The 115,343-nt window shown below is 65.7% G+C and carries 87 protein-coding genes (1 of these 87 running past the window's edge); 28 read left to right on the plus strand and 59 right to left on the minus strand.

The features are described 5' to 3' along the window. On the minus strand, positions 1-1,118 hold a 1,118-nt coding region (locus tag ACZ60G_RS16240), incomplete at its 3' end, for a glycosyltransferase (RefSeq protein ID WP_465810919.1). Between the two features lie 247 nt (positions 1,119-1,365). Between ACZ60G_RS16240 and ACZ60G_RS16245 the strand changes: the two genes are divergently transcribed. After that, the gene (locus ACZ60G_RS16245; protein ID WP_465810920.1) at positions 1,366-2,457 is read left to right on the plus strand and encodes a glycosyltransferase family 4 protein; all 1,092 of its coding nucleotides are present in this window, start codon (positions 1,366-1,368) and stop codon (positions 2,455-2,457) included. A gap of 17 nt (positions 2,458-2,474) precedes the next feature. Here the strand turns inward: ACZ60G_RS16245 and ACZ60G_RS16250 are convergent, their stop codons facing one another. After that, entirely contained in the window at positions 2,475-2,924 is a 450-nt protein-coding gene (locus ACZ60G_RS16250) for a DUF5994 family protein (RefSeq protein WP_465810921.1), read from the minus strand. A 41-nt stretch (positions 2,925-2,965) separates the two neighbouring features. Continuing rightward, positions 2,966-3,349, minus strand: coding sequence for a DUF5994 family protein (locus ACZ60G_RS16255; protein ID WP_465810922.1), 384 nt, complete (start codon positions 3,347-3,349; stop codon positions 2,966-2,968). Positions 3,350-3,844: 495 nt separating this feature from the next. Between ACZ60G_RS16255 and ACZ60G_RS16260 the strand changes: the two genes are divergently transcribed. Further along, complete coding sequence (locus tag ACZ60G_RS16260) at positions 3,845-4,573, plus strand: TetR/AcrR family transcriptional regulator C-terminal domain-containing protein (protein ID WP_465810923.1); 729 nt, start codon at positions 3,845-3,847, stop codon at positions 4,571-4,573. A gap of 11 nt (positions 4,574-4,584) precedes the next feature. Here ACZ60G_RS16260 and ACZ60G_RS16265 read toward each other — a convergent pair whose 3' ends face one another. Continuing rightward, a complete protein-coding gene (locus ACZ60G_RS16265) occupies positions 4,585-5,307 on the minus strand; it encodes a TetR/AcrR family transcriptional regulator C-terminal domain-containing protein (protein WP_465811147.1) in 723 nt (240 codons plus the stop codon). A gap of 274 nt (positions 5,308-5,581) precedes the next feature. On the opposite strand from ACZ60G_RS16265, the gene ACZ60G_RS16270 reads away from it, so the two are divergent. From ACZ60G_RS16270 to ACZ60G_RS16280, 3 genes are all read left to right on the plus strand, one after another. After that, the gene (locus ACZ60G_RS16270; protein ID WP_465810924.1) at positions 5,582-5,755 is read left to right on the plus strand and encodes a hypothetical protein; all 174 of its coding nucleotides are present in this window, start codon (positions 5,582-5,584) and stop codon (positions 5,753-5,755) included. Positions 5,756-5,776: 21 nt separating this feature from the next. Beyond that, on the plus strand, positions 5,777-7,003 hold the full coding sequence (locus ACZ60G_RS16275; protein ID WP_465810925.1) for a fatty acid desaturase family protein: 1,227 nt from the start codon (positions 5,777-5,779) through the stop codon (positions 7,001-7,003). An 85-nt stretch (positions 7,004-7,088) separates the two neighbouring features. Next, on the plus strand, positions 7,089-7,460 hold the full coding sequence (locus ACZ60G_RS16280; RefSeq protein WP_465810926.1) for a hypothetical protein: 372 nt from the start codon (positions 7,089-7,091) through the stop codon (positions 7,458-7,460). A gap of 744 nt (positions 7,461-8,204) precedes the next feature. Here ACZ60G_RS16280 and map read toward each other — a convergent pair. The 9 genes from map to rpsH all read right to left on the minus strand — a co-directional run bounded on the left by map (position 8,205) and on the right by rpsH (position 13,694). Beyond that, a complete protein-coding gene (gene map, locus ACZ60G_RS16285; protein WP_063046906.1) occupies positions 8,205-9,002 on the minus strand; it encodes a type I methionyl aminopeptidase in 798 nt (265 codons plus the stop codon). A gap of 6 nt (positions 9,003-9,008) precedes the next feature. Beyond that, positions 9,009-9,554, minus strand: a complete 546-nt coding sequence (locus ACZ60G_RS16290; protein ID WP_465810927.1) for an adenylate kinase — start codon at positions 9,552-9,554, stop codon at positions 9,009-9,011. Then, a complete protein-coding gene (gene secY, locus ACZ60G_RS16295) occupies positions 9,551-10,873 on the minus strand; it encodes a preprotein translocase subunit SecY (RefSeq protein WP_465810928.1) in 1,323 nt (440 codons plus the stop codon). Before secY ends, ACZ60G_RS16290 begins: the two co-directional genes overlap by 4 nt. A 137-nt stretch (positions 10,874-11,010) precedes the next feature. After that, on the minus strand, positions 11,011-11,454 hold the full coding sequence (gene rplO / locus ACZ60G_RS16300) for a 50S ribosomal protein L15 (protein WP_063046903.1): 444 nt from the start codon (positions 11,452-11,454) through the stop codon (positions 11,011-11,013). 1 nt (position 11,455) lies between these two features. After that, positions 11,456-11,635 carry a 50S ribosomal protein L30 gene (rpmD, locus tag ACZ60G_RS16305; RefSeq protein ID WP_387295143.1) on the minus strand — a complete coding sequence of 60 codons (180 nt, stop codon included), beginning with the start codon at positions 11,633-11,635 and terminating at the stop codon, positions 11,456-11,458. 2 nt (positions 11,636-11,637) lie between these two features. Then, on the minus strand, positions 11,638-12,300 hold the full coding sequence (gene rpsE, locus ACZ60G_RS16310) for a 30S ribosomal protein S5 (RefSeq protein WP_063046902.1): 663 nt from the start codon (positions 12,298-12,300) through the stop codon (positions 11,638-11,640). 31 nt (positions 12,301-12,331) lie between these two features. Continuing rightward, positions 12,332-12,739: a 50S ribosomal protein L18 gene (gene rplR / locus ACZ60G_RS16315; RefSeq protein WP_465810929.1), complete on the minus strand. Its 408-nt coding sequence runs from the start codon at positions 12,737-12,739 to the stop codon at positions 12,332-12,334. Between the two features lie 2 nt (positions 12,740-12,741). After that, positions 12,742-13,281 carry a 50S ribosomal protein L6 gene (rplF, locus tag ACZ60G_RS16320; protein ID WP_063046900.1) on the minus strand — a complete coding sequence of 180 codons (540 nt, stop codon included), beginning with the start codon at positions 13,279-13,281 and terminating at the stop codon, positions 12,742-12,744. A gap of 14 nt (positions 13,282-13,295) precedes the next feature. Then, complete coding sequence (rpsH, locus tag ACZ60G_RS16325) at positions 13,296-13,694, minus strand: 30S ribosomal protein S8 (RefSeq protein ID WP_062983150.1); 399 nt, start codon at positions 13,692-13,694, stop codon at positions 13,296-13,298. Between the two features lie 275 nt (positions 13,695-13,969). Between rpsH and ACZ60G_RS16330 the strand changes: the two genes are divergently transcribed. Further along, complete coding sequence (locus tag ACZ60G_RS16330) at positions 13,970-16,741, plus strand: ATP-binding protein (protein ID WP_465810930.1); 2,772 nt, start codon at positions 13,970-13,972, stop codon at positions 16,739-16,741. Positions 16,742-16,819: 78 nt separating this feature from the next. Here ACZ60G_RS16330 and ACZ60G_RS16335 read toward each other — a convergent pair whose 3' ends face one another. Further along, the gene (locus tag ACZ60G_RS16335; protein ID WP_465810931.1) at positions 16,820-18,100 is read right to left on the minus strand and encodes a Fic family protein; all 1,281 of its coding nucleotides are present in this window, start codon (positions 18,098-18,100) and stop codon (positions 16,820-16,822) included. Positions 18,101-18,158: 58 nt separating this feature from the next. On the opposite strand from ACZ60G_RS16335, the gene ACZ60G_RS16340 reads away from it, so the two are divergent. After that, on the plus strand, positions 18,159-18,374 hold the full coding sequence (locus ACZ60G_RS16340) for a hypothetical protein (protein ID WP_465810932.1): 216 nt from the start codon (positions 18,159-18,161) through the stop codon (positions 18,372-18,374). A 112-nt stretch (positions 18,375-18,486) separates the two neighbouring features. Here ACZ60G_RS16340 and ACZ60G_RS16345 read toward each other — a convergent pair whose 3' ends face one another. The 4 genes from ACZ60G_RS16345 to rplN are packed head-to-tail and all read right to left on the minus strand — an operon-like array spanning position 18,487 to position 19,929. After that, on the minus strand, positions 18,487-18,672 hold the full coding sequence (locus ACZ60G_RS16345) for a type Z 30S ribosomal protein S14 (RefSeq protein WP_062983162.1): 186 nt from the start codon (positions 18,670-18,672) through the stop codon (positions 18,487-18,489). Positions 18,673-18,676: 4 nt separating this feature from the next. Beyond that, on the minus strand, positions 18,677-19,240 hold the full coding sequence (gene rplE, locus ACZ60G_RS16350; protein ID WP_062983164.1) for a 50S ribosomal protein L5: 564 nt from the start codon (positions 19,238-19,240) through the stop codon (positions 18,677-18,679). A gap of 1 nt (position 19,241) precedes the next feature. Further along, positions 19,242-19,559, minus strand: coding sequence for a 50S ribosomal protein L24 (gene rplX, locus ACZ60G_RS16355; RefSeq protein ID WP_040686592.1), 318 nt, complete (start codon positions 19,557-19,559; stop codon positions 19,242-19,244). A 1-nt stretch (position 19,560) separates the two neighbouring features. Next, positions 19,561-19,929, minus strand: a complete 369-nt coding sequence (rplN, locus tag ACZ60G_RS16360) for a 50S ribosomal protein L14 (RefSeq protein ID WP_040686591.1) — start codon at positions 19,927-19,929, stop codon at positions 19,561-19,563. A gap of 344 nt (positions 19,930-20,273) precedes the next feature. Here rplN and ACZ60G_RS16365 point away from each other — a divergent pair, with 344 nt between their 5' ends. The 4 genes from ACZ60G_RS16365 (at position 20,274) to ACZ60G_RS16380 (ending at position 25,135) form a co-directional block, all read left to right on the plus strand. Then, complete coding sequence (locus ACZ60G_RS16365; protein ID WP_465810933.1) at positions 20,274-22,319, plus strand: M13 family metallopeptidase; 2,046 nt, start codon at positions 20,274-20,276, stop codon at positions 22,317-22,319. A gap of 97 nt (positions 22,320-22,416) precedes the next feature. Beyond that, entirely contained in the window at positions 22,417-24,453 is a 2,037-nt protein-coding gene (locus ACZ60G_RS16370) for a M13 family metallopeptidase (protein WP_465810934.1), read from the plus strand. An 88-nt stretch (positions 24,454-24,541) separates the two neighbouring features. Beyond that, positions 24,542-24,823, plus strand: coding sequence for a type II toxin-antitoxin system RelE/ParE family toxin (locus tag ACZ60G_RS16375; protein WP_465810935.1), 282 nt, complete (start codon positions 24,542-24,544; stop codon positions 24,821-24,823). Between the two features lie 15 nt (positions 24,824-24,838). Continuing rightward, positions 24,839-25,135: a HigA family addiction module antitoxin gene (locus ACZ60G_RS16380; protein WP_465810936.1), complete on the plus strand. Its 297-nt coding sequence runs from the start codon at positions 24,839-24,841 to the stop codon at positions 25,133-25,135. 118 nt (positions 25,136-25,253) lie between these two features. On the opposite strand, the gene ACZ60G_RS16385 is transcribed toward ACZ60G_RS16380, so the two are convergent. Beyond that, entirely contained in the window at positions 25,254-25,586 is a 333-nt protein-coding gene (locus ACZ60G_RS16385) for a hypothetical protein (protein ID WP_465810937.1), read from the minus strand. 271 nt (positions 25,587-25,857) lie between these two features. Here ACZ60G_RS16385 and ACZ60G_RS16390 point away from each other — a divergent pair, with 271 nt between their 5' ends. Further along, entirely contained in the window at positions 25,858-26,841 is a 984-nt protein-coding gene (locus tag ACZ60G_RS16390) for an ABC transporter substrate-binding protein (protein WP_465810938.1), read from the plus strand. A 2-nt stretch (positions 26,842-26,843) separates the two neighbouring features. On the opposite strand, the gene ACZ60G_RS16395 is transcribed toward ACZ60G_RS16390, so the two are convergent. The 12 genes from ACZ60G_RS16395 to ACZ60G_RS16450 form a co-directional block, all read right to left on the minus strand. Next, entirely contained in the window at positions 26,844-27,911 is a 1,068-nt protein-coding gene (locus ACZ60G_RS16395) for an MAB_1171c family putative transporter (RefSeq protein ID WP_465810939.1), read from the minus strand. A gap of 44 nt (positions 27,912-27,955) precedes the next feature. After that, positions 27,956-29,725, minus strand: a complete 1,770-nt coding sequence (locus ACZ60G_RS16400; RefSeq protein WP_465810940.1) for an MFS transporter — start codon at positions 29,723-29,725, stop codon at positions 27,956-27,958. An 85-nt stretch (positions 29,726-29,810) separates the two neighbouring features. Further along, complete coding sequence (locus tag ACZ60G_RS16405) at positions 29,811-30,575, minus strand: ABC transporter permease (RefSeq protein WP_465810941.1); 765 nt, start codon at positions 30,573-30,575, stop codon at positions 29,811-29,813. Continuing rightward, the gene (locus ACZ60G_RS16410) at positions 30,572-31,336 is read right to left on the minus strand and encodes an ABC transporter permease (RefSeq protein ID WP_465810942.1); all 765 of its coding nucleotides are present in this window, start codon (positions 31,334-31,336) and stop codon (positions 30,572-30,574) included. The genes ACZ60G_RS16405 and ACZ60G_RS16410 overlap by 4 nt, the downstream gene beginning before the upstream one ends. Then, the gene (locus ACZ60G_RS16415; protein WP_465810943.1) at positions 31,333-32,289 is read right to left on the minus strand and encodes an ATP-binding cassette domain-containing protein; all 957 of its coding nucleotides are present in this window, start codon (positions 32,287-32,289) and stop codon (positions 31,333-31,335) included. Before ACZ60G_RS16415 ends, ACZ60G_RS16410 begins: the two co-directional genes overlap by 4 nt. After that, positions 32,286-36,944, minus strand: coding sequence for an amino acid adenylation domain-containing protein (locus tag ACZ60G_RS16420; protein ID WP_465810944.1), 4,659 nt, complete (start codon positions 36,942-36,944; stop codon positions 32,286-32,288). Before ACZ60G_RS16420 ends, ACZ60G_RS16415 begins: the two co-directional genes overlap by 4 nt. Positions 36,945-37,014: 70 nt before the next feature. Further along, a complete protein-coding gene (locus tag ACZ60G_RS16425) occupies positions 37,015-43,008 on the minus strand; it encodes an amino acid adenylation domain-containing protein (protein WP_465810945.1) in 5,994 nt (1,997 codons plus the stop codon). 14 nt (positions 43,009-43,022) lie between these two features. Beyond that, positions 43,023-46,118, minus strand: coding sequence for a nocobactin polyketide synthase NbtC (gene nbtC / locus ACZ60G_RS16430; protein WP_465810946.1), 3,096 nt, complete (start codon positions 46,116-46,118; stop codon positions 43,023-43,025). Beyond that, entirely contained in the window at positions 46,111-47,427 is a 1,317-nt protein-coding gene (locus ACZ60G_RS16435; RefSeq protein ID WP_465810947.1) for a beta-ketoacyl [acyl carrier protein] synthase domain-containing protein, read from the minus strand. The genes nbtC and ACZ60G_RS16435 overlap by 8 nt, the downstream gene beginning before the upstream one ends. Beyond that, entirely contained in the window at positions 47,424-48,215 is a 792-nt protein-coding gene (locus tag ACZ60G_RS16440; RefSeq protein WP_465810948.1) for a thioesterase II family protein, read from the minus strand. Before ACZ60G_RS16440 ends, ACZ60G_RS16435 begins: the two co-directional genes overlap by 4 nt. Positions 48,216-48,404: 189 nt before the next feature. Next, positions 48,405-49,340: a methionyl-tRNA formyltransferase gene (locus ACZ60G_RS16445; RefSeq protein WP_465810949.1), complete on the minus strand. Its 936-nt coding sequence runs from the start codon at positions 49,338-49,340 to the stop codon at positions 48,405-48,407. A gap of 41 nt (positions 49,341-49,381) precedes the next feature. Further along, positions 49,382-50,668 carry a SidA/IucD/PvdA family monooxygenase gene (locus ACZ60G_RS16450; protein ID WP_465810950.1) on the minus strand — a complete coding sequence of 429 codons (1,287 nt, stop codon included), beginning with the start codon at positions 50,666-50,668 and terminating at the stop codon, positions 49,382-49,384. Positions 50,669-50,810: 142 nt separating this feature from the next. Here ACZ60G_RS16450 and ACZ60G_RS16455 point away from each other — a divergent pair, with 142 nt between their 5' ends. From ACZ60G_RS16455 to ACZ60G_RS16465, 3 genes are all read left to right on the plus strand, one after another. Beyond that, positions 50,811-51,302: an MTB12 C-terminal domain-containing protein gene (locus tag ACZ60G_RS16455; protein ID WP_465810951.1), complete on the plus strand. Its 492-nt coding sequence runs from the start codon at positions 50,811-50,813 to the stop codon at positions 51,300-51,302. 123 nt (positions 51,303-51,425) lie between these two features. After that, positions 51,426-52,127, plus strand: coding sequence for a siderophore-interacting protein (locus tag ACZ60G_RS16460; RefSeq protein ID WP_465810952.1), 702 nt, complete (start codon positions 51,426-51,428; stop codon positions 52,125-52,127). 245 nt (positions 52,128-52,372) lie between these two features. Then, positions 52,373-53,755, plus strand: a complete 1,383-nt coding sequence (locus ACZ60G_RS16465) for an alpha/beta hydrolase family protein (RefSeq protein ID WP_465810953.1) — start codon at positions 52,373-52,375, stop codon at positions 53,753-53,755. Here the strand turns inward: ACZ60G_RS16465 and ACZ60G_RS16470 are convergent. The 3 genes from ACZ60G_RS16470 to ACZ60G_RS16480 all read right to left on the minus strand — a co-directional run bounded on the left by ACZ60G_RS16470 (position 53,752) and on the right by ACZ60G_RS16480 (position 58,398). Beyond that, on the minus strand, positions 53,752-55,488 hold the full coding sequence (locus tag ACZ60G_RS16470) for an ABC transporter ATP-binding protein (protein ID WP_465810954.1): 1,737 nt from the start codon (positions 55,486-55,488) through the stop codon (positions 53,752-53,754). The genes ACZ60G_RS16465 and ACZ60G_RS16470 overlap by 4 nt on opposite strands. Next, positions 55,485-57,314 (minus strand): ABC transporter ATP-binding protein, encoded by a 1,830-nt coding sequence (locus ACZ60G_RS16475; RefSeq protein WP_465810955.1) that lies wholly within the window; start codon positions 57,312-57,314, stop codon positions 55,485-55,487. The genes ACZ60G_RS16470 and ACZ60G_RS16475 overlap by 4 nt, the downstream gene beginning before the upstream one ends. A gap of 97 nt (positions 57,315-57,411) precedes the next feature. Beyond that, positions 57,412-58,398 (minus strand): sulfotransferase family protein, encoded by a 987-nt coding sequence (locus tag ACZ60G_RS16480; protein WP_465810956.1) that lies wholly within the window; start codon positions 58,396-58,398, stop codon positions 57,412-57,414. A 612-nt stretch (positions 58,399-59,010) separates the two neighbouring features. Between ACZ60G_RS16480 and ACZ60G_RS16485 the strand changes: the two genes are divergently transcribed. The 5 genes from ACZ60G_RS16485 (at position 59,011) to ACZ60G_RS16505 (ending at position 64,610) form a co-directional block, all read left to right on the plus strand. After that, the gene (locus ACZ60G_RS16485) at positions 59,011-59,205 is read left to right on the plus strand and encodes a hypothetical protein (RefSeq protein ID WP_465810957.1); all 195 of its coding nucleotides are present in this window, start codon (positions 59,011-59,013) and stop codon (positions 59,203-59,205) included. A gap of 63 nt (positions 59,206-59,268) precedes the next feature. Further along, entirely contained in the window at positions 59,269-59,721 is a 453-nt protein-coding gene (locus tag ACZ60G_RS16490) for a TIGR03667 family PPOX class F420-dependent oxidoreductase (protein WP_465810958.1), read from the plus strand. A 51-nt stretch (positions 59,722-59,772) separates the two neighbouring features. Beyond that, a complete protein-coding gene (locus ACZ60G_RS16495) occupies positions 59,773-60,708 on the plus strand; it encodes an RluA family pseudouridine synthase (RefSeq protein ID WP_465810959.1) in 936 nt (311 codons plus the stop codon). 104 nt (positions 60,709-60,812) lie between these two features. Beyond that, complete coding sequence (locus tag ACZ60G_RS16500; RefSeq protein WP_465810960.1) at positions 60,813-61,556, plus strand: lysostaphin resistance A-like protein; 744 nt, start codon at positions 60,813-60,815, stop codon at positions 61,554-61,556. Between the two features lie 168 nt (positions 61,557-61,724). Further along, entirely contained in the window at positions 61,725-64,610 is a 2,886-nt protein-coding gene (locus ACZ60G_RS16505; RefSeq protein WP_465810961.1) for a DUF5585 domain-containing protein, read from the plus strand. A 225-nt stretch (positions 64,611-64,835) separates the two neighbouring features. Here the strand turns inward: ACZ60G_RS16505 and ACZ60G_RS16510 are convergent, their stop codons facing one another. The 5 genes from ACZ60G_RS16510 to ACZ60G_RS16530 form a co-directional block, all read right to left on the minus strand. Further along, complete coding sequence (locus ACZ60G_RS16510) at positions 64,836-67,007, minus strand: MMPL family transporter (RefSeq protein WP_465810962.1); 2,172 nt, start codon at positions 67,005-67,007, stop codon at positions 64,836-64,838. Between the two features lie 41 nt (positions 67,008-67,048). Next, positions 67,049-67,495, minus strand: a complete 447-nt coding sequence (locus ACZ60G_RS16515) for an EXLDI protein (RefSeq protein ID WP_465810963.1) — start codon at positions 67,493-67,495, stop codon at positions 67,049-67,051. A 184-nt stretch (positions 67,496-67,679) separates the two neighbouring features. Further along, entirely contained in the window at positions 67,680-68,915 is a 1,236-nt protein-coding gene (locus ACZ60G_RS16520) for an MFS transporter (RefSeq protein ID WP_465810964.1), read from the minus strand. Positions 68,916-68,960: 45 nt separating this feature from the next. Then, on the minus strand, positions 68,961-69,425 hold the full coding sequence (locus tag ACZ60G_RS16525) for an NUDIX domain-containing protein (RefSeq protein ID WP_465810965.1): 465 nt from the start codon (positions 69,423-69,425) through the stop codon (positions 68,961-68,963). 3 nt (positions 69,426-69,428) lie between these two features. Beyond that, a complete protein-coding gene (locus ACZ60G_RS16530; protein ID WP_465810966.1) occupies positions 69,429-70,640 on the minus strand; it encodes a helix-turn-helix domain-containing protein in 1,212 nt (403 codons plus the stop codon). Between the two features lie 131 nt (positions 70,641-70,771). On the opposite strand from ACZ60G_RS16530, the gene ACZ60G_RS16535 reads away from it, so the two are divergent. Further along, positions 70,772-71,245 carry a hypothetical protein gene (locus ACZ60G_RS16535; RefSeq protein ID WP_465810967.1) on the plus strand — a complete coding sequence of 158 codons (474 nt, stop codon included), beginning with the start codon at positions 70,772-70,774 and terminating at the stop codon, positions 71,243-71,245. A gap of 83 nt (positions 71,246-71,328) precedes the next feature. Here the strand turns inward: ACZ60G_RS16535 and rpsQ are convergent, their stop codons facing one another. Genes rpsQ through rpsJ form a run of 11 tightly spaced genes read right to left on the minus strand, consistent with a single transcriptional unit; the run spans position 71,329 to position 76,596 of the window. Continuing rightward, entirely contained in the window at positions 71,329-71,610 is a 282-nt protein-coding gene (rpsQ, locus tag ACZ60G_RS16540) for a 30S ribosomal protein S17 (RefSeq protein WP_063047820.1), read from the minus strand. Then, the gene (gene rpmC / locus ACZ60G_RS16545) at positions 71,607-71,846 is read right to left on the minus strand and encodes a 50S ribosomal protein L29 (protein WP_040686552.1); all 240 of its coding nucleotides are present in this window, start codon (positions 71,844-71,846) and stop codon (positions 71,607-71,609) included. Before rpmC ends, rpsQ begins: the two co-directional genes overlap by 4 nt. Further along, on the minus strand, positions 71,846-72,262 hold the full coding sequence (rplP, locus tag ACZ60G_RS16550) for a 50S ribosomal protein L16 (RefSeq protein ID WP_067519522.1): 417 nt from the start codon (positions 72,260-72,262) through the stop codon (positions 71,846-71,848). The genes rpmC and rplP overlap by 1 nt, the downstream gene beginning before the upstream one ends. Before the next feature lie 3 nt (positions 72,263-72,265). After that, entirely contained in the window at positions 72,266-73,075 is an 810-nt protein-coding gene (gene rpsC / locus ACZ60G_RS16555; protein WP_465810968.1) for a 30S ribosomal protein S3, read from the minus strand. Then, on the minus strand, positions 73,076-73,474 hold the full coding sequence (gene rplV, locus ACZ60G_RS16560; RefSeq protein ID WP_062983231.1) for a 50S ribosomal protein L22: 399 nt from the start codon (positions 73,472-73,474) through the stop codon (positions 73,076-73,078). Further along, positions 73,471-73,752 carry a 30S ribosomal protein S19 gene (rpsS, locus tag ACZ60G_RS16565; protein WP_040686549.1) on the minus strand — a complete coding sequence of 94 codons (282 nt, stop codon included), beginning with the start codon at positions 73,750-73,752 and terminating at the stop codon, positions 73,471-73,473. Before rpsS ends, rplV begins: the two co-directional genes overlap by 4 nt. Positions 73,753-73,767: 15 nt before the next feature. Further along, positions 73,768-74,604: a 50S ribosomal protein L2 gene (gene rplB / locus ACZ60G_RS16570; protein WP_063046550.1), complete on the minus strand. Its 837-nt coding sequence runs from the start codon at positions 74,602-74,604 to the stop codon at positions 73,768-73,770. Between the two features lie 33 nt (positions 74,605-74,637). After that, entirely contained in the window at positions 74,638-74,943 is a 306-nt protein-coding gene (gene rplW, locus ACZ60G_RS16575) for a 50S ribosomal protein L23 (protein ID WP_040686547.1), read from the minus strand. Beyond that, complete coding sequence (gene rplD, locus ACZ60G_RS16580) at positions 74,940-75,614, minus strand: 50S ribosomal protein L4 (protein ID WP_465810969.1); 675 nt, start codon at positions 75,612-75,614, stop codon at positions 74,940-74,942. Before rplD ends, rplW begins: the two co-directional genes overlap by 4 nt. After that, positions 75,611-76,276 (minus strand): 50S ribosomal protein L3, encoded by a 666-nt coding sequence (rplC, locus tag ACZ60G_RS16585; RefSeq protein ID WP_465810970.1) that lies wholly within the window; start codon positions 76,274-76,276, stop codon positions 75,611-75,613. The genes rplD and rplC overlap by 4 nt, the downstream gene beginning before the upstream one ends. A 14-nt stretch (positions 76,277-76,290) precedes the next feature. Next, complete coding sequence (gene rpsJ / locus ACZ60G_RS16590) at positions 76,291-76,596, minus strand: 30S ribosomal protein S10 (protein WP_003938093.1); 306 nt, start codon at positions 76,594-76,596, stop codon at positions 76,291-76,293. 548 nt (positions 76,597-77,144) lie between these two features. On the opposite strand from rpsJ, the gene ACZ60G_RS16595 reads away from it, so the two are divergent. Both ACZ60G_RS16595 and ACZ60G_RS16600 read left to right on the plus strand, forming a co-directional pair. Further along, on the plus strand, positions 77,145-77,621 hold the full coding sequence (locus ACZ60G_RS16595) for a hotdog fold domain-containing protein (protein ID WP_465810971.1): 477 nt from the start codon (positions 77,145-77,147) through the stop codon (positions 77,619-77,621). 57 nt (positions 77,622-77,678) lie between these two features. Beyond that, on the plus strand, positions 77,679-78,872 hold the full coding sequence (locus ACZ60G_RS16600; RefSeq protein ID WP_465810972.1) for a lycopene cyclase family protein: 1,194 nt from the start codon (positions 77,679-77,681) through the stop codon (positions 78,870-78,872). Between the two features lie 6 nt (positions 78,873-78,878). Here ACZ60G_RS16600 and ACZ60G_RS16605 read toward each other — a convergent pair whose 3' ends face one another. Genes ACZ60G_RS16605 through ACZ60G_RS16615 form a run of 3 tightly spaced genes read right to left on the minus strand, consistent with a single transcriptional unit; the run spans position 78,879 to position 81,555 of the window. Next, positions 78,879-79,733 (minus strand): ABC transporter permease, encoded by an 855-nt coding sequence (locus ACZ60G_RS16605; protein ID WP_465810973.1) that lies wholly within the window; start codon positions 79,731-79,733, stop codon positions 78,879-78,881. Next, entirely contained in the window at positions 79,730-80,512 is a 783-nt protein-coding gene (locus ACZ60G_RS16610) for an ABC transporter permease (RefSeq protein ID WP_465811148.1), read from the minus strand. Before ACZ60G_RS16610 ends, ACZ60G_RS16605 begins: the two co-directional genes overlap by 4 nt. 35 nt (positions 80,513-80,547) lie before the next feature. Continuing rightward, complete coding sequence (locus tag ACZ60G_RS16615) at positions 80,548-81,555, minus strand: ATP-binding cassette domain-containing protein (RefSeq protein ID WP_465810974.1); 1,008 nt, start codon at positions 81,553-81,555, stop codon at positions 80,548-80,550. 397 nt (positions 81,556-81,952) lie between these two features. Here ACZ60G_RS16615 and ACZ60G_RS16620 point away from each other — a divergent pair, with 397 nt between their 5' ends. After that, complete coding sequence (locus ACZ60G_RS16620) at positions 81,953-83,476, plus strand: aldehyde dehydrogenase family protein (RefSeq protein ID WP_465811149.1); 1,524 nt, start codon at positions 81,953-81,955, stop codon at positions 83,474-83,476. Between the two features lie 200 nt (positions 83,477-83,676). Here ACZ60G_RS16620 and ACZ60G_RS16625 read toward each other — a convergent pair whose 3' ends face one another. Then, on the minus strand, positions 83,677-84,909 hold the full coding sequence (locus ACZ60G_RS16625; RefSeq protein ID WP_465810975.1) for a TetR/AcrR family transcriptional regulator: 1,233 nt from the start codon (positions 84,907-84,909) through the stop codon (positions 83,677-83,679). Positions 84,910-85,075: 166 nt separating this feature from the next. Here ACZ60G_RS16625 and ACZ60G_RS16630 point away from each other — a divergent pair, with 166 nt between their 5' ends. Continuing rightward, positions 85,076-85,879: an enoyl-CoA hydratase-related protein gene (locus ACZ60G_RS16630; RefSeq protein ID WP_465810976.1), complete on the plus strand. Its 804-nt coding sequence runs from the start codon at positions 85,076-85,078 to the stop codon at positions 85,877-85,879. 69 nt (positions 85,880-85,948) lie between these two features. After that, positions 85,949-86,974 (plus strand): SDR family oxidoreductase, encoded by a 1,026-nt coding sequence (locus ACZ60G_RS16635; protein ID WP_465810977.1) that lies wholly within the window; start codon positions 85,949-85,951, stop codon positions 86,972-86,974. Here the strand turns inward: ACZ60G_RS16635 and ACZ60G_RS16640 are convergent, their stop codons facing one another. Beyond that, the gene (locus tag ACZ60G_RS16640) at positions 86,975-87,331 is read right to left on the minus strand and encodes a winged helix-turn-helix transcriptional regulator (protein ID WP_465811150.1); all 357 of its coding nucleotides are present in this window, start codon (positions 87,329-87,331) and stop codon (positions 86,975-86,977) included. A gap of 109 nt (positions 87,332-87,440) precedes the next feature. On the opposite strand from ACZ60G_RS16640, the gene ACZ60G_RS16645 reads away from it, so the two are divergent. Together ACZ60G_RS16645 and ACZ60G_RS16650 are read left to right on the plus strand one after the other, a co-directional pair. Further along, entirely contained in the window at positions 87,441-88,373 is a 933-nt protein-coding gene (locus ACZ60G_RS16645) for a zinc-binding dehydrogenase (protein WP_465810978.1), read from the plus strand. A gap of 10 nt (positions 88,374-88,383) precedes the next feature. Continuing rightward, on the plus strand, positions 88,384-88,791 hold the full coding sequence (locus tag ACZ60G_RS16650; protein ID WP_465810979.1) for a nuclear transport factor 2 family protein: 408 nt from the start codon (positions 88,384-88,386) through the stop codon (positions 88,789-88,791). Here ACZ60G_RS16650 and ACZ60G_RS16655 read toward each other — a convergent pair. The 4 genes from ACZ60G_RS16655 to ACZ60G_RS16670 all read right to left on the minus strand — a co-directional run. Then, the gene (locus ACZ60G_RS16655) at positions 88,788-90,038 is read right to left on the minus strand and encodes an Nramp family divalent metal transporter (protein ID WP_465810980.1); all 1,251 of its coding nucleotides are present in this window, start codon (positions 90,036-90,038) and stop codon (positions 88,788-88,790) included. The two genes, ACZ60G_RS16650 and ACZ60G_RS16655, sit on opposite strands and share 4 nt — an antisense overlap. 119 nt (positions 90,039-90,157) lie before the next feature. Next, entirely contained in the window at positions 90,158-91,147 is a 990-nt protein-coding gene (locus tag ACZ60G_RS16660; protein ID WP_465811151.1) for an alpha/beta hydrolase, read from the minus strand. 230 nt (positions 91,148-91,377) lie between these two features. After that, on the minus strand, positions 91,378-102,006 hold the full coding sequence (locus ACZ60G_RS16665; RefSeq protein ID WP_465810981.1) for an amino acid adenylation domain-containing protein: 10,629 nt from the start codon (positions 102,004-102,006) through the stop codon (positions 91,378-91,380). 190 nt (positions 102,007-102,196) lie between these two features. Then, on the minus strand, positions 102,197-115,343 hold the 3' portion of the coding sequence (locus ACZ60G_RS16670) for an amino acid adenylation domain-containing protein (protein ID WP_465810982.1). 2,654 nt of this gene lie beyond the right edge of the window; only the last 13,147 of its 15,801 coding nucleotides appear in the window; its start codon lies off the right edge, out of view; its stop codon occupies positions 102,197-102,199.

A 115,343-nucleotide genomic window follows, 5' to 3' on the forward strand; every position in this document is an offset into this window, starting at 1 on the left:
CCTACCGAAGTCCACAGCAGTTCTGGTGCGATGCGTTTCGCTTCGGCTCGCATGCCCGCCGCTAGGCCGGGTTCGGTGATCACGCGGCGCAGCGCAGTGGCGATCTCGGTCGGTGATTCTCGATCGACGAGCATGCCCGCGCCGCTCGACAGCAGTTCTTCGGCATGCGGGAAGTCGGTCGATATCACCGGTTTGCCCGCCGCGACTGCCTCGATCAGCACGCCGGATGTCACCTGCTCACGCGAATCGTAGGGCAGCAGAACGACATCGGCCTGCCGGATCAGCCGGTACAGCTCGACGTTGGACAGGTAGCGGGCGTCGAAGTGCACGGCGTTGGCGACACCGCGGCGCTCGGCGCGCTCGACGAGGCCGGTGCGGTAGGACTCACCGTGGCGCGCGAGCACTCTCGGATGTGTCTGTCCCACCACCCGGTACTGTGCGGCCGGGCGCAGGTCGGCGATGTGGGCCATCGCGTCGATGCCCCATTCGATGCCTTTGCCCTCGCCGAGCAGTCCCCAGGTCAGGATGACCGGTGTCCTGGAGATGGGCTGGTGTTGGTCGCCGGGCCGTCCGCAGCGATTGTCGGTGGCGCCGTGCGGAATCACCCGGACCTTGGCCGGGTCGACCGCGTAGTGGTCGATGAGTCGTCGGCGGGCCGTGTTCGTCATGGTGACGACGGCCGTGCAACTGCCGGTGAGCTGCTCGAGGATCATCCGCTGCTGCGGGGTCGGGGTGACCAGCACCGTGTGCAGCACGACGATGGTCGGAACCCGAAGGGCGCGAACGATTTCGAGAATATCGACGCCGTCGCGCCCACTATAGATGCCATATTCGTGCTGGATGATCGCAATATCGAAGCGGTTGAGTGCGATGGCTGCGGCGGCGGCGCCGCGGTGGTCGCTGCGCTCCCACTGATGTGCCACCTCAGGTGGCGGTGCCGGATCCGGACCGTCGACCACGGCAACGACGCCGACGATCGGACGGCGCACGAAATCGACCGGCACGGAACCGATTTCGCCGGGCGCGGTCAACGCATCGACGAGTGCGCCGGTAAAGGTCGCCAGCCCGCACTGGGTCGGTGAATAGGTACTCAGAACGCCATAGGACCGAGCCGACACTACGCCAGCCTTTCTGCTTCGAGGCAGCGCCGACGGTGCCGCTGTCTGCAGCCACTCAATTGGCTGATCGTGTTGCGCTGAAGCGCTTGAGAATCCCACTCCGGGAAAAAGACACGAAGGGATCGGCAACCAGGTCTCGAGCATAACACTCGGATCGGCGAAAATTGGTGTGATATGATCGCCGCATCATGTTCGCCCACATCTGGGGCGGCTTTCGGCGGCATTGCCGCCAGTAATCGAGGATTTTATGAGAATCGGCGTTATTGCGTCGGTCGCGCACCGTACACCTCCGAAAAACTATGGCCCGTGGGAGCAAATCGCTTCGACGCTGGCCGAGGGATTCGTAGCGCGTGGACACGATGTCACACTGTTCGCGACGGCGGACTCCGAGACTTCGGCGCGGCTGATCTCCGCCGTCCCGTCGGGGTATGAGGAGACGGCTGGCGCGGATGCGAAAGTTTTTGAAGCGCTGCATAATTCGGCGGCATTCACCAGAGCCGGTGAATTCGACATACTCGCCAACCATTTCGACTTCATGCCGCTGACCTACAGCAGGCTGGTGTCCACACCGATGGTGACGACGATTCATGGCTTCTCCTCCCCGAAAATCGTTCCGGTTTATCGGGAATTCAGTGACATCGCCCACTATGTGGCAGTCACCGATGCCGATCGCGACCCGGATCTGCGCTACGCCGCGACGATTCATCACGGTATCGATCTCGCCCAGTTCACATTCCGGCCGGAGCACGGCGAATATCTGCTCTTTCTGGGCAGAATTCATCCGGACAAAGGCACGCACCTGGCGATCGAAGTGGCGCGCCAGGCCGGACTGCCATTGATCATCGCGGGAGTGATTCAAGACGAGGAATACTTCCATTCAGCGGTCGAACCGCACCTCACCGGCACCGATGTGACCTATCTCGGTCCGGTCGGCCCGGCAGAGCGAGACGCGCTACTCGGTGGCGCCCGCGCACTACTGCATTTGATCGGTTTCGCCGAGCCGTTCGGCCTGTCGGTCGTCGAAGCCATGGCAACCGGGACACCGGTCATCGCAACACCATTGGGTTCGATGGCCGAGATCATCCGCCACGGCCGCACCGGATTCCTCGTCGCCGATGTCGCGGGTGCGGTCGCGGCGGTATCGGACCTCGGGCGACTCGACCGTGCTGCCTGCCGGGACGACGTCTTCGAACGTTTCACCGCTGATCGCATGATCGATGCCTACCTAGCGCTATTCGAGCGGATCGTACGAGATTCCGGACCTCGCACCGAATCGGCCGAGCCGGTGGCGCAACAGGCCATCGGCTCGCCCGGACTGTTCTCCCACGCCGGACTGTAACCGACAGCGCCTCAGCGCTATTGGGCCCCAGACCGGGTGCCTCCTTGGTGCGTTGTCCCGGTTCGTGACGCCGACCGCATCCGACTGTTCGCTTGATCGGGCGGGGTGTCGGCGGGGATGACCAGCAGGGCCAGATGAGTGCCGCCGGCGCCCACCAGATGCATGACATCGTGTGGTTGGGCAGCGCTTGGTCCGTGCAGTCGGATGCCGTCGTCATGGTCGATGCGGCGTTGGGCGAGGCTGACCGCGTTCCAGCAGAAGCCGATTCGCACGGTCGGGCCGAGGCGTGGGGTAAGGACGCTGATCAGGTCGTGCAGTTCGGCGGTGAGATTGGCCGTCCACGGCCACCATGCACCATCGACCTGCCCCGAGCGGGAGCCGCTTCGACGCAGCAGCAGGCGTGGCGTGCGGGTAGGTATCCGGAACGGTTGCAGGTTGCGTAGGGGCGGGCCGATGTTCCTGGCCATGTCCCGGTGATTGGTTATCGGGCGGGGCGCCGTGATGTGAGTCATGATCTGGTCTCGATTCCACTGGCGGCCAAGGTCGCCGATTCGGGTTTGACGGCGGCCATCAGGGCCGCATGCGCGGTGTCCTCGGCGGTGGCCGACGGGATTACCCGGAGCACGATCAAGCCGCTGTCGCGACCGAAGACGAACATCGTGTTCCACCGCTCGAAGCGATAGGGATCGAGCCGGACCGTGCGGTTGGCGACGGTCATTTGCTGGGGTGCGCGCGACCAGCACGCGGGGTCATAGACGACGCGCCAGACCGGACCGAGCCCCACCGATAGGACCGCCAGGAGATCTGGCAGTTCGGCGGTCAGTTCGCCGGATCGCGGCCACCAGGCGCCATCGATATATCCGTCGCGTTCGGTCTTCGGCTTCAGTCTCAATCGAGGCGTGTATTCCGGCGGGACGCGATGTCGAGCGGCCGGTGCGCGGATCTTTTTCGGTGACATGATGGTGCTCCTGTTTCTGCCGTGGTGCCCGCCGATTGCTGGGCGTCGCGGGTATATCGCGACGGTGCCCGCGTGCCGTCTGGACGGTCAGTAGAAGTGACGTCGACCGCGGATGGGTGGCCGCTGGTGCCCGCGAGCGTGAGCACCAATCCGATGACCGACGATGACGCCTGCGGTCATGATCTCTGGAATACCTGCGAGGATCCAATGATCAGGAGAACGCCTCCGAGGATGGTCATAAGCGGAGACCCGGTTTCGGTTCCGTGGAGTGCCGATTCGGGGTGCCGTCACCGGGGCCGATTGCGACCGCATCAGATCCTCAGATCTGTTGGTTCTTCCAGTAGACGCCGATTACGCCGTGATGTCAACACCGTAGGTCTACGATCATGACCTACAGCGAAGATGCTGAGGACTGGAGAATGCTTCGAAATGACCGAACCACCGACCGATCACACGAACTCCCGATCCGGGCAGCCCGCCCGGGCGACCGCAGGCCGGGGCAGCGGTCCGGTGACCAGGGCAACGGTGCTGCACGCGGCGCTCGAGATCGTCGATCGGGACGGGATCGACGGACTCTCGATGCGGCGGCTGGCCGACGCGGTGGGCCGGGATCCGATGGTGGTCTACCGGCATGTGGCCAATAAAGCCGCGGTGCTCGACGGCGTCGCCGAGGTTGTCTTCGCGCAGTTGTCGGTCGATGCCTCCGCCGCGGACTGGGCCGCTCAATTGCGAGTGGTCGCACGCGATTTCCGACGCTTGGCACTGGCCCACCCGAAGGCGGTACCGTTGCTGGTGACCCGGCCGTTGGCGACACCATTGGGGCTGCGTCCCCAGGCGGTGGTCCGTCCGCTCGAGGACATCCTCGCACTGCTCACCCGCGCCGGGTTTTCCGGTGCGGATGCCCTGCACATCTACCGTGCATTGTTCGGCTTTCTCTACGGTCACGTGCTCAACGAGTTGCAGGAGATCGTGGAGCATCCCGAGGAAACCGACGAGGTGCTGCGACTCGGACTGCATCGGCTGCCCATCACGAAGTTCCCGTTGCTGCGCGAGCTCGCTCCGGTGCTGGCCGCCTACGACGGCGCATCCGAACTCGAACGAGGCCTGGACATCCTGCTCACCGGACTCGCGCAGACACTGTCCGGCCCGGGGCGATGATCTTTTGCCGCTCAGGCCCCAGCCCCACCTTCGAAGTCCCAACGTTGCTGTGCTGCAATCATTTCGGCATCGGCCGCCACGTGGTCGAAACCCCTCTCTCGACCACGTGGCGGCCGGGTCATAGTGGCGGCGAGGCCGGTGAGCAAAATGTCCAGGCCCTGTTCGAGTTCGGCGACACCGTCGTAGGCGGCCAGGTCGGTGGCGAGGCTGCGCAGCAGCGGGAATTCGCCGATCGGAAGGCGGTGCAAGCCCAGACGCAGCAGGTCGGTTGTCTCTTCAGGGCGTTCGACGAGCTCCTGTCGCTCGTTGAGGATGTGGCCATAGAGAAAGCCGAACAGCGCACGATAGATGTGCAGCGCATCGGTGCCGCTGAATTCGGCGCGGGTCAGTAGCACGAGGATCTCCTCCAGTGGACGCAGCGTGCCTGCCGGCCGGAGCCCGAGCGGGGTGGCCAGCGGGTGGGTGACCAGCAGCGGAACGACATTCGGGTGCTCGACCGCGAGACGGCGGAAGTTCCGCGCGACGCTGCGCAGTTGGTGGCGCCAGTCGCGGTCGGTGGTGTCGACGGTCAACTGCTCGAACACGATCTCGGCGACACCATCGAGCAGCGCCGCCTTATTCGCGGCATGCCGGTAGAGCACCATGGGGTCCCGGCCGAGCGCCGCGCCGAGGCGTCGCATCGATAGCCGGTCGACGCTGTCGCGGTCGATGATCTCGAGCGCGGCCGCCAGCATCGCTGCCCTGGTCAATGGAGTATTCCCGGCGTTGGCGCGGTGCGCGCGACCTGCCAGCCCCTGGGGGGAACCGATGGGTCCTTCCTTGATTCCGTTCACCTGATTCAGCGCCTCTCGATGAAACAGCACAACTGTTAACGACGTAAGCCTACGCCGTAGACAGGAGGCGTAGATACGCCATATGCTGTGGATATATCGGAGACCGCAGCGGCCGGTCAGCCGGTCTCGGCTGTCCGCGACCGAGACTGCGCAATCCGGAGACAGGAATATTCCGATGACGATCGAAGACAAGGTCGCGCAGCAGGTTCGGGCAGTCCGCACAAGCTTGCGGAAACTGCTCGCCAAACCGGACGAAGACAGTCGGCGTCGGACCGACATTGGCGGCAAGCGCCCCAACGATGTGGTCGAGCGCATCTCGAAATCGCTGCGGGACGCATTCAAACGCTAACCCGATCGGGGGGCATGAGGAATGGCAATCACACAGGTCGCGGTCTACGCGCATCTGACCGCGACCGATATCGAGGCACTCGGTGACGAGCTCGATGCGATTCGCCACGACATCACCGATCAGCGCGGTGCGCGGGATGCGGCCTACATCCGCCGCACGATCGCCTTTCAACGGACACTGGATGCCGCGTCACGGCTGATGATCAGTCTCAGTCACAAGCGGACCGGTTGGATCTTGGGAACCGCCGGGTTGGCGATGGCGAAGTGCATCGAAAATATGGAGATCGGCCACAACGTCGGCCACGGCCAATGGGATTGGATGAACGACCCGGAAATCCATTCCAGCACTTGGCAATGGGATATGGCGGGTCTGTCGTCGCAGTGGCGTTATTCGCACAACTATCGCCATCACGTCTTCACGAATGTGCTCGGCATGGACGAGGATATCGGATTCGGTGTCATACGCGTGACCCGCGACGACCGTTGGCGCCCAGGGAATCTGCTGCAGCCGTTGCTGAATCTATTGCTGGCGGCCACCTTCGAGTGGGGTATCGCGCTGCACGGCCTCGACTCCGAACACCTCCGAGCGGCGACCCCGGCCCAGAAGGCGATGCAGACCAGAGCGCTCCTCGGCAAGATCGCCCGGCAAACCGGCAAGGACTATCTGCTGTTCCCCGCGTTCAGCGGGCGGCGCTGGCGGCGCACCTTGGCCGCGGACACCAGCGCCAATGTCCTGCGCAACCTATGGGCCTATCTGGTGATCTTCTGCGGGCATTTCCCAGACGGCGCAGAGAAATTCGCACCGACCGTCCTGGAACACGAGACCAAACCGGAGTGGTATCTGCGCCAGATGCTTGGCACCGCAAATTTCGACGCGGGCCCAATACTGGCCTTCCTCAGCGGCAACCTCTGCTACCAGATCGAACACCATCTCTTCCCCGACCTGCCGAGCAACCGCTATGCCGAGATCGCCCTGCGCGTGCGGGCGCTGTGCGACAAATACGATCTGCCGTACACCACCGGTCCACTACTGCACCAATATCTGCTGACACTGCGCACCATCCACAAACTGGCGCTGCCCGACAGCCTCCTGATCGCCGACTCCGACGACGCACCCGAAACCGCATCCGAATATAAGTTCAAGGGAATCGATTCGTGCACGGCGGTCGACGCCGACCGGACGCCGGGACGCCACGGGTTGCGCACGGCGTTGCGACGACTAGCCAGCAATCGTGCGCTCGTCCGCTAACTGGCACCTCCCACAGTTGCGCAGTTGCACAAGGTAACTCGGACGGCCGCGTCGCCCCCGTCACAGGAAACTGCTGCCCGCGCGAATGCCCGCACATCCGTCGTTCGAGAACTTCGAGCGGGCCGACTTTCCCCACCGCCAGCGCCGTACCGCCGAATCCCTCACCGCGACAATCGGAACGCATTCGCACACACTGGTCATCCCCACACAGGCACGCAACGAGCTGCTCGAACGAATCTCCGACTACCTGCACAGCAGGCCCGAGACAGCGGCCGCGAATTCGACTTCCCCATCCACACCGACGTCATCCGCACCGTACGCCGCCCGGTCGATACCCGAACACCGCAGCCGAATTGAGCGGCGCGGCGGTCTAGCGGAAGTCGCTACCTACTCGGTGCGCCACGCACGCCGCAGCACCGCCCCTGAGCTGTACGGAGACCCGTATCGCCGCCTCTGATGCGCCCATCGAACGATCACTGTTCGCCGCAGAACTACGCAATCCCACAAGGGAATTCGAGTAGCTATCTACTCGGGTGAGCACCCCACCCCGGGCCATACGCTTCTCCCATCGTTGAGGTTCAGCACGAATCGGAGGAGAAATCATCGCCATTGTGGTTTGCGGTCGATCCCCTGGATGACCCCCGGGTTGCGGTAAGACGCATGAGCGCGGGTGCAAGGAACGACGACACCGATCCAGCGTGAGCTGGGTAACGTCAGGGCAGGCAGCGGACGCATTGTGTCCGAAGCCGTTGCATACCAGACATTTACGTTCCTGCGGGCGTCGGTGCGGCTCGGATCCTCGCCGCGCGACGTCACCGAACTCGGAGTCGGATAGAGTCGCCGATCCACGACACATTCAAGGTAACGGCCGCCGGACCCGAGACTCCGGCGATGCGAAAGTCATTCGCACGGGCGGCTATTCGGCACCGACAAACGTATGGTGCCGATGCGACGTACGGCACCGATCAACGTATGGTGCCGTACGACTGGCACAGCGCCGGAAATGTACGGCGCGCTCGAACTGCGGTGCCGAAATGTGCGGCGCTATGAATTCGAGACCGATAACGTACGGCACTCCAAACGTACGATGCCGCCAAAAGTACGACGCCCATGGTGCCGAGAAATGTACGGCACCAACCAAGGTCGGGTACCCAGCAATGTTCGGTACCGAGAATGGCCGGTACCGACCAGTGTCCGGTGCCTACTCCGGACGGACTGTAAGAATCCGCGGCCCATCCTCGGTAACCGCAACCGAATGTTCCCAGTGCGCCGCCCGACTCCCGTCCAACGTCACCACGGTCCAGTCATCATCGAGCACCTTCGTCTGCGTAGTGCCCAACGTCAACATCGGCTCGATCGCGAGCACCGATCCGACCACGAGTTTCGGCCCCTTACCTGGCGCACCCTCGTTGGCCAGGAACGGATCCATATGCATCTCCCGGCCGATGGCGTGCCCACCGTAACCGTCGACGATGCCGTAGGACCGTCCGTGCTCCTTTTCGGCCGCGCGCGTACCCATTTCGATGGCATGCGAGACGTCGGTCAGCCGGTTGCCGGGCAGCATGGCCGCGATACCCGCCTCCATCGACATCTTGGTGGCCTCGCTGAGCAGTTCATCGGCCTCGATGATCGTGCCCACACCGAAGGTCCAGGCCGAATCACCGTGCCAGCCTTCGAGAATCGCGCCACAGTCGATCGAGACCAGATCACCTTCGGTCAGGATCTCGGACGAGGTCGGAATCCCGTGTACCACACGGTCGTTCACCGATGCGCAAATCGAACCCGGAAAGCCGTGATAACCCTTGAACGACGGCACCGCGCCCGCATCGCGGATCACCTGCTCGGCGATCTCGTCCAGCTCCAGGGTGGAAACACCGGGCTTGGCCGCCGCGCGCACCGCGACGAGTGCGCGGCCGACAATCGCACCGGCCGCCGCCATCGCATCCAGTTCGCCTGCCGTCCGGAACGGCACGACCTTCTTCTTGCGGTTGAAGACCATCCGGCCTCAGTGTCCCAGGGCGCGCAGCGCGCGTTCGTTGACCTCGTCGATCTCACCGACACCGTCGACCGAGACGACCAGACCGTCGTAATGCTCCAGCAGCGGCTCGGTCTCCTCGCGGTACACCCGGAGCCGGTTGCGGATCACGTCTTCGTTGTCGTCGTTGCGACCGCGCGCCATCATCCGGCCGATCACGGTCTCCTCGGGCACGACGAAGCAGAGCACCGCGTCGAGCTTCTTGTCCATATCCGCGAGGATCTTCTCCAGCGCGTCGGCCTGATCGACCGTGCGCGGGTAGCCGTCCAACACAAAGCCGTTCGCGGCATCCGGCTCGGCGACCCGAGCCTCGACCATGCGGTTCGTCACATCGCTCGGTACCAGATCGCCTGCGTCGATGTACTTCTGTGCCTCCCGGCCCAGCGGCGTCTGGGCGGAGATATTGGTGCGGAACAGGTCCCCGGTGGAGATGTGCGGGACGCCCAGTTTGTCCGACAGTAGGTCGGCCTGGGTGCCCTTGCCGGCTCCCGGCGGTCCGAGCAGTACAAGTCTCACTTGAGGAACCCTTCGTAATTTCGATTCATCAGCTGGCTTTCGATCTGCTTCACGGTGTCCAAGCCGACGCTCACCATGATCAGCACCGAGGTGCCACCGAACGGAAGGTTCTGGGTGCCACCGGACGCGCCGATATCGAGGAAGAGGTTCGGCAGGACGGCCACGAGACCGAGGTAGATCGAGCCGGGGAGGGTGATGCGGCTCAATACGAAATTGAGGTAGTCGGCGGTGGGCCTACCGGGGCGATACCCGGGGATGAAGCCGCCGAACTTCTTCATCTCGTCCGCGCGTTCCTCCGGGTTGAAGGTGATCGCGACATAGAAGTAGGTGAAGAACACGATCAAACCGAAGTAGATCGCGATGTATGCGGGATTGCCCGGGTTCACCAGGTATTTCTGGATGATCTCCTGCCACCAACTCTTATCGGTGGCGGTTTTCGAGGAGGTCAGCTGCGCGACCAGGTTCGGCAGGTACAACAGTGAGGACGCGAAGATCACCGGAATGACACCGGCCTGATTGACCTTCAGCGGCAGATAGGTCGAGGAACCGCCGTACATCTTGCGGCCGACCACACGCTTGGCGTACTGCACCGGAATTCGGCGCTGGCCCTGCTCGACGAAGATGACGGCGGTGACGATCGCGAACGCGGCCACACAGACCAGACCGAAGACCAGTCCACCGCGGTTCTGCAGAATGTTGTTGCCCTCGTTCGGGATACGCGCGGCGATACCGCCGAAGATCAGCAGCGACATGCCGTTACCGACGCCGCGCTCGGTGATCTGCTCGCCGAACCACATGACCAGTGCGGCACCGGCGGTCATCACCAGCACGATGATCACCATGCCGAAGATGCTGGTGTCGGCCAGGATGTCCTTCTGGCAGCCCTGCAGCAGCTGACCGCGGGCCGCGAGCGCGACCAGACCGGTGGCCTGCAGGATCGCCAGCGCGATCGAGAGGTAGCGGGTGTACTGCGTCATCTTGTTCTGGCCCGTTTGGCCTTCTTTACGCAGTTCTTCGAAGCGCGGGATGACGACGGTGAGCAGCTGGATAATGATGCTCGCGGTGATGTAGGGCATGATGCCGATCGCGAAGACCGACAACTGCAGCAGCGCACCACCGGAGAACAGGTTGATCAGCTGATAGATACCGGCGGAATCACCGCCGGAGACCAGGTCGATACATTCCTGCACGCTCTTGTAATCGACACCGGGGGACGGCAGCGAAGCACCCAAGCGGTACAACGCGATCAACCCCAGCGTGAAGAGAATCTTCCGCCGTAAGTCCGGAGTCCGGAAGGCCGATACGAAGGCGGAAAGCACAGATCCTCCTGGCGAACGACATGGTCATGCCACGGATATAGAAAACCCATGACGAGGCTTGGCAGACAACAATTGAACTCTAACAGTGGCACCGGACGAGCTCTTCACTCGTCCGGTGCGCTATCTGCAGAGTACCGTCAGCCCAGCTCGGTGACAGTGCCACCGGCCGCGGTGATCTTCTCCTTGGCGGCGCCGGTCACCTTGTCGACGGTCACCTGGACCGCGACGCCGATCTCGCCATCGCCGAGAACCTTGACCAGCTGGTTCTTGCGAACCGCGCCGGCTGCCACCAGCTCCGCCTTGCCGATCGCGCCGCCCTCGGGGAACAGCTTGGCGATCGCGCCGACGTTCACGACCTGGTATTCCGTGCGGAACCGGTTCGTGAAGCCCTTGAGCTTGGGCAGCCGCATGTGAATCGGCATCTGCCCACCCTCGAAGGCGGCCGGGACGTTCTTGCGAGCCTTGGTGCCCTTGGTACCGCGGCCCGCGGTCTTGCCCTTGGAGCCTTCACCGCGACCCACACGGGTCTTCTCGGTCTTGGCGCCGGGAGCCGGACGCAGGTGATGCAACTTGATGGTCATGTCAGACCTCCTCAACTGTTACGAGGTGGCGCACGACGTTGATCAGCCCACGGTTCGCAGGGTTGTCCTCACGAACCACGGTCTGGCGGATCTTGCGCAGGCCGAGCGTACGAAGGCTCTCCCGCTGGTTCGCCTTGGCGCCGATCGACGACTTGATCTGGGTCACCTTGAGATCTGCCATAATTACCGACCTCCCGCTGCCTGAGCGCGTGCGCGCAGCATGCCCGCAGGGGCAACATCCTCGAGGGGCAGACCACGGCGGGCCGCGACCTCTTCCGGACGCTGCAGCATCTTGAGCGCCGCAACCGTCGCGTGCACGACGTTGATGGCGTTGTCGCTACCGAGCGACTTCGCCAGAATGTCATGGATACCAGCGCATTCCAGCACCGCGCGCGCCGCACCACCGGCGATCACACCGGTACCGGGCGAGGCCGGACGCAGCATGACCACACCGGCCGCCGCCTCACCCTGCACCGGGTGGGTGATGGTCGAGCCGATCATCGGGACGCGGAAGAAGCCCTTGCGAGCCTCCTCGACACCCTTCTGGATGGCCGCGGGAACTTCCTTGGCCTTGCCGTAGCCGACGCCGACCAGACCGTTGCCGTCACCGACGATCACCAGGGCGGTGAAGCTGAAGCGACGACCACCCTTCACGACCTTGGAGACGCGGTTGATCGCGACGACGCGCTCGAGCTGGTTCTTGTCGGCCTGCTGGTCACGACGGTCACCACCGCCACGACGATCGCGGCCACCGCCGCGGCCGTCACGGCTGTCGCCGCCACCGGCGGCACCATTCTGCTGTCCGGCGGGTCCGTTGCCGCCGTCACGCCTCTGACGTCCCGGCATCAGACGTTCCTTCCGTAAATGTTTGCAGTCATCAGAACTTCAACCCACCTTCGCGAGCGGCATCGGCGAGCGCCGCGATGCGGCCGTGGTAGTCGTGACCACCACGGTCGAATACGACAGCCTCGATGCCCGCGGCCTTGGCACGCTCGGCGAGCAACTCGCCGACCTTCTTGCCCTTGGCCGACTTGTCGCCGTCCAGTGCGCGCACATCGGCCTCGATCGAGGACGCGGCGGCAATGGTCTTGCCGAGCGAGTCGTCGATGAGCTGTGCGTGCAGGTGACGCGAGGAGCGGTTGACCACCAGACGCGGACGCTCGGTGGTGCCGACGACCTTCTTGCGCAGACGGAAGTGACGGCGGGTCTTCGACAGACGACGCGTCGTCGACACGTCCTTGCCACGCGGAATGCGCTTGGCCTTCTGATTTTCGGTTTGCGCCATGATCACTTACCCGTCTTTCCGACCTTGCGGCGAACGACCTCGCCGGCGTAGCGGATGCCCTTGCCCTTGTAGGGATCGGGCTTACGCAGTCCGTGGATGACAGCGGAGATCTGACCGACCTTCTGCTTGTCGATTCCGGACACGGAGAACTTGGTGGGCGATTCCACCGCGAAGGTGATGCCCTCCGGGGCCTCGATCGGCACCGGGTGCGAGTAGCCGAGGGCGAACTCCAGGTTGGAGCCCTTGGCCGCGACACGGTAACCGACGCCGAAGATTTCCATCTTCTTCTCGTAGCCCTTGGTCACGCCCTCGATCATGTTCGAGACCAGGGTGCGGGTCAGGCCGTGCAGCGAGCGGTTCTGGCGCTGGTCGTCCGGGCGGGCCACCTCGAGCTGGCCGTCCTCACCCTTGGTGACGGTGATCGGCTCGGCGACGAGGTGGGTCAGGGTGCCCTTGGGACCCTTCACCGACACGCTCTGGCCGTCGATGGCGACCTCGACACCGGCAGGAATGGCGATGGGCTTCTTACCAATACGCGACATTTGTCCTACCTCCCTTACCAGACGTAGGCGAGGACTTCGCCGCCCACGCCCTGCTTGGCCGCCTGACGATCGGTGAGCAGACCAGTCGACGTGGAGATGATCGCCACGCCGAGGCCGCCCAGGACCTTGGGCAGGTTGGTGGACTTCGCGTACACACGCAGACCCGGCTTCGACACGCGGCGCAGGCCCTGCAGGCTGCGCTCACGGCTGGGGCCGTACTTGAGGTCGACGACGAGGGTCTTACCCACGGTCGCGTCCTCGGTCCGGTAGTCGGCGATGTAACCCTCGCGCTTGAGGATCTCGGCGATATTCGCCTTGAGCTTCGAGTGCGGAGCCTTCACCTGATCGTGGTACGCCGAGTTGGCGTTGCGCAGACGTGTCAGGAAGTCTGCGATCGGATCAGTCATGGTCATAGTTCGACCTTGACACCTTTCTCGCTGCGGTTCCCATGCAACACCGGCACACCAATAGGCATGCCAGCCGTGGGCCTACAGCAATTCGGCGGTCCGGCCGACATTTGCCGACCGGATTGAGTTCTCATATGAGCTCTCGGTGCGAGGGCCGTCCACACGTCGATGCAACAGCGCATCTAGGACATGCGGACACAGAAGTGCCCGAGCAACCGCTCTAGTGTAGGCAAGGTCGCTACCAGGACAAAATCCGGGTCCGGCCCCTTACACTCACCCGCGTGCAGGATTGTCTCGCGACCGCTTTCGTGGGTCGCGAAGCCGAACTAGCGAGTATGGCGGCACTCGGTCAGCGGGCGGCCGCCGGTCGCGGGTGCGTCGTTCTGATCGAGGGCGAGCCGGGGATCGGCAAATCGGCGCTGCTGGAAGCGGCGCGGATTCCATTGGCGGCAGCGGGCCTTCATATCCGTGTCGGTGCAGCCGAGGAGTTGCGGCAGGGTGTGCCGTTCGCGGGGGTCCGCTCCTGGCTGAACGACGTGGGCACGACCTCCCCGATCAACGCGCTGCGCAGCGGAGATCGCGCGGGCGATGTGGCGGCGACCCATGAACTCGCCATTGCCGAGGCGATTCTGGACCAGATCGATAGCTGGTGCGCGGCGGGCCCGATTGCCCTGGTCATGGACGATGTGCACTGGGCGGATCGTTCGAGCCTGGCGCTGCTGCACCGGCTCTGCACTCTCGTCGACGAATTGCCGCTGCTGCTGGTGCTCGCGGCCCGGCCACTTCCGCACGATCCGGGCTTCGCCGCACTGTCGGCCGAACTGGTGGCACGGCAGGCCCCGGTGCTGCGGCTCGGCGCTCTGCCCGCTACCGATGCCGCGGAACTGGTGCGTCATCTGGTCGGTGCCGAACCGGGTCCTCGCTTGTTGGAAAAGATGGCCGAGGCCGGTGGGAATCCGCTGCATGTCACGGAATTGGTGGCCGCTTTGGTGCGCGACGGGGCGATCAGGGTGATCGCCGACACTGCCGATCCGGCAGGCGCTGCTGTCGCGAACCCGTCCGCGTCGCTGGCCGAGGCGATTACGCAGCGGCTGGACTTCCTGTCCCGTCCGACGCGAGATGTGCTGCCGATGGCCGCGGCCCTCGGTCCGACCATTGATGTCGCGGACCTGGCGGTGGTGTTGAAGATCCCAATTCTGGATGCCTGGAGCGCTGTCACCGAGGCGCTGGAGGGCGGACTGCTCATCCGCGTCGACTCCGAGTTGGTGTTTCGGCACGATCTGATCCGGCATGCGCTGGCGGATCGGCTACCTGCTTCACTACGGTCGGATCTGCTCCGGCAGGCCGGACAGGCGCTCCAGTCGACCAATGCGCCGATCGAGCGGGTTGCCTATTATTTGTCGGTCGCGGATCGCGAATTGGATGGGACCAGCCTCGATTGGCTGGTCAATGTCGCCGACAAGCTGATCGTTCGCGCGCCCGAGCTGGCGAAACGATTGCTGAGCCGCGTCGCTACTGCACCAGATCTCGATGCTGGAATGCGTTCGGTACTGATCCGACTGAGAATTCAGGCCCTGCTCTGGGATGGGAACGCCGCCGAGGCCGAATCGGTGGTGCGTGAGGCGTTGCTCACACAGCCGGACATCGAACTTCACTGGCTGCTCGCCCAGATCTATCAAGCCCAGGCCCGATTGACCGACGCCGTCGCGCTGGCCGAGGAGGTGCTGTCCACCATGGAACTCGCCGCCGAGGACGCCGCCCGTTTTCTCGGCATGTCCGGTCTCGGCAATTTCTTTCTCGAGCGGTTCGCCGCGGCCGAGCGGGCCGGTCGGCAAGCCGCGGTACTCGGCGAGAGCGTCGGGAACCGGCTGGCCACCGGATACGGGCTCACAGCGGTGGGCGCGGTGCGCTACACCCAGGGCCGGCTCGACGAAGCGCTGGAGCTGAGCGCGCGGATCCCGGCCCTCTTCGAAGACGGAACCGGACCCGACCAATTCGATCCGTACGCGCTCTACGCCCACTGCCTGATCGAACTCGACCGGCTCAGCGACGCCGAGGAGGTTTTGCAGACAGCCATCGGGCGCAACCGCCGCTTCCGCGGTGTCTATCTGTCCTCGAACCTGGTGGCCAAGGCGCGGATGTATCTGGTGGGCGGGCGCTGGGACGACGCGCTGGCCGAATGCACGGCGAGTATGCAAACCCCCGATGTGCTCGGTTACGCGACAGTCGCGCATACCGTCGCCGCGCTCATCGGAATTCGCCGCGGCACCTTCCTGCCGGATCCCGACGGCCTGCCCGCGCCGGACGATCGCCCGGGCAATATCGGCTACGCGCATTTCCATCCATGGGTCAAGGCACTGACACACGAAGCCCGCGGCCGCCCCGACCTGGCGCTGGAACTACTCGTCGACACGCACAAGCGCCTTATCGACGGATTAGCCTCAGCCACACTGCATTACATCTATCCGGATATCGCCCGCCTGGCCGCGGAAATCGGCGACGTGCACGCGGCCCGGACGGTAGCCGCGAGCGCGGAGCTGCTGCTCACGCGACAGCCGACCGCATCGCGCACCGGAACCGCCCTGCTGTGCCGCGGCCTGGCCGACTCCGATCCCGACGCCCTCCTTGCGGCCGCCCGCGCCTTCCAACAATCCGGCCGCCCATTGTTCGAAGCCCAAGCACACGAAAACGCCGCCGTCCTACTCGCCGCAGCAGAGCGCGGACCTGAGTCCCGCAACGCCCTGGACACCGCGGTCGAACTGTATTCCGCTCTCGGCGCATCCTGGGATTCCGCCCGCGCGGTAGCCCGGGTGCGCCCATACGGAATCCGCCGCGGCGTCCGCGGCCCCCGCAACCGCCCCAAATCCGGCTGGGCCGCACTGACCGACACCGAACGCAAGGTCGCCACTCAGGTCGCCGAGGGCCTGTCCAATACCGACATCGCCGCTCAAATGTTCTTGTCCCGCCGCACAATTCAGTCGCACGTCTCGAATATCCTCGCCAAACTCGACATCCGCTCCCGCCGAGAAATCGCCACCGCCATGCCCCACTGATCCGTACATGAACCTTTGCGGCACCCAGAGCCGCCGCAACCAGGGCAAATCATGCGAATGGCCGCGGCGGAGGTACTTCTAACCGATGGGCCGGCGCGGTACCGGGCGTGCCGTGTCCGATGTCCGCGTGTCCCCATCCGGGCTGGCGAGTCGCCGTTCCAAGGCGGTGAACGCGCCGATCGCCTCGGGTGACTCGAAGGCTCGGTTGCGGCGGCCGATGGTGAGCTGGCGCAGAATTCCGGCTTCGGTCAATCGTTCGACGGCGGCGTTCGTAGCGGGAAAACTACGCCCGATCAGCGTGGCCGCTGTGGAGACGGTGAGAATCGGGGCTCCGATGAGCTTGCCGAGGAGCAGATCCAGCGCGGAGTTCGCCCGCACCGGCGCGACACGATCCCGCCATGATTGTTGCAGGGCAGCAGCTTTCACCTCGAAAGCAGCCGCGTCCTCGGCGGCCCGAGTGCACGCTGCGGCGAAGCGTGCCACCCAGGTATTCAAGTCGTAGGTGGCCTGCACCGAGTCGGCGGAACCGCTGTGCCGGAAGCGATTCAGACCGTCGATGTAGCTGTCGCTCCAGGTGGCGAGAACCAGCGACACGGGTGCTACGACGCGTTCGGCCACGCCGCGGCGGCGGAGAACGAGATGGATCAACGCTCGGCCGGTTCGGCCATTTCCGTCGATGAACGGGTGGATCGTTTCGAACTGGGCGTGCGCGATTGCCGCTTGGGCGACGGCGGGCAGGTCGTCGCTGTTGCAGAAGTCGATCAGGTCTTTCATCAGCGCGGGCACGTATTCCGGCGGCGGTGGAACGAAAGCGGCCGAGCAGGGGTTGAAAGAACTGCCGCCGATCCAGTTCTGCACGTCACGCAGGCATCCCCCGTGGTGTGTGAGTTTCGTGCCTGCCAGCAGTCGGCGATGAACCTCGAGCAGAACGTCTTCGCCGATCGGCTCGCCGCGACCGATCGCATTGGACGCCACCGCCATCGCGTCAATATTCGCCAGCACCTCGGTGGCCGTCACATCGGAGGATTCGCCCTCCAGTTGCCGCGCCGCCTCAGCGCGCAGAAGTCGGCGAGCACCGATCTCCAGCCCCTCGATCCGCGACGAGGCGACAGCCTCGGCACGCAGCAGCAATCGAGACAACGCCTCCGTCTCGACCAGTGCTTTTGCTTCGGTGTCAAGCCGGGCAATGGCCACCTCGGCATCAACGACATCAGCGGCGGTCTCGCTGGCCAGAACGATGGATCGGCCGACCAAGGGATCGGGCAGATACGCCTGATAGGTTCCAGAGCCACGATCTCGCCGAGACAGACCGCTGCCATCCCAGTTGCCCGTCCAGCGCAGCCGCACAAACTTTGCCATGAGACCTCCTTATTAAAGGTTAACAGTAAACCTTTAATAAGGAGGCGTTAAAGCGCATGTGTTCAATCCGGTGTTGGACACTCAGCGCACTACCTACCAGGGCGGATGGGTCGAAGGTTCGCCCGCCGACACATCGCTGCTGGATCCGATTCGCCCGCCTGAACCGAACGGCCTCGAATTCCTCGGCGGAACACGGCTGGTGGTATTCGACGAGGAAACGCCCGATCAACGCGTTGACTACATCAACTGGTTCTGGGCGTTTCCGGGCCGCTAGGGACCGCGAGCGGCTTCCAGCCAAGAATGGATAAACGCGCAAGGGCACGGCCTCCAGTGGAGGCCGTGCCCTTGTTCAGTTTCGTGCGGGTGCGCTCACGAGGAGCGCGAGCTCACCAGGAGCTCTTGTGCACGCCCGGGAGCTCACCGCGGTGCGCCATTTCGCGCAGGCACACGCGGCAGAGGCCGAACTTGCGGTACACCGCGTGCGGGCGGCCGCAGCGCTGGCAGCGGGTGTAGGCGCGAACGGCGAACTTCGGCTTGCTGTTGGCCTTGTTGACCAGTGCTTTCTTAGCCATGTGCTCAGTTCTCCTTGAACGGGAAGCCGAGGTGCTTGAGCAGGGCACGGCCTTCTTCGTTGTTGGTCGCCGTGGTCACCACGGTGATGTCCATACCGCGCGGGCGGTCGATGGAGTCCACGTCGATCTCGTGGAACATCGACTGCTCGCTGAGGCCGAACGTGTAGTTGCCGTTGCCGTCGAACTGCTTCGGCGACAGACCGCGGAAGTCGCGGATACGGGGCAGCGCGATGGAGACCAGGCGGTCCAGGAACTCCCACATGCGGTCGCCGCGCAGGGTGACCTTCGCGCCGATCGGCATGCCCTCACGCAGCTTGAACTGCGCGATCGACTTGGTGGCCTTGCGGATCTCGGGCTTCTGACCGGTGATCAGTTCCAGGTCCCGGACCGCGCCGTTGATGAGCTTGGCGTCGCGCGCGGCGTCACCGACACCCATGTTCACGACGACCTTGACCACGCCCGGGATCTGCATCACGTTGGCGTAGTTGAACTCGCTGTTCAGCGCGTCCTTGATCTCGGCACGGTAGCGCGCCTTCAGACGCGGCTGAGTCTTCTCAGAGGTGGTCATGTCAGATGTCCTTCCCGTTCTTACGGGAGATCCGGACCCGCTTGCCGCTCTCCTCGTCCGCCCGGTAGCCGACGCGGGTCGGCTTGCCGTCGGAGTCGACGACCATCACGTTGGACACGTGGATCGGAGCTTCCTGGGTCACGATGCCGCCCGAGGAGGCACCACGCTGGTTGGTGGAGTTGGCAACGTGCTTCTTGATCCGGTTCACGCCCTCGACCAGGACCCGGTTCTCCTTCGGGTAGGCCTGGATGACCTTGCCCTTGGCGCCTTTGTCCTTACCCGAGATGACGAGCACCGTGTCGCCCTTGTGCACCTTCATGTCAGAGCACCTCCGGAGCCAGCGAAACGATCTTCATGAACTTCTTCTCGCGCAGCTCGCGGCCGACCGGGCCGAAGATACGAGTGCCACGCGGGTCGTTGTCCGCCTTGATCAGCACGGCCGCGTTCTCGTCGAACTTGATGTACGAACCGTCCGGGCGACGACGCTCCTTGACGGTGCGCACGACGACGGCCTTGACGACCTCGCCCTTCTTGACGTTGCCGCCGGGGACAGCGTCCTTGACGGTGGCGACGATGATGTCGCCGATGCCGGCATAGCGACGCGACGAACCACCGAGAACGCGGATGCAGAGGATTTCCTTCGCACCCGTGTTGTCGGCGACGCGCAGTCGCGACTCCTGCTGAATCACTTCAGCCTCCTTGACCTGGATGTATACGCACGCCGGATTGCCGACCCGACGGGCATGGTCGTGTCACCACCCGAACGCGCGCCTGCCAGCGGTTTTCTCGATCGGATGGATCAACCACTGGGGGTTCGTGGCCGGATTGCGGGCACAGCTCCCGCGGGCAACCGGTTCAGTGTAGGGGAATCCCCAGGTCGGTCCCAAATCGGGGCCCGCAGGCACAGGCTGAACTTCCGCTGTGAAACCCGCGTGGATCAGTGCTCTCGGGCCGTCCCGTTACTACCCTCGGAACAAGCAAGATCACCGGATGAGCTGTGCACATTCCATATCATCGCTGAATAGGGGTTTCGTTGAGTTCGTCTGCGCGTCCCACCCGGGTCGGTCGCCGCACCTTTCTGATCGCACTCGGTGTGATTCCGGCCACCACCGCGCTGGTCTCCTGCTCGCGCGAGCAGTCGGTGCGGCTCACCGGTGTCGATATGCGGGGCGAGGACCCGGCGATTCGGCCACAGGACGATCTGTTCCGCTACGTCAACGGCGGCTGGCTGCGCGATTATCAGCTGCCGCCGGACAAGTCGTCGTACACCACCTTCGACGAGGTCGGTGATCGGGTCGAACAACAGCTTCGGGCGATCATCGACGGCATCCACGAGCCGAAGGCCGGAACCACCGAGCAGCAGATCCGCGATCTCTACGACGCCCGGGTCGATCTGGCCGAAATCGAGCGGCTCGGCGTGGCCCCGCTGGCGGATCTGTTCGCGGCGATCGACGGCGCGGCGACCAAACCGGATCTGGCCAAGGTGATGGGCGGGCTGCCGATCGGCGGGCTCATCGGCTTGTCCGTCGGGGTCGATCAGAAGAATTCGGCCGAATACGTCGCCGACATCTCCCAGTCCGGTATCGACTCGAATATGGGCGAGCAGTATTACCGCAAGCCCGAATACGCCGAGCAGCGCGCCGCGTATCAGACCTATCTGCAACGCGTCGCCGCGGGCGCGGGCTTTCCCGATCCGGCAGGTACCGCCCAACGGGTCTTCGAACTGGAGACCAAGATCGCCACCGGCTTCTGGGACGATGTTCGGCTGCGTAATCCCGATGCCGTCTACAACCCGATGAGCTGGGCCCAATTGACCGCGCTCGCACCGCAATTCGATTGGGAGCCGTGGCTGGCGGGCAATACCGACCGACCACGCGCACTGTTCGATCGCGTGGTGGTCGGCCAGCCGTCGTACGTGACGACGGCAGGAAAGCTGTGGGCCGAGGTCGATATCGCGGCCTGGCGGGAGTATCTGCGCATGACGGTGGTCAAACAGTTCGCATCGCTGCTGCCCAAGGCCATTGCCGATGCCGAATTCGATTTCGTCGGCAAGGCGCTGCAAGGGTCACAGGAGCGTCCGGAGCTGTGGAAGGACGGTATCGCGACCGTCAACGCGAACCTGAGCCAGCCGCTCGGGAAACTCTATGTGGACAAACACTTTCCGCCAGCGGCCAAAGAGCGCGCCTTGGCGATGGTCGCCGATCTCATATCCGCCTACCGGGCCGACTTCACCGATTCGACCTGGATGTCACCGCCGACCAGACAGGCCGCCATCGCGAAGCTCGACAAGATCGTCACGAAGATCGGCTATCCGGACAACTGGATCGACTACTCGGGATTGACGATCACACGCGGCAAGTTGATCGAATCCGTCCGCGCCGCACAGCGTTTCGAGACCATGCGCGGTTTCGCGCACCTGGGCACCCCGGTCGACAAGTCCGAATGGCAAATGTCGCCGCAGCTGGTGAATGCCCAGTACAACCCGAATGCCAATTCGATCTCGTTTCCCGCCGCCATTCTGCAGCCGCCGTTCTTCGACTCCGATGCCGCGACCGCGGTCAATTACGGCGCGATCGGGGCGGTTATCGGTCATGAGATCGGACATGGCTTCGACGATCAGGGTTCGCGCTACGACGGTGACGGCAATCTGCGCGACTGGTGGACGCCCGAGGACCGGACCGCATTCGAAGCCAAGACCAAGCAGCTCATCGATCAGTACAACGCGCTGGTCCCGGCCGGTCTCGACCCGAGCAAGCACGTCGACGGCGCGCTCACGGTCGGCGAGAATCTCGCGGATCTGCGCGGTCTCGGTATCGCCGTGGCCGCCCTCGGCATCGCCGATAAACGTGACAGCAAGGGCGACCCGGACAACCGCACACTGTTCCTGTCCTGGGCCCGGATCTGGCGGGAGAAATCGACGAAGCAGCACATGGAACTGCGACTGGCCATGGATCCGCACGCACCCAACGAGTTCCGCTGTAACCAGGTGGTCCGCAATATCGACGACTTCTACACCACCTTCGCCGTCGCACCGAGCGACAAGCTGTACCTGGCCATGGACCAGCGGGTCTCGCTCTGATCGACGGGCTGGCAACGCCGGAGACAGGTAGCCTCGGGCCAGCACTATCGCGCCTGACGAGGATGCGGCCGGGACCGCATCGGGAGAGGAAATCCTCGTGACATCAACCGGTCGTCTCGGTCAGCTGGACCGTCGTGCCTTCCTGATCGCGCTCGGGGTGGTGCCCGCGGCCGTCGCCCTGGTCTCCTGCTCGAAGGATGAGCATCAGGTGCAGCTCACCGCGGTCGATATGGGTGGTGCGGACGAGGCGATCCGGCCGCAGGACGATCTGTACCGGCATGTCAACGGCAAGTGGCTGCGGGAGTACCAGCTGCCGCCGGACAAGGCCGCGGTCGGCGCGATCAGCGATGCGAGCGACCGGACGCTGGATCAGCTGCGCGAGATCATCGAGGGCATCAAGGATCCGAAGCCGGGTTCGGAGGCGCAGCAGATTCGCGATCTCTACGATGCGCGCCTCGATGAGGCCGCCTTCGAAACGCTCGGCATGACACCGCTGACCGACCTGTTCGCCAAGATCGACGGCGCGGCGACCAAACCGGATCTGGCCAAGGTGATGGCCGAGCTGCCGATCGCCGGGCTGATCGGTATCGGAGTCGGCATCGACCGCAAGGACTCCAATTCCTATATCCCCACCATCAGCCAGTCGGGTATCACGCTGAGCGAGCAGTACTACCGCAAGCCGGAATACGCCAAGCAGCTCGCGGGCTACAAGACCTACCTCGAGAAGATGTCCGCGGGCGCTGGGTTCGCCGATCCGGCGGGGATCGCGCAGCGCATCGTCGATCTGGAGACCAAGATCGCGGCGGCGCATTGGGACAGCGTGCGCAATCGCAATACCGATGCCACCTACAACGTGATGGGCTGGCACGATCTGGTCGCGCTCGGACCGCAATTCGATTGGGATCCGTGGATGGCGGGCAATACCGATCGGCCGCGCTCGCTGTTCGACAAGATCGTGGTGGCGCAGCCGTCGTTCGTGACCGCGGCCGCGCAACTGTGGGCCGATACCGATATCGCGCTGTGGCGAGAGTATCTACGGGCCAATGTGGTCGCGGAGTTCGCCCGATTCCTGCCGAAGGCGATCCGCGACGCGCGGTTCGATTTCGTCGGCAAGGTGCTCAGCGGACTCGAGGAGCGGCCGGAGACCTGGAAGTCCGGCGTCGGCGTCGTCGACGACAATCTCGGTGACCAACTCGGCAAACTGTATGTGGACAAGCACTTTCCGCCGGCCGCCAAGGATCGGGCCAAGGAGATGGTGGCCGACCTCATGGCCGCCTATCGAGAGAACTTCACCAATTCGACCTGGATGTCCAAGCCGACCAGGGACGCCTCGATCGTCAAACTGGACAAGATCGAGGCCAGGATCGGATATCCGGATAAGTGGGACGACTACTCCGCGCTGAAGATCACCCGGGGCAAGCTGATCGAATCCCTGCGCGCCGTCAATGCTTTCGAATCCAGGAAGGCGTTCAACCGGCTCGGCACTCCGGTCGACAAGTCCGAATGGGGTATGTCGCCGCAGACCGTCAATGCCTACTACTCACCCACCAGCAACCAGATCACCTTCCCCGCCGCTTATCTGCAGCCGCCGTTCTTCGACAAGGACGCGACGACCGCGGTCAATTACGGTGCGGTCGGCGCGACGATCGGCCACGAGATCGGCCACGGCTTCGACGATCAGGGCCGTAAATACGACGCCAGCGGTAATCGCAGCGACTGGTGGACACCCGAGGACCTGGCCGCATTCGAGGCCAAGACCAAACAGCTGATCGATCAATTCGACGTGCTGGTCCCCGAGGGCCTCGATCCCAAATACCACGTCGACGGCGCACTCACGGTCGGCGAAAACCTCGCCGATCTGCGCGGCCTGCAAATCGCCGTCGAGGCCTACCGCATCGCCGCCAAGCGCGACGGCATCGAGCCCGACTACCAGCAGATGTTTTTCTCCTACGCCCGCAGCTGGCGCGAAAAGCAGACCGAGGAATCAACCATCAGCCTGCTCCAGGACGTCCACGCCCCCAACGAATTCCGCTGCAACCAGATCGTCCGCAATATCGCCCAGTTCTACAACACCTTCACCGTGCAGGAAGGCGACAAACTCTTCCTCCCCGAAAACCAGCGCATCACCCTCTGAGCCGGAGGCCGGCCTTCCTCGTTATCGGACCAGGTCCGCGAAGCGGGGCCTATCGCCAGCTATGACGCGAAGCGTTATAGTGGATGACGTGATCCTGACGTTCACAGGCAAGGACGCCGAAGACGTGTGGACCCGGCAACGATGCCGACGACTGAGCCTCGAACTACAACGGTCCGCCTACCGAAAGCTACTGATCTTGGACGCCGCCGATCACATCAACGATCTGCGAGTGCCGCCAGGAAATCGCCTCGAGAAGCTGACCGGCGACAGGGAGGGCCAGCACAGCATTCGCATCAACCAACAGTGGCGAATCCGCTTCAGGTGGACCGATGCGGGGCCGCGTGACGTCGAGATCGTTGACTATCACTGAAAGGCGGACGGCGATATGGCAACGGCGATGGACCTGATTCACCCGGGAGAAATCCTCAACGAGGAGTACCTCGTGCCGCTGGGGATTTCCCAGAACGGCCTAGCAGTCGCGCTCGATGTACCGCCCCGCCGGATCAACGAGATCGTGCACGGCAAGCGCCGCATCACCCCAGACACGGCATTGCGACTGGCGCGATACTTCGGCACCAGCGAGCGCTTTTGGCTCAACCTCCAGGACCGGTACGACATCGAGGTCGAACGCATTCGACTCGCCAGTGTGCTGGCCGCCATTACACCGCTGAAGTCGGCGTAGTCATCGAACCAGTCCGCGAAACCGTCCGTTGCGCGAAAGAAGCCCGGATGCGGAGCCGGGCTTCTTTCGTGGCGAAACGCTTGTGAGCGAATAGGGTTCGCCGCCGAGGCGACTCGGGTCAGAAGGCGCTGCCGGTGGAGGGGCGGGGGAAGTAGCCGGGCCAGCCGGGGTAGTAGCCGGGGTAGCTCGGGTAGCCGGGGTAGCTGCGGTGGCCCCAGCCGCCGTTGCCCCAGCCACCGAAACCGCCATAGCCGCCGAAACCGCCATAGCCGTGGTGGCCGTGGATGTCTTCGGCCTGATCCACCAGCACGATCGCCGGACCTTGGGTGTCGGTCGTATCGGCGAGCGCAGGGCCCGCGACCGCGGCGATCGAGGCCAGGGCCAGGGCGGAGGTGATGGCGATGCGGGCGACCATGGGGCGGACGCGTCCGGCGGAACTCTTTTGATTCATCGGAACTAACCTCAATTCGGTATGCGTCAGTCGTGCGAAGACCCGCGTACTCACGGGTTCGACGTCGATGCCTCCCGGACGAGAGGATCATTATTGACGTCATTTAACGTACCGCTATATAGCGGTACGTTCAATAGGTTCACAACAGATGACATGACAGCAACCAGCAAGCCAAGATGGTTCGGCGATCAATGTAGGTTAGGCTGGCCTTTGCTGCTGCGGCTCGAAGGGAGCCGAGTCGGGGAATTCCTCGATGAAGGAGAGGGTGTCGATGGAGTCTGTACGGACGTCTCGTGGCTGGAAGCGGGCGGCGATTGCCGCGCTGGCCGGTGCGCTGACCCTGGGTATCGCCGCCTGTGGGTCGTCGAGCGACGACGCGGGGTCCGGCGGTGGCGCACCCGTCACCATCAACCACGCCCGCGGCACGACGACGGTGCATGGCACCCCGAAAAAGATTGTCACGCTGGGGAATCAGTGGCTGGATTCGACGCTGGCGCTCGGCGTGACCCCGGTCGGCTATGTCGACAATGTCGCCTCGGTATCCAAGAGCACCCCGGCGTGGGAACCGAAGTCGCTCGAATCGGCGAAAGCCTTGAATACCACCGGCAATATCGCCGAGCAGGTCGCGGCGCTGGAGCCGGATCTCATTCTGGTGGACGGATTCCTGGCCGACCAGAAGACCTATGACGAGCTGTCCAAGGTCGCCCCGACGCTGCCCGCACTCACCTCCTCTTCGATCCAGCCTTGGCAGGACCTGGTGACCACGCTCGGCAAAGTACTGCACAAGGAAGACGACGCGTCGCGCGTGATCGCCGATGTGGACAAGAAGGTGGAGTCCATCGGCCAGGCCGATCCGGGTCTGAAGGGCAAGACCTTCGCGAGTACCTGGTTGGCCAGCCCGGCCCAGCTGATGGTGCTGACCGATCCCAACGACGGGTCGAGCAAGATCTTCACCCAGCTCGGACTGAGCATCCCGAAGAACCTCACTGATCAGCCGTCGAATCAGGGCAGGCTGGCGCTGTCCCCGGAGCGGGTCGACGAGCTCACCGCCGATCTGCTGCTCGCGGGCTACTCCCCCGGTATGGACGAAAAGTACCGGCAGCTCCCCGGATACACCGATCTGCCCGCGGTGAAGAAGGGTTCGGTGGTCTTCCTCACGGTGCAGGAGATCAGCGCAGTCAACCAGCCGACCGCACTGTCGGTGCCCTACCTGTTGAACAAGCTGGAGCCCGCCTTCGCCAACGCGGCGAAATAGGTTCAGCGCGCCGGAGATTCGAGGCCCGCACGCACCAGCGCGCGGGCCTTCGGCCATTCCGCGGCCAGAGCGAGCAGGTACCTGAGTTCATCGGTCCGGTCGCGCAGGTCGACCGGAGTGGCGCGACCGGAGGCCGTCGCGGGCGACCCACCAGCGGCTTTGGCCTGCACGGCCCGCGCGATACACCGCGCGTATTCGCGGATATCGGTGTGCGCCTCGACATCCGGTGCGTACGGCCGCAATTGCACCAGGGCGTCGCGGATTTCGACCGTCATCCGATACAGCCGTGACGTGGAGCCACTACTCGGCCGAGCCAGCACCACCTCGGGTACGGCATCGGTGAGCGACCGCCACAGCGGGCGCAGTCGGCGACAGCACCGACCGGCCCGATCCAACTCCGCCCGAAACAGCAGCGCATTCCACAGCGGGATTCCGATCAGACCGGCGAGCAGGACCAATGTCGCGTAGGTTCCGATCTCCCAGATCAGCCCCTGCTCATCGGGTCGAGTGCCGGCGGCCATCCGCACGAGCGAGACCACCGTCGCGCTCGCGGCATACCCGGCGACGAGCAGCAGTGCGCCGTAGGTCAGTCGTTCCTTCGCCGTGATCCCACCGGTGCGCAACTCCCGCACGCAGGCTCGGGTCATCAGCATGCCGGACAAGGCGGTCGGCACCGCGGTGAGCGACCAGACGGTGAGCCCCCAATCTCGGTGCGGCGCAACCACTATGCCGACCAGCACAACAGCTCCGGCCGCCACGGCGATCCCGTCGTAGGTGCGCTGCCGCCGCACCGCGGTCCGCGTGTCCCCGCCGCCATCGAGCAAGCGTGCGAATCCGAATACATTCGCCACCGCCAGCGCGCCGAAGATCGTGAACAGATCGAGCGCGAGATGAGCCCGACCGAGCCGACCGACGCAGATGAAGACGAGCAGACCGACCAGATCCCAGGCCAGTGCGCGATTGATGAGCCGGTCGCTGAGGGTGTCGTCGACCAGGAACCACCGGCCGATGGTGATCGCCGCGACGAATCCGACGATCACCACCACGGGCGCGACCGGCAGCGAGTTCATGGCCCAGACAGTAGAGTCCGAGCGCGGCACGCACCAGCCGTGACTCAGCGCGCGGCGACGAGTTCGTCGGCCTCGGCGAGTTCGGCCAGTTCCTCCTCGACGTACTTGTCGCCCGCGAAGTACGAGGCCGCGGCGGCCAGGAACATCATCAGGGCGGCCGAGAAGAACACCACGATCAGACCCGAGTGGAACGGTCCGGTGAGCAGATGCGGGAAGAACTCCTGACCGGTGAGGGTGTCCGCATTGACGCCCGGCTTGGCCAATTCGCCGCTGGGGCCGAGCAATTCCTGGATCGGGTTGTAACCGAGGAAGGCGGCGAACATGCTCGCGACGGGCGGCAGGTCGGCGAGTTGGGACGCGGCCCCCGCGGATACGCCCTGGGCGCGCAGACCGCTGTCGAGTGCCGAGGGCAGGCTCGCGGCGAGGCCGACGACCATGAGCGAGAAGAAGATTCCCATCGACAGCGCATTGCCGCCGTTGAACAGGGTGCCGCGCATACCGGAGGCCGCGCCGCGCTGGGACGCGGGCACGCTCGACATGATGGCGGCGGTGTTCGGTGAGAAGAACAGTCCGCAGCCGATGCCGTTGAGCAGCACGATCGCGGCGAACACCCAGTAGTCGAAGTCGACCGGGATGACGAGCAGCAGCAGGAAGGTGAGCCCGGCCAGCGTCGCGCCGCCGGTGGTGAACCGGCGCGATCCGTAGCGGTCCGACAGCCAACCCGAAACCGGTCCGGCGGCAAGGAATCCCACGGTCAGCGGCAACAGATAGATACCGGCCCACAGCGGCGTCGATTCGTAGTCGTAGCCGTGCAGCGGCAGCCAGATGCCCTGCAGCCAGATGATCAGCATGAACTGCATACCGCCGCGGCCGATCGAGACCATCAGATTGGCGAAATTGCCGAGGCCGAAAGCGCGATTGCGGAACAGCGACAGATGGAACATCGGCTCGGCGACCTTGGTCTCCACCACGCAGAACGCCGCGAGCAGGGCGATGCCGCCGAACACCGAACCGAGCACCCAGGGGTTGGACCAGCCGGTGGGATGTCCGCCATGCGGCTGGATGCCGTAGGTGATGCCGGTGAGCAGTGCGGTCAATCCGAGGCCGAAGGTGATGGTGCCCGCCCAGTCGACCTTGCCCTTGGTGCGCATGCCCACCTCGTGCAGCGAGCGATAGGACCAGATCGAACCGATCACGGCAATCGGCACGCTGACCCAGAACACCGCGCGCCAATCCCATTCCGAGAGCACGCCGCCGATGATCAGGCCGAGGAAGGAGCCCGCGACCGCGGCGACCATATTGATGCCGAGTGCGGTACCACGCTGTTTGGCCGGGAAGGCGTCGGTGAGGATGGCAGTCGAATTGGCCGTCAGCATGGCGCCGCCGATGCCCTGCAGCACGCGCCAGACGATGATCCACATCGCGCCCGAACCACCCTGGAACGGATCGAAGGACAGCGCGACCGAGGTGACCGCGAAGACCGCGAAGCCGAGGTTGTAGATCCGGACGCGGCCGAAGATATCGCCGAGCCGCCCGAACATCACCACGAGTACCGCGGTGACGAGCAGATAGCCCATCAACATCCACAGCAGATAGCCGACATTGCCCGCTTCCAGCGGATTCAGCCCGATACCTCGGAAGATCGCGGGCAGCGAGATCAGCACGATCGAGGCATTGACCGCACTGAGCAGCACACCAATGGTGGTGTTGGTCAGGACGATCCATTTGTAGTGCGGGTGATCCCGGTCGTAGCGCAGGCGGCGGCGAATGGTCTGGACATCACCCAGATCGAGATCGGCGGATGGAATCGTCACGGCAGCCCCTTGCTGATTGTTACCTCAGGAAACTATATAGTTAGCCGATGTAACTATCAAGCCGGGGCCCCACTCAGTGAACCGCTCAGCCCTCCGCGGCCTTGCGATAGCCGCGTACCGCGAAAGCGCCGAAGACCAGGGCGAGCCCAACGGACCAGGCGAGGGTCTGCAGCAGCGGGGTGGCGATGGGGCCGCCGATCGTGCAGCCGCGCATTGCCTCGATGGCGCAACTCATCGGCTGGACGCGAACTACCGGCTGCAGCCAACCCGGGTAGTTCTCCACCGGTACGAATCCGGAATTGAAGAACATCCCGAGCAGCACGAGTGCCGAGAACAACTGCACGACCTTGTCGCCCGCCTTGCTGACGCCGACCGTGATCACCATGGTGGCGAAGCCGGGAATCAGCAGCACCGGAACGGCGAGCGCGCCGAGCACACCCAGCCAGCCCTGCTCGAATCGCAATCCGAGCGCGACGCCGAGGGCGACCACGATGATCGTCGCGATCAGCGTGCGTGCGCATTCGGCGAGCAGTCTGCCGATCAGTCCGGACGCGCGGTGCACCGGCAGCACCCAAATGCGCCGCAGCAGACCGCTTTCCCGTTCCGCGTAGAGCGAAAGGCCGGTCCCCATGGCGCCGTACATCGCGCCGGTGACCGCGATCATCGGGACGAAGCCATAGATGGCGTCCACGCCGGAGGATGCGCTGAGGAATTTGTGGAGCACCAGTTGGTACATCAACAGCAGCAGTACCGGCAGAATCACGGTCGAGGTCAGCACCTCCTGTTCGCGTGGCCAGCGCCGCAGCAGTCGGCCCATTTCGACGAAGCTCTGGTCGATCAGTGTTTTCACGGCCGTCGCCTTTCCACCCACACCGAGATCGCGGCGAACGCCACGATCAGGCCGAGAATCCAGGCCACCGCAACGGCGACGGCCGAGGTGTATTCGCCATTGGCGAGATCACGCAGGGCAGCAGCGGCTTGGGATACCGGCTGATTGCGGACGAAAGGCTGGATCCAACCCGGAAAGCCTTCGGCCGGAACGAAACCCGTGGACATCATGATGAGCAGCAGTTGCGGTGCCAGCAGTGCGGACGCACCGACTTCCGGCTTACCCGTGGCGACGCCGAGTGTGTCGGCACCGATGACCAGTGCCACGGCGAAGGCCAGGGACAATGCGATGAAGACGAGAGCAGCTGCCGCACTGTGGAATCGGAATCCGAAGGCCGTGCCGATGACCAGCGCTCCCGCGAGCCCGGCCAGCGCGCGAACCAGATTCGCGGACATCCGCGCGGCCAGCGGCACCCACGATTTGACCGGCATGGACCGCATGCGAGTTCCCATGCCGCTGAAGGTGTCTCGGGCGGCGCGGTCGGCCGCCGACATGGCGGTGAAGAACATGCCCTGCAGCACGATCACCGGCAGCAGGTACTGGGCGTAATCCGCACCGGTCTGCTCCATCGACTTGCGCAGCGGGACATAGAAACAGACGAAGAAGATCATCGGCGCGACGAAACCGAAGGGCACATCACCCTCGCGGACCGCAGCGCGCACGGTGCGACCGCTCAGCGCGGTCCACTGCATTCCGGCGGGAATGGAGACTGAGTCGGTCATGCGGTCACCAACCCGGGTTCGTCGGTGGTGAGCTTGATGAAGACCTCGTCGAGTGACGGTCTGCGCAGGGCGATGTCGATGACTTCGATACCGGCCTCGGTAATGCGGCGCAGCGCCTCGGCCAGCGTGGCGGCACCGTCGGGAGCGGGGAGCGACACCCGGTCCTTGGATTCGGCGACGGTCACCCCGCAGAGTCCGTCCAGTGCGGTGACCACGGCGGGCACGTCACCCGCGTCGACCGGAACGACCTCGCAGTAGCTCGAACCCGAGCGGGCCTTGAGTTCGTCCGCGGTGCCCTCGGCGATCACGCGACCCTTGTCGATGACGATGATGTTGTCGCTCAACGCATCCGCCTCTTCGAGGTACTGCGTGGTGAGCAGGATCGTCACACCCTGTTCCTGGAGCGAGCGCACCAGCGACCAAACGCCCTGTCTGCTCACCGGATCCAGGCCGGTGGTGGGTTCGTCGAGGAAGACGACCTTGGGCGGGCGCACCAGCCCGCAGGCGATATCGATGCGTCTGCGCATACCGCCGGAGTAGCCGCCGACGCGACGATCGGCCGCCTGGGTGAGATCGAACTGTTCGAGCAGTTCGGTGGCGCGGACCCTGGCCTGCTTCGGACGCAGACCCATCAGGCGGCCGAACAGGACGAGGTTCTCCCGGCCGGTCAGCACCTCGTCCAGGGCTGCGTACTGGCCGGTGAGCATGATGGATGCCCGCACGTCCGCGGCCTCGCGCACGACGTCGTATCCCGCGACCAGGGCGCGGCCCGCATCGGGCTTGGTGAGCGTGGACAGGATGGAGACCGTGGTGGTCTTGCCCGCCCCGTTCGGGCCGAGTACGCCGAGCACACTCCCGGCCGGTGCCGAGAAGCTCAGGCCGCGCACGGCGTGGACGTCGCCGAAGGACTTGCGGACGTCCTCGACCACGATGGCGTTTTCGATCGCGTTCATCGTTCTCCCGGAATTGCGCTTGGTATGGCGGCGGCCACTGCGGTGATGCAGCGCTGCCAGATGGTGGCGAAACGGTCGATCTCGGTGGTGTCGAAAAGTGCGTCGCTCCAGCGGAACAGGGTGGCCAACTGGGGTCCGTCTGCGCCGGGGTAGACGGCGACGACGAGGTCGAGCGCGTAGCGCAGCGGCATCTCCGGTTCGGGGGCGACCGGAAGCCGTTGGTGCAGGGAGAGGTCGGTGATCGGGGTCCATGGACCTGATGCGCCTGCGCTGAGGTCCATGCGGCCCAGGTAGTCGAGCATTACCTGCGGATCTGTGTGCGGCTCGGTATCGCCGTAGCGGAGCAAGCCGTAGTCCAAGCCCCTGTTCGGAATGCTGTGGAGCTGTGCTGCAACAGTTTTCAGCAAGCCTGCCGCTTCGGCCGAATCGGATTCGGCGCGGGTGATGTCGAGTGTCGAGCCCGTGCCGACGCGCAGTGGGTACACGGTGGTGAACCAGCCGACCGTCCGCGATGTGTCGACGTTGCCGACGGTGGCATCTTCGCGGCCGTGGCCCTCGAGGGCGACCAGTGCGCCGGTGGAGCCGTCCTGGTTGCGTTCGGCTCGCCAGGTGGTGAGCGCGATTGTCAGTGCGGTGAGCAGTAATTCGTGCATGCCGAGGTCACTGCCGAGGCCGTCGAGGATGCGGCGAGTGGTGTCGGTCGGCATGAACGACGGCGTGAGGCGATAGGAGGACCAGGTGTCGCGGGTCGGATCCGGATGGCGCAGGCCGAGTTCCGGATCGGGGCCGGTCAGCTGGTCGGTCCAGAAGTCGCGTTGGGCTGATACTTCCGGTGCGCTGCGGCGCTTGTCGAGCAGTTCGGCCCAGCTGCGGTATCCAGTCAATTCTGGTGCGACACTGGGGGTTTGCCTCGCCACGACTTGTGACCATGCATCGGCCAGATCCGCGAGGATGATGTGCCAGGAGACGGGATCCACCGCGAGATGGTGGATCGACAGCAGCAGCACATCGGGGCCCTCGAAACGGACGGCCTGAATCAGGGTGCCGATCTTCGGATCGATGCGATCGATCGCCGCTCGTGCATGCTTATCGAGTGCGGTGCCGAAGTCACCGGATACCCGGACCTCGTACAGGATATCGGCGGCCCGCACGCTGCCCGGCGCTCTGGTTTCGAACCTGTTTCCGGTCGTCGACAGCTGGCCGCGCAGCATGTCGTGACCGTCGAGTAGCGCCTGTAGCACCGCTTCCAACTGTGCCCGATCCACTTCGGCGGGCAGCGATACCAGCGTCGAAAGTGCGAGCCTGCGGAAGCAGCCGTACTCGTACATCCAGGACATGATCGGCGTCGGGAGTACCTCGCCGATCTCGGCCGGGCTGTTCTCCTGTTGTGCCGCACGGGAATCGATGGCGGCGGCCAGATCGCGGACGGTGGGGTTGGTCATGACCATGGACGGGCTGACCGAGAGTCCGGCGCGTCGCACCGCGTTCACCAGGGAGATGGCGACAATGCTGTCCATGCCGAGTTCGATGAAGTCGTCATCGATGCCGGGGGTACCGCCCAGTGCCTCGGCGAGCGCGCGGCACAGGGTCCGCTCGGTATCGGTGCTCGGCAGGGTGCGCTGGGCGGAGCCCTGTAGGGCCTCCAGCGCCAGCGCGTTCAGCGCTCGGACATCGAGCTTGCCGTTGGGGGTGACCGGCAGTTCGGGCAGCGCAATGACCCGCGCCGGAACCATATACGCAGGCAGGCGCTCCGCAAGACGGGCACGCAAGGTGGCCGAATCAGCACTGACCGCGAAGGCGACCAGACTCGGGCCGCTCGGCCGCTGCACAACCAACACAGCGCCCGCACGAACCTGCGGTAGCTGCAGCAAAGCCGTTTCGATATCGCCGATTTCGATTCGGTAGCCGCGAATCTTGACCTGGTCGTCGGCGCGGCCGAGATAGGCGAGATCGCCATTCGGTAACTGCCGCACCAGATCACCGGTGCGGTACATGCGAACACCGGGTCGGAAGGGGTCGGCCACAAAGCGATCCGCGGTGATGGCGGCCTTACCGATATAGCCGCGTGCCACCTGAGCGCCGGACAAGTACAGCTCACCGACGACACCGCGCGGCACCGGCCGCAGCATGGCATCGAAGACATAGCCGGACATGCGATCCACCGGTCCGCCGATGGTGGGCTGGGCATTGCCAGGCTCGTTGCGACCGGTATTCACCGTCGCAACCACCGCCTCGACGGTGGTTTCGGTGGGGCCGTAGCAGTTGTAGACCGCGGTGCCCGGCAGCGCGCGCAATTGCTCCCACATGGGCGCACCGATGGCCTCGCCGCCGAGGGCGAGCACGGTCAGTCGCTCACCGTCCACCAGACCGGCGGCCGAGAGCTGGGTGAACATGGACGGCGAGGTGTCGATCATGTCGATCTCGTGCCGGACGATGCCGTCGACGAGGCCCTGCGCATCGCGCATTTCGGTCTCATCGAACAGGTGGACGGCGTGGCCGTCGAACAGGCCGATCATCGGCTGCCAGGAGGCATCGAAGCTCAGCGACCAGGCGTGTGCGATGCGCAGTCGGCGGCCGAGCCGGGCCACCGCAGGGCGGTAGACACGGTCGCGGTGGTCGGTGAAGTAGCTGGTCAGAGCGGCGTGGGTGCCGATGACGCCCTTGGGTTCGCCGGTCGAGCCGGAGGTGAAGATGAGGTAGGCGGCCGTCTGCGGGGCGACCGGGCGGTAGGGCCGGATGGGGTGGTTCGCGATTCGCTCCGCGACGGTGGGGTCGTCGAGTAGCAGGACCGGGCGTGTGGTCTCGCCGAGCAGGTTCGCGGACTCCCCAACCGTCAGAATGAGTTTCGGATCGGCTTGTCGCAAGATGGATTCGACGCGTGCGGCGGGTGCCGAGATGTCCACCGGCACATAGGCTCCGCCTGCTTCCAGTACAGCGAGAATGGCGATGATGGACTGGGCCGATCGCGGTAGCGCAAGGGCGACAACGGTTTCCGGGCAGATACCGTTGGCGATCAGCTCATTCGCCAGTTGTCCAGCAGCTGCGCGCAATTCACGGTAGGTGTAGCGATCCGAACCGGTGCTCACTGCGATCGCATCCGGGCTGTGGGCGACCTGGTTCAGGAAGAGCTCGTAAGCCGTGCCATTCGCGGCGACCTGCTTCTCGACAACGACGACCTTCTCATCGGCGAGCAACAGGTCCAGCGCATCGGGGCTCGAATCGCCATGATCGGGCAGTTGGCGCAGTACAGACAGGATCCGCTGGCCGATATCGCCGACCGGGAAGTGCGGCAGGGCTTCGGCAATCGCCTCGAGCATCACGACGAGCGTGCCGTCGTTCAGATGAGACACCACCGAAAGCGGGTAGTGCACCAGGCTTTCCATGGCCACCGGCAGGAAGCGGGTGCCGTTCGCGGTGACGATCGGATCGGTGGCCGCGCCGATGGGTGCGTTCTCGAAGACGAACAGCACGTCGAACAGCGCACCGTGCCCCGCCGCGCGCTGAATGGTCGACAGGCTCACATATCCCGCATCCCGCATGGCCGCCGATTCGCGCTGCAGCTGCGCGCATTGCTGGGCGACGGTGCTGGTCCGGTCGATAAGGACGCGCGCGGGCACGGTATTGATGAACAGCCCGATCATCGTCTCGACGCCGGGCAGCGCATCCGGACGGCCGGAAATGGTGGTGCCGAATACGACATCGCGTCGATCGGTGAGCCTGCCGAGGACGACGGCCAAGGCATACTGCACAACGGTATTGGGAGTCAGGCCGTTCGCCCGTGCCCATTGCACCAGCCGCGCGGTTTCGGCATTGTCCAAGCTGAATCGGCTGCGGCGCGGAATCGCCGTACCGACTTCGGTTGCCGTACCGGCGGCCAGCATGAGCGGACCACTCAGCGGCGCGAGGTATTCGGTCCAGCTGCGGGTGATGGCGGCGGTGTCCTGCGCGGCAAGCCAGCCTATGTAGTCGCGGTACGGCCGCGCCGGTGGCAGCGAATCCGCCTGTCCCCCGGCCTCGTACACCGCGATCAGCTCACGGAAGAACACCGCGACCGCCCAGCCGTCCATCAGGATGTGATGCGCGGTCACGATCATCCTGTGTCTACCCACCCCGCCGACTCCGCAAGCTCCGTCGGCTGCCATCCCCCGGTGTCTACCCACCCCGCCGACTCCGCAAGCTCCGTCGGCTGCCATCCCCCGGTGTCTACCCACCCCGCCGACTCCGCATGCTCCGTCGGCTGCCATCCCCCGGTGCCGCTCGCCGGGCAGCGTGACCAGCGTAATTCGCAGGGCCGGACCGCGAGAGAGATCGAACCGCTGCTGCCGGTCGGCCTCGGCGATGGCATCGAATTCCGCGGGTAGCGCGGCGATTTCGAACCAGGGCAGATCCACCCAGGTCGGCACGATCTGCACCGGCTTGGGTAGATCCCTATCCCAGAACGCGGCCCGCAGATTGGCGTGCCGTTCCAGAATCGCCTCGGCGCTGCGGCGCAGCATCGGCACGTCGATCGGACCGCCGATATCGATGACGAACTGCATCGTGTACAGATCGACCCCGTCGGCGGCCAACCGCGCCAACGAGAACAGCCCCTCCTGCAGCGGGCTGAGCGCGAGCACATCCTCGATTTCGGCCGGGACGCTCCGGTCCACAGTCATCGCAACGCCTTTCGACCCACGGTCATCGAATCGCCCCTCGTCGGGTCCGCCGCTCGGAAGAAATCGCCCCTCATTGCGACTGCTTCCATGCCGCACCCAATGCGGCCAGCGCGTCCGAGCCGAGGCCGGACACGCTCATCGCGGCGTGCAGGTGGTTGTCGGTCGGCTCCTCGGGCTCGGCCTGCACGCCACCGGTACCGAAGGTGTCGCCGATGGTCGTAGTCACCCCGGCTGCTACCGCGTCGTCTACCGCGGCCGCGAGTTCGGCGATGGTCAGGTGCTCGAATACCAATTGCGGAGACAGCGGGAGGCCGAGCTCATTGGCGCGAGCCGACCACTGGATGGAGATCACGCTGTCGCCGCCGAGTGCGAAGAAGCCGTCATCGGCGGTGACATCCTCGATCTCGAGCAGTTCCTCGAGGATCGCGATGAGCTGCTGTTCGGTCTCGGTGTGCTCGACATCGGAAGATGCTGTGCCCGTGCTGGTTTCACCCGCGCTATCGGTCCGGAACGCGAGTCGCCCCGCGGTATCCCAGCGCGCCCGCCGCTCCGTGCGGAACAACCGGGCTCCCGGCAGGTACGGGTCGTCGATGAACGCGTCTGCCGAATCCTCGGCGTGCCCCTGGGCAAGTCCGGCACCACCGACGTACACATCGCCGTCAACGCCGGGCGCGACCGGTCGCAGGGCCGCATCCAGCACCAGCAACCGAGCCCCCGGAATGGGTCGCGCGCGTCCGCTGCCATCGACCGCACCACGTGCCACCGCACCCGCGTACTCCGGAATCCGGAAGTCGAAGGTGGCGACCGAACCGGCCGCGAGCGCGGGCAGCAGGTCGGGAAGCGCTGCGGGCCAATCGGTTCCGACGACCTCCCAGCTGCGCACCGACGGCAGCATCGAAACGCCGGTCTGCACGAACCGCGACAGCGTGACGGGCTCGGCGACCACATGGGTGACCGAATGCGCGCCGATCAGTTCGACCAGCGCGACCGGATCTGTACGTTGCTGTTCGGTGGTGAGGATCAGCGTTGCCCCATCGGCGAGCGCGGCCAGCAACTCGACTTCGATCTCGGACCCCTTCCAGGGTGCGGCGACGAGTCGCACATCCGCCGAACCCATTGCCCGGTCCAGCGATTCGCCACGGCGATCGGCGGCTATGGCGCGCCGACCGGCCACCGCGGCCGTCAGCGCCTCTCGGTCGAGCACAACGTGCGAAACCGCAATGGTCCCGCCGGTATTCGCTACCGCATCCAGTGCGGCAAGCCTGCGCACCACCCCCGCCGCCGAAGCACCATCGGGCACTTGCGCCGCTCCCCCGCGATCGAGCTGTTCGAACAGCTCGCCGTAAGTGAGCGTCTCGGTACCGCAGCGCAGGGCGATCCGATCGGCCGGAACACCGCGGCCACGCCGGATCAACTCGGCAATGCCCGGCGTCCAGGAGAGCTCCACACCGGTGGCCCATTCGCCTAGGACCCGCTGCCGCTCGGCGGCGGGCATGATGTCGAGCTCACCCACCGTGCTGTCGGGGGCTTCGGCGAAAGCCGTCAGTACGCGAAGCATGCGCTGCGCGAACAACTCTCCGGTCGCAGGCTCGTAAAGATCGGCATTGACGATGACGCCGGCGTCGAAGCCGCCGTCGGAGCCCGCGAAGAAATTGATGCTGAGGTCCAGCAGCGAGGTGTCGAAATCCAATGGCAAGACCGTCAGCGCGGTGTGCGCGTCCAAACCCTGACCCGCACCGTCCCAGTCCTCCTCGCGGAAGTGCATCATGGTCTGGAACAGCGGGTTCCTGGACCGGGATCGCGCCGGATTCAGCGAGTCGACCACGCGTTCTATCGGGATGTCCTGATTGCTGTACGCGCCGAGTGCGGTATCGCGGGAGCGTTCCAGCACGGTCCGCAGCGTCGGATCGCCGGACAGGTCATTGCGCAGCACCACCATATTGGCGAGCAGGCCGACCAACTCGGCGGCGGCCGGATCGACCCGGCCCGCGATCGGCGTGCCGAGCGGAATATCCACACCCGCACCCAGTTTGTGCAGCAGAGTCGCGACCGCGGCCTGGTAGAGCATGAATTCACTGCCGCCGCTCGCCTCGGCGAGGGTCTTCAGCTTGCCGCGCAATTCGGCGGGCACCGCGAACGGCACCACATGTCCGTTCTTGCCGAGAATGGCGGGACGCGGGCGATCCAGGGCGACATTGATCTCGTCCGGCAGACCGGCGAGTGTGTCGCGCCAGTAATCCACCTGCGTGCCGAGCGTCTCGACCACCTCGCGCTGCCACAGCGCATAGTCGGCGTACTGCACGTCCAGGGGCGTCCAGTCCGGAGCAGCGCCTGCGGTGCGCGCACGGTAGGCGGTGGCCAGATCGTCCAGAATCGTTCGGAATGACCAGTGATCCGCCACCAGATGATGTACGAGCAGCGACAGTACGTGGGTCTTGTCGTCGAGCACGAAGATTCGCGGTCGAATCAGCAGCTCGGTATCAACGGCGAAGCAATGCCCACCGGCCGTCGCGAGTTCCGCACGCAACTTCTCCGGATCGTCCAGCTCCGTTACCGGCACATCGATCGACCCGGTGGGCAGCACCAATTGATAGGGCACGCCGCCGTTCTCGGGGAAGACGGTGCGCAGCACCTCGTGCCGGGCAACGACGTCGCCGAGCGCGGCAGTCAGCGCATCGAGATCCAGCGGACCGTCCACCCGCACCGCGAATGGAATATTGCCGATCGCACTCGGCCCCTCCAGCTTGCGCTGGAACCACAGCGCGAGCTGTGAATAGGACAGCGGAATATGCTCGGGCCGTGCACGTTTCAGCAAGGCGTGCACGGCAGCGCAGGCCTGTGCAGGCGTGGCGTCGATGAGCGCGGCAAGTCCCGCGACAGTCGGGGTATCGAACGGGGCCCGCACATCGATCTCGACGCCGAATTCGGTGCGAATCCGCACGACCAGGCGGGTGGCCAGCAGCGAATGCCCGCCGAGTTCGAAGAAGGAATCGTCCGCGCCGATCTGCTCGCGGCCGAAGATCTGCGCGAACAGGCCCGCGAGCCGGATTTCGGTGGCGGTGCTCGGCTCCCGGTAGCGGCGTGTAGTGGCGCGTTCCGGATCTGGCAGCGCGCGGCGGTCGAGTTTGCCGTGCACGGTCAACGGGATCTCATCGATCACCGAGAAGGCACTGGGCACCATGTACTCCGGCAACGTCGCGGCGGCGTGCCTGCGCACCTCGTCGACATCGAGGGTCGCCTCCGAAAGACCGTTGGCCGCAACCACATACACGGCCAGCATGGCACCGACCGCCGCATCGTCGACCGCGATGACGACACAGTGGCCTACACCCGGATAGGACGCGATGGCCGCCTCGACCTCGCCGAGTTCGATCCGGAAACCACGCAGCTTGACCTGCTCATCGGCCCGGCCGACGAATTCGATCTCGCCATTGGCATTGCGCCGCGCGAGATCGCCGGTCCGATAAAGCCGAGCGCCCGGCGCGAATGGATCGGCGACGAACCGCTCTGCCGTCAGCCCGCGCCGATTCAGGTAGCCGCGCGCCAATTGCGCTCCACCCAAATAGATCTCACCGACCACACCCGATGGCACCAACTGCAGCGCCTCGTCGAGCAGATACACCGTGACGTTCTGATTCGGCACACCGATCGGCACGATCCGCGTGCCCTGCGGGCCTTCGACATTCATATGCGTCGCACACACCACGGCCTCGGTCGGACCGTAGTGATTGCGCAGTTCGGCATCGAAGACGCCGGCGAACTTGTCGGCCACCTCACCGGGCAGCGCCTCACCGCCCACCGGAACATGCCGCAGCGCACGCCATTCGCTCACCTCCGGCAGCAGCAGGAAGGTGCTCAACATCGACGGCACCATATGCAGCACGGTGACCCCGCAGCGGGTGATCAACTCGGCGACATACGGAATATCGCGGAAGGCATCGGGCTTCGGGATGACCAGCCGGGCACCGAGCGTCAGGGTCACGAAGATATCGAGCAGGGAGGCATCGAAGCTCACCGAGGAGGACTGCAGCAGCCGGTCCTCGGCGGTCATACTCCATTCCGCGACGAAGCCAGCGAGATGTTCGGCGATCGCGGCATGGGATACCGGCACGCCCTTGGGCTTTCCGGTGGACCCGGAGGTGTAGATGACATACGCCAGATGGCCGGGCAGCAGCGGCCGCACCCGGTCCGTGTCGACAGGATCGGTTTCCGGAAGTTCCACGGCCGCGGTTTCGGCGGCATCCAGTTCGGCCCGCCCGAGCACCAGCCGGGGCGCGGCATCCTCGACCAGGTAGTCGATGCGATCGTCCGGGTAGGCCGGATCGATGGGCAGGTAGGCCGCACCGGATTTGAGCACACCCAGCACCGCGACGACGAACTCCACCGAATTCGACAGCCGCAACCCGATGATGTCTTCGGTCCCGAGGCCACGCCCGATCAGCCAGTGCGCCAAACGATTAGCACGCCGATTCAGTTCGACGTAGCTGAGTTCGGTGTCGCGTTCGGCGGGGGCGACGATGGCGAGCGCGTCGGGCGTTGCGGCGACCTGGTTTTCGAAGAGCGCGACCATGGTGGTCGGTTCGGCCTCGACAATCGAGCCGTGCGACAGTTCGAGAATCGCGGCACGATCGGCCGCGCCGAGCATATCGATATCGCCGAGCCTGCGATCGGGATTCGCGAGCGCGCTGTCCAGCAACTGCACGTAGTGGCCGAGTAGCTGTTCCACCAGGGCCCGGTCCAGATCGGCGATCCGGTACTCGGCCTCCAGATAGGCGCCATCGGCTTCCGTGACAACGGTCAGTCCAAGCGGAACCTGCGCCACAGCACTACCGAGATCCAGTAGCGTCGCCTCGACACCCGGAAGATCGAAACCCTGTGCGCTCCTGCGCACTCCGAAGCCGAGCCGGACCAGCTGCTCCAATCCGTCCCGGCCGCCGACGCGATCCGGATTCGCCTCGCGTACGACGCGATCGATGCCGACATTCTGATGTGCGAAGGCACCGACACAGGTGTCGCGAATGGTTTCGGTGAAGCGGGCGAAGGTGTCCTCGGCGCCGATGGTGGCGCGCAGCAGCAGCGTATTGCCGAAGTAGCCGATCAATGATTCGGCGGCGGCATCGCGGCGCACGGTCACCGGGACCGATACCAGGAAATCCGTTGCCGCGGTGTAGCGATGGATCACCGCGTCATAGGCGGCCAGCCACACCATGAACGGGGTGGCGCCGTGCGCACGCGCGAAGGCTTCAACCCGGCCGACGAGCTCCGCGGGCAGTGGCAAGGTGCACCGATCGGACTGCTTCACCGCAACTGTGGCAACCGTGGCCGGACCAGGCAGTTCCAGGGACTCCGGCAGTGGGCGCAGGGTTGCGCGCCAGTAGTCGATATCGGCAGTGTCATTGTCGGCGGCGATATCGCCGCAGACCGCGACATCGACGAATTGCGCGCGGTCGGCCTGGACGGACTCGGCGCGGTAGGCGGCATTGAGCTCGGTGAAGAAGACGGCCCACGAGTCGTCATCCCAGCTGATGTGATGCGCGACCAACAGCAGCGCGAATTCATCGGCACCGGTGCGCACAAGGCTGACGCGCAACGGCGACTCGGTAGCAAGATCGAACGGTCGGCCGAATTCCCGGCGAGCCAGCACCTCCAGCCTGCGCGACCGCCCGGCTTCCGGCAGATCGGTCAGATCGTGAGCCTGCCAGGACAGTTCGAGGTCGGTACGGACGATTTGGTACGGCTCGCCGTTCTCGTCGAGCCCGTAGGTGGTGCGCAGAATGTCGTGGCCGTCTACGACGGTCGCGACCGCGTCGCGCAGCCGCGCCTCGTCGAGCGCACCCGCCAGCCGGTAGGCCACACAAATATTGAGGGTGGTGTCCTCCCGATCGCGGGTCTGCAGAAACCACATGCGCCGCTGTCCGGCCGAAAGTGGATGACGTTCACCGGGTTTCGACCTTCGAATCGGCGCATTTTCGGAAGTCGTTGCGGTCAGACCACTTTCGGCCAAACGCCGGCGCAGCAGCGCCTTCCGGCGGTCCAGCACGCTGGCTAGCTCGTTGTTCGACATCGTCAATCCCTCGCCTAGACGTTGCTGTCGGCCATCAGGCGCACGACGTCGTCCAACGACGCGCCGCCCAGAATGGCCGCCACCGGAAGATCGCGGTTCAGTTCGGCCTGCACCCGCTTGCGGAAGTCCAATGCCTGCAGCGAATCCAGGCCGAGTGCGACCAGCGGCACCGAGCTGTCGATGGCGTCGAGCCCGTCTGCGCCCATCACCTTGCCCAGTTCGATGCGCACCTGGTCGGACAGCGAACCGGCGGACGGCACGACCGCCTCCGGCACGACCCCGACGGCGGGAGCGACGGCGACGGGCTCGATTTGCGGCGGGGCCGGTTCCACTCGCGCGAGCACATCGGCGAGCAGCGGGCCCCAGCCGACCGCCGAGATGATGTCGTTCAACTGCGACCAATCGGCCGCCATCACAATGCGATTGCCGGGCCGTCCGATTTCGGCGTGCTCGGTGAAACCGATGGCGAGTGCGTCGCGCGGGTCCATGGACTGGCCGCCCGCGGCCGCGATTCGATCCACGCCGACCACGTGCAGTGGCCCTTCGAGATCCCAGATACCCCATTGCATCGCGACGGCATTCGTGCCCGCCGCACGCAGGCGCATGGCCAGCACATCGAGCATGCGGTTGACGGTGGCGTAGAGAATCTGCCCGCGACCGCCGAAGGTGGCCGCCGCGGACGAGCAGATGACGATCCGCGCATCCGCGGCCAGCGGCAGCAGCCGCAGCAGATGGTCGGTGCCGAAGATCTTCGATGCCGCCATCTCGAACAGCTTCTCGGCCGTCACATCGGCCAGCTCGGCACGCACATAGTTCACCGCGGCATGCACCAGCATGGTCGCCGGTGTGTCGGCCAGTGCGACGGCGAGCTCACGCACGCTGGCTTCGTCGCTGACATCGCACGCGACAACCGCGACTTCGGCGGTGCCGATCTCTCGGACGACCCGCAAACGGCCTGCGACGGAATCGGTTTCACCGGACCGGCTGAGCAGCGTGATCCGCCGCGCGCCACGACCGGCGAAGTACTCGGCGAACTTCAGTCCGAGCGTGCCGGTCCCGCCGACGATGACGACGTGCTCGAGCTCCGCATCATCCGGAACTCCGGCAGACGGTTCGAGTTCTACCTCGAGCCGCTTGGCATAGAGCCCGCTCGCGCGCAGTGCCAGCTGCGGTTCGTCCTTGGCATGCAGTGCGCGCACGATCTTGGCGGCCTGCCCCGCATCGGCGGTGTCGAGATCGAGGTGCCGGAAGGCGGTGCCGATATTTTCCAGGCCGATGCAGCGGAATCCGGCGGAGACCGCGCCGTGGAACAGATGCGGTGCCGGATCGTCGGCGACCGCGGCTTCACCGCCGACGGTCACCAACCAGCAGTCGGTGACCGTGGCGTCGAGCGCGGGCAGCCAGCGCGCGTCATAGAACCGCGCCAGTTCCGCGACCGCGGCGGGCCCGTCCAGATCCGGCAACTCCGGCAGCAGCACGACGATCGAGTCGTAGTCGGCAGTGTCGGCGGGCTGGTCGGGATCGTAAACGGTCGCACCACCACCGTGGTTGAAGGCGGCGGTGCACAGCGCCGCCACGAGTTCGGCGCACTTACCGGTGTGATCGACGACAAGCATTGTGCGCGGCGAAACCAGCGAGCGACGCTCGAGCCGCACCCACTGCTCCGCCAGCCGGGTCGCGGTGTGCTCGGGGGCGACCGGCGCGGAAGTCTCGGTGCGGTAGTGCGCCCACAGTCGCTGCGGATTCAGCACCGTGTTGGGGAAGTCGCGTAGCGGCAAACGCGCTGTGTCCGAATCGGATTCGACCCGCAGCGCATCCCATCGATAATTGAGGTCGTGCACCGCGACGGTCGCCAGATTGCGGGTGAACTCGCCGAGTCCCGCCGCAGTGCGCAGCGAGGTGCCGATCACCCGGAAGTCCTGCTGCGGGCGAGCGGGGTCCGGACGCACCGTGCTCAGGTTCTCCTGAATGGCCAACTGCAGCATCGGATGTTCCGACATCTCGACGAAGGTGTCGACGTCGGCGGTGGCCGCCGTGATGGCCCGGTCGAACCGCACCCGGTTGCGCAGATTCCAATACCAGTACTGGTCGTGCCGCAGGTCGGGCGTGATGGTGGTGCCGAGTGTCGCGCCGTAGCAAGGGATTTCGGTCGCGATGAAGTTCGGCCCGCTCATTTCGTCGCCGAGCGCCGCTTCCAGTCCCTCCCGGTACTCGCTGACCACCGAGGTGTGCGCCGGATACGCGACGCGGATCTCCCTGGCGAACTGACCGCGCGCGGTCGCGGTCGCCACCATATCGACAATGGTCTCGCGGTCGCCCGAAATGGCCAGGATATGCGCCGAATTGACCACCGAGAGCTCGGCCCAGCCGGAGTGCCTGGCCAGCAGCGCCTCGCACTGGTCGCGGTCCATCCCCAGCACCGCCATCGAATAGCCGCGCGGTGAAAGCTGATCGACGGCCAGGGCCCGATGCGTCACCGCGAGCACCGAATCCCGCAGCGTCATAACTCCGGAGACCGCACCGGCGGCCAGCTCGCCCTGGCTGTGTCCGATGGTCGCGGCGGGCTCGACACCGGCCGCGCGCCACATGGCGGCGAACGCGTACATCTGGAACATCAGCGCAGGTTGGAGCACCCGCACGTGATCCTCGAACTGTCCCTCGTCGCCGAGCAGATAGTGCAGCGGCTCGCGGTGCCCGAAGCGCTCCTCGAAGATCGCGGTGCAATCATCGACCGCGCGACGGAACGTCGGGGAGATCTCGTAGCAGAGTTTGCCCATGCCCGGCCGCTGACTGCCCTGTCCGGGGAAGACGAATCCGATGCCGCGCGCGGTGGCGACGCCATCGGTCACCACGACCGCGGGATGCTCGGCACCGGCGACGATCGCTCGCAACGCATCGAGCAATCCGTCGCGGTTGTCGACCATGGCAAGTGCCCGACGGCGGCGCGCGACCCGGGTGCGAAACAGCATGTCCGCCACGCGATCCGGGGTCACGCCGGGATGCCGCTCCAGATATCCCAGGATGGCGGCCGCCTCGCCGCGCAGTCCGTCGGCCGTATCGGAAGACAGCAGCACCGGGACGGTGCCGTCCGGTAGTCGGTAATCAGGCATCGATATCCTCCAGCACGGGCATGGCCAAGATCGCGTGCGCATTGGTGCCGGCGACGCCGAACGAGGAGACGGCGCCGTAGCGGACGCCGTCGATCGGGTCCCAGGGGTCGAGTTTCGTGGCCAACCGCAGGCTGGTCGCGTCCCAATCCACCTCGGTGGTCGGGTTGTCCGCATGGAGGCTCGGCGCGATCTGACCGTTCGCGCCGCTCAGCAGCACCTTGATCAGGCCGAGCACCCCCGAGGCGGCCTGTGCGTGACCCATATTCGACTTCACCGAGCCGAGTCGCGGACCGTCGGTGCCGCGGTCGACACCGCCATAGGACTGTGCGAGGGCGGTGAGCTCGAGCGGGTCGCCGACCGGTGTCCCGGTGCCGTGCCCCTCGATCAGGCCGACGTCGTCCGGCCGAATTCCGGCCGCCGCCAAGGTCTTCTCGATCAGTCGCTGCTGTGCCGTCGCGCTGGGTACCGCGAGCGGCGCGCCCTTGCCGTTGTGATTGACCCGGGTGGCGAGCACGCGGCCATAGATCAGATGGCCGAGTTCGCGTGCGCGCGACTCGTGTTCCACGACGACCACACCGGCGCCCTCACCCCACAGTGTGCCGGTCGCATCGGCGGCATAGGAGCGGCAGTGTCCGTCGACGGCGAGTGCGTTGTTCTTGGAGAACTCGAAAAATGCCGCGGGCGAGCCCATGACACAAACGCCACCGGCCAGCGCCCAGTCACATTCACCGGCACGCACGGCGTTGGCAGCCAGGTGCAATGCGGTCAGCGACGATGCGCACGCGGTATCGGTGGTCAGCGACGGCCCGGTCAGTCCGAGACTGTGCGAAATCCGACCTGCCACCGCGCCGAGGGCGGTCCCGGTGGCGCGGTATCCGGAGTACTCGGTGACCACACCGGACTGCGGCCCGTATTCATTGATGGACGCGCCCATAAAGCAGCCGACCTCGGTGCCGTCCAGCGCGCCCGGATTGATGCCCGCGTTCTCCAGCGCCCGCCACGCCACCCGCAGCGCGACCCGCTGCTGCGGATCCATCGAAATGGCCTCGCGCGGGGTGATGCCGAAGAACATCGGATCGAATTCGGTTGCCTCCGACAGGAAACCACCGGCATCGGCGACCCGGCTCCAGCCTTCGGTGCGGTGCAGCGCGAGCAACTCCTCGATCGGCCATTCGCGATTGCGCGGGAACGGTCCGATGAGTTCGCGGGCTTCGGCCAGCGCCGACCAGAAGTCGGGCAGCGTCTCGATGCCGCCCGGCGCCTCGACGGCCATACCGGAGATGACGATCGGACCCATTTCGGTACTCATCCGACGCGATCCAGTTCGGGTGCGAGCAGTTCCGCGACACCAGCGGCATTGTCGTTCAGATAGAAATGCCCGCCGTCGAAGATGGTGACGTCGATCTCCTGCGCGCTGTGGTTGGACCAGCCGTACAGCTCACGCGGCGTGATGAAAGTGTCTTCGGCACCGCCGAGCACGTGAATCTTGGCCCGCACCTGGACATCCACCGGGCAGGTATAGGAATCGAAGGCACGGTAATCGGCCTTCACCACCGGCAGCGCCATCCGCATGAGCTCGCGGCTGCCGAGCACATCGGCACCGGTGCCCTCCAGCGCGCCGAGGTGGTCGAGGATCTGCTCGTCCTCGGTCGGATGCGGCGGCAAGTCGACGGCCCGGCCCGGCGAAACCGCGGCGGATGGGGCGAGCAGTCGCACCTCGAGTCCGGCCGCCTCGGCAATGCGCACCAGTTCGAAGGCCACCATCGCGCCCATGCTGTGGCCGAAGACCGTCAGCGGCAGGCCGCGATTGTGTTCGGAGGTCCAGAATTCCGCGAACGCACCGGCGGCCAGTTCGGGCAGCGTGGCGAGCGCCGCCTCGCGGGCCCGGTCCTGACGGCCCGGGTACTGGAAGATCAGCACATTGAAGTGTTCGCTGAGCACCTTCGAGAACGCGCGATAGGTGGACGCGCCGCTACCCGCGTGCGGGCAGATCAACAATGGCGGGCGTGCTGTGCCGTTTCGAGCGACCTGCGAGCAGTCGCTAGCGGTGGAGCGGGGCTGGTGGAATTGCCGGATCCATCCGAGATTTGCTGGCATTTCTTGACTCCTGCGCTTCCGCCGGACGTCCCGGCGCAATGGTCGCGCCAGGCAGCGTCATTCGATCGGCGGCGTACAACACCCCCCGGCACGCTGCACTGTCTGGTTACTTCTGAACGGTCGCCCGATATTAGCGTAGCCTACCCTAACAAGTCTACTGGTTCGGGCTGACTCCCCTGTGGTTTCGCTTCACTGGTCGGTGAGATAGCCACCGCGCGTGAAGAATTCCGCGGCCGAATGTTCGGTACCGTCCGCGGCGCGAATCCGGGTGAGCACCAAGCCGCGATTGCGCCCCCGATGCGCCTCCGTGCCACAGACCACCGCGCCGCCGCCCTCCTGCACGATCACCCGGCCGGGCGTGCCTCCATAGCGCGCCTCCGAGACCACCGCCTCGAGCACCTCGATCCGCTCACCGCGGTAGTAGGTGAACGCGCGCGGATACGGCTCGGACAGCGCGCGCACGAAACGCTCGAGATCGACAGCGGACCAGGTCCAGTCGATGCGGCTGTCCCGCTCGGAACGCTTGTGGAAGTAGGTGCGCTCGGATTTGCGCTGCGGCTTCCATTGCGCGGTACCGGATTCCAGGACGTGCAGCGCTTCCTGCAGCGCGCCGGGGATGAGTTCCATACCGCGCAAGACCAATTCGGTGCCGGTATCGGTGGGGCCGATCGGCAATGCGCGTTGCACCAGAATGTCGCCGGTGTCCAAGCCCTCGTCCATCCGATGCACGGTCAGGCCGGTCTCGGACTCACCGCTGATCAGCGCCCAGAGCACAGGGGAGAAGCCGGTGAACTTGGGCAGCAGCGAATCGTGCAGGTTCAGGGTGCCGTGCGGGGGCAGGTTGTAGAGCTCGGCGGGCATCCAGGTGTACCAACTGTTCACCACGATGACATCCGGTTCGGCCCGCTTCACCAGGTCGATGGTTTCGGCATCGGCCCGTTCGGTCAGATGCACCGGGATGGCGTACTCGCGGGCGAGGTCCTCGACCGAATCCGACCAGATCCCCTTGTAGGAGTCCGCACTGACCGGATGGGTGACCGCGAGCACGACCTCGTGCTCCGAATCGATCAGTGCCTGCAGGGTTTTGCGGCCCCAGGTCTGGAAGCCGAACGAGACGATGCGCATGAAAACCTCACGTAGATGTATTCGGGGATATCCGGGCCGAATCAGCCGAGCCGGGCGGCCGCACCCCGCCGCGCACCGACGACCTGACGCGCCGGGGCGGTACGCAAGATCCGATCCGAAAGTTCGCCGAGGCAGCTGAGATTCGGGAATCCGGGCCCCTGGGCGATGGCCGCCATATTCGGCAGATAGAGCTTCGCGTCCAGTCCGGAGACCGCCAGGTCGTAGCCGATCGAGGCCTCCAGCCTGGCCTGGGTCAGCGGACCGCCGACGGCGAGTTCCAGCAGGTCGGCGGCATCGGAATCGAAGAGCTCCAGGAACCACAGCGGCTGCCCGCCGGTCGCGTCGACCACCAGATCGAAGTTCTGCACCAGATCCGGGCGACGGTCGTTACGCAGCGTCACCGCCACGCCGTCGCCCTGTTCGGCGACCCGCACGACCCGACCCTGCAGGTGATGCACGCGGTTGTCGCCGATGACGCTCTCCTGCACGCGCACCGAGAACACACCGCGGTCGGTGCGCCGGATGACATCGCGGCGCTCGTCCATGCTCAGTGCGTTCCACTTGGTCGGATCGCTGAAAAGCGCGTTTTCGAAATAGCTTTCGCCGCGGGTGTAGATGGTGGCCTTTGGCGTGATCACCGAGATGGTCAGCATGTCGTGGCGAACCAGTTCGTCCAGCGCCGAACCCGCGGTCTCACCGCCGCCGATCACCGCGACGCGCGAGGAGACCGGCAGCGCGCGTTTGCCCGCCAGATCCCAGAATTCGGCGATGCTGAGCACCCGGGGATGTTCGGCCAGGGCCCGACCGCTGCGGCCAGGACCGGTGATCATCAGTGCGTCCGTGTCGATCTGGGTGATCACACCGTCCGCGTCGGTCACCGAAACCAGCCAGCCGTCGGCCGCCGCGGCGACCGAATCCACTGTCCCGAGGACCAATTCGAGATCGATCGCGCGGGCCACCCACTGCAGATATTTGGCCCAGACGTGGTGGTGCGGGTTCGGGCGGCCGCGGTCGATCCATTCGGCGTAGGTGCCGTGCTCGACCAGGAACGAGGTCCAGCTGTAGGCCATCATCGCCTCGTCGATGGCCCGGTTGTGCCCGCGCGCCCAGGTCGAGTGGTACGGGAACCCGATGTCCTTTTCCGGACTGGTACCGAGCCGGTGCTGTCCGTCGGTCCAACCGCCGCTCGGCAGCCAATTGCCGCCGACCGCATGCGCCTCGACGACGATCACGCGCGGGGCCGCGAGCCCCAACTTCCGCAGGACGTGCGCTTTCGCCGCCACCGCAAGGGCTTTCGGCCCGGCGCCGACCACCAATAGTGTGTCCACGGTTCTCCTGCGTTCGATCTGGTGCGGAAGCCAGGGTCACCTAACTTCCGACTTTTAGCTTTGCATAGGCTTACCTTATATTGCACAGTAGTGCCAGTCCTTGGACCGGCACCTCCCGGCAAACGAACGATTGGATGATCCGATGCTCAGCACCAGAAATAGGCCGGTGGCGCGCCTCGCCACCGCGGCGTTCTCGCTCGCCGCGGCAGCCGTTATCGGCGCATTCGGCACCGTGGCCACCGTGGCCCCGGCCACCGCCGCGCCCATCGGCGCGCCGATGCGGACCACCACTCCCGGACTCGGCGAGTTGAAGGCAAAGCTGCAACTGGTGCTGAACACCGGCGCTTCGCGCTCCGCCCGCGCGGCCGAACTCGAGGCGGGCGAGGCCGGTCTCAGCCTGGTCGACCAGGTCGGCAGCGTCATGGCCTCGGCGCCACCGAGCTTCCGCTGGGACGTCCTCGGCCCGGTCAATGTCTCCGGCGATCTGCTCACCGCCCAGTTGACCACCGCCATCGACGGCTGGGACCCCTGGTACTTCGACCTGTCCTGGAAGCAGATCGACGGCACCTGGAAGCTGACCCGCGAGGCCGAATGCACCATCGCGAGCGTCGCGATGCTGCCTTGCAACCTGTAATCGACTGCGACACACGCGAGTTGGCCCCGAGGCAGATCACCGCCTCAGGGCCACACGGCCATTCGGAGTAGTTTCACCGGACACCCCACGACATCAGAGTATGTTTAGGCTAACCTTATCTGCATGGGTAGAGGTTTCGAAGGGTTGATGCTGAAGGCGTGGCGCGCCGAGGATTACCGGCTCACGGTGACCTCGACCGAGTACATCAGCGACAAATACATGCGGCTCGGATTCGATGCGGGCGGACTGCTCGCCGATCATCCGGTGCATCCGACGCAGTGGGTGCGGCTGTGGATTCCGAACGGTGAGCGCGAGCATCAGCGGGGCTACACGCTGGTCGATCCCGATCCGGACGGGAACAAATTCTCGATCGAATTCGCGGTGCACCACGGGCCCGCATCGATGTGGGCGCAAAAGGCGGCCGTCGGCGACCAGATCGATGTCTCGGTGCTCGGCTCGGATTTCCAGCTGCCCGACCCACTCCCGAGCGAGTTCGTCGTCTTCGGGGATACCGCGTCGCTGCCCGCCATCAATTCACTGCTCGACGCGATCGGCGATGTGCCCGCCCGGGTCTGGCTGGAATGGCAATACGAATCCGACACCGGGCTCCCGGTCCGCAATAAGCCGCACCACCAGGTGAAGTGGGTGCAGCGGATCGATAACGGCCGGCTGCTGCGCGAGCAGGCCAATGAAATGGAATGCCCGAAGGACGCTTTCGCCTGGGTCGCGTGTGACGGCCACACCACACGCTCGATCGTCAAGGCGCTCAAAACCACCCACGAGCTACCGAAAACCGCCATCAAACACCGCGCATACTGGAAATAGCCCCGCAGCCCGCACCGAGCCGTGCGGATTCGCCGAGCGTAGTCAGATGGTCGTTCCTGATCCCCGCGCCAGCCACCTTTCGACTCCCCTCGGCAGCGATAAGGTGCGCAGCATACGGGCGGAGGTGGGGTCATACTTCGGGATGATCTGGGTGCGACTTTGTGGCGACGTATCGGCGCCGGCCGATGCGGGATGCTGATGGGCGAATGGCTTCCGGATGTCGGTGGCACAGAAGCGAGCGGGCAATGTCGGTCATTGATGCAGTCGTGTCCGCCGCCGCCATCCTTTTCGCGATGGCCGCGGCGGTATTTCCCAGGCGGGTCGCCTATGCGCTGCCGGTTGCGTTGCCGCTGTTGGTATTCGGCTGCCTGATCCAGTTCGTGCTGGAAGATTTCTACTGGCAGATGGTGCCGTGCTATCTGGCGATCGTGGCCGCGACAGTGCTCGTCGTCAGCCGATTGCGCCGGTCCGCGGTCACCGAGCCGACTCGTAAGCGTCGAGTTCTCGCCGTCCTCGCGCCTGTGGCCGTCGGCCTGCTCGCCGTGCTCGCGATTCTGCCGTGGAGCATTCCGCCGGTCCCGACCCTGCCCGAGCCGACCGGCCGATACCGCATCGGCTCGGAGATCTTTCGCTGGATCGATGAGCAGCGACCGGAGACGGCCACCGATTCCACTGCCGATCGGCGCAATGTCATTGTGCAGGCGTGGTATCCGACCGAACTCGAGTCGGCGCGGCAGTGGGTGTATATCGACGGGCAGGACCGGCTGCCGAGCCGGGTGACACAGATTCCCGGCTTCATCATGCACAACTACGGACGCATCGATACCCACGCCGACGCCGACGTGCCGATCAGCGCGGAACGCGCACGCTGGCCGGTGGTGCTGTTCTCACCGGGATATGGCGCGCCCCGCGCGTTCTATACCGGACTCGTATCCGATCTCGCCAGCCGTGGCTTCGTCGTACTTACCATCGACCATCCGTACGAGGTGGCGGTCACCGGACTCGCGGACGGCAGCGTCGCGACGGCGACCGATGACTTTCCCGAGAACGACGCGGACGGCGAGCGGTATATGACCGAACACCTCCGAGTCCGTAGGGACGACCTGCGTTTCGTGCTCGATCAACTGGACCGACCAGACACCATCGGCACACTCTCGGGTCGCCTCGATACCGATCACATTGCGGCGATCGGACATTCGTTCGGCGGCGCGAGTGCGGTCGCCGCGGCGGCCGACGAGCCCCGGATCAAGGCGGTGGCGAATATCGACGGCACCCTGTACGGAGATCTGCCCGCCCTGAAACAGCCGTTCCTGTTGCTGGAGAGCGATCACTCGGAGACCGGTCATTCCGCGCGGTACCTGGACCGCAACCGCGACCTCATCCAGCATCTCCAGGCGGCCGGATTCCGCTACGAAATCGCCGAAGCCAACCACTTCGGCTTCACCGACGTGCCGCTATTCCTCGCCGCGCCTGCGCGATTCGCCGTCGCCCAATTCATCGGCGGTGAGCGCGGACCGGTGGATACCCAACGTGCGGCCAACGATATTTTGGTCGCATTCCTCCAGGGTGGGGACATCCAGGGGGCGGCGTTCGGTCACCCGAATATCCACGGCGGTCCGGTCCCTTAGACCGGTGCGGGCTCCAACCGCCATCCGGTGGCCCGCGACCGCTCGTTCCAGAAGTCGGCATATCGGCCGTCGAGCGCCAAAAGTTCGGCGTGCGTACCGCGTTCGACGATTCGGCCACCATCGAGGAACAGGATCTGATCGGCATGCGCGATGGTGGGCAGCCGATGCGCGACGACGATTACCGTTTTATCCCTGGTGAGTTCGTGCATTCCGCGCAACACGACGGCCTCGCTGTGCGGATCCAGCGCACTGGTCGCCTCGTCCAGCAGCACGATCGGCGCATCCTCGAGCAGCGCGCGAGCAATCGAAACCCGTTGCCGCTCACCACCGGACAGTGTCGCACCGCCCTCGCCCACCGCCGTGTCGTAACCGTCGGGCAGCCGTTCGACGATTTCGTCCACCCTGGCCGCCTCGGCCGCACGCCGCAGTTCGGTGTCGGTGGCATCGGGGCGGCCGATCCGAATGTTGTCCGCCACCGACTGATTGAACAGATAGACGTTCTGGAATACGAGCGAGAGCTGATCCAACAGCGTCTCCGACGGTTGTTCGCGCACATCGTGCTCACCGACCACGACCCGGCCCGCCTCGACATCGTAGAAACGCGCCGCGAGCCGCAGCAGTGTCGTCTTGCCCGCGCCGCTCGGCCCGACGATCGCGGTGGTGGTCCCGGCGGGCACCTCGAAACTCAGCTCCGACAGCACCGGCTCGCCCGGCCGGTAGCCGAAGGAGACATCATCGAAGACGACCGACGGCGCACCCGGTGTCACCGACGACTTCGCCTCCGGCAGTAAGGGTTCGGCGAGCAGTCCGGTGACCCGGTCGGCGGCCGCGGCGGCCGACCGCAGCGCATTGCCCAGCTGCGCGGCCTGATTCAGCGGTTCGATGAACCGGGAGCTCACCGCGATGAGCGCGATAGCGGCCGCCGCCGAAACGGCGCCGTCGGTAACCCGTCCCACCGCAATGTAGACCAGCACCAGGAACACGGCCTGCACGAACAGCGCGAATACGATCAGACCGGGCACCGAGGCGAACATCAACCGGGTGATCGCCGAGCGCTGTCGCGCCAGGGCACTGTCCAGCGCCCGGTTGTCCGCTCCCACCGCACCGAAGGCGCGCAGCACCGGCTGCGCCTGCGCGAATTCGACCACGCGCGAATCGGCTTCGGCCGCCGTCTCGTGCATCCGCGCATCGGAACGGGTGTAAGCGCGATTGGCCAGACCGTTGACTATGAACAGCACCGGCGCGGCGAGCAACATGGCGAGCGAGATCCGCCAATCGATGACCAGCATGCCGAGCGCGACACCCAGCGGAACCACAATGCTGGTGAGCACCTTGGTCAGCAGATACGCGATCAGGCCCTGGATCTCACGCACATTCTCGACCACGATCCGCGACAGCGGCCCGGCACTGTGCGTCTCGAACCAGCCGAGCGGCAGGGCATTAAGATGATCGCCGAGCCTGGTCTGCAACCCGCGCTGCATGCCGACACCGATGCGCAGACCGAGTACGGCCTGCAGATATCCGAACACGACGACCCCGGCGACCGCGACCAGCATCCACAGCGCCCAGAACCAGGCGCGACCGAGCTCGTTGTCGAACAACGCTTCAAGCACCGGCACCAGCAGCAGATACGCCGCCGCCTGACTCAGTGCCTGAGCAATGATGGCCGCCAACAGTTTCGGCGTCAGGTGGGCGAATTCCGCCGGAATCAGCCCGAGCACCTTGCGAATCATCGTGTCACCTCGACATTTTCGACCAGCGCGAGCGCGCCGAGCGCTGCCTCGTTGAATTCCCAGAGTCGCTGATAGGTGCCGCCCGCCTCGCGCAGACCGGCGTGCTCACCCTGCTCGACCAGGGATCCGTTCTCCAGCACCAGAATCCGATCGACTCCGGTGATGGTGTGCAGCCGATGCGCGATCACGAGCACGGTCCGACCCGCGACCAGTACCGCGAGCGCATCCTGCACCGCAGCCTCGGACTCCGGATCGGCGAAGGCGGTCGCCTCGTCGAGGACCAGCACCGGAGTATCGGCGAGCAGCGCGCGGGCGATCGAAAGCCGTTGCGCCTCACCACCCGACAGCGTCGCGTCGACGCCGATCTCGGAGTCGTAGCCGCGCGGCAGCGCCAGAATGCGCTCGTGGATCTGAGCCGCCCGTGCCGCCTGTTCCAGTGTGGCATCATCGGCGTCGGCTCGGGCCAGCCGCAGATTCTCGCGAATGCTGCCGCGGATCAAGCGCACATCTTGGAAGACGAATCCGACGGTGCGATAGAGCTCCTCGGTCGAGAAGTCGCGAATATCGCGGCCCGCAATGGTGATCCGCCCGTCGCCGACGTCATAGAAGCGTGGCAGGAGCTTCGCGAGCGTCGACTTACCCGACCCGCTCGGTCCGACCAGCGCGGTAATGGTGCCCGGCCGCAGCTCGAGGTCGATCTCGCGCAGCACCTGGTGATCCGAGCGATATCCGAAGCTCACGCTCTCGAACCGCACCACACCCGCGGCCGCCGGATCGAGAGCCGATATCGTCTCGGGCACAGTCAATTCGGGTGTCAGCTGCAGTCCGTACAGGCGGACCGCGGCCGCACCGGCGGCCCGCAGCGCCTGAGTTCCGTATCCGAGACCGAGTAGCGCACTGCCGAGCCCGAGGCCGACGAGCAAGAACGGCAATACATCCAGCGGCGCGACCCAATCCAGTCCCACCGCGGCGAGTCCGGCGATTACGACAACCAGCATTACAAAGACTGGCGTGACCACGATGTCGGATGCCGACTGGATCCGAATGATCGGCATCTTCAACCGATTCAGGCTATCGGCCTGTCCGTCCACCGCCTCCTGAAACACGGTGTGCGCCTTGCCCGCTTGACCGAACGCCCGCACCACCTGGATGCCATCGACGAATTCGATGGTGGCGTCCTGGGTGCGGCGCTCCCAGCGGGTATAGACCGCCATGCGATCGCGGCCGTCCTGATCCATCATCCGGCTGAACAACACCATGTAGGCGATCAGCGGAATCAGCATTGCCAGCGTGAGTCGCCAATCGACGCTGACCAGGTAGCCGAGGGTGACCAGCGGCACGGTAAGCGCGCCGACGAACTCCAGTCGCGCATGCGCGACCAGATAATGCAGCGCCTCGACATCGTCCTGCAGATACTTCTTCACCTCGCCGGAGGAGCGTTCATCGAACCAGCCGAGCGGCACCCTGGTCAGCTTGGCCGCCAACAACCTACGCAACGTCAGCTGGTATCCGGCATCGACCAGATGCGACCAGGTCAGCGCCGCCGCCTGCAGCAGGCCGCGCGCGAGGAGCACCACCACCGCGATCAGCAGCAGCCGCCACACCCGATCGGTATCCACCCGGTTGGCGAGCAGTTCCCGGCAGGCCGCGACGATCAGCACGAACGGCACGACGGTGCCGACCGAGGCAATGGCCACGATGATGCTCGCGAGTGTCAGCGTGCGGCGCACGGGCGCAAGGATTTCCTTGCGCGCCGCGGCTTCCTGCTGCTTTCGAGCCTTCAGCACCGTCTTCGGCGGCCGGTTTCCGGTCTCCTCCACCGTCATCTGCCTCGCCCCTCTCGGCCCTTCGGGGAGCCTCTCGCCGGAATCGGCACCCATCTTCACACAAGATCGGCCGAGAGGGTAGGTTAGGCTAAGTTATCTAGCGGTCGTTCCAACCGAGGTCGCGCCCGATCACATCGAACAACTTCTCGTTCCACGGGCGATAGAACTCGCGCAGCCGGGCCACCGAACCCTCGTCGGGCTCCGGGAATTCGAGCGGATTGCGGTTCAAGACATGATGACGGACCGGCTCGACGGCGGGCAATCCGAGGAATTCATGGATGCCGCACACTGTCTTCGAGATATCGGCGAAGAAGTCCTCGGCGGTGACGATGTAGACGTTGTCCTTGTCGAACGCCTCGAGCCAGCGGGCTACCGCATTGGCGTAGACACCGGTGCCGAGCACCGGCATGGAGGGCAGTGTGGTCGGTGGCGGCGGCGCGGGAAACATCTCCAGCGCGTACCCGATGTAGTCGGCAAAGGTCTGGCCGTACGGCACGGCGCGCAGGCCGTCCTTGTTACTGAGGAACAGATCCCATTTGTAATGCGAGTAGGCGCGATCCACCGGATCGCGCAACATCATCACGATCTTGGCGTCGGGTCGGGCCGCACTGTAGCTGTCGATCAACGGAAGATCGTGCAGCAGTGGGTCGAAATGGCCCGCGAGCGCTTGGCCCGTACATCGCATCACCTCGGCCTTCTGCCGCTCCGTCGGGAAGAACGGACCCCACATGTGCGGGCAGCCGTGCCCGATCTCCTTGGTGAGCGGCGCCAGGATGCTCGGATGCTGCATGAGGTAGCTGGCCAGGTCGGTGGTGCCGCACTTCAGCGCGCCGACGCAGGCGAAATCCGGCAGAACGCGCGGCCCACCGAAACGCCGCAACCACAGCCGGATCGGTGGCACTCTGCCGAAATAATGCGGCAGCGTCAGATAGCGAATTCCCAGCCGTGCAGTGCGCAACGGACGCCCGAGATAGCTCTCCCGGTTGTAGCGGTGCAGTTGCCATTCTTCGAATACCGCAAGCCCTTTCGTGTATCTATCGGACGCATACTCTTGTGCGCTCGACGGCGCCACCACTGTTGGCATTGGAACATCCCCTCGCACAACGATCTTCGCCGCAGAGCACGCGGCGATCTACTTTCCGAACCAACCGCAAGGAATGGTTCGTCCGACTACTGACACGCAATTCGAGGAAACACACGTTGTTACCTCCTGCCATCGATCCCGCTGTCCGCCGGGAGTCGATTCGCGAATCACGTTAGCGCCGAGTTCATCCCGGCGTTACCGAAATCCCGGCTGTCGATACACAGACGACGATGCATCCCATCTAGGCAACTTCACAACACCCGCCAGCAAGGGGATGCGCCGCCACACGCTGGCCGCTGCTGCTCGCCCGGCCGAAATGCCGCACAGGGTAGGACACTTGCCGAGGAGTTCGATGTGAAGCTCGCACAGTGAGATCTCGCCTCCGACAAAGATTTCCACGCCCAGGCACGAGCAGTCGCGAGAGGCGGCCGATCGGTGCTGCGGGAACCCTGTTCAATACCGAATGACCGGTTCTCTCACCGCACTTGGCAACACATCTTCGACGCGCCGGGGAAGCTTGCGTGAACGACGCACTATCCCAGCAACTTTCGCGCGCGAGCATTACTAGCTTATGCAGCTACACAGATTGCGACTGCGGTTGGAGATGTGAAAATGTTTGTCACGACAATTATTTCGAATATCGGCGATTGCAGCCGTGATCCCGGCACCTTGACCGAGCGGCAGGCGCACCGAGCGATGCAGGTGCATCTGAATTGCAGTGTCGATAGCTGCAAGGTCCGCCGCCGCGCCCGCCAGATGCTGGTCGAGTCCCGGCGAATGGTGCTGGACGAGCGCGCCGAGCCGTAATCATCCACGGCGTAACCCGCGCCGCCCCGGAATCGACTACGCCGTCTGAGCGTTGGCACAGCCATGACGACCACCGAATCCGATCGCTCCGCCACGCCCGTCGTCGACACCGGCACCGCATTCGGTGCCAGGGTCGCCGCCCGCCTGGAACGCGAGAATGTCATCTGGCTGACCACCGTCGGGCGCAGCGGAACACCACAGCCGAATCCGGTGTGGTTCCAATGGCGCGACGGTGAATTTCTGATCTTCAGCCAGGCCGATAAGCCGAAGTTGCGCAATATCGCCCGCAATTCTCGGGTGTCGCTGCATCTCAACAGCACCGCGAGCGGCGGCGACGTGGTGATTCTCACCGGCACCGCGCGAATCGACGAAGCCGGGCCGACACCGGCAGAAGTCGCCGCGTTCACCGAGAAATACTCCGAGGGACTCGCCTCGCTTTCGATGACCGAGGAACAGTTCCACGCCGACTACTCGGTCACGGTGCGAGTCACTCCGGATCGGCTGCGCGGATTCTGAGCCCGACCCGGCCGTGAGCTGGGGATTCGTCGACGACTAAGGTCGTCGGTGATGAGAAGGAGGCAGCAGCCGCCGTTGCCCAAGCGGCACGGCCTGGATCCGGCCCGGCTCCGCCTACCGGAGCAGGGCGATTGGGCGACCATTCGCGACCATCTGGTGGATCGGCTGCCTCGTGTCCCTGCCGCGCGCATCGATGAGCTGCTGGATGCGGGCGGGATCGTCGATCTATCCGGTCCGATCGCGCCGGATGCGCCGTATGTGCCGGGCGGCGCGGTCTGGTTCCATCGCGATCTACCCGATGAGACCGAAGTTCCGTTCGATATCCCGATCGTCCACCGCGACGACGATCTGCTCGTGGTGGACAAGCCGCATTTCCTGGCGACGATTCCGCGCGGCCAGCACATCCTGCAGACGGCGTTGGTGCGGCTACGTCGCGAACTAGATCTACCCGATCTCATTCCGGCGCACCGGCTCGATCGCGTCACCGCGGGGCTGGTGCTCTTCGTGATCAATCCGGCCCGACGCGGGGCCTATCAGACGATGTTCCACAAGCGCACGGTGCGCAAGGAGTACGAGGCCATCGCCCCCTTCGATCCGGAGCTGGCGCTGCCACGCACGGTGCGCAGCCGGATCATCAAGGAGAAGCAGGTGCTCGCCGCGCAGGAAGTGGCGGGTGAACCCAATGCGGAGACCTGGATCGAATTGCTCGAGCAGCGCGAGGGCCTCGGCCGCTACCGGCTGCGGCCGCTGACCGGGCGCACCCATCAGCTGCGGTTGCATATGAACGGACTCGGCATTCCGATACTCGGCGACGACTTCTATCCGAGGCTCACCGACAAATCTGTGCACGACTTCACTCGCCCCCTGCAACTGCTGGCCACATCACTCGAATTCACCGACCCGGTCAGCGGCACACCGCGCCGGTTCGACAGTGCGCGGACGCTGCAGGCATGGGCGGATCCGCGGGGTTGGCGGGGTCGGCATTAACGCCGACGGCGCGTAGCGCGAAACAGGGTACGACCATGTTGATGACGCAAACCCCCGAAGCCGAACCCGTCGCGCCAGTTGCGGGCATCCGTAGACTGGGCCGGATGCTTCAACAGGACCTCGACGAAGCGGCACCGTCCCGCCACAAACTGCACGCCTATCTCGACGTGGCCGTTGTGGTGATCGTCCTGGCAGGCACGAATCTGATCGCCCACTTCACCACCGCGTGGGCGAGCATCCTCACCGTTCCGATCGCCGCCGTGGTGCTGCTCGCGCTCATGCGGCGACGCGGGCTCGGCTGGTCCGAACTCGGACTCGCACCGCGGCACTGGCGACGCAGCACGCTCTGGGCGCTCGGTGCGGTCGGCTTGGTGCTCGCGGTGGTGGCGATCGGGGCGCTGCTGCCGATCACGCGGCCGTTCTTCCTCGCCGACCGCTACGCCACTATTTCCGGCGCGCTCATCGCATCGATGATCGTCATCCCGCTGCAGACCGCGATTCCGGAGGAGCTGGCCTTCCGCGGCGTCCTGCACGGCACGCTCGACCGCGTCTACGGCGTACGCGGCGTCTTCGCGGCGGGATCACTGCTGTTCGGCCTCTGGCATATCGCCTCCTCCCTCGGTCTGACCACCAGTAACCGCGGCCTGACCGGCTTCATCGGCGGCGGCCCGGCCGGTCAGATCATCGGCATCCTGCTCGCCGTCCTCGCCACCGCCGCCGCGGGTGTCGTCTTCACCTGGCTGCGCCGCCGCAGCGGCAGCCTCCTGGCCCCCATCGCCCTGCACTGGTCGATAAACGGCGCGGGCGCATTGGCCGCCGCCATCGTCTGGCACACCACCCTCAGCTGACCCGAATTCCGCGCAAGCCGGGGAGCTCGCGATTCGCGCATTTGTTCGAGTTTCCGGAGTCGCAGCATTGACCTCGGGCGGGTAGCGGTTTAATCTCGGTGCGATCACACATATGTTCGAGCATGTAGGTCTGCGTCGGTATGACACCTGCTCCTGGGAAGGCTCGCGATGCGCGACAAACAGTCGACCGGTAGGTCCGAGATCGCCGCATTGGCCGAGCGGGTCGCGAACGCGCGGGGGCGGTTACCACTGCAGGATGACGCGGCGCTCGTGCAGGCGTTGTCGGATGACGAGATCGATGCGGAACGCGAACTCGCGCAATGGGTTCGGGCGCAGCGGCGAGGGCAGCGGAAACGGGCCGTCCAGGATGAACTCACGGCGGAGAAGCGCAACCGGCGAACCATGTCCGCCATCCAGCGCGCCGATGACGCGGACGCCCGCTGGCATCGGCGCGCACTGGCGGCGCGGCGGCGGGTCTCGAATCAGGATGCGCGCCTTGCCCAGTTGTACCGGCGGGCCGAATGGTCCTCGCGCGCATTGATCGCCGTCGTGGTGCTCGGCATGGTGTGGGCCGGGGTGAATGTGCAGCACAACCTGGTGCCCAGCGGGAATATGGCAGATCCCCTGTACTGGTTGAGCTATGGAATCGAGGCGATGATCTCGATCCCGATCATCACCATCATGGTGGCCGCGACGACGGCCGCCCGCTGGGGCCGCGAACTCGACCGCGGCAAGGTCGTCTTCTTCGAGACCGCGCTGCTCGGCACGACCATCGCGCTCAACGCGGGCCCGCACCTGGCCGCCGGATCCTTCGGCCAGGCCGCCGAATACGCGATCGCACCGGTCATGGTCGGCGTCGTCATCTGGTTGCACGCCTGGGTTTCCGCGCGATACGCCCTGCTCATCGACGGTGTCCCGATGGTCGAGGACGAACCCGACCTGCCGCCCCGGCACCGGGTCACCACCGAGCGCGGCGCACCCATCGATACGTTCCGTGCCGACGACCCCACCGACCGTCGAGAACTGCTCGCCGCCAAGGGTTTCGACCCCCTGCTCGACCAAGCCGGCGTCCGCTTCCCGGTCGATATGGATCCCCATGTCGCCGAAGCCGCGATGCGTGCCGCCCAACCCGACGCGGTTCCCGTCTCGCGCCTCGATTGCACGGAAACCCTGGTGTACCACGCGCAGAGCACCCGCTCGACGAACGGCCGCCTCACCCAACAGATCCCGAGCGACGACTACCGCCCTGGTCACGCGGTGCGCGCGACGGATCCGATCCATGACAACGCACGGCCCTACACCGACGCCAACGGAAGATCGCCAGCCCATACGTCGGCAACTGGCGCGAACCGCCTCGGCAAGAACACATTTCATGCCTCGGACCTCGATCAGCGCATTACATCGGATACGGCTGCGAGCGCCGAGCGCGCAGCCCATGCCACCGCGCGCGGCAAGTCCGCGACGGCACCGATGAATGCTCGTGACACAACTATTGCCGCCACCCGGCTCGAGCCTCAGGACGCGTCAGGGACCGCTGCCGATGAGCGCGCGACCTTCGCCGCCACGGACTTCGCGCCACAAACGGCAGCACAGAGCGCCGCCAGCACCCGCAACGAACACCCGGCCAATGCCGCAAACGGATTCGCCACCCAGACCGGTGCCGATGAGCGCGCGACTTTCGCCGCCGCGGGTTTCGAGCCTCGGACAGCCGTATCGAATGCGGTCGGCACCCACGATGAGCACACGACTGCCGCAACCGGCCTCGATTCCCAGACCGCAGTGACTGCTCCCGATGAGCGCATGACTCTCACTGCCACAACAGGTTTCGACACCCAGACCGCGCTGGCGGACGCTACCGATGAGCGCACAACTTTCGCGGGCACAGGCTCAGCTCCCCGGACGGCTACGCCGAGTGCCGCCAGCGCCCGCGACGAGCACACGTCTGTTGCCGCAACAGGACTCGATCCCCGGACCGCAGCGACTGCTGCCGATGAGCACACGACTGTCGCCGCCAACGTCCGTACCGCGTCCGCGACTACTGCTTCCACTCGGTACGAGCACACGGCTTCCAATACCAGCGGCTTCGAGCCCCGTACAGCACCTGCGGCCGCCGATCGCGCGGCTTTGCCTGCCACGGACGACGCAACTGTTCCTGCTACAGATATCGACCTCCGGACTGCAACGGCGGCCGACGCCAGCACTCCGGACGAGCACCCAGCCTCGGGGACTGCAGGCTTTGAGCCCGATGCCACGCCCGGGGCGTCCGGTCGCGACGAACGTTCCAATCGCGATGCGAGCGCGACTTCTGTTGTCGGAGAAGCGGAACCGCGGCGGCACGCAGCACGCCCCGCAGCACAGTCGCAGCTGAGCATTTTCGATACGGCGACTGTCGAATCCGTCGCGCAGACCAGTACGGACACTGGGGACCGCGCACAGACCGACCCCGATCGCGCCACGGTGTCCCGCACCGCAACCGCTGCGGGCACGGGCACGGGCACGGGCACGGGCAAGCCAGTTGACGCTCCCCGCCCTGCGAAGTCCAGCATTCGCACCGAAACCCCCACACGCACAAACACACCCACCGAACCCCAGCGTGCTACCCGAGGTTCCGCCACACCGACCCCGGCCGAACGAATCACACGGGTAGTGGAGGGTCACCGCACTTCGGGCGCCGACAACTCCGCAGCCGATCACGAGGATCAGACCGCAGCATCCGAGGCCGAGGCCAGGCAACTCGTTTCGGATGAGACACCTCGCCGCACCACCAGCGAGGTGATCAGCGAAGTGGTGCAATCACTTTCGGCCGAGGACCTGCTGACCGAGAACCTCGGCTCCGAGAGCGACGATATCGAGGTGTGGTCGGTCGCCCGCGCAATCGCGGGCCGCGGCCTCTCCGTCATCCCCGTGGAACAACTCGCCGAAATCCTCATGCTCGCCGACCAATCCTGGACCCCAACCAGCATCGGCGCCGAAGTCGGCCTCTCCCGCACCGCCATCGCCCAAGTCCTGGAATTCGCCCGCCGAGTCCGCCGCCCCTACGCAATCAGCAGCTAACCAGACCTCGCCACTGCAGCCGACAGCAGCGCGGCGTTCGTGATCCCTGCTCGCGCATACTCAGTGACTACCTCACATAGGTTGCACGCTATGCGAGGTAGTCACTGGGTATGCGGCAACGAGCATTGAGGACCACGAGAAGGGCCGTCCGACTTGGATATCCCGAGTCGGACGGCCCTGTTCACTCTGCGGCTGGACTTATCGGCGTTCCCGAAGTCGCTGCCCTTAGTTGTTGTACATGTCCGAGTACGCGTACTGATCCGGGCGCGCATCCTGCGACTTCCCCTCGGATGCGCCCTTCGAATCCCGGTCCCCATGTCCCGGCCACCAGGCTCGGTGCCCGATCAGCGCGGTCACCGCCGGGGTGAAGAACATCGCCATGACGAATGCGGCGATCGCGATGCCGACCGAGATCGCAAAGCCCATTTGCGACAGGACATTGTTGCCCGCCAACATCATCGAGGCGAAGGTGCCCGCCAGGATTACACCGGCTGCGGCGACGGTCGGACCGGTGTGCCGAACCGCGAGGGCCGCAGCCTGTTTCGGCTCGTTTCCGGCTCGCGCCTCCTCACGCAAGCGAGCGACCATCAGAATGTTGTAGTCGGTGCCGAGTGCCACCACGAACAGGTACATGATCACCGGCAGGGTGAAGATCAGTCCTGAATTGCCCTGGAAGTGCTGGAAAACCAGTACCGCGGCACCGAGCGTCGCGGCGAAGCCGAGGAAGACCGAGGCCATCAGGTACCACGGCGCCACCAGACTGCGCAGCAGCAGCGCCAGCACGATCATGATGAGAATCGCCGCCACCGGGAACACGATCTTGTAGTCGTGCACCATCGCGTCCTGGAAGTCGACGTACACCGACGAGATGCCACCCACCACAGCGGTAGTGCCCGCGGGTGCTGCCGAATGCGCGGCGTCGCGCAGCGGATCACGCACCGTATCGAGCGCGGCATCCGATTCGGGCGCACCATTGAGGGTCACCTGGAAGTCGGCGGCCATTCGGTCACTCGATACCGTCGGCGCCCCGACCTGACTCACACCCGGCACCGCGGCGAGTACAGCGCGGTAGGTGGTGAGCTGGTCATTGTCGAGCGGTGCGCCGGTGTCGGAATGCAACAGCACTTCGGACGGCTGGGTCGACCCGGCGGGCATCCCCTCGAGCAATTCCTTGTTGTAGACCGTCGATTCGGAGGAATCCGAGGTCGAGCCCGAGCTCAGATCGAATGTGGGATGGAATCCGAAGGCCAACACGCCCAGAGCCACCAGCAGCCCACCGGACACCGCCGCGAACGCACCGGGCCGCCGACCCATGGCCGCGCCGATCGCACCGAAGCGCGCGCCCTTCGGCTCCTGCTGCCATGCCTTCGACGGCCAGAACACCTTGGTCCCCAACAGCGAAACCACGGCGGGGACCAGCGTCAGACCGGCCAGCAGCGCCACCGCGACGGCGATCGCCAGCGCGGGACCGAGCGCACGGAACATACCGAGCGTGGACAGGGTCAGCGCCATGAATGCGATGATCACCGCACCCGCCGCCGAGGTGATCGCCTCGCCGACCTTGGTGACCGCACTGACCATCGCGGTCTTCGGATCCTCGCCGGCCCGCAGTCGCTCCCGGTACCGGAACATCAGGAACAGGATGTAGTCGGTGCCGACACCGAAAAGCACCACCAGCAGAATGGAATTCACCGAACTGTCGACCTTCAGATCGAAGGCCTTGCTGACCATCGCGATCAGGCCACCGACGGTGCCGGAGACCGCGCCGATCACGACAATCGGCAGCAGCGCGATCACCGGACTGCGGAAGATGATCAGCAGCAACACCAGAATCAGCACGACTGTCGCGATGCCGATAATGGCCATACCCTTTTCACCGGACTCGGTCTGGTCCAGCATCTGGGCCGCCTGACCGGTGACACCCGCCTTCAGATCCGAACCCTGCACCTGATCGCGCAATGCGTCCCGCAGTTTCTTGACCGCATCGCTCTGCGTCGTATCGCCCGCATTGGTCACCTTCGTCATCTGCACGGCGGCGATCTGCACCAACCGGTTCTCCGAGGCCGGAACGGCCTGGATGCCGATGACGTCCTTTATTCTCTGGTCGTCGAGCTTCGACGCGATCCCCATCACGCTCGCCGAATCGGCCTCGGACAGCGGTGCGCCGTCCGCGCGGACGAAGACGAGCAGCGCTGCGGGCGCCTGCTGTTGCGGAAATGCCTTCTGCTGCAATTGCATTGCCTGAATCGACTCGTAATGCGATGGCAGGAATTCGGATTGGTCGGTGGTCGATTTCAGTTGCGGCGCCGTGGCCACCACCGCGATCACGATGAACAGCCAGAGACCGATCACCTTCCACGGGTTGTGCACAACGATCGTGCCCAGTCGAGCGAACATGTGGGAGAAGTCCTTTCGAGATCCGAACGAGCGGACCGGTGTCAGATGTCGAGTTCGTCGATCTTCGGACTCGTCGCGGTGCCGACGAGTTCGCGGTAGATGCGTGCCGGAATCCGCCCGGCGAGTTCCTCGACCGAGTCGACGATGTCCACCGTGTAGTCGCCCCAGGTCTGGTCGTCGACGTCGAAGATCTCGCGCCAGTTCTTCAGATCCTTGGTCCAGTTCGTCAGCGCGAAGTCCATCCAGTCGGCCCGCTGCCGATGCACTACGTATTTGCCCTTGCGGCTCAGATAGACCCGGATCACCTCGATTCCCGATTTGGTGAATTCCCTTGTCTCACCGAGCTTTCGCCCGACGAAGCGCTGTCTGCGCAGGCCGCCGGGACCGACTTTGAGCAGCACATCGCGCATATCCGATGCGTTCTTCTCGATATTGATCGTGGCCACGTCCGAAGCAGTGTCGGTCGGTCCGCTCGAATCCGGTGTCATGATTCCCCATCTCATAAATAGATATGCAAAAAAGCATGGGTTCGACGCCAGCGGACCCGATTCGGTCCGCTGCGGTGAGTTTGATCTGTTGTTTTCCGGTCGCCTCGAGCCCGCTCCTCGGCGTCCGTCGGGAATCACTATAAGTAGATGTATACGTATAACGCAAGACCTGCGTCGAGCGAGTTCAGCGCGCCCCGGCCGGCAGTTCCTCCCGGTCGACCCGACGCACGACCTTGACCAGCAGCAACAGCCCGATTCCTGGCCCGAGCCCGAGCAATGCGGCCGCCGCGAAACCCGCCGGGAATCCGCCCGCGTCGATCGCGACGCCGCAGAGGGAACTGCCGATGCCGTTGCCGAGCGTCATCGCGGCGCCGTGCCAGCCGATCGCCTCGCCGCGACCGCCCTCCGGAACAATTCGACTCAACTGATCCACGGATGCGACAAGCGTTGGCGCACAAAGTGCTCCGGCGATGAGCCCGGTCACCCCGAGCGGTAGCGGACCGACGGCGAAGCACATCGGAATGGTGACGGCGCCGAGCCCGGCGAGCAGCACATACGTCGAAATGGATCGGTGCAGCGCGCCGTAGACGAGCCCGCCGACCAGCGAACCGAAACCCCAGACCGCCATGACCACGCCGAGCCACCGCTGCGCGCCGAACTCGCGAATCGCGGATACGAATGTCAATTCCGAACCCGCGAGCACCGCGATCGCCACACACGCGCCGATGCACAGCGCCACGAACTCGACCCGGAACCATTCGCGCCGCGGTACCGTCGTGTCCCCTGCCTTGTCATCCGAGCGCAGTGGCGGATTACGCACCCAGACAAAGACTCCCGCCAACACCAGCGCCATCTGCGTCCCGAAGAGGGCGGGCGTCGTCGACCAAGCCGTCGCGGCGGCGACGCCGAGCACCGGCCCGACCATGAACGCCATCTCCACCGACACCGACTCCAGTGCCAGCGCCGATTGGCGGCTCTGCTCGGTGGTCGTGGCGATCACAGCCTGCCGAACCACCGTGAAAATCGGAATATCGAAAAACCCGGCGACCGCCGCCAGCACCAGCAGCGCCCCGTACCCGACGAACGGCGCGATCGACCAGCACACCGCCCCGACCACGATCGACGGCAGAATCGTGCGCCGCAGCCCGAAGCGATCCAACATCCGCCCACGCCACGGCCCACTCGCCGCAACGCACAGCGTGACAACCGAACTCAGCGCACCGGCCTGCCCATACGACCCGTGCAACGTCTGCACCACATGCAGTGCGAGCAACACCGACCCGGCGAAGAACGGAATGCGAACCATCACCCCCAGCAGCAGCACATTGCGCACTGCCGAGTCAGCCAGCACCTCCCTGTAGGCCCGCACCTGACCGAGCGTCCCACGCCCGCCCACCCGCACGCCACCGATTAATCCCATGATTCGATCCGACGGCGCGCAACCACGAACCTGCTCCAGCCCGGATCACATCGGCGCAGGCTCACCATGTTCGAGGTAGACGGTACGGCTCATGGAATGCGCGATATGGGCTTGGCGCAGTCGGCGGGCGAGCCGCGGGATCAGGTAGTCATCGAGCTTCGACAACGCAACCCACGCCCAGCGGTCGAGTTCGCTCTCCTGGAGGCTGATGGCTCGCTCATCGGATCCGATATCGCCACAATCGAAAACATAGAGAATCTTGTCGCCTTCCCCCTCGCTCGGCGCCCAATCGTGAACCAGCAAATGCCTTGGCGCACGGTCGATTCCGAGCTCTTCGCGAATCTCGCGACGGCAGGCCGCACCTGGCGACTCCCCGGGCTCGACATACCCGCCGGGGATATCCCAACCGCTGCCATAAGTCTTGTGCACCAACAGCACCTCGTCGCCGCGCACGAAAAGCGCTCCCGCCGCCAGACGTGCGCGCGCAAACCGATTGTCCGCATTGGTCATTGGTTACCTCACGACGTGCATTCGTTGGGCCAAGGCTTGCAAGGCGAACGAAGGACTGCCGTGCGCGTTGCGCATCCAGGTGAGTACGAGTTGTCGGCTGAGGTAATGATGGCGAACCTGCTCCGGGGCCGCCTGCTCGGCGCCGAGCAGAGCCGATACCGAATCCTGCTGGCGACCAGCCAGATTGAACGCGCGAGCAAGCTCGAGTTGGTGCCGAATCCGGCGCTCCACCGGGAGGGCGGAGGTATCCAGCCCAGGTCCCAACCGAAGCGCGATCTGCACATCACCGAGTTCCATCGCGGTGTTGACTCGATGGATTGCGACATTGGTGGGCCCGAACGCGGTCCACAGGCAGTTCCGATCACCACCGAGTTTGCGCGCGGCCACATCCGCCTCGGACAGGAACTCCTGCACGGTGTCTCGGCGATTGCTCCGCGCGGCTGCCATCGAGCCGACGAGCAGCAGCGTTCCGTACACCGACAACATGTCGTCCCGACCCTCGTGCAGGTACGGCTGCAAGTAGGCCGCTCCGGCTTCGACCAGATCGACAGCGGGTTGCACACGGCCCGTAGACATCACCGTGAAGGCGACCGATCGCATCAGGGAACCGACAATCGCGAGATCATCGGTTCGCTGAGCCGCCGCGAGACCTCGTTCCGCGGCGTTCCAAGCCAAATCGGTTTCGCCGAGCTTGGTCAGCACCGAGGCCGCCACCTGATAGCACAGTGCCAACAGCCGGTACCCGGATTCGTCTTCCGCTCGCTGGGCGACCGCCAGCGCCGCAGACAACAGGCCGGGCAATCGGCCCGCCACAAATCCGAACCTGGCCCCCTGATAGGCATCGAAAACAGCACGCAGCTCCCGTTCGAGCGCGGGGAGTTGAAACGACTCCGGATCACGAGCGGGCGGCACCGGCGCTGGCATCAAATGGCTGTAGTCCATCAACGCGGCCCGGAGTGCGGGGATGGTCGAACTCCCGCTCTCGGTGGTCCATTCCAACAGACTCGGATCACCGATCAGGTCTCCCAGCGAAACATCCAATGCGTCTGCGAGTAGGCGGATCACCGACAAGCGGTCCAGCGGAATCCGATTGTTCTCGACCTTGCTCATCCAATCGTCTGTCCGCCCGACAAGACCGGCTAGCACGTCTTGGGACATACCGCGACGCCGTCGGTACCAAGACACCCGCTCACCGATGGTGAGGTTCTGGGTCATTCCGCGCACAACACAATCTTCCGACTCGGCTGGGCAACTATCCCGGAAAGATATTCCGGGCATACATCTGATCCGGCCTCAGGCTACTTGCAAACCAAACGACATCAGTGCTGAACGGGACAAAGGCCACCGTGGACACCGAGGAACTCGAGAGCGTCGTCGATTGGGCGGACTACTACCGCCAACAGTTTCATCTTCCCGCCGAGGAACGCGGCGGTTACGTCATGCTGCCGGTGACGAACCATCTGGGCATTATCCACATGCCCAAGCTATTGGCCGAAAAAGTCCGAAATTCCTTGGTACAGCAGGGAACTCCCGGCCCAGTGCTGGCGCGGCAGATCCGCTGGACCTTCGTCGCGGCCGTGGACTACTCCCCGGGTAATCAAGTCCTGGAACTGCTGGCACGCAAAAACATTTGTGTGCCCATCGTCGGCAGTGCGCTGATGATACCGACAGGCCTCGGGCGGTGGACCCGCGAAGGGGCGCACTGGATCAATCCGCCGGGTCGCGATCAATTGCTGCCAATACTGTCGAACGTCATCAGCACAACGCTGGCATCGTTATTCGATCGAAACGATAGACCGGCTTCGCCGCAGACCGGGTGAATAATCCGAACCGCTGAGCAAATATGAAAAAGGCCCGCTTCCCAAATGGGAAGCGGGCCTTTGCTTTACCGCCGGAAAAGGGGTTACTTGGCCTTCTCCAGGACCTCGACCAACCGCCAGTGCTTGGTGGCGGACAGCGGGCGGGTCTCCATCAGCTGGACGCGGTCGCCGACACCGGCGATCTCGTTCTCGTCATGCGCCTTCACCTTGGTGGTGGAGCGAATGATCTTGCCGTAGAGCTTGTGCCGCGTGCGGTCTTCCAGCTCGACGACGATGGTCTTGTTCATCTTGTCCGAGACCACGTAGCCGATGCGAACCTTGCGGGTGCCGCGCTTGACCTCGGGGGTCACGTTCTCTTCACTCATGCCGCATCTCCCTTGCCAGCGGGTGCCGAGGCCAGGCCGAGCTCGCGCTCACGCATGACCGTGTAGATGCGCGCGATCTCGTGACGCACGACGCGCAGGCGACGGTTGTTGTCCAACTGACCCGTCGCCATCTGGAAGCGCAGATTGAACAGCTCTTCCTTCGACTCGCGCAGGCGGGCGACGAGCTCCTCTTCGTTGAGCTCGCGGAGCTCTGCGGCCGGTGTACCGGTAGCCATCAGAACTGCTCCTCCCTGGTCACGATCCTGCACTTCATGGGGAGCTTGTGCATCGCGCGGCGCAGGGCCTCACGAGCTGTCTCCTCGTTGGGGTAACTCATTTCGAACATCACGCGCCCCGGCTTGACGTTCGCGATCCACCACTCCGGCGAGCCCTTGCCGGAACCCATGCGGGTTTCGGCCGGCTTCTTGGTGAGCGGGCGATCCGGGTAGATGTTGATCCAGATCTTGCCGCCACGCTTGATGTGGCGGGTCATCGCGATACGAGCCGACTCGATCTGCCGGTTGGTGACGTAGGCGGGCTCGAGAGCCTGGATGCCGTATTCACCGAACGCGACCGAGGTGCCGCCCTTTGCCATTCCGGAACGACCCGGGTGATGCTGCTTCCGGTGCTTGACCTTCCGTGGCATCAACATGCGTCAGCCCTCCTGTGTTTCTGCCGGGGCGTCGGCTACCGCGGTGGCAGCGCCTGCACGCCCGGCCTCAGTGCTGGTCGCGGTGGTGCCTGCGGAACCGGACCGACGCGGGCGGCTGGGCCGCTCCCGACGCTCGCGGCGGTCAGCACCCGAAGGCGCGGCAGCAGCCGTGACCTCGCGCTTGCCACCGACGATGTCGCCCTTGTAGATCCAGACCTTCACGCCGATGCGACCGAAGGTGGTCTTGGCCTCGTAGAGGCCGTAGTCGATGTCCGCGCGCAGCGTGTGCAGCGGGACGCGACCCTCGCGGTAGAACTCCGAGCGCGACATTTCGGCGCCACCGAGGCGGCCCGAGCACTGCACCCGGATGCCCTTGACGTTCGGCGAACGCATGGCCGACTGGATGGCCTTGCGCATCGCGCGACGGAACGCCACACGGTTGGACAGCTGCTCGGCGACACCCTGGGCAACGAGCTGCGCATCCGACTCGGGGTTCTTGACCTCGAGGATGTTCAGCTGCACCTGCTTCTTGGTGAGCTTCTCCAGCTCGGCGCGAATGCGATCGGCCTCGGCGCCGCGGCGACCGATGACGATGCCGGGACGCGCGGTGTGGATGTCGACGCGAACCCGGTCACGGGTGCGCTCGATCTCCACCTTGGAGATGCCTGCCCGCTCCATGCCGGTGGCGAGGAGCTTGCGGATGGCGACGTCTTCCTTCACGTAGTCCGCGTACTGCTTGTCCGCGTACCAACGCGACTTCCAGTCGGTGGTGATACCGAGGCGGAAGCCATGGGGATTGATCTTCTGTCCCATTTACTTTGCCCCTCCCTTCCGGCGGCTGCGAGCAGCACCGGCAGTGGGCACGCTCTCGACCTCGATGGTGATGTGGCTGGTGCGCTTGCGGATCCGGAACGCGCGGCCCTGGGCCCGCGGCTGGAAACGCTTCATGGTCGCGCCCTCGTCGACGTAGGCGGTCGAGATGACCAGCGTGGCCGGGTTCAGGCCGAGGTTGTTCTCGGCGTTGGCCGCGGCGCTGGCGACAACCTTGGCGACCGGCTCGCTCGCGGCCTGGGGTGCGAACTTGAGGATTGCGAGTGCATCCTCGACCCGCTTGCCGCGGACCAGGTCCACGACACGGCGAGCCTTCATCGGGGTGACGCGAACGTGCTTCGCCGTCGCCCGGGCAGTCGGGTTCTGAGTCTCAGTGGTCATCGCCGCTTGCTCTTCCGGTCTTCCTTGACGTGGCTCTTGAACGTCCTGGTGGGCGCGAACTCACCCAGCTTGTGGCCGACCATGGACTCCGAGACGAACACCGGCACATGCTTGCGGCCGTCGTGGACGGCGAAGGTGTGACCGATGAAATCGGGGATGATGGTCGAACGACGGGACCAGGTCTTGATGACCTGCTTGCTGCCCTTTTCGTTCTGAACGTCCACCTTCGCGAGGAGGTGGTCGTCGACGAACGGGCCCTTCTTGAGGCTGCGTGGCATTTCTTACCTCCTCCTTCAGCGCTTCTTGCCGGTCTTGCGACGGCGGACGATGAGCTTGTCGCTCGGACGGTTGGGCTTGCGGGTGCGGCCTTCCGGCTGACCCCACGGCGAGACCGGGTGGCGACCACCGGAGGTCTTGCCTTCACCACCACCATGCGGGTGGTCGACCGGGTTCATGACGACACCACGGACCGTGGGGCGGCGACCCTTCCAGCGCATACGGCCGGCCTTACCCCAGTTGATGTTCGACTGTTCGGCGTTGCCGACCTCGCCGACGGTGGCGCGGCAGCGCACGTCGACGCGACGGATCTCACCGGAGGGCATACGCAGGGTGGCGTAGGGGCCTTCCTTACCGAGCAGCTGGATGCTCATGCCTGCGGCACGAGCCATCTTGGCGCCACCGCCCGGACGCAGCTCCACGTTGTGGATCGTGGTACCGGTCGGGATGTTGCGCAGCGGCAGGTTGTTACCCGGCTTGATGTCGGCGGTGGGGCCGGACTCGATCGGGGTGCCCTGCACCACGCCCTTGGGGGCGATGATGTAGCGCTTCTCGCCGTCCCGGTAGTGCAGCAGCGCGATGTTGGCGGTGCGGTTCGGGTCGTACTCGATGTGCGCGACCTTGGCCGGGATGCCGTCCTTGTCCAGACGACGGAAGTCGATCAGACGGTAGGCACGCTTGTGGCCGCCACCGCGGTGGCGAGTCGTGATGCGACCGTGCGCATTACGACCACCCTTGCTGTGCAGCGGGCGGATCAGCGACTTCTCGGGGGTCGACCGAGTGATCTCAGCGAAGTCCGAGACGCTGGAGCCACGACGGCCCGGCGTAGTCGGCTTGTACTTACGAATTGCCATGAGTTCTTCTCTGCTTTCTGGATTCCCAGGCGCTTACGCGACCGGGCCTCCGAAGATCTCGATGGGCTTGCTGTCGGCCGAGATGGTCACGAGCGCGCGCTTGGTGTCCTTGCGCTTGCCGTAACCGAAGCGGGTCCGCTTGCGCTTGCCCTGACGGTTGGCGGTGTTGACGCTGGTCACCTTCACACCGAAGACCTTCTCGACGGCGATCTTGATCTGCGTCTTGTTGGAATCCGGGTGCACGATGAAGGTGTAGGTGCCTTCCTCGATCAGTCCGTAGGACTTCTCCGAGATGACCGGCGCCAGCAGAATGTCGCGGGGGTCGGCGATCGTGGTCACTTGCTCTCCTCCTGTGCGGATTCGGCGGGGCCGTGCACGAAGGCGTTCAAGGCCTCGACGCTGAACACCACTTCGTCGCTTTCCAGGACGTCGTAGGTGTTGAGCTGATCCGGCGCGATCGGGTGCACGAACTCCAGGTTCTGCACGCTCTTCCAGCCCGCGATGTCCTCACGTCCGAGGACGAGCAGGAACTTCTTCCGGTCCGACAGCTCGGACAGGAACGACTTCGCGGACTTGGTCGACGGGGTCTGACCCGAGACCAGTTCGGTGATCACGTGGATGCGCTCGTTGCGCGCACGATCCGAGAGGGCGCCACGCAGCGCGGCGCGGATCATCTTCTTGGGGGTGCGCTGGCTGTAGTCACGCGGCTGCGGACCGTGCACGGTGCCACCACCGGTGAACTGCGGCGCGCGGGTCGAACCCTGACGGGCGCGACCGGTGCCCTTCTGGCGGTACGGCTTCTTGCCACCACCGGAGACCTCGCCGCGCGTCTTCGTCGCGTGCGTGCCCTGGCGTGCGGCAGCGAGCTGCGCGATCACGACCTGGTGCATCAGCGAGATGTTCGCGGTGGCATCGAAGATCTCCGCGGGGAGCTCGACGGTGCCGTTGGTCTTGCCGCCGAGTTCCTTGACCGGGAGGGTCAGGTTGGTCTTCTTCTCGACGCTGGTCATGCGTGCGCACCACCCTTCACTGCGCTCTTGACGGTCACGACGCTGCCCTTGCGACCCGGGATCGCGCCCTTGATCAGCAGCAGTCCGTTCTCGGCGTCGACCTTGTGCACCGACAGGTTCTGCGTGGTGACACGGTCGTTACCCATGCGGCCCGACATGCGCATGCCCTTGAACACGCGGCCGGGGGTGGCGCAACCACCGATGGAACCCGGGCGACGGTGCACTGCCTGCGCACCGTGCGAAGCGCCCTGACCGGCGAAGCCGTGGCGCTTCATGGTGCCTGCGAAGCCCTTGCCCTTGCTGGTGCCGGTGACGTCGACGTAGGCGCCCTCTTCGAACACTTCCGCGGTCAGCTCCTGGCCGACCTCGAAGGTGGAGGCGTCCGCGACACGGATCTCGGCGACGTGGCGGCGCGGGGTGACACCGGCCTTGGCGAACTGACCGGAAACCGGCTTGTTCACCTTGCGCGGGTCGATGGCGCCGAAAGCGACCTGGACGGCGCTGTAGCCGTCGCGCTCCACGGTGCGGATCTGGGTAACGACGTTCGGTCCGGCCTTGATGACGGTCACGGGGACGACACGGTTCTTGTCGTCGAACACCTGGGTCATACCGAGCTTGGTGCCCAGGATGCCGGCCGCCGGCCTGTTCTTGTTGTCAGTCATATCTCGAGTCCCCGTCACTGAATGTTGACGTCGACGCTGGCCGGCAGGTCGATGCGCATAAGGGCATCAACCGTCTTCGGCGTCGGGTCGAGGATGTCGATCAGCCGCTTGTGCGTCCGCATCTCGAAGTGCTCGCGCGAGTCCTTGTACTTGTGCGGCGAACGGATGACGCAGTACACGTTCTTTTCGGTCGGCAACGGCACCGGCCCGACCACACGGGCCCCGGTGCGGGTCACCGTCTCCACGATCTTGCGCGCGGACGCGTCGATCGCTTCATGGTCATAGGCCTTGAGCCTGATGCGGATCTTCTGTCCCGCCACGCTAAGTGTCCTTTTCTCCGCTTATCGTTCGTGGTCCGGAAGCCGGCTTCCGTACCACCTTCAATTGCACAGCCCGAACACACGAAGACGTCCCAGCTCGATCGGGTCAGGCCCGGAGGCGGCAGCCTGCGTATCCACGCAGGGCCCCCGCTCGGGCAAGATCCAACACCGTGAGACCGCGACCGGGCACCGCCCGATCCTCGCCGCTGTTCATCTGTCATGGTTCTCCGGTCCACGCGGTCGGGCGTGTCGCCCATCCGCTCATTCCTCGGCCCCGGTTCGAAACTTCACCTGGCCTGGAACGTTTGTCCCGGACGTACCCACGCTGGATGTCCAGCGAGGTACACGATTGGGTGTTGCTCGCCTCGCCACCCGCCACAACCGTCGAACGGCATGACCCGGTGCAAGGCAACCCGAACAGTATGCCCGACCGCGTTGGCGACTTCAAATCCGCCCCCTACCAACACTTCGCCAGCAGGTCAGGGCGCGAATCCCGGGCGCGCCCGACCACTACCGCCGACGAACTTACTTCTGAGTAAGATAGAGCCATGACGAAACCGACCACGACTCATCGGATCTGGAACAAGCTGCCGGACAACCGGCTGGGGCACACCCTGTTCTCACTCGGCATGGTGGCCCGGGTGCCCTACTTCGGGACGGTGCTGCCGAGCGTCGTGCGGCTGGAGCCCGGACTGTGCGAGGTGACCTCGCCGAAGTGGTTCGGCATCCACAACCACCTGGGCACCTTCCACGCGATCGCGGCCTGCAACCTGGCCGAGGTGGCCATGGGCATGCTGAGCGAGGCCACGGTGCCCGACACGCACCGCTGGATTCCCAAGGCCATGAATGTGCAGTACCTCGCCAAGGCCGAGACCGGTCTGCGCGCGGTTGCGAAGCTGGCCGAGGTGCCCGACTTCACCCGGATCATCGAGGGGCAGGAGCTGACCGTTCCGGTGTCCATCTACGACAAGCACGGCCTCGAGGTCGTGCACGCCGACATCACCACTTGGATCACCCCCAAGTAGGTGACCGGCGGGACGCAGTGTTGCGGGCGAACGGACGGAGCGGTTTGAATGCGAAGCATGGGTGACAGTGCGGTCCGGGAATTCGACCTCTGCGTGGTCGGGCTCGGACCGACCGGCCGAGCGCTGGCGCATCGGGCCACGCGGGCCGGGTTCCGTGTCGCCGCCGTCGATCCGCGTCCGGAGCGGCTCTGGCCGCCGACGTTCTCCTGTTGGATCGATGAGCTGCCGGAGTGGTTGCCGTCGAGCGCCATTGCCGCTCGCATTGCGAAGCCGACGGTCTGGACGAAGGCCGAGCATCGGATCGATCGCCCCTATTGCGTGCTGTCGAAAACCGGACTACGCGATGCACTGCCGCTCGACGACGCCACCGTTGTCGCCGGGCGGGCAACTCGTGTCGAGGCCAACGAGGTGGAACTCGCGGACGGCACGATCCTCAGGGCCGCAACGGTTTTCGATACCCGTGGGCTGCCGACGCTCGGACAGCGCCGCGCGGCCAGCGCACACGGCATCTTCGTCGACGCCGAGACGGCCGCACCCATGGTGACCGAGGGCGAGGGTCTGCTGCTCGATTGGCGTCCGGAGAACGGCGCGGGACCGGATGCGCCGCCATCGTTCCTCTATGCCGTCCCGCTCGGTGACGGCTCGGTGATCTTCGAGGAGACCAGCCTCGGTCTGCGCGGCGGCATGCCGCAGCACGAGTTGCGCAGACGCACCCTGAACCGCCTTGCCGCACACGGCATTCGGCTCACCGGCGCCGAACCGACCGAGGCCGCGCACTACCCCCTGGACCAGCCACCGCCGAAAAAGGGGACCGCCCAAGCGATTCCGTTCGGCTCCCGCGGCGGCATGATGCATCCCTGCACCGGCTACAGCGTCGCCGATTCGCTGGCCCTGGTCGACACCGCGGTCGCCGCCCTCCGGCGAGGCCGCGACCCCATTGCCGAACTCTGGCCGTGGCAGGCCCGGCTGGTGTACTGGATGCGCATGCGCGGCCTCTGGGGCATGGGCCGCCTGACCACCGAACAGTCCACCGCCATGTTCGACGCGTTCTTCAACGCCTCGCCGCGCGGCCAGCGCGCCCTGCTCTCCGCCCACGACGACTACACCGTCCTCGGCGCCGTCCTCTTCAACACGGTCGCCCACACCTGGCCGTTCCGCTGGCGCTACGACCTGGTCGGCTGGACGAATCGAAACCGCTGGGTCGGTTTTGATTTTGCCGCAGCCGAACGCGAAGAGGGCCGGATCGGCTGACGAAGGTCAGGCGCCGGTTTCGGCGGCGCGCTGGTAGCCGCGGATCGCGGGGTAGGCGAACAGGACGATGAGTCCGAGAACCCAAGCGACGGTCTTCAACAGGGGTTCGGCGACGGCACCGCCGTAGGACAGTCCCTTCATCGCATCGATGGCGCAGCTCATCGGCTGATTCGCGACCACGTCCTGCAACCAGACCGGATAGGCGATCACCGGCACGAACCCGGAATTGAAGAACATCAGCAGGGTATTGACGATGCCGATAATGCTCACCAGCATCACGCCCTCGGTGATGGTCGCGAGCGCCGTGACCAGCACCGCGAAGCCGACACCGAACAGCACCGGAATGCCGACCAACGCGATGGCCGCCAGCGGACCCTGCCCGAAGCGGAAGCCGAGGGTGAAGCCGACCGCGATCACGAACAGCGTGGTGACCAGCACGCGGACCGCCTCGGCCAACAGCCTGCCGGTCAGTCCGGCCGCCCGGTGCACCGGCATGGTCCAGAACCGACCGAGCAGTCCGGTGAACTTCTCACCCTTGAAGCCGAGTGCGCTGACCACCGCACCGGACATCGCCGCGACCAACGTGATCAGCGCGACCTGGCCGTAGATGCTCGGCTTACCGGTGGCCGCGGTGATCGAATTGCCGAGCACGACGCGGAACATGAAAAGCGTCAGCGCGGGATAGATCAGCGTCTGGATGGTGGTCGCGGGATCGCGCGCCCACACCAGCAGCAGCCGCTTGCACTGGATCAGGCTGTGCGTGATCCAGGTCGACAGCGCGCGCTCGGATGGCGTGGCCACCCGCGGCAGCGGGTCGAATCCGTCCACCTCGGTGCGCTCCAAGGTCTCGACAGAACTCATGACCGCCTCACACTCGCCCAGATCGCCAACGGAGTAAAGACGATCGCCATACCACCCAGCCAGGTCAGCGGCACCCACAGCACATCCCAGCTCACCCCGTCATGAGCCATATCGCGCAGCGCGAAGGAGAACTGCGAGATCGGCTGATTGCGCACGAACGGCCGGATCCACATCGGAAAACTGCGTTCCGGGACGAATCCGCAGGACAGCATGCCGAAGATCAAGGTGGGCAGCGTCAACGCCTGACTCAGCGATTCCGGACTCTTGGTCAGGCTGCCGAGCGCATCCGCGCCGAGTGCGAGCACGGTACCGACCGCGATCGAGAACACGCAGAACAGCACGGCCTGACCGGGTCCGGCGACGAACCGGAAGCCGATCATGTAGCCGAAGATGATCGCCGCGGTCAGCGCGGTCAGCGAACGCACCAGGCCCGCGCCGATCCGTGCGCTCAACGGCACCAGCATGCCGATCGGCATCGTCTGCAGTCGCGTGCTCAGACCGGTCAGCGCCTCGTATGCGGATAGCTGCGCATTCGACATCATCGTGAACGCCATGGTCTGCAGCACGATGATCGGCATGACGAACTGGGCGTAATCGATGCCCTGGAACTTCATGACATATCGCAGCGGCAAATAGAAGCCGAGCGTGAACACCAGCGGCGTGATCATCGCGACGATCAGTTCGCCCTTGACGGCCATGGTCCGCACAATGCGTCCGGACAACGCCCGCCACTGCGCGAAGTAGGAGAGCCTGGCCACGGGCAGCTCGGCGAAGAGCAGTGCCGAATCGGCCCGCTCGACGGTTGTGGAACTCACTAGTGGCCGCCCGAATGGCCGGTGATCGAGAGGAAGACATCGTCGAGCGAGGGCCTGCGCAGCGCGATATCGGCCAATTGGATCCCGGCGGCGTCGAGCCTGCGCAATGCCTCGGACAGGGTTCCCGCGCCGTCGGGTGCGGGAATCGAGATCCGGTCACCGCCATCGACGTCGGCGAGTACGGCGGCGGGCACCAGATCACCGAGTGCGTTGGCGGCCTTGCCGAGCTGACCCGGATCCAGCGGCACCACCTCGCAGTAGCTGCCGCCGGTCTTCTCCTTGAGTTCGTCGGCGGTGCCCTCGGCGATCACCGTGCCCTTATCGATGACGATGATGTTGTCGCTGAGCACATCGGCTTCCTCGAGGTACTGCGTGGTGAGCAGCACCGTGATGCCCTGATTCTTCAGCGCGGTCACCAGATCCCACACGCCCTGCCGGCTGCGCGGATCCAGACCGGTGGTCGGCTCGTCGAGGAACACCACCTCGGGGCGGACCACCAGTCCGCAGGCGATATCGACCCGACGACGCATACCGCCGGAATAGTGGCGCACCGCGCGACGGCCCGCGTGCACCAGGTCGAATTCTTCGAGCAGGGTGTCGGCGCGCTTGCGGGCGGCCGATTTGCCCAGGCCCATCAGCCGGCCGAACAATTCCAGGTTCTCGCGGCCGGAGAGGTTCTCGTCGAGCGCGGCGTACTGGCCGGTCATCATGATCGAGCGGCGCACACCCGCCGGATCCTTCTGCACATCGTGGCCCGCGACCACGGCGGTGCCGGAGTCCGGGCGCAGCAGGGTCGACAGCACTTTGACCATGGTGGTCTTGCCCGCGCCGTTGGGCCCGAGGATGCCGAGCACGCTCGCCCGCTCGGCGGTGAAGCTGATGCCCTGCAGCGCGTGCACATCGCCGAATGACTTCCGGACATCCGCAACCGCGACCGCGACGTCACCACCACCATCGATGGGTGGTGGCTCGCTGGTATGCGAATCCGCTTGGTTCAAGCTCGGCATCAACTCTCCACTGTGTCTGATCGGCGGCGTTCGCGGGGCCTGGGCGGCGATCGCGGGTCGCCAAGAGCATGGGCATGAATTCGTCCCGGTTGGTGATCCCTGCCGCCAAGCGTGATGTTACCGGCAGAGGCATCCCCGCATGGCCGACCGCGTCATACCCAGCGACCCGCGACCTAACTGTGTCCTTACTCACATTTCTGCCGGCCGATCCACTCGACCCGAGAACGTCGCTGGTGGCGGCCCTCGAGGGGCAGCGTAGGGGCGGTAGCGGCACCTTGTCCGGCCGTCGCGCCGACCATAGTCTTCTAGACGGGGAAAACGCACTAACTCGTTTGCGGCAGCGCTGTTTCGCCAAGCGTTCAGCGACTGCGGCGGATCGACCCTGCGAGAGGTGACCATGGCCGAGACCGCGCAGCCGAGGCTGGCAGCGCATACGGGAGGATCGGGCCGACCGAACGTGCTGACGTCCTATGACCCGCGCACCGGCGAGATCGTCGGCAACTATGCCGTGATGGGTGCGGGCGAAATCAACCGCACCGTGCGCGCCGCACGCTCGGCCGAAAAATGGTGGGCGGAACTGGGTTTCAACGCCCGCAAACGCTGGCTACTGGACTGGAAACGCAGTATCGCCAGGCGCGCAGGCGAATTGGTGGAAATCCTGTGCGAGGAAACCGGAAAACCACAGGCGGACGCGGTAACCGAGGTGATGCTGGCCGTCGAGAATCTGGATTGGGCGGCCCGCAATGCCGCGCGCGTGCTGGATCGGCGCAAGCTCGGCTCCACCTGGCTGACCCGCAACCAGCACGCCTCCGTCGGCTATCTGCCGCTCGGCGTCGTCGGGGTGCTCGGGCCGTGGAACAACCCGGTGTTCACCCCGATGGGCTCGATCGCCTACGCGATGGCCGCGGGCAATGCCGTGGTGTTCAAACCCGATGAGCTGACCACCGGCGTCGGGGTCTGGCTGGCCGACAGCTGGAACAAGCTCGCGCCGAATCAGCCTGTGCTGCAGGTCGTTACCGGCGATCACGCCACCACCGCGTCGCTGTGTCGCGCCAAGGTGGACAAAATCGCCTATGCCGGTTCGGATGCGGGCGCGCGCGAGGTGATCACGCTGTGCGCGCAGACCTTGACACCGGTGGTGGTCGAGCGGAACGGCAAGGGCACCATGGTGGTTCACGTCGACGCGAAACTCGCCGAGGCCGCCGAGGCCGCGGTATTCGGCGCGATGGCCAATGCGGGCCAGAACTCCACCGGCATCCAGCGGGCCTATGTCGCCAACTCTGTCTACGACCGATTCCTGGAACTGGTGATCGAGCAGGCGCGGCGGCTGCGGCCCGGCGCGGACAAGCGCGCGTCCTACGGTCCGATGATTCTGGAATCGCAGGTCGACGTGGTGCGCAAACAGGTGCGCGACGCACTGGCCAGAGGCGGACGCGCGGTGGTCGGCGGACTGGATTCGATTCGCGATCCCTATATCGAACCGATCGTCTTGGCCGAAGTGCCGGAGGAGAGCGTCGCGATCACCGGCGAGGGCATCGGGCCGCTGCTGATCGTCAACAGGGTCGCGAATATGGACGAGGCGGCGCAGCGGATCAATGCGGTCGGCAATGGTGTCGCGGTGTCGGTATTCACCCGGGATGTGCACGGTATCGAATCCTTCGCCGAGCAACTGCGGGTCGGCGTTGTGACCATCAATTCTTCGAGCACCTACGCCGGGATTCCGGCGCTGCCGTTCGGCGGGGTCGGCGAATACGGGCAGGGACACCATCACGGCGATCAGGGACTGCGCGAGTTCAGCCGGACGCTGGCGATCGCGCGCAAGCGGTATCGCGCGGCGGTGAACCTGTCCACCTTCGACCGGCACCCACGGCATCTGCGCACGGCCAAGGCCATCTTCCGGATGCGCCACGGCGGTGTTTGATTTGCTGTGTCTAATTTGCCGCGCCTGCGGCGCGGCGTGTTCGCGGCCCCCTTCTGTCTCGCGTCCGAGCCGTCGAGACTCGCGACTACGTCGCATGCGCTTCGACGACTCGGACGCGAGACGGGCCGCGAACGGTCGCTCGTAAGACTCGCTCCGTAGTCGTTGCGTCGGCGATGGAAATGTCACCCCAAAATGGAGGGTCACCCCAAGAGGACGGCCTCCATGAGGGCGCAGACGCGGGCCAGTTGTTCGGGGCGGGGATCGAATTTGGTCAACCGGCCCACGTCGATGATCTGAGCGATGGCGGCGTGCACGCGGAAGCGCGCCTCCACCGGATCGCCGTCGAGCAGGTTGGCCCACTCCAGCACGTTCTGGCGTTGGATGGCGCGCAGCTTGTGCTGTTCGGCCTGCGGCAGATTGCTGAATTCGGCGTAGTAGACCGGCATGATCTCCGGCATCGAGAAGGTGAGCCGGGCCTGGCGGTAGGCGATGCGCCGGACCGCGTCCGGACGGCTGGTGGCCTCGGCGAGCGCCTCGGTGATCGCGATGGCCACCCGGTCGCCGGTGCGGTGGAAGGCGGCGGCGAGCAGGTCGGCCTTGCTGGTGAAGTACCGGTAGACGCTGGAGGCGTTGATGCCGACGGCCGCGCCGATTTCCTCGATGCTGGCTTCGTGATAGCCCTGGCGGCCGAAGATCCGGATCGCCTCGGTGAGCAGCTGTTCGCGTTTCGAGGTGACCGGCAGGCCGCGGGTGGCCGGTCCGGGCTCGGGCTCGGTCGGTGCGGGCGGCAGTTCGGCGCGCAGGATCGACCAGCTCATCTCGCGCAACAGCGGCATCAGCCGGGCGGTGGCGAGCGTGGTGCGATGCGAGGAGATGCTGGCGATGGCGCTGAGCACCCCGGCGGCGAGCATTGCCACATCGGCGGGCGGTGCGGTGGGGCGCAGCTGTCCGATCGGTTCGGCCAGCGTCGCGTTGAGCGCGTCGTAGACCTTCCTGATCCGGGCGCGGTCCTCGGCCTCCAGGTAGCGCCGCTCCCAGCGGTACAGCCCGGCCTCGCGGCGGATATCGATGGTGTGTTCGCTGATCGCCTTGATCAGTGCGTCGAGCCTGGGTTCGGGCTCCAGATCCGGGTTGTCGGCGGCGCGCGCGACCTGCAGCAGGTGCAGTGCGCCTTCTTCGGCGGCCGCGACCAGCAGCGCGTACTTGTTCGCGAAGTGGCGATACAGCGCGGGCCCCGAGATGCCGACCTCCGCGGCGATCTCGTCGACGCCGACCGGGTAATACCCGCGTTCGCTGAACGCGCGCGCGGCGGCCCGGATGATCTGGACCTTGCGATCCTTCGGGCGACGCCGCACCGGCTCCGCGCCCGTCCTGCTCGCACCCGCGTCAGGCCGCGCGGAAGCGAGACCGACCTCGCTGCGATCCGCGACCATGTAGCTCTCCGTTCCGGTACGGCGCCGCTGGTTGACAGCGCCGGACAAATCATCCTAAGTTAACCACAATTCGCAATGTTAACCGCCATTCATGGTTCCCGTAGCGATTGCTTGCAGATCGCTCGAAAGAACCAGCCCCCGCTGAATTCCAGACCAGGAGCACCAAATGAGCCAACCGGATTCCGCGACCACACCCGCGGGTTTCAGTGCCGTCCACGATGGCAAGGTGCTCCGGGTCACGATCACCAAGCCCAAGCGCAAGAACGCCATCGACTACGACACGATGGTCGCCCTCGGTGACACCTTCCTCGCCGCCGCCGAGGACCGCTCGGTCCGGGTGATCGTACTGACCGGCGAGGGCAGCGACTTCTGCACCGGCGCCGATCTTGCCGCATCGGCCGCCGAGGCGCAGCGCGGCATCACCCCGGACATGGTGATGGATGTGGCCAACCGGCTCGTGAAAGCCATTGTGGACGCGCCGATTCCGGTCATCGCCCGGGTCAAGGGCGCGGCCGCGGGTGTCGGCGTCGGCATCGCGCTGGCCGCCGATCTGGTCTACGCCACCGAGGATTCCTACCTGCTGCTCGCCTTCATCAATATCGGCCTGATGCCCGACGGCGGCGCGGCAGCCATGGTCGCCGCCGCGGCCGGACGTCCGCTGGCCGCCGAAATGGCCCTGCTCGGCGAACGACTCCCCGCGCCTGCGGCCAAGGCGGCCGGGCTGTTCACCGCTGTGGTTCCCGAGGGCGAACTCGACGCAAAGGTCGAGGCGGCGGCAGCCAAGATCGCCGCCGGTCCGCGCCGTGCCCTCGAACTCACCAAGAAGGCGCTCAACGCCGCGACCCTCTCGGCACTGGACACCGCCCTCGCCGCCGAAAAAACCGGCCAGAGCGAACTGCTCCAATCCCCCGACTTCTTCGAGGGTGCGACCGCAATGCTCACCAAGCGCAAGCCGGTCTTCGCCGACTGATCGCACGAATCGGGCGCGCCGTGATCCCGGACACAAGTGCGCCCGCACAAGCGACTATGTTGATCGGCTATGGCTTACCTGGTTACCGGAGCAACTGGGTTCATCGGTCGATTTCTTATTCCCGAGCTGCTGAAACGGGAGGGGGATATTCATGTACTGGTCCGGCCGGGGGGCGATTCAGCGGACCGGTATACCTGTTGCGCTCGGGAGTGGATGGGTGGCGAGCGGGTGCGGCCGGTGCGCGGGGATATGGGCGCGCCCGGACTCGGCATCGATCCGGCCTGGATCGCCGAGCATCGAGGGTCGATCGACCATGTCTTCCATCTGGCGTCGAGCTATGACCTCGCCGAAGGTGGCGGCGGCACCAGACATGTCGTCGATGTCGCGGAGCAGCTGAAAGCCACTCTGCTGCACCATGTCTCGACGGTCGACGTGGCGGGCGGGTTCGACGGTCTGTTCACCGAGGACATGTTCGACGAGGGGCAGGTGCTGAGTTCGCCCATGCAGCGGGCGAAATTCGAGGCCGAGAAGATCGTGCGCGAATCCGAGTTGGGCTGGCGGATCTATCGGCCCTCGATCGTGATCGGGCATTCGCGCACCGGTGAGATCGATCGAATCGACGGGCCCTACTACTTCTTCCGATTACTGCGGATGGCCGCGCAGCTGCCGAGGATTCTGCCGGTGCTGGTGCCGAAGCTGGGTGAAACCAATATGGTCCCGGTAGATTTCGTGGCTCGCGCACTTGCCCATATCGCACACCGCCCCGACTCGATCCGCACCACCTACCACCTGGCCGATCCGCGCCGGCAGAGCGCCGCCGAGGCGCTGAATCTGTTCGCCGACGAGGCCGGTGCACCGCGTCTGGTGGAGGTGATGCCCAAGCGCACCCTCGAGATGATGCTGCGCGTCCCCGGCACGAGCTGGCTGCTCCCGCGCGTCGGCGTCCCCCAGGACGTGTTGGAGCACAGCGAATTCAGCTGCTGGTTCGACTGCCGCAATGCCATCGCCGCACTCGCGGGCACCGATATCAAGGTGCAGCCGCTGGCCGCCTATGCCCCGCTGATCTGGAAATACTGGATCGAGAACTGGGTCTGATCACCCTGCCTGCTCGTATTCGGCTCTGGCCGCGTCGATTTCATCGATGTGCGCGATGGCCCAGGCGCGCAGCACATCTACGGCGGCGCTGAGGCTGTGACCGAGCGGTGTCAGCGTGTATTCGACGGTGACCGGCACGGTCGGATATACCGTGCGCGACACCATGCCGTCGCGCTCCAAGCCGCGCAGCGTCTGGGTGAGCATCTTCTGCGTGATGCCCTGCACCTGCCTGCGCAACTCCGAGAAGCGCAGCGTGCCCGGCTTCAGGGCCAGCAGCACGAGCCCGGTCCAGCGTTCACCGAGCCGGTCGAAGACCGCACGGGACGGACAGTTCAGATCGAAGATGTCGTATGCCATGGGATCGTTGGTATCCACCAGGTACCTATACCACTAATTACTGCCTTCTTTCATCCGGAAACCAACCCTCCTAGTGTCGTTTTCGTCGCAACGACCAGGAGGAAGTCAGATGAAAGCCCTTGCAGCAACCGGTGATCGGACCTTGGTGCGGTTCACCGATACCCCCGAACCCACGGCGGCTGCCGATGCCGCGATCGTCCAGGTCGAGGCATTCTCGGTGAACCGCGGCGAGATTCTCGCCATGACCGGCGCCTACGGCACGCCGACCGCGCCGGGCACCGTCATGGGACAGGACATCGCCGGCCGGGTCATCACGGCCGCCGCCGACGGCTCGGGGCCAGCCCTCGGCACCCGCGTGGTTGGCCATGCCGAGGGCGGCGGGTGGGCCGAGCGGGTGGCCGTCCCGACCGCCGCACTGGCCGAGTTGCCCGACACCATCACCGCCAACACCGCGGCAGCCTTGCCACTCGCGGGTTTGACCGCATTGCGTCTACTCCGGCACGTCGAGGCCCCGGCGGGCAAGAAGGCGCTGATCACCGGCGCATCCGGCGGAGTCGGTCATTACCTGGTGGAATTGGCCACGGCCGCAGGCATTTCGGTGACCGCGGTGGCCGCGTCGCCCGAACGCGGCGCCCGGCTGGCCGAACTCGGCGCGGATGCCGTCGTCCATGATGTCGCGGACGCAGACGGTCCCTTCGACGTTATCTTCGAGTCGGTCGGCGGCGATGTCTTCGCGGCCGCGCTCGCCCGGATCGCGCCCGGTGGCACCGTGCTGTGGTTCGGTCAGGCGAGCCTGCAACCGATCCGGCTCAGCTTCTTCGAATACCTGACGGTCTCGCCGTTCACGCTGCGGCATTTCCCGCACTGGGTCGCCGACACCACCGATGCCGAGGATCTGCGCGTCCTGGTCGACCTGACGGCCACCGGCCGCCTGCATCCGGAACTCGGAAGGGTCGCCGACTGGGCCGAGACGGCAAGCGTACTCACCGATCTGAACAACCGCCGGATCCGCGGCAACGCGATCCTCACCATCGACGCATGAAAGAGCGATCATGTCGACCACCGAGCAGACCCGCGCCACCATCCTGGCCTATATCGAGGCACTCGGATCCGGTGACGCCGAACGCGCCGCAGGCTTTTTCACCCCGGATTCGACCTGGACCCTGTTCGGCGACCTGCCGACCGCGCGCACCTGGACCGGACCGGAGGAGATCTTCGGGCAATTCGTCGCGCAGATGATCGAGCGGATGGACGCGTCACAGCCGATCGGCCAGGAGGTGCGGACCGTGCTGGCCGACGGCGCGCAGGCGGTCGCCGAATGGACCACCCGCGCGACCACCAAGGCGGGCGAACCGTACGTCAACAATGTGGCGATCGTCTTCCGGGTCGAGAACGGCAAGATCGCCGAGGCTCGTGAGTATTTCGATACGGGCTATGCGCAGCGCATGCTGTTCGCCTAGTCGCCAGTGACGGTCAGGTAGATCAGTGCCACATTCAGCAGGCTGATGATGATGGCGACCAGCCAGGCCAGGCCGGTGGTCACCCGGTGGTTGACGTCGGTGCCCATCAGTATGCGGTCGCTGGTGAAGCGGACCAGCGGGATCAGGGCGAACGGGATGCCGAACGACAGCACCACCTGCGAAATGATCAGTGCGCGAGTGGGATCGATGCCGATCGCGAGGATGATGATGGCCGGAATCAGGGTGACCAGCCGCCGGACCAGGAGCGGAATCTTGCGGCGCAGCAACCCTTCCATGATCATCGCCCCGGCATACGCGCCGACCGAGGTCGATGCCAGACCGGAGGCCAGCAGACCGATCGCGAGCAGCAGTGCGGCCACGGGGCCGAGCGCGTCACCGACGGCGGCGTGCGCACCCTCGAGGGTGTCGACACCCTCGCGGCCGCGCAGGGTGTTCGCGGCCATCAGCAGCATGGCCAGATTGACCGTGCCCGCGAGCACCATGGCGAGTCCGACGTCGTATCGGGTGATCCGCAGCAGCCGGGTCCGCAGCGGACCGATCTCGGGCTGACCGTGGCGGTCCCGGGCCAGCCCGGAATGCAGGTACACCGCGTGCGGCATGACGGTCGCGCCGATCATGGCCGCCGCGAGCAGCACGCTCTCGGCGCCCTGGAACCGCGGCAGCAGACCACCGACGGTGCCGGAGGCCGACGGCGGCGAAATCACCACGCTGGCCAGGAAGCCGATGGCGATGACGGCGAGCAGACCGGTGATGACCCGCTCGAACGGCTTCTGCCCGCGATGGTTCTGCACCAGCAGCAGCGCCATCGAGACCACACCGGTGATCACGCCGCCGACCAGCAGCGGCAGATCGAACAGCAGCTTCAGCGCGATCGCGCCGCCGACCACCTCGGCCAGGTCGGTGGCCATCGCGACGGTCTCCGCCTGCACCCAATAGGCAAGGCGCACCGGACGACTCGACTTGGACCGCACCGCCTCCGGTAGCGACATACCGGTGACCAACCCCAGCTTCGCCGACAGGAACTGCACCAGCCCGGCCATCACATTGGCCATCACGATGACCCACACGAGTAGGTAGCCGAACTGGGCGCCCGCGCTGATATTCGAGGCCACATTGCCGGGATCGACATAGGCGATGGCCGCTACGAAGGCCGGACCGAGCAAGACGCTGACGGATCTCGCCCGGGTCGTCGCGTTCCGCGCCGACTCGACCAGGGTTGTACTCATAGAACAGAATTTTACGGGTTCCCGAACTTTTTGTTTAGCACAATCTATAAAAAACAGACCGCCCCGATTGTGCGATAGCGCACAATCGGGGCGGTCGGCTGGAAGTCGCGGGGATCAGCTCAGATGCCGAGGCCCTTGGCGAGGGTGGGCCAGGAGGCGTGCAGCTCGTCGTTCCAGTAGCCCCAGGAGTGGGTGCCGTTGGGGCGGAAGTCGTAGGTGGCGGGGATGCCCAGCGAATCCAGCTTCGCCTGCATGTTGTGGGTGCAGTAATTGGTGCCCGCCTCGATGACACCGCCGATCAGGATCTGGTTGGCCAGACCGCCCGGACCGGGCAGTGTGTACGGACCGTCCAGGGTGTCGTACGGGCCGGGCAGACCGCTGCCGGTCGAGATGTAGAGATCGGTGCCGCGCAGACCCTCGGCGTTCACGTACGGGTCGTTCGCAACCCACTCCGGCCCACCGACCGGGCCCCACATGTTGTCGACATTGCCGCCGCCCCAGGTCTCGACGGTCAGCTTGACGAACTCCGAGCCGACCGGATCACTGGTCTGGGCGCAGCCGCTGTAGGCCGCGGCGGCCTTGTACAGGCCCGGCTTGGCGATCGGCAGCGCGAGCACGGTGGTGCCCGAGGTGGACAGGCCCGCGATGGCATTGGTGCCGTTGGTGCCGAGCGCACCGTCGATCAGCGGCGGCAGCTCCTCGGTGAAGAAGGTCTTCCACTTGTTGCGGCCGAGTACCGGATCGTCATTGATCCAGTCGGTGTAGTAGCTCCACTTGCCGCCGATCGGCTGGACCACATTGACGTTCTTGTCGCCGAGGAACTTCAGCGCATCGGTCTTGGCCACCCAGGACGCGCTGTCCTCACCGCCGCCCGCACCGTTGAGCAGGTAGAGCACCGGACGCGGCACCGAGGCGTCGGCGGGACGCTGCACGTCGATCGGGAAGGTCCGGTCCATGGCCGCGGACCAGACGTACAGGCGGATGCTGCGGTCGTCCTTGTACTCGGCCTTGGTGATCTTCGAGCCGTCCGGCGCGACCGGGTTCGCCAGCAGCGTCTTCGAATCGATGATCGGATCAGCCGTCGCGGTAGATGCGCCGAAGCCGGACATGACCCCCGCGAATACCGCGGTTGCCGCGATCACCGCCGCCGCACGTGTGCCGCGACGCCGGATCAGACTACGCATCAATTTCACACCTTCACTTCGTATCGTGATTACGGGAGAGCTTCCCCTGGCCGCGGGCATGCACCGCGGCCGACCATACGGCCTATTTAGTCGTGACGATAGTGGACATCGTTACCGCAATGTTGCTCCATCATGCCTCAGCGGCCGGAATGTGATCATGGTCGCCCCGGATAGCGCTGACCGTATTCGGCCAACCCGCCGAGTGCCCGGATCCAGTGTTCGGCGAAGGTCTTGACCTCGTCACCACCGAATACCTCGGCCGCGTAGTCGAAGCGCACGAGCAGGCCTTCGGCGGTGGCGTCGGCGGTGATATCGAGCAGCAGATCAGCGGCCGGCGCGTCGGTGTGCACGCGCGCCGGGCGCAGATCTCTGTAACGCAACGCACACCGGCCGGCGGGGAGTGCGGTCAGGGCGGCGGCGGTATCGGGATTGAGATAGCGCAGCAGGCCGTAACCGACGCCATAGGACGGAACGGCACCGGTGAGCCGTTTGACCTGCTCGATCGCGACACCCGCTGCGCGACCACCGACCAGCGCCTCCTGGATATTCACACCATCCAGTTGCAGCGGGAGCGGGTAATCGGTGGTGAAGGCGCCGACGAGGGTATCGGTCTCGGCCATCGACCGGCTATCGGCGTGCAGCCGGACCACCGGGCCCATCGCCTCGGTGACGGTTTCGCCAGCGGAAGTGATCTGTGCGATCGCGAGGGCAGTGAGCAGGACTTCGTCGACGCCGACACCGTGCGCGGCGGCCGCGGCGACGACGGCGGCGGTGCCCTCGGTGGTGATGGTCAGCGAGACCCGGCGCCGCGCTCGCAGGTTCTTGTTCGTGGCACCGGCCTTGGCGGCGGGGACCGCGCTCAAGGTGTGGTGCCACCACGCCACTTCCTCGATTGCCGCCGGGCCGCTCGCCCCCTCGGACAGCACCCGGAGCAGATCGGACAGTCCGGCCTCGGGAACGGCGGGCGAGCGGTGCCTGCCACGGGACCAGGCCAGCGACAGCTTGTCGATGATGGTGCGCCATGAGGTGTCGTCCACGACGAGGCCATTGGCGACGATCACCATGGTCGAGGGCACCTCGCGGCCGCCGACCAGTACGAAGCGGATATTGCGGCCATGGACCGGATCGAGTTCCGTGGCGACGGCACGCACCACATCGTCGACCGGCGGCGGCGTCTGCTCGATGCCGTATTCCAGGCTGAGGAAGGCCTCGTCGACACGCTGCGCCTCGGCCGGGATTTCGAAAACCGGATCGGCGCCCGCACGGTCACGGTGCAGCCGGACCCACAGCATCGGATGCTGTTCGAGCACCGTATCGACGGCGAATTGCACCGCTTCCGGTGAGTAGTTGGGCGGGATCTCCAGGGTGACGACGCGCAGTTCGACACCGGAGTCCAAGAGCCGCACGGCATTCGGGGTCAGCGACAGCGGGATGGGGGCGTCGTCGGGTTCGTCGGGGCGGTGCGGGACGGCGTACTCGATCGGATCGTCGTCGTGGATGACCGCGAACGGGACGCGCTCGGGTTGGACGGCAATCTCGGGTTCGTCGTCGTCGAGGTCCAGTGCCGGGGCCTCGACCGTCGAGGGCAGGTCATCGGTCGGTGCTGGGACATCGATTTGTATCGGGACCAGGACCGATGTCGGGTAGTCGTGATCGAACCCGGCCGGATCGGCGAGCGGTGCCGCGTACTCGTATCCCTCCGGTGCGACGGCGTATTCGACGGGGGGCTCGGCTTCGGTTGGCTCCGCGGCCTTCTCGACCGGGGGCTCGGGCTCGGTGAGCAAGGCGGCGAGGACGGGTCCGATTTCGGCGAGGGCCCCCGGAGACGTCATCAGCTCATGGGTCGCCTCGACCGGATGCTCGTTGATCGTGCCGTCGACATACGGCCGCCAGGCCCGGGATTCGGCGGTGTGGCCGGTGGCGCTGAAGAAGTCGAGTGTGCCGTGGAAAACCTTGTGCTGATGGTTGATTCCGAGCTCCACCGAGCGCACCGCGCCACGGTAGCTCTGACGCAGGCGTTCCGGGGTCAGCAGTGCCAGTTCGGGCGGAATGTTGGCGTACAGCACCGCAAGCGCCTCTTCGGTGAGGTTGCGGATATTACTGTCGCCCAGCATGTCCGGGCCGATGCCGAGTTCGGCGAAGGCCGAGCGCAGTTCCGCCCAGAAGTCGGCGATATTGCCGCCGGTGCGGCTGTCCAGCATGGCGAGCAGGGCGACTTCCGCACCCGCGGCCTGCAATTCGACCGCGACCGCATGGGCCAGCGCACCACCGAGCGACCACCCGAGCAGCCGGTAGGGCCCCTCGGGTTGCACCGAGCGGATCTCCTCGACATAGCGGCGGGCCATGGCATCCAGCGAATCCGGCCGGAAGTCGGATTCGGACAGCGCCGGCGACTGCACACCGAAGATCGGACGGTCGGCGGGCAGATACTGCGCGAGACCGGTATAGCACCAGGACAATCCGGCCATCGGATGGATGCAGAACAGCGCTTCGCCGGTGCCGTGGCGGATCGGCAGCAGCACGTCGAGTGCGGCCTCGGCGTTCAATCCGTATTCGTAGTCATCGGTTTCGTCGGCGGCCATGATGCGCTGGGTGAGCGCCGCGACGGTCGGATCGGTGAAGAACCACTGCACCTGGACCGCGATGCCGGTCAGCTCGCGCAGCTTGTTCACCGCGCGCATGGCTGCCAGCGAACTGCCGCCGAGTGCGAAGAAATCGTCATCGGAGCCGACCAGGTCGAGGCCGAGTACCTCGGCGTATACGTCGGCGACGGCCTGTTCCTGCGGGGTCGCGGGCGCGAAATAGGGACGCGGGGCGAGTTCGGGTGCGGGCAGTGCCGCGCGATCGAGCTTGCCGACCGGGGTCAGCGGCACCTGGTCGAGGACCACCACCGCCGAGGGCACCATGTGCCGAGGCAGACTGCGCGCGGCGTATTCGGTGAGCGCACCGGTATCGATGGTCCGCCCCACCACCGGAAGCACGTAGGCGACGAGAATCTTTTCACCCGTCGGGTTCTCCCGACCGATCGTGACGGCGAACTCGACATCGTCGTGCCCACGCAACACCGCATCGATCTCACCGAGTTCGATGCGCAGACCGCGGATCTTGAGCTGGAAGTCCGTACGACCGAGGTATTCGAGCTCCCACTCCCCCGGTTCACCGACCCAGCGCACCAGATCGCCGGTGCGATACATCCGGGCACCGGGCGAACCCCACGGGTCGGCGACGAAACGTTCCGCGGTCAGCGTCGGACGGTCGTGATAGCCGCGTGCCAGCGCGTTGCCACCGAGATAGAGCTCGCCGACGGCACCCGGCGGCACCGGGCGCAGCCGCGAATCCAGCACCACCATCGGCGTTCCCGGCACCGGGCCGCCGATGGTGATGCGCTGTCCGGCGATCATCTCGCTCCAGGACGCGGCCACCGTGGCCTCGGTCGGACCGTAGCCGTTGATGAAATGCCGTCCCGGCTGCCATTTGGCGACCAGCTCGGGCGAGCTGGAATCGCCACCGCAGCACAGGAATCGGAATTCGTCCAGACCGGCCGGATCGACGGTGCCGAGCACGGCGGGGGTGAAGATCGCGTGCGTGACCCGCTCGGTGCGCAGCAGCGCGGTCAGATCCGGGCCGCCGAGGACGGTGGACGGCACGATGACCAGCGTCGCGCCGTTGTGGAAGGTGCAGAGCCACTCCAGAATCGACGGATCGAAGCTCGGCGAGCACAGATGTAGGAACCGATGCTGCGGACCGAGCTGGAACACGGCGCTGGCGTTCTCTACGGCGCCGCCGATGCCGACCTGGGTGACGGTGACGCCCTTGGGTGTGCCCGTCGACCCGGACGTGTAGATAACGTACGCCGGATGCTGCGGCAGCAGCGTGCGCAGCCGCTCGGCATCGGTGATCGGCGATGGCGACTTATCGGCCACGGCCGCGTGGATCGCGGGATCGTCGAGCTGTAGCCAGCTGGTTTCGGTCGACTCCTCGGGCAGCCGCTCGGTATAGGTGGAGGTGGTGATGCCGAGGACGGCACCGGAATCGGTCACCATGTGCCGGATCCGGTCCGTCGGATAGGTCGGGTCGATCGGCACATGCGCGCCACCGGCCTTGGCGATGGCCCAGAAGGCGGCGACCATCTCCAGCGAACGCGGGAACGCAAGGGCGACAAGGCTCTCCGGGCCGACACCGCGATCGATCAGCACCCGAGCCAGCCGCGACGAGTATTCGTCGAGTTCGCGGTAGGAGATCGAGCGACCGGCGATGCGCACTGCGACATGTTCGGGATCCACGCTGACCGCGCTGGTCAGCAGGTCCGGCAGCAGCCGGACGGCGGGCGTCTCGCCGCGCCGCACCGGTGTCAGCGCCTGCTCTTCGGCAGCGCCGAGCAGCCGCAGGTCGCCGATCGGGGCATCGGGCCGTGCGACGATCTCGGTGAGCAGCCGGGTGAACCGGGCGGCGAACATCTCGATCGTCTTGTCGTCGAACAGGTCTCGCGCGAAGTTGAACTCACCGCGCAGGCTCTGCTCGGCGGTACCCGGCGCCCACATGGTCAGCGATAGATCGAATTTCGCGGTGTCGACGGCGAAATCGAAGGTCTCCGCGCGCAATCCGGGCAGTTCGAAGGTGCTGGTCGGCAGGTTGAGATACGACATCGACACCTGGAACAGCGGGTGGCGAGCCGTGGAACGGGGCGGGTTCAGCAGTTCGACCAGTCGCTCGAACGGGAGGTCGGCATGCGAAAACGCCTGCAGGTCGGTGTCTTTGGCTTGGGCGAGCAGATCACCGAAGGTGCGGTCGTCGGGCACCGGTAGCCGCAGCACCAGCGTATTGACGAACATGCCGATCATGTCGTCGAGTTCGGCCGCGCCGCGACCGGCAACGGGGGTGCCGATGGCGATATCGTCGGTGCCGGACATGCGCGCCAGGAACACCGACAGCGCGGCGTGCACCACCATGAACATGGTGGCGTTGTGCCGGCGGGCCAAGCGCACCAGCCCGGCATGCACCAGCGGGTCGATCTCGAATTCGGTGCGCCCGCCCGCGAAGGTCCGCAGCGCCGGGCGCGGCCGGTCCGCGGGCAGGTTCAGTTCGTCGGGCAGATCGGCCAGCGCGGTCCGCCAGTATCCGGCCTGTGCCGAGATCAGGCTCTCCGGATCGTCCTCGGAGCCGAGCACATTGCGTTGCCAGACACTGAAATCCGCATACTGCACCGGCAGCGGTGACCAGGAGGGCAGCTCACCCGCGCTGCGGGCCGAGTAGGCCAGCATGACGTCGCGGACCAGCGGCGACATCGACCATCCGTCGGCGCCGATGTGATGGGCGACGAACACCAGAATGTGATCGGTGTTGTTTCGAGCGACCTGCGAGTAGTCGCTAGCGGCGGTATCGAGCCGGAACAGGGTGGCGCGGAAGGGCACCTCGACGGTGACGTCGAAGCCAGCCGCGACGATCTGCTGCACCTGCTGCACCGCCTCCGATTCCGCGATCGGAATCGGGACCAGATCGATCGGCACTTCGTTGGGTGCGAGCACCTCCTGCACCGGACCGTCGGCGGTCTGGGGGTAGACGGTGCGCAGCACCTCGTGCCGCGCCACCATGTCCTCGACCGCCGAACCCAGTGCGGCGATATCGAGTTCGCCGGACAGCCGGATGGCCACCGGGATGTGGTAGGCCGCCGAGCTGGGATCGAACTGGTTGATGAACCACATCCGCAACTGCGCCAGCGACAGCGGGATCCGCTCCGGCCGCAGCCCGGCCAGCAGCGGCTGTCGCCGACCGGAACCGGCATGGGTTTCGACCTTGGCGGCGAGTCCGGCCACGGTCGGCGTCTCGAAGATCGAGCGCACCAGCACCTTGGTATCCAACGCGTCGCCGACCCGGGCCGCCACCTGCGTCGCCAGCAGCGAATTACCGCCCATGGCAAAGAAATCGTCATCGCGTCCGACGCGCTCCACGCCGAGCACATCGCCGAAGACACCTGCCACGATCTCCTCGACCGGTGTCGCAGGCGCGCGGAAGACCTGGGTCTCGAACTCCGGATCGGGTAGCGCGCCGCGATCGAGCTTGCCATTCGCATTGCGCGGCAAGGCCGTCAGCGTGACGAACGCATTGGGCATCATGTACGACGGCAGCACCGCGGCCAGCCCTGCCTTCAGTTCGGCGACCACGACCGGGGTCGCCTCATCGGCCGGTACGACATACGCCACCAGCCAATCACCGATCCGTGCATCGGATTTGACGAGCACCGCGGCCTGCGCGATCTCGGGCCGGGTGAGCAGTGCGGTTTCGATCTCGCCGAGTTCGATCCGGAAGCCGCGGATCTTCACTTGGAAGTCGGTACGGCCGTGGTACTCCAGTTCACCGTGCTCGTTCCAGGACACCAGGTCGCCGGTGCGGTACATGCGGGCACCGGATTCGAATGGGTTGGCCACGAACCGCTCCGCGGTGAGATCGGTCCGCCCGAAGTAGCCACGCGCCAATTGTGCACCGGCCAGGTACAACTCGCCGGATACGCCGACCGGCACCGGCCGCAGGCGCGAATCCAGTACGTAGACATGGCTGTTCCACTCCGGCCCGCCGATCGGCACCGTAACCGCGTCGGCGTCGGTCACCCGATGGTTGGTGATCGAGACCGCGGCTTCGGTGGGGCCGTACAGGTTGAACAGGTCGGCGCTGTTGCTTTGGCGGAATCGCTGCGCGGTGGCGGCCGGTAGCGTCTCACCGATGGCCAGCACCCGGCGCAGCGATCGGGACAGCTGACCCGTCGACAGCGCGTCCAGCATCGACGGCACTACGTGCAGGGTCGTCACCGACTCGCGCGTCATCAATTCGTTCAGATAGGCCGGATCCCGATGACCATCCGGCGCGGCGACGACCAACGTGCCACCGCATATCGGCGCCGTCCAGAACTCCCAGACCGACAGGTCGAAGGTGGCGACCGTCTTGAGCAGCAGCACATCATCGGCTCCGAGGCCGAATTCGGCCGTCTCCCAGAGCAACTGGTTGACGATCGCACCGTGCGAAACCGCGACGCCCTTCGGCTGCCCGGTCGAGCCCGACGTGTAGATCACGTACGCGGTATTGCCAGGCAGCAGTGCACCACGGCGCTCATGCGTCGTGAGCGGAGCGTCCGAGTAGCGCGACAGGTCGAGCTCATCGATCGTCACGGAATCGACGGCGTCGGTGTGGAAGCCGTCGTGCACGGAGCTCAGCAGACAGACCGGTTGTGCGGTGTGCAGGATGTACTCGACGCGTTCGACGGGTTGATCCGGATCGATGGGCACATACGCCGCACCGGATTTCGCCACCGCGTACATGGCGACGATCAGATCGACGGACCGGCGCATGCCCAATGCCACCCGGTCCTCCGGGCGTACGCCGCGCTCGATCAGATACCGCGCCAACCGATTCACCCGGGCGTCGAGCTCTGCATAACTGAGTTTGCGCCCCGGCTGATCGGATACCACCGCAACCGCGTCCGGCGCGGCGGCCACCGTCGCATCCAGGAGCGACACCAGCGTCGCCGTCGCATCGATCGGGTGCGCGGTGTCGTTCCAACCCGCCAGAATCCGCGAACTCTCGTCAACGGCGAGCAGTTCGATCTCGCCGACCCGCACCGACACATCGTTGAGCACGGCATCGAGCACCCGGACGAACCGGTCGGTGAATCCTTGCACCGTCGACTCGTCGAACAGGTCGGTGGCATAGCCGAAGTTCGCCACGATCCCGGCGGGCGCGCCGTCGTCGGTGTAGCGGTCGGCCAGCGAGATGTGCAGATCCGTCTTGGCCAGCTGCAGATCGAAATCGACCGTGGCGACCGAGAGTCCGGGCAGCTCCAAGGTGGTCTCGGCCAGGTTCTGGAACGAAAGGCCGACCTGGAACAGCGGATTGCGGGCGATCGAGCGAACCGGATTCAGCGCCTCGACGATTCGCTCGAAGGGCACATCGGCATTGGCGAAGGCCTCGAGATCGCGCTCGCGCACGTCGGCGAGCAGGGCGGCGAAGCTGTCACCGGGACGCACCCGCGTCCGGAACACCAAAGTGTTGACGAACATGCCGATCAGATCATCGAGTTCACGCTCGCCACGACCCGCGATGGGCGTACCGACCGCGATGTCATCGCTGCCCGAAAGCCGGGCCAGCAGCACCGCGAGTGCCGCGTGCACGACCATGAACAGCGAGGCGTGATTGGCCCGTGCCAGCGCATGCAGTTCCGCGTGCCGATCCGCCGAGATCTCGAACCGCACCGACCTGCCCTGGAACGACTGGGCCGGCGGGCGCGGACGATCGGTCGGCAGTTCCAACTGGTCCGGCAACTGCGCCAACGTCCGTCGCCAGTAGGCGATCTGCTGTGCGGCCGGTGATTCCGGATCGTCCTCGTCGCCGAGTGCCTCGCGCTCCCACAGCGCGTAGTCGGCGTACTGCACCGGCAGCGGCTGCCACCGCGGCGCCTGCCCCTGCACCCGCGCGGCATAGGCGACCATGAGATCGCGGGCCAGCGGTCCCATCGATGCGCCGTCGGCCGCGACATGGTGCACGGTCAAGGCGATCACATGCTCGCGCGGCGCCAGGCGGAACAGCGCGATCGCGACCGGAACCTCGACGGTCACATCGAAGGTCAGCACCGCGAAGTCGATGAGCCGACGTACCAGTTCGTCCTCGGCCACATCGACCGGCACCATCGCGAACCGGGTATCCGGCACCGGATGGATGACCTGATGCGGTCGCCCACCGATGCTCGGATAGGTGGTCCGCAGCACCTCGTGCCGGGACAGCACATCGCCGATGGCCAGCCCGAGCGCCGCCGCATCCAGCTCACCCGTGAGCCGCACGGCGAGCGGAATATTGTCCACCGCCGAGGTTTCGGTATCGAACTGGTTGAGGAACCAGTACCGCTGCTGCGCCAGCGACAGCGGAATCAGTTCGGGCCGCTCCCCCGCGATCAGCCGCGGCCGGCTCCGGCCGGATCCGGCGGTGCGTTCGACCACGGCGGTGAAGGCGGCGACCGTCGACGCGTGGAACAGATCGCGGACCGCCAACTGCGTATCCAGCGCGGCATCCAACCGTGCGGTCACCTGGGTGGCCAGCAGCGAGTTGCCACCGAGTTCGAAGAAGTCGTCGTCCAGGCCGACGCGCGCGACACCGAGCACATCACCGAAGGTGCCCGCGACGATCTCCTCGACCGGCGTCGCGGGTGCGCGGAACACCTTGGCCTCGAATACCGGTGCGGGTAGCGCCTTGCGGTCCAGTTTGCCCATGGGGGTCAGGGGCACCTTGTCGAGCACGGTGATGCACGCGGGCACCATATGCGCCGGCAATTTCCGCTCTACCAGTGCCTTCAGCTCCGCCATATCGACGGTCAGCCCGTCGATGGGGTGCACATAGGAGGCCAATACGGTGGTACCGCTGTCGAGTTCGTGCCCGACGGTGACCGCGAAATCCACATGGTCGTATGAACCGAGTACCGCATCGATTTCGGTGAGTTCGATGCGGAAGCCGCGGATCTTGACCTGGGAGTCGTTGCGGCCGAGGTACTCCAGTTCACCGGTCGCGGTCCAGCGCACCAGATCGCCGGTGCGGTAGAGCCGGGTGCCCGGTTCGAACGGATTGGCCACGAATCGGACCGCGGTGAGCGTCTGCTGGCCCAGGTAACCGCGCGCCAGTTGCGCACCGGCGACATACAGTTCCCCGACCACCCGGTTCGGCACCGGCACCAGCCGATCGTTGAGCACATACGCGGCGATGCCGTGGATCGGCGAGCCGAGGGTCACCGGCTCCCACGGCACCATCGGCGCGGTGATATTGGTGGCGATGGTGGCCTCGGTCGGACCGTAGGCATCGAAGAACTCGCGTAGCAGCCCGCCCGCGATCGGTAGTACCCAGCGCCGCACCAACTGCGGCGGGCAGGCCTCACCGCCGGTCACCACGACCCGCAGTTCGTCGAGTCCGGCGGGCTCCACCGAAGCCAGGGCCGCGGGGGTGACGAAGGCGTGGGTCACCCGCTCGCGCCGCAGCACCGCGGCCAGTTCCGCGCCGCCGTAGACGGTCGGCGATACGACCACCATGGTGGCCGCGCCGCCCAGTGCCAAGAGCAGTTCCAGCACCGACGCATCGAAGGACGGCGAGGCGAAATGCAGTGTCCGGGCCGCGCTCGTCACCCGGTATCGGGTCCGCTGTTCATCGCAGAAGCCGGATAATCCCTGATGGGTGACCACCACGCCCTTGGGGACGCCGGTCGAGCCCGAGGTGTAGATGACGTAGGCCGGATGTGCACCGTGCAGTGGTCGCACCCGATCCTGATTGGTCACCCGGTCCACCGGATACCGCTGCAGCTGTTGCGCGGTGATCGGGTCGTCGAGCATCAGCCATTCGGCGTGATCGGGCAGGCCGCGGCGGACCGCGGCGACGGTCAGGCCGAAGCTCACACCGGAGTCGGTCAGCATGTGCGCGACCCGATCCGCCGGATAATGCGGGTCCACCGGCACGAATCCGGCGCCGGTCTTGGCCACCGCCCACACCGCGAGCACCGAATCCACCGACCGTGGCACGGCCACGGCGACCAGATCCTCCGGTCCGACCCCACGATCGATGAGCAGCCGGGCGAGCCGGGTCGAACGCTCATCCAACTCGGCATAGCTCAGCCCGCCGGAGGTGGCGTCGGCATCGGCGAATACGACGGCGCGGCCGCCGGGATTCGCCTCGACGGCGGCCGCCATCAGCTGCGGCAGGGTGATGACGCGCGTCCGCTGTGTCCGTGTCCGAGCCGGCCGCACCCGAGCCTGGCGCGTCACCTGGTCACCGCTTCCTCATGCCGACGTTGTCCAACCACCCGAAACATGAAGGAGCTCACCTACCCTGTAATCCCTAAAAAGTGCTCCCCTCCCCGTGCTTGCTCAGAAGCATCGCATGGTCAGACGCCGATCGTAACCGCATTGGCAGCTTGTTCCCGTCGACGATCCACCTGCGTTCCCCGGCCGATTGCTACCGCTCAGGGGTTTCGAGCAGCTCAGCGAGCCGGGGACCGATCTCGGCCAACGCTTCGGCAGAGGTCATCAACTCGTGCGTCGACCCGATCGGGCGATCGATGATCTCATCGGAGACGAAAGGCTGCCAGTCGGCGGGGGTGCGATCTGCTCGGGCCTCGGCATCGAGCGTGGCTCGGAAGAACTCGAGCGTCCCCTCGAATACCCCCCGCCGGTACTGCGACTCCAGCTCGACCGTGCGCATGGCCGTGCGGTAGATCAGCCGTAGCCGTTCGGGCGTGAGCACGTCCACGCCCTGGCCGATGGCCATCGCGTGCAGCGCTGCCACGGCCTCGTCACCGATTTCCTGCAGGTTTTCCGCCGCGGGCAGGGCCGCGGCGTCCAGTCCCAATTCGGTGAAGGCCTCGCGGATCTGGTTCCGGAAATCGGTGAAGTCGCCGCCCGGGTAGGCGTCCAGGATCGCGAGCAGCTCGACCTGCGCGCCGTCGGCCTGCAGTTCGGTCGCCACCGCGTGGGCCAGTTTGCCGCCGAGCGACCAACCGAGAATCCGGTACGGGCCCTCGGGCTGCACGGCCCGGATCTCGGCGACGTAGCGACGCACGATCTCAACCATCGAGTCCGGGTGGTAGTCGTCTTCGGTGAGCGCGGGCGTCTGGATGCCGTAGATCGGTTGGTCGGCCGGGAGGACCCCGGCCAGTCCGGCATACGACCACGACAGTCCGGCCAGCGGGTGCACGCAGAACAGCGGCGGCCTGGTGCCCGCGGCGCGGATCGGGAGGATCACGCCGAGTGCGGCCGCGGAGCCGGAGTCGAAATCGCGCCCGTGCTCGAGCACCGTGCTGATCTGTTTCGAAATGCCGAGCACCGTCGGTTCGGTGAAGAACCAGGCGACCTTGATCTGCGCGCCGGTCACTTTGCGCAGTCGGCTGACGACCTGGGCGGCCAGCAGCGAATTACCGCCGAGGCCGAAGAAGTCGTCGTCGATGCCGACCCGGTCGATGCCGATGACCTCGGCGAAGACAGCGGCGACGGTCGATTCGAGCGGGGTCGTCGGTGCGCGGAACTCCCGTGCCGCGAAGACGGGATCGGGCAGGGCACGGCGATCGAGCTTGCCGTTGGGGTTCAACGGCATGGCATCGAGGACCACGATGGCAGCCGGAACCATATAGGACGGCAGATGTTCGGCGATATCGATCCGCAGTGCCTCCGCATCGACTGTGCTCGCGGCTACGACATAGGCGACGAGCTGATCCGAACGCACCACTGCCACCGCCTGGGCCACCGAATCATGTGCGGTGAGTGCGGTTTCGACCTCGCCGAGTTCGATGCGCAAGCCGCGCAGTTTGACCTGGAAGTCGGTGCGGCCGAGGTAGACGATCGAACCGTCGGCCTTGCGGGTGACCAGGTCGCCGGTGCGATACATCCGGGAACCGGGAACTCCGAACGGGTTGGCGACGAAGCGATCCGATGTGAGGTCGGTCCGACCGGCGTAACCGCGGGCCAATTGCGCACCGGCCAAGTACAACTCGCCCGCGACGCCCGACGGCACCGGATGCAGCCGGGAATCCAGTACGTACGCTTGGGCATTCCAAACCGGCAGGCCGATCGGCATCGCACCCTCGATATCGGCGGCCACTGGGCTGTGGGTCGCGTGGACGGCGAATTCGGTCGGTCCGTACAGGTTGTAGAGCTCGGCCGAGCTGACCTTGCGGATGGCCTGCACCGCGTCGGCGGTGAAAGCCTCACCAGCGATCAGCAGCGTGCGCAGGGATGCCAGCGCGGAACCGTCGACCGCGCCCGCGAAGACGGTCAGCATCGAGGGAACGAACGAGGTCATGGTGACCCGCTCGGCCGCAATGACTTCCGCGAGGTATTGCGGGTCACGATGGCCGTCCGGGGCGGCCACGACGATTCGACCGCCGGTGGACAACGGGCCGAACAGCTCCCACACGGACACGTCGAATGTTGCCGGGGTCTTGAACAGCACGATGTCGTCGGCACCGATGCCGTATTCGCTGGTGATCCAGCGGATCTGGTTAACCACTGCGGAATGCGGTACCGCCACACCCTTCGGGCGACCGGTCGAACCGGAGGTGAAGATGACGTACGCGGGGTTGCTCGGCCGCAGTGGCACCATCCGCTCGGTGTCGGTGACCGGCTGCGCCGAGTAGCCGGACAGGTCCAGCTCATCGATCGTGATCCTAGGCAGTTCGGTCTCGAAGTCGTCGCGCGAAGTGGTCAGAACGCACACCGGTGCGGCCGACTCGAGCACATACCCGATCCGCTCCGCGGGCTGCTCGAGGTCGAGCGGCACGTAACCGCCACCGGCCGCCTGCACGGCGTAGGCGGCGACCACGAAATCGACCGAACGCCGCAGGGCAAGGGCGACAAGCTTTTCCGGTCCGACACCGGCCTCGCTCAACCGCCGCGCCAACCGGTGCACACGCGCACCGAATTCGGAGTAGGTAAACGAAGTGCCCGTCGCCGGATCCACGATCGCGACCGCATCCGGCGTCGCCGCGGCCTGCCTGGCGAATTCATCCACAAGCGTCCCCACCGCACCGAGCTCACGGTTGGTGTCGTTCCACCGCCACAGCACCGCGGCCCGTTCGGTATCGCTGAGCAGATCGATATCGCCGACCGGTACCTCCGGCCGGGCAATGATCTGTTCGAGCAGCCCGACGAACCGATTCGCAAACCCTTGGACGGTGGCGTCATCGAAAAGATCCCTGGCGAAGGACAATTCGGCGACCATACCGGCACTCTGCGCCGCCTCCTGAATGATCAGCGACAGATCGAATTTCGCTGCATCGATCTCCAGATCGACCGCGCCGATGCGCAATCCGGGCAGTTCGAACGAGGTGTCCGGCAGATTCTGGAACGACAGCATGACCTGGAACAGCGGATGCCACGCGGTCGAGCGCACCGGATTCAACAGGTCGACCAGCCGCTCGAACGGAATGTCGGCGTGTGCGAAGGCCTGCAGATCCGCATCCTTCGTATGTGCCAGCAGCGCACCGAAACTCAGTTCACCCGATACCGCGCTGCGCAGCACGAGGGTATTGACGAACATGCCGATCACATCGTCGAGTTCGGCCTCCCCGCGACCGGCGACCGGGGTCCCGATGGCAATGTCATCGGTGCCGGACAACCGCGCGAGCAAGACCGCGAGTGCGGTGTGCACAACCATGAACATGGTCGCGTTCTCGGCCCGCGCGAGTTCCCGCAGGCCACTGTGCAATTCGGTGCCGATCGCGAAGGCTACCCGGCCACCGCGGAACGACTGCGTCGTCGGACGCGGCCTATCCACAGGCAGATTCAGTTCGTCCGGAATACCGGCGAGCGTATTGCGCCAGTAGTTCGCCTGCGCGGTGATGACGCTGTCCGGATCGGCTTCCGGACCCAGCACCTCGCGCTGCCAGATGCTGAAGTCGGCGTACTGCACCGGAAGTGGCGCCCAGGCCGGTGTCGCACCGGCCGAGCGGGATGCGTAGGCGATCATCAGATCGCGGGTCAGTGGGCCCATGGACCAGCCGTCCGCGCTGATGTGATGCGCCACCAGCACGAGCACATGCTCGTCGCGCTCGACCTGCAAGAGCTCGGCCCGCACCGGAACCTCGACTGTCACATCGAAACCAGCCGAGGCCGTGGCGATGACCTGCATGGGCAGATCGGCCGCGCTCACCCGCACCGGTGTCAGGTCCGGCATCGCCTGTTCGGCGGGCACGATCAATTGCACAGGACCGTCATCGGTCTGTGGATAAACGGTGCGCAGCACTTCGTGCCGCTCGATCAGATCCGCGACGGCCAACTCCAGTGCAACCAGATCCAATGCACCGGTCAGGCGCACGGCGGCCGGAATATTGTTGACCGCCGAGGACGGATCGAGCTGGTTGAGGAACCACATCCGCTGCTGCGCCATCGACAGCGGAATCCGCTCCGGGCGCGGACCGGCGGTCAGCGCGCGGCGACCACCGGATCCGGCGTGCTGCTCGATCTTGACCGCGACCCCGCCGACCGTCGATGCCTCGAACAGGGTACGCACCGGCACCCGGCCGCCGATGACGGCACCGAGCCGGGCCACCACCTGGGTCGCGATCAGCGAATTGCCGCCGAGTGCGAAGAAATCGTCGTCGACGCCGACTCGATCCAAGCCGAGCACATCGCCGAAGACGCCCGCCACGATTTCCTCGACCGGTGTTGCCGGGGCGCGGAATTCGCGGCTGGCGAAGGTGGGTTCCGGCAGCGCCTTGCGGTCCAGCTTGCCGCTGGTATTCAGCGGGAACAAGTCGAGCGCCACAATGGCGGCCGGAACCATATATGCCGGAAGGGTTCCCGCGATCGCAGCCAGTAGTTCGGTCTGATCGATCTGGTGACCGGGAGCGGGCACGGCGTACGCGACCAACTGGTCGCCCAACGTCGACGGCAGCACGACGGCGACCGCTTGGCTCACCGAGGCCTCGGTGAGCAGCGCGGTTTCGATCTCGCCGAGTTCGATGCGCTGGCCGCGGAATTTGACCTGGAAGTCCGTGCGGCCGATGTAGTCGAGCACACCGCCGGACTCGGCCGCGCGCCAGACGACCAGGTCGCCCGTACGGTACATGCGGGTGCCATCGCCGAAGGGGTTGGCCACGAATCGATCCGAGGTCAGATCGGGTCGGCGCACATAGCCGCGGGCCAGCTGGTCACCGGCCAGGTACAGCTCACCGGCCACGCCCGCAGGCACCGGATGCAGTCGCGAATCCAGCACGTATACCTGGGTATTCCACTGCGGCGGGCCGATCGGGACGCCGGGGCGGTCGTCGCCGCGTGCCTCCCAGTAGGTCACCGAGACCGCGGCCTCGGTCGGGCCGTAGAGGTTGTGCACGCGGGCATCCGACATGGCGCGCACGGCGTCGACGGTTTCCGGCGGCAGCGCCTCGCCGATCACGAAGATGTCCCGCAGCGTCGGGCAGGAGCCCGACGGGGTGTGCGCGGCGAAAACGGTGAGCATCGACGGAACGAAATCGGTGACGGTGACGCCCTGTGCAGCAATGGTTTCCGCGACATAGGCGGGGTCGCGGTGGCCGTCGTGCGTGGCGAGCACCAGTTTCGCGCCCGCGCGCAGCGGCATGAAATAGCCCCACAGCGAGACGTCGAAGGTGGTCGCCGTCTTCTGCAGGTACACATCGCCGACGCCGAGCGGATACTCCGCCAGCATCCAGGTGGTCTGGTTGTGGATGGCGGCATGCGAAATCGCCACGCCCTTCGGGCGTCCGGTCGAACCCGAGGTGAAGATGACGTAGGCCGGGTTTTCCGGACGCACCGGACGCAGTAGTTCGTCAGCGCGCACCGGGTTCGCGTCGAATCCGTCCAACGCCAACGCATCCAGGTACAGCACCGGCGTATCACCCGGCACTGCAACCGCATCCGCGGTGGTGGTCAGCACCGCCGCGGGCTGGGCCGTATCCAGAATGTGCGCGATCCGATCCGCCGGATGATCCGGATCCAACGGCACATACGCGCCACCGGCCGTCACGATCGCGTACATCCCGACGACCAGGTCCAGCGAACGCCGAATCGCCAGGCCAACCAGGGATTCCGTGCCGACACCACGTTCGATCAGCAGCCGCGCCAAACGGTTGACCCGCTGATCGAATTCCCGATATGTCAGCGTCGCGGAGCGACTCGATGAGGGGTGGTGGTCGGGCGACGGGTGGGCCAGGGTCGCGGAGCGACTCGATGGGGTGTGGTGGTCGGGCGACGGGTGGTCCGGCTCGACGCCCTCGAAGACCACCGCGATCGCATCAGGATGGTCCGCGACCGCTCGGCGATAGCTGTCGAGCAGCAGTTCAGGGGCGACCGGATTGGCAGTCTCGTTCCAGCCGAGCAGGATTCGCTGGCGCTCGGCCGGTGCCAGCAGGTCGAGTTCGCCGACCGGGACGTGCGGTGCGGCGATGATCCGATCGAGCAGGCGTATGAAGCGCTCAGCGAAGCTCTCGACCGTCGCCTGATCGAAAAGGTCCTTGGCATAGACGAATTGACCGGCAATACCCGCGGGCACGCCGTTCGCATCGTAGGCGTCACCGACAATGAGATTGAGATCGAACTGCGCCACCTGGATGTCGATACCGACACCGGAAACGGTGAGACCGGGCAGTTCGAGGCTGGACTGCTCCAGATTCTGGAACGACAGCCCGACCTGGAACAGCGGATGCCGCGCGGTCGAGCGGACCGGGTTGAGCACCTCGACCAGCCGCTCGAACGGGATATCCGCATGCGCGAAGGCCCGGATATCGGCCTCCCGCTGGCGCGCGGTCAGCTCGGTGAACGTGGCACCGGCGTCCACCCGGGTGCGGAACACCAGGGTGTTGACGAACATGCCGATCAGATCGTCCAGCGCGGCCGCACCGCGACCGGACATCGGGGTGCCGATGGCAATGTCATCGGTCCCCGAGAGCCGCGCCAGCAGTACGGCCAGCGCGGTGTGCACAACCATGAACAGTGTCGCGCCTTCGGCACGGGCCAATTCGATGAGGGCACGGTGGGTTTCGGGATCAATGCGCACCTCGGCGGTCCCGCCCGCGAAGGACTGCACCGCGGGGCGCGGCCGGTCCGCGGGCAGATCCAGTTGTTCGGGCAGATCGGCCAGTGCGTCACGCCAGTAGGCGACCTGCTCGGCCGCCAGTGATTCCGGATCGTCCTCGCTGCCGAGCAGTTCGCGCTGCCAGATGCTGTAGTCCGCGTATTGCACGGGCAGTGGTGCCCAGCCCGGCGCGGCATTCGCGGAGCGGGCTGCATACGCGAGCATCAGGTCGCGGGCCAGCGGTGCGACCGACGAACCGTCACCGGAGATGTGGTGCACCACCATGGCGAGCACGTATTCGTGTTCGATGGCGACGTCCGCGGAGCCCTGCGCGGTTACGTGAGCTTCCGCCTCCGGACCCACCGCTCCCGCTGTGGCGACGGCGGTGTCCACAGGACCCTGCGCGGCAACGCCAGCCACCACCTCCGGACCCACCGACCCCGCCACACCCACAACGGCATCCCCACGCCCCGGCGCAGCAACGCCAGCCCCGACCTCCGGACTTGCAGCACCGACACCGTCGATAGCGAACAGCACGACCCGGACCGGCACCTCGCTGGTGACGTCGAAGGTCGTCGAGATCAGCTCGACCACGGCGGACTCGAGTTCGTCCGGCGCGACCTCGCGGATTTCTAGTTCAGGCACGGCCGCATCTGCGGGCAGAATCAGCTGGACCGGACCCGCATCGGTCTGCGGATAGATGGTGCGCAGGATTTCGTGCCGCTCCACCACATCCGCGACCGCTTGGCGCAGCGCCGCCACATCGAGGTTCCCGGTGAGCCGCACGGCAATCGGGATGTTGTAAGCCGTGGACTCGGTGTCGAATCGGTTGAGGAACCACATCCGCTGCTGTGCCAGCGACAGCGGAATATGTTGCGGCCGGTCGCCTGCCACCAATGCCTTGCGAGCGCCGGTACCGGCGAGCTGTTCGAGCTCGGCCGCGAGTTCGGCGACCGTGGATGCCTCGAAGAGTACCCGCACCGGTACGCGGGTATCCAATGCCGCACCGAGGCGGGTCACCAGTTGCGTTGCCAGCAGCGAATTCCCACCGAGTGCGAAGAAGTCGTCGTCCAGGCCGAGATAGCGGTTGTCGCCGGTGCCGATGCGCAGCACTGCGGCGAAGGTGCTCGCCACGATCTGTTCGGTATGGCTCTTCGGCGCACGGAAGGCCGCCTGCTCGAAGGCCGGTTCCGGCAGCGCCTTTCGGTCCAACTTGCCGACCGGGGTCAATGGGATCTCGTCGAGCACGACGACCGCCGACGGCACCATATGCGGCGGCAGGCGCCGCGCCGCATGCTCGACGAGCACGCTGGGCTCGATGACCCGACCGGACACCGGCAGCACATAGGACACCAGGATCGTGACACCCGCGTCGCTCTGCCTGCCCATGGTGATCGCGAATTCCACATCGGCGTGCCCGCCGAGCACGGCATCGATCTCACCGAGTTCGATGCGGTAGCCGCGGATCTTCACCTGGAAGTCCGAGCGGCCGACGTATTCCAGTGCCCACGGGATCGACGGCAGCGCCGCATTGCCCATCCGTAGTTCGGGTTCGGCGAACCAGCGCACCACGTCACCGGTGCGGTACATCCGCGCTCCCAGCTCGCCCCACGGATTGGCCACGAAACGCTCCGCGGAAAGCCCCGGACGGTTGTGGTACCCACGCGCCAACGCGCCGCCGGACAGGTACAGCTCCCCCGCCACGCCCGGCGGGACCGGGTGCAGCCGAGCGTCCAGCACCAGCGCCGACATGCCGTGTATCGGTGTACCGATCGTGATCGGTGCACCCGCCCGCAGCGTCGCATAGGAAGCGATGACGGTGGCCTCGGTCGGGCCGTAGCCGTTGTAGTACCTGCGGCCCGGCTGCCACTTACCGAGCAGTTCCGGTGTGGTGGCATCGCCGCAGACCATGAGCATTTCGAGCTGATCCAGCCCGATCGGATCCACCGAGCTCAGCACCGCCGGGGTGATGATCGAATGCGTGACCCGCTCGCTGCGCAGCAGATCACCCAGTTCCGGACCGCCGATGATCGCCGCTGGCACGATCACCACAGTCGCGCCGACCGTAAGCGCGACGAGCCATTCCAGCACCGACACGTCGAAGCTCGGCGAACAGATATGCAGCAGCCGGTGCTCCGGCTCCAGCCGGTACAGGCCGACCGAATGGTCGACCAGGCCGCCGAGTCCGGTGTGGGTCACGGCGACGCCCTTGGGCATACCGGTAGAGCCGGAGGTGTAGATCACGTAGGCCACATGGTGCGGCCGCAACGGCATGATCCGGTCGGCGTCGGTGACCGCTGCGGCGGATCGGTCTGCGCACAGCGCGTCCGTCTCTGCATCGTCGAGCGCAAGCCATTGCACGTCGTCCGGCAACTCACCCAGATACTCCGAAGCGGTGAGACCGACGAGCGCACCCGAATCGGTCAGCATGTGCCGCACCCGATCCACCGGGTAATTCGGGTCGACCGGCACATGTGCGCCACCGGCCTTCGACACCGCCAACACGGCGGCCACCATTTCATACGAGCGCGGCAGTGCCAGCGCCACAAGGCTTTCCGGACCGACGCCGCGACCGATCAGCACCCTGGCCAACCGCGACGAGTACTCGTCGAGTTCGCGATAGCTGATCGATCGGCCCTGATAGCGGATGGCCGTACGCTCCGCACCACGACGCAGCCCGCGCACCAGCAGATCGGGCAGCAGCCGACCGGCCGTCGCATGATCCGGATGCACCCGGGTCAGGAATTTCGCCTCGGCTTCGGCCAGCAGCGGCAGATCACCCACCGGCAGCTCCGGCCGCGTGGTGATCGCCTCGAGCAGCCGCACGAACCGATCCGCGAATACCCGAACGGTGGACTCGTCGAACAGGTCACGCGCGAAAGAAAACACCGCGTACATGCCCTCGGACGCGCCTGGCAGCTCGGTGATCGCCAGCGACAGATCGAATTTGGCGGTATCGATATCGAGATCGACCGCGCCGACCCGCAATTCGGGCAGCTCGAACGAATTGTCCGGCAGATTCTGGAACGACAGCGCCACCTGGAACAGCGGATGCCGCGCGGTGGACCGCTCCGGATTCAGCAGATCGACCAGGCGCTCGAACGGAATGTCGGCATGCGCGAAGGCCTGCAGATCGGCGTCCTGCACCACCGAAAGCAATTCCGGGAAGGTCGCGCCGCCGCGCACCGGGGTCCGCAGCACCAGCGTATTGACGAACATGCCGATGACATCGTCCAATTCGGCCGCACCACGACCGGCTATCGGCGTGCCAACAGCGATGTCCTCGCTACCCGACAGACGTGCCAGGAAGATCGCGAACGCGGTATGCACGACCATGAAGATCGTCGCGTTCTGTTCGCGGCCGATCTCCTGCAGTCTGCGGTGCACCCGCGGGTCGACCGTGAAACCGACTGTGCCACCGGCGAACGACTGCGTCGTCGGACGCGGGCGGTCGGCGGGCAGGTTCAGCTCGTCGGGCAGACCGGCCAATGTCGTGCGCCAGAACTCGGCCTGTGCGGTGATCAGGCTTTCCGGATCGTCCTCGGAACCGAGCACTTCCCGTTGCCAGAGGCTGAAATCCGCGTATTGCACCGGCAGCGGCTGCCAGGCAGGCGGTGCACCGGCCGCACGTGATGCGTAGGCGAGCATGAGGTCGCTGGTCATCGGTCCCATCGACCAGCCGTCCGCGCTGATGTGGTGGGCCACGAAGACGAGCACGTACTCGTTCTCAGAGCCGACCCGGAACAGTGCACCTCGCAATGGCACCCGATCGGTGACATCGAATCCGGCGGCAATGATCTCGACGACCTTCGCGTGCACCGCATCCGGCGCCACCTGCTGCGGAGTCAGATCCGGAACCGCCTGTGCCGCAGGCACGATCACCTGATGCGCGATACCGTCGCAGTCGGCCGGATAGACGGTCCGCAACGTTTCGTGCCGCTCGACCAGATCGGCGACGGCCTGCTGCAATGCGGCGATATCGAGCGCACCCGTCAGCCGGACCGCCACCGGCAGATTGTTCACCGCAGATTCGGTATCGAACTGGTTGAGGAACCACATCCGCTGCTGTGCCAGCGACAGCGGAATCTGTTCCGGCCGTGCACCGGCCACCAGCGGCACCTCGCGACGCCGACCCGCGCCGGGTGCGACCGCGGCGGCCAGACCCGCCACCGTCGGTGCCTCGAAAACTGCACGCACAGGAACGCGGCTGCCGATCGCGGCACCGAGCCGGGCCACCACACGAGTCGCGACCAGCGAGTTGCCGCCGAGGTCGAAGAAGTCGTCGTCCACACCCACGCGCTCGATGCCCAGCACATCGGTGAATACCTCGGCAACGCAGCGTTCCAACGGCGTCGACGGTTCCCGGTAGGGCCGTCCGATGAACTCCGGTGTGGGCAGGGCCTTGCGGTCGAGTTTGCCGCTCGCATTGAGTGGCAAAGCGTCCAGATGCACGATCGCGGACGGGACCATATACGACGGCAGCGCTGTCCGCGCGTGGTCGAGCACGGCATCGTCATCGATCTGTGCACCGGGAGCGGCCACCACATAGGCGACCAGCCGATCGCCGGTGTTCCCCTTGACCAGCGCCACTGCCGCTCGCTGCACAGCGTCCAGACCGAGCAGCACCGTCTCTATCTCACCGAGTTCGACGCGCTGGCCGCGCAACTTGACCTGAAAGTCGCTGCGGCCCAGGTATTCCAGGGCGTGTCCGCCATCACGAGGCACCCAGCGCACCACATCGCCGGTGCGATACAGCCGCGCACCATCGGCGTGCGCGACAAAGCGTTCAGCAGTCAGCGCCGGTGCGTTCACATAGCCACGCGCCAATTGCACACCGGCGACGTACAACTCACCGACCGCGCCGACCGGAACCGGCCGCAACTGCCGGTCGAGCACATGCACCCGAGTGTTGGCGACCGAGGTACCGATCGGAATAGCCACGCGCCCATCGGCTTCAGCGGGATAGGCCGTGACGACCGTCGCCTCCGCAGGGCCGTACCAGTTGAACAGGTCCGCATTCGGCAGGAAGGTGTTGAAGCGCGCGGCGGTGTCCCCCGATAGCGCCTCACCGGCGGCGAATACCCGGCGCAACGACGGGTACGCCGCGGGCGCACCGTCGAGGAATGCATCGAGCATCGATGGCACGAAATGCACAGTGCTGACGGAGTATTCGTCGATCACGCGGGCCAGATACGTGGGATCGCGATGTCCGTCCGGTTCGGCGATGACCACCGCCGCACCGGTCTGCAAGGTCCAGAACAGCTCCCACGTGGAGATATCGAAGGTGACCGGCGTCTTGTGCAACACCACATCACCGGGACCGTGCGGATAGGTCCGCTGTGCCCAACGGAATTGGTTCGCCATTTGCCGATGCGTGATCGCCACGCCCTTGGGCCGACCGGTCGAGCCGGAGGTGTAGATGAGGTAAGCGGTGTTGTCGGGAAGCGGTGCCGCGACGGTCGGCAGGTCACCGAAGATCGAGGCGTCAGCCGCAGCGCGAACAGGTCGCTCGAAAACGTCCACATGGACCTGCGGTGCATCGGTCTCGGTTTGGAAGCCGGTCCCGGTCGTGGTCAACACGCACACCGGAGCCGCGCTGGACAGCACATATTCACTGCGCTCGGCCGGATGGTCGGGATCGATCGGCACATACGCCCCACCGGCCCGCAGCACACCGTAGATCGCGACGACCATCTCGATACTGCGCCGCATCGCCACCGCCACCAGCGATTCCGAGCCGACGCCCCGACCGACCAGGTCCCCGGCCAGCTCCCGCGAACGCACATCGAGCTCGCGGTAAGTAAGTGTGGCATCGCCGTAGATCACCGCCGGTGCGTCCGGAGTGCGGGCAACCTGCGCGTCGAACAGGGTCAGCAGTGTCGAATCATCCAGCAACTCGGCCACTTCGGTGGCATTGACGGCGTCGAGTACGGCGAGATCGGCATCGGTCAGCGCATCGACCTCGGCGACCTTGGCGAACGGATCGGTAAGGAAGCGCCCGATCAGTGTCGAGAAGCGTTGGGCCAGTGCCTGCGCCGCCGCCTCATCGAAGACATCGCGCAGGTATTTGAGGGTGAAATGCATGCGCGCGCCGGGGACGATCACCACGGTGACCGGATAGTGCGTGCCGTTCACGGCGACCGCGCCCTCGATGCTCATGCCATCGAGCGCGCCCGCCGCCGCAGTCAGCGCCTGCTCGTCGACCGGGAACGATTCGAACACCACCAGGGTGTCGAAAAGCCCTTCCACACCGGTGATTTCCTGAATTTCGCTCAGGCCGACGTAGTGGTGGTCCAGCAGCGCCGCCTGTTCGGACTGCAACTGCCGCAGCAGTCCGGCGAGGGTGTCGTTCGCATCAAGGCGCACCCGGACCGGAATCGCATTGAGGAACAACCCGACCATGGTCTCGATGCCGTCGAGCTGCGGCGGCCGCCCGGAAACGGTGGCGCCGAAGACGACATCGTCGCGATCCACACTCCGGCCGATCAACAAACCCCAGGCCGCCTGGATGACGGTGTTGACGGTGACCCCGGCATCGGCGGCCAACCGGCTCAGCGCCTTGGTGTCCGCCTCGGATAGT

It is taken from the genome of Nocardia sp. NPDC102475 (genome assembly GCF_055584605.1).

Coding starts and splice junctions, on each gene's coding strand:
- ACZ60G_RS16435 (WP_465810947.1), bottom strand. CDS start 47,427: ATGAGTACCGAAATGGGTCCGATCGTCATCTCCGGTATGGCCGTCGAG.
- ACZ60G_RS16260 (WP_465810923.1), top strand. CDS start 3,845: ATGACCGAACCACCGACCGATCACACGAACTCCCGATCCGGGCAGCCC.
- ACZ60G_RS16410 (WP_465810942.1), bottom strand. CDS start 31,336: ATGACCGACTCAGTCTCCATTCCCGCCGGAATGCAGTGGACCGCGCTG.
- rplE (WP_062983164.1), bottom strand. CDS start 19,240: ATGACCACCTCTGAGAAGACTCAGCCGCGTCTGAAGGCGCGCTACCGT.
- ACZ60G_RS16455 (WP_465810951.1), top strand. CDS start 50,811: ATGCTCAGCACCAGAAATAGGCCGGTGGCGCGCCTCGCCACCGCGGCG.
- rplO (WP_063046903.1), bottom strand. CDS start 11,454: ATGACCATCAAGTTGCATCACCTGCGTCCGGCTCCCGGCGCCAAGACC.
- ACZ60G_RS16390 (WP_465810938.1), top strand. CDS start 25,858: ATGGAGTCTGTACGGACGTCTCGTGGCTGGAAGCGGGCGGCGATTGCC.
- ACZ60G_RS16480 (WP_465810956.1), bottom strand. CDS start 58,398: ATGCCAACAGTGGTGGCGCCGTCGAGCGCACAAGAGTATGCGTCCGAT.
- rpsC (WP_465810968.1), bottom strand. CDS start 73,075: ATGGGACAGAAGATCAATCCCCATGGCTTCCGCCTCGGTATCACCACC.
- ACZ60G_RS16275 (WP_465810925.1), top strand. CDS start 5,777: ATGGCAATCACACAGGTCGCGGTCTACGCGCATCTGACCGCGACCGAT.
- ACZ60G_RS16600 (WP_465810972.1), top strand. CDS start 77,679: ATGGGTGACAGTGCGGTCCGGGAATTCGACCTCTGCGTGGTCGGGCTC.
- ACZ60G_RS16445 (WP_465810949.1), bottom strand. CDS start 49,340: ATGCGCATCGTCTCGTTCGGCTTCCAGACCTGGGGCCGCAAAACCCTG.
- ACZ60G_RS16530 (WP_465810966.1), bottom strand. CDS start 70,640: ATGACCCAGAACCTCACCATCGGTGAGCGGGTGTCTTGGTACCGACGG.
- rpmD (WP_387295143.1), bottom strand. CDS start 11,635: ATGGCAGATCTCAAGGTGACCCAGATCAAGTCGTCGATCGGCGCCAAG.
- rplV (WP_062983231.1), bottom strand. CDS start 73,474: ATGACCACTGAGACTCAGAACCCGACTGCCCGGGCGACGGCGAAGCAC.
- ACZ60G_RS16525 (WP_465810965.1), bottom strand. CDS start 69,425: ATGACCAATGCGGACAATCGGTTTGCGCGCGCACGTCTGGCGGCGGGA.
- ACZ60G_RS16470 (WP_465810954.1), bottom strand. CDS start 55,488: ATGATTCGCAAGGTGCTCGGGCTGATTCCGGCGGAATTCGCCCACCTG.
- ACZ60G_RS16425 (WP_465810945.1), bottom strand. CDS start 43,008: ATGTCGAACAACGAGCTAGCCAGCGTGCTGGACCGCCGGAAGGCGCTG.
- ACZ60G_RS16270 (WP_465810924.1), top strand. CDS start 5,582: ATGACGATCGAAGACAAGGTCGCGCAGCAGGTTCGGGCAGTCCGCACA.
- ACZ60G_RS16655 (WP_465810980.1), bottom strand. CDS start 90,038: ATGAGTACAACCCTGGTCGAGTCGGCGCGGAACGCGACGACCCGGGCG.
- ACZ60G_RS16515 (WP_465810963.1), bottom strand. CDS start 67,495: ATGACACCGGATTCGAGCGGACCGACCGACACTGCTTCGGACGTGGCC.
- ACZ60G_RS16460 (WP_465810952.1), top strand. CDS start 51,426: ATGGGTAGAGGTTTCGAAGGGTTGATGCTGAAGGCGTGGCGCGCCGAG.
- ACZ60G_RS16465 (WP_465810953.1), top strand. CDS start 52,373: ATGTCGGTCATTGATGCAGTCGTGTCCGCCGCCGCCATCCTTTTCGCG.
- rpsQ (WP_063047820.1), bottom strand. CDS start 71,610: ATGAGTGAAGAGAACGTGACCCCCGAGGTCAAGCGCGGCACCCGCAAG.
- ACZ60G_RS16500 (WP_465810960.1), top strand. CDS start 60,813: ATGCTTCAACAGGACCTCGACGAAGCGGCACCGTCCCGCCACAAACTG.
- ACZ60G_RS16475 (WP_465810955.1), bottom strand. CDS start 57,314: ATGACGGTGGAGGAGACCGGAAACCGGCCGCCGAAGACGGTGCTGAAG.
- rplB (WP_063046550.1), bottom strand. CDS start 74,604: ATGGCAATTCGTAAGTACAAGCCGACTACGCCGGGCCGTCGTGGCTCC.
- ACZ60G_RS16660 (WP_465811151.1), bottom strand. CDS start 91,147: ATGTCCGGCTTCGGCGCATCTACCGCGACGGCTGATCCGATCATCGAT.
- ACZ60G_RS16395 (WP_465810939.1), bottom strand. CDS start 27,911: ATGAACTCGCTGCCGGTCGCGCCCGTGGTGGTGATCGTCGGATTCGTC.
- ACZ60G_RS16520 (WP_465810964.1), bottom strand. CDS start 68,915: ATGGGATTAATCGGTGGCGTGCGGGTGGGCGGGCGTGGGACGCTCGGT.
- ACZ60G_RS16630 (WP_465810976.1), top strand. CDS start 85,076: ATGAGCCAACCGGATTCCGCGACCACACCCGCGGGTTTCAGTGCCGTC.
- rpmC (WP_040686552.1), bottom strand. CDS start 71,846: ATGGCTACCGGTACACCGGCCGCAGAGCTCCGCGAGCTCAACGAAGAG.
- ACZ60G_RS16485 (WP_465810957.1), top strand. CDS start 59,011: ATGTTTGTCACGACAATTATTTCGAATATCGGCGATTGCAGCCGTGAT.
- rpsE (WP_063046902.1), bottom strand. CDS start 12,300: ATGCCGGGACGTCAGAGGCGTGACGGCGGCAACGGACCCGCCGGACAG.
- ACZ60G_RS16510 (WP_465810962.1), bottom strand. CDS start 67,007: ATGTTCGCTCGACTGGGCACGATCGTTGTGCACAACCCGTGGAAGGTG.
- ACZ60G_RS16345 (WP_062983162.1), bottom strand. CDS start 18,672: ATGGCTAAGAAAGCACTGGTCAACAAGGCCAACAGCAAGCCGAAGTTC.
- rpsS (WP_040686549.1), bottom strand. CDS start 73,752: ATGCCACGCAGCCTCAAGAAGGGCCCGTTCGTCGACGACCACCTCCTC.
- ACZ60G_RS16595 (WP_465810971.1), top strand. CDS start 77,145: ATGACGAAACCGACCACGACTCATCGGATCTGGAACAAGCTGCCGGAC.
- rplX (WP_040686592.1), bottom strand. CDS start 19,559: ATGAAGGTGCACAAGGGCGACACGGTGCTCGTCATCTCGGGTAAGGAC.
- ACZ60G_RS16385 (WP_465810937.1), bottom strand. CDS start 25,586: ATGAATCAAAAGAGTTCCGCCGGACGCGTCCGCCCCATGGTCGCCCGC.
- ACZ60G_RS16625 (WP_465810975.1), bottom strand. CDS start 84,909: ATGGTCGCGGATCGCAGCGAGGTCGGTCTCGCTTCCGCGCGGCCTGAC.
- ACZ60G_RS16495 (WP_465810959.1), top strand. CDS start 59,773: ATGAGAAGGAGGCAGCAGCCGCCGTTGCCCAAGCGGCACGGCCTGGAT.
- ACZ60G_RS16645 (WP_465810978.1), top strand. CDS start 87,441: ATGAAAGCCCTTGCAGCAACCGGTGATCGGACCTTGGTGCGGTTCACC.
- ACZ60G_RS16265 (WP_465811147.1), bottom strand. CDS start 5,307: ATGCTGGCGGCCGCGCTCGAGATCATCGACCGCGACAGCGTCGACCGG.
- ACZ60G_RS16635 (WP_465810977.1), top strand. CDS start 85,949: ATGGCTTACCTGGTTACCGGAGCAACTGGGTTCATCGGTCGATTTCTT.
- ACZ60G_RS16490 (WP_465810958.1), top strand. CDS start 59,269: ATGACGACCACCGAATCCGATCGCTCCGCCACGCCCGTCGTCGACACC.
- ACZ60G_RS16650 (WP_465810979.1), top strand. CDS start 88,384: ATGTCGACCACCGAGCAGACCCGCGCCACCATCCTGGCCTATATCGAG.
- ACZ60G_RS16605 (WP_465810973.1), bottom strand. CDS start 79,733: ATGAGTTCTGTCGAGACCTTGGAGCGCACCGAGGTGGACGGATTCGAC.
- ACZ60G_RS16640 (WP_465811150.1), bottom strand. CDS start 87,331: ATGGCATACGACATCTTCGATCTGAACTGTCCGTCCCGTGCGGTCTTC.
- nbtC (WP_465810946.1), bottom strand. CDS start 46,118: ATGCCTGATTACCGACTACCGGACGGCACCGTCCCGGTGCTGCTGTCT.
- rplC (WP_465810970.1), bottom strand. CDS start 76,276: ATGACTGACAACAAGAACAGGCCGGCGGCCGGCATCCTGGGCACCAAG.
- ACZ60G_RS16250 (WP_465810921.1), bottom strand. CDS start 2,924: ATGGCCAGGAACATCGGCCCGCCCCTACGCAACCTGCAACCGTTCCGG.
- rplD (WP_465810969.1), bottom strand. CDS start 75,614: ATGACCAGCGTCGAGAAGAAGACCAACCTGACCCTCCCGGTCAAGGAA.
- ACZ60G_RS16280 (WP_465810926.1), top strand. CDS start 7,089: ATGCCCGCACATCCGTCGTTCGAGAACTTCGAGCGGGCCGACTTTCCC.
- ACZ60G_RS16505 (WP_465810961.1), top strand. CDS start 61,725: ATGCGCGACAAACAGTCGACCGGTAGGTCCGAGATCGCCGCATTGGCC.
- rpsH (WP_062983150.1), bottom strand. CDS start 13,694: ATGACCATGACTGATCCGATCGCAGACTTCCTGACACGTCTGCGCAAC.
- rplF (WP_063046900.1), bottom strand. CDS start 13,281: ATGTCGCGTATTGGTAAGAAGCCCATCGCCATTCCTGCCGGTGTCGAG.
- ACZ60G_RS16415 (WP_465810943.1), bottom strand. CDS start 32,289: ATGAACGCGATCGAAAACGCCATCGTGGTCGAGGACGTCCGCAAGTCC.
- ACZ60G_RS16245 (WP_465810920.1), top strand. CDS start 1,366: ATGAGAATCGGCGTTATTGCGTCGGTCGCGCACCGTACACCTCCGAAA.
- ACZ60G_RS16615 (WP_465810974.1), bottom strand. CDS start 81,555: ATGCCGAGCTTGAACCAAGCGGATTCGCATACCAGCGAGCCACCACCC.
- rplP (WP_067519522.1), bottom strand. CDS start 72,262: ATGTTGATGCCACGGAAGGTCAAGCACCGGAAGCAGCATCACCCGGGT.
- rplR (WP_465810929.1), bottom strand. CDS start 12,739: ATGGCGCAAACCGAAAATCAGAAGGCCAAGCGCATTCCGCGTGGCAAG.
- ACZ60G_RS16440 (WP_465810948.1), bottom strand. CDS start 48,215: ATGCCAGCAAATCTCGGATGGATCCGGCAATTCCACCAGCCCCGCTCC.
- map (WP_063046906.1), bottom strand. CDS start 9,002: ATGGTCTTCAACCGCAAGAAGAAGGTCGTGCCGTTCCGGACGGCAGGC.
- ACZ60G_RS16620 (WP_465811149.1), top strand. CDS start 81,953: ATGGCCGAGACCGCGCAGCCGAGGCTGGCAGCGCATACGGGAGGATCG.
- ACZ60G_RS16335 (WP_465810931.1), bottom strand. CDS start 18,100: ATGGCAAAGTTTGTGCGGCTGCGCTGGACGGGCAACTGGGATGGCAGC.
- ACZ60G_RS16420 (WP_465810944.1), bottom strand. CDS start 36,944: ATGACTGTGGACCGGAGCGTCCCGGCCGAAATCGAGGATGTGCTCGCG.
- ACZ60G_RS16380 (WP_465810936.1), top strand. CDS start 24,839: ATGGCAACGGCGATGGACCTGATTCACCCGGGAGAAATCCTCAACGAG.